The organism is Butyrivibrio sp. VCB2006 (genome assembly GCF_000420945.1).
GTDB lineage: Bacteria > Bacillota > Clostridia > Lachnospirales > Lachnospiraceae > Butyrivibrio.
This window is the reverse complement of sequence record NZ_ATVX01000006.1, coordinates 115,344-230,686: the sequence shown is the minus strand read 5'-3', so window position 1 is coordinate 230,686 and position 115,343 is coordinate 115,344. Positions and strand designations below refer to the sequence as shown.

The window sequence follows — 115,343 nt, the reverse complement described above, 5'->3', positions numbered from 1 at the left end:
GGATTTGCGCAAGATCATTGCTGATGACGACAGACCGATTTTTGTTGCGGTGGATGACAAGGATACGGTAATGGGATATGCATTTTGCATGCTTAAAAAGCAGCCATTTACGACTACGATGGTTCCTTTTACTTCAATGTTTATTGATGATCTTTGCGTTGATCAACGTTTTAGAGAACAGCGCGTAGGAATGAAGCTTTTTGAATACGTAAAAGAAAAGGCAAAAGAGCTGGATTGCTATGAGATAAGCCTTAATGTATGGGAAGGCAATGAATGTGCCCAAAAATTCTATGATAAGATGGGCATGAAGGTAAAAGAAACTCAAATGGAATATATTTTGTAATGTCTTAGGATATATGGCGGCAGGAGAAGATACTCCTGCCGCTTTTGCGTATTATTATGTGTGCTATAATATAAATGATAAAAATCTGTGGAAAGTGTGATTATATGGATACGGAAACCAGAACTAAGCTTAGAAAATATAATTCAAATATAGGAATCAGCGGATTATTTGTAATTTTGTATTCTCTTTGGGTGGCCATAAAATTGGTTTTATCAATTAAATATGGATCTGAGTCCTTACAGGATATCTTTGACGTTGATGAAGCGGAACTTGGTGATCTTGTAATTGTCTTTTGGGCTCTTATTTTTATTCTTTGCATAATTATTATTCTATTTCATTTTCGCATAGGCTTTGGAGCCATTAATTTTAGCAAAGCTTTTGATATTACCGGTAAAAAGAAAAGAAGAGCAAGGAAGGGCTTTCTTGTTTGGGCTACTATTTATGCGGTGCTGAATTTCTTTGGACTTTTTGCATATTTTAGGACGCCGATTGATATGCAGGAAATTGATACAGTTGTAGTTTCCATTTTGCTTGATATTACTTTTACTTTTATTTTATTTGACATGATCTATAGTTCTTTTAAGGTGCTGTCTATTCAAAAAGAATTAAAGAAAGGGTAATTATGCAGGAAGATTTTCATTACTATGCCACATATTGTGCCGCTTATCTTGCAGGCTACTCTCATGAAGAGGCATTGGATATATGTTATAGTGCTCAATTCGTAGATCTTTGTTCGAAAACTCTTTTAATAAAAATCAAAGCTCCTGCTTTAGCTGCAACTACGCAGCTTCAGTTAGAAATGATGGATTCCAGAACAGATATTTTGGGAATTCAGGACATAACCAGAATTTGGGCAGCATTCCATTTTTTGCCTAAGGATTTATATGCGCAAAAAGCGAAACGTACAAAGCTCTATATGAATAAATACAGGCTTATTTGTGGGCCGAACGGTGACCTTGTAGTAAAGACTGTTGAACTTGCCAAAAATAAGCCGCTGGCTTCAGTTGGAATTGCAATGCATGTTCTTGCTGATACCTGGGCACACAGTAATTTTGCGGGGACTCCGTCCCTTGTAATAAATAATGTCACTTCTGAAGTAAATGAATTTGTTACTTCAGAGGATGGGCAGGAGATTGAGAGAAGAATCAAATTCAGACATAATCCATCTGCTGCTGATGATTTGGAAAAGGGGCTATTTACTAACAGCCTATACCAGGGCGACGAAGAATCTATTATGAACCTTGGCCACGGAAGAGCAGGGCATCTTCCTGATTATTCATTTATAAAATACAGATATGTACCTGCCTGGAATGATTATGAGGATATTGTAAAAGACAATCCAAATGATTATATACACGCTTTTACCCAGATGATTAGAGCTATGAGGTATATTAGGGGAGATATTGATACATTTGATAAAGATACATATGATTTTGAAATCATAGAGCCTTATAGGGATAGGATAGAAGGTATTATCAGGAAAAGACAGCTTATAGCTTCAGATGATTGGAAAGCTTTTGGAGAAGAACTTTCAGGGGAAAAGATTCCTGATTTTGATATTGAAAAATATCAGGATGATTATATAAATGCCAATAAGAGAAACAAGCCCTTTACTTTTCTTGGGAGATTTATTATGGGAGCAATAGCCCATAAAGGCATGGTAGCTAATGAGATTTATAAATCCGGAAATCTTATTGCCGGTTTTACTAAGGAAATTAGTGTTGGAATACGCAGTGAGGAAGCTGTATGACAAGATTTCAGAAGATAAAAGAAGTTGTTGTTGCTTTATTTACAATAGCTTTATCTATTGTTCTTTTTGTTGCGGATGATTACGGATATTTGCTGATAATCGTTTTTCTTTCTCTGAGTCTGGTATTTATGGGTATAAAAGAACTTGCGTATTTCTTTTCGATGGCCAGATTTATGGTGGGAGGGAAGATTGTGCTATATAAGGGTATATTCTTTTTGGATATAGGTATTTTTACTAGTACACTTTTAGATCTGCCTGAGTCAGTTCTTTTAATATATCTGGCTATTATCCACGGATTCACAGGACTTGTTGAGATATTAAGAGTAATTGAGACCTTAAAATATGGTTCAAAATCCTGGAAGCTTAAATTTTCCCATGGACTTATCGATGTTTTCCTTGCTGTTGCCTGTATAGCATTTAGTAATTTACCTCAAACAGCTGTATATATTTATTGTTTCGGACTTCTTTATTCGTCTCTCATAAAGATTATTTCCGCATTCAGAAAAACTACTTTTGTTTACATTCAGTAAAAATAAGCCATTGCGTTTGCCTGGTACATGAAACGCAATGGCTTTATTATTTTGGAATGATTAGATATTTGCAATATCTTCCTGAGAAAGAATCTTAAGTCCTTTACCAGTAAGCTTTGCTTCAGCAGCTTTTGTATCAGCTACACGGAATATCATATATGCGTGGCCTTCTGTGCCTCTTCCGGGGAAAGCATACATATATTCAATATTAACTTCGGCAGTAGCAAATACATCCAGTAGTTTATCGAGTCCGCCTGCTTCATCCGGTATTTCTACAGCAAGAACAGGAGTGAGGCTTGCGACAAAGTCATTTTCTTTTAGCGTATTAACTGCTTCCAAGGCATCATCTACAATGATTCTGGCAATACCAAAATCCTTGGTCTCAGCAAGAGAAGTAGCACGCATATCAATATTATTCTTGGCCATAACACTGGTGAGCTTTTTAAGAGTGCCGGGCTTATTCTCGAGAAAGACGGATATCTGTTTTATACTCATATGATTTCTCCTGATTATGTTTGAATAATAAATGAGCAATTGTTTAGTAAATACCTCATTTATAGTTTACTATTTATGATGGCTTTTTTGTATAAAACTCATATTAAATCTTTGTTTAGATCTTACGTTTGTCTATAACTCTTACAGCCTTGCCTTCACTTCTTGCAATTGACTTGGGAGCCATGAGAGATATATGAACTTTGATACCAAGCATGGCATGCATATCAGTAGCAAGCTTCTTCTGGCGTTCCTCGATTTCACCGATGTTATCTGTGAACATCTCAGGGGTCATTTCAACCTGAACATCCAAGGAATCGGTATTGTTCTGACGGTCAACAATAATCTGATAATTGGCAGCATATCCGTTATTGAGAAGAACAGTTTCAATCTGGCTAGGGAATACGTTTACACCTCTGACAATAAGCATATCATCAGATCTTCCCATAGGTTTAGCCATTTTGATGAAGGTTCTTCCGCAGGAGCACTTGCCTCTTGTAAGCTTACAAATGTCTCTGGTGCGATATCTGAGCATTGGGAAGGCCTCTTTGTCTACAGCTGTAAATACCAGCTCGCCCTGTGATCCCTCAGGAAGAACTTCCTCTGTGTCAGGATCAATAATTTCCGCGATAAAGTGGTCTTCATTGATATGCATACCATTTTGCTCGCTGCATTCAAAGGCAACTCCGGGGCCTGAGAGTTCTGTGAGACCATAGATATCGAACGCCTTTATTCCAAGAGTCTTTTCGATATCCTGACGCATTTCTTCACTCCAGGCTTCAGCACCAAAGATTCCTGCTTTTAGAGGAATATCTTCAGGAGAATATCCTTCTTCTTTATAGCGCTCTGAGATATATGCAGCATAGCTTGGAGTGCAGCACAGGATAGTGGCCTGAAGGTCCTGGATGAACATCATCTGTCTGTCAGTGTTTCCTGAACTGATGGGAACAGTAAGACATCCAACTTTATGTGACCCACCGTTGAGTCCGGCACCGCCAGTAAAAAGACCAAATCCATAAGCAATCTGGCATACATCTTCGTTGCTTCCGCCTGCTGCCACAATTGCTCTGGCACAACAGTCTTCCCAAAGGTCGATATCATGCTGCGTGTAGAAGGCGACAACTCTTTTTCCGGTGGTTCCGGAAGTTGAGTGAATTCTGACACAGTCCTTCATTGGGGCACCAAGTAGTCCGGTTGGATATGCATCTCTAAGGTCCTTTTTGGACAGGAATGGGAGCTTGTGAAGATCATCAATGGATTTGATGTCATCAGGTGTGACTCCTTTTTCCTCCATTTTTTTGCGATAGTAGGGAACGTTGTCCCAAACTCTTTTTACCTGTGCTACAAGTTTTTCGCTCTGTATTTTTTTTATTTCTTCGTAGCTTGCTGTTTCAATTTCCTTTTGAAAGTATTGTTCCATTTTATGATTCTCCCGCCAACTTACAGCAATTGTTTATAGTATCAATTATTAGTTCTCAGAATAGTTTTTTCCCAATTCAAAAGCTTTTTTGTTCATCTCAAGGAACTTGGACGGAACATTTGCTTCCAGAGATTTCATCCACGCATCCTCGGGAAGGTCAAAGTAGTGAGAGAGTCTTCCTAAAAGTACGATGTTTACAGCCTTGGCAGAACCTGCCTGCTCTGCAAGAGAGAGGCAATCAAGAGCATCTACCTTGGCACCGGTAGCTTTTAATTTATCTACAAGTTTTTCTGGATACTGGGCAGCACCTGTAATAACAGGCATAGGATCAATCTGCTGGGTGTTAGTTACAATTTGGCCATCCTTTTTGAGGAATGGGAGCCATCTTGCTGCCTCGAGGGCCTCAAATGAAACTATGTAATCAGCCTCACCCTTATCGATTACAGGAGAGTAAACCTTGTCACCATAGCGAACATAGGTTACAACACTTCCGCCTCTCTGACTCATTCCGTGAACTTCTGAAACTTTTACGTCATACCCCTCTGATAATAGGAGATGACCAAGTAATTTGCTGGCAAGAAGTGATCCCTGACCACCTACGCCAACAATCATGATATTTTTGGTTTCCATTTTCTTATCCTCCTATTATTCAAAAGCTTTCTTGGGACAAAGCTGACTACATACATTACATCCAACGCAAAGAGTAGCATCAATAGTAGCCTTGCCATCCTTCATGGATATTGCAGGACATCCGATTCTCATGCAGGACTTACATCCGATACACTTATCCTTGTTAACATTAAGCGGAGGATTGTGCTTAACATACTTGAGCAGCGCACAAGGTCTTCTTGAAATGATTACTGAAGGAGCATCTGCTGCAAGTTCTTCTTTTAACACCTTTTCACATTCTTCAAGGTTGTAAGGATCAACAACTCTTACTCTTTCAAAGCCCATGGCTTTGCAGAGAGCTTCAAGGTCAATCTTGCCGGCAGGGTCGCCTTTTATGTTGTAGCCCGTTGTAGGATTCTGCTGATGACCTGTCATTCCTGTTATAGAGTTATCAACGATAACAATAGTGGAGTTTGACTGGTTATAAGCTACGTTTGCAAGACCGGTCATACCTGAGTGCATAAAGGTTGAATCACCAATTACAGCAACGGTCTTGTGCTCACTCTCAGAACCTCTTACTTTATTGAATCCATGGAGGGCACCAATAGAAGCACCCATACAAAGAGTCATTTCAATTGCTCCAAGAGGAGGAACGGCTCCAAGGGTGTAGCATCCAATATCACCAAGAACAGTACAATTATTCTTTTTGAGTGTGTAGAATAATCCTCTGTGAGGACATCCGGCGCACATTACAGGAGGTCTGTTTGGAATTTCTTCTGTAAGAGAATAAGAAGTAGCTGTTTCTTTTCCGAATGCATTGGCAATGAGTGTTTGTGAAAACTCATCAACAATTGGAAGAAGTTCTTTTCCTGTAACCTTTACACCAAGGGACTTGACGTGATTTTCGATGATTGGATCAAGCTCTTCAACAACGAATAACTGATCTACCTTTGAAGCAAAATCCTTGATCAGATTCTCGGGAAGAGGATTGGTCATTCCAAGCTTAAGAACAGATACGCTATCTCCAAATACCTCTTTTACATACTGATATGAAGTTGAGCAGGTAATGATTCCAATCTTGGTATCCCCCATTTCAACTCTGTTAAGAGGGCAGTTTTCTGCGTAGGATATTAAGTCCTTGGTTCGCTGTTCAACGATAGGGTGACGTTTTTTTGCGTTTCCCGGCATCATTACATACTTGGCGATATTCTTTTCGTATGGCTTATCCGGAACATTTCTTTCGCCTGTCTCAACGATAGACTGAGAATGAGCAACTCTGGTGCACATTTTAAGAAGAACAGGAGTGTCGTACTTCTCAGAAAGCTCGTAGGCAAGCTTGGTAAATTCCAGAGCTTCCTTGGAATCTGAAGGCTCAAGCATAGGAACTTTTGCTGCAATAGCGTGATGCCTAGAATCCTGTTCGTTCTGGGATGAGTGCATTCCTGCATCGTCAGCAACAACGATTACAAGACCTGCGTTAACTCCTGTATATGACATTGTGTAAAGCGGATCTGCTGCCACATTAAGACCTACATGTTTCTGAGCACAGAATGCTCTGCGGCCTGCAAGAGAAGCACCAAAAGCTGATTCCATAGCTACCTTCTCATTAGGTGCCCATTCGCAATAGATTTCATCATACTTAGCAGCTTCTTCTGTTACCTCAGTACTGGGTGTTCCCGGATAACTTGAGATAAAACAGACACCGGCCTCATAAAGACCACGGGCAACAGCCTTATTGCCCAGCATGAGCTGCTTACCATTTTCCAAACTCATGTAAATAACCTCCTACCAAAACTTCTTTTCATTTAAAAATATGCAAATCACAAACAAGTTTGCGATTTAAAGCGGTAAAGTAAACCCTTATAACAGAATAATAAATAAAACCAAGAAAATCAAGTGAAAATGCAAAGAGTGTTTGACCTTTGAGCATTTAACAAGTATACTAGACTTTAGTACTTTAAAGCGTACAAGAAGGGGATTACATATTATGCCGATTACAGATTTACTAGAAAGAAACAGTAAGCTCTATGGGGAAGAGGTTGCTCTGGTAGAGATCAATCCGGAAATAAGGGAGGAACAGAGAGTAACCTGGAAGGAGTACGAGCTTATTCAGCCTACATCAACGGCTTATTACAGACGTCAGATAACCTGGTCTGTATTTGATGAAAAGGCTAACAGAGTAGCCAATATGCTCATGGAAAGAGGCATTAAGAAAGGCCAGAAATGTGCCATACTTCTTATGAATTGTCTTGAGTGGCTGCCAATATATTTTGGAATTCTTAAATCAGGAGCTGTAGCAGTTCCGCTTAATTTCAGATTTACCTCTGAGGAAATTGATTATTGCTTGAAGGCTTCCGACTCGGATGTTTTATTCTATGGTCCTGAGTTTATCGGTCGAATCGAGGATATTGCACAGAAGATCAAAAAAGAGACACTTCTTTTTTATGTAGGAGATCAGTGCCCATCCTATGCAGATGACTATTACAGACAGGTATCCAATGCTTCATCTGTAGCTCCAAAGGTTCTTTTGGAGGATTCAGATGATGCTGCAATTTATTTCTCATCGGGAACAACAGGTTTTCCTAAGGCTATTTTACATATTCACACAGCTCTTATGCAGTCAGCCAAGATGGAAGCTATGCACCATGAGACCAAGCATGAAGATTGTTTCCTTTGCATCCCTCCTTTGTATCATACAGGAGCCAAGATGCACTGGTTTGGTTCACTATTTACAGGAAGCAGAGCAGTTCTTTTGAAAGGAAATTCTCCTGAAGCAGTATTCAGAGCAGTATCAGAGGAGCATTGTACAATAGTCTGGCTTCTGGTGCCTTGGGCTCAGGATATTCTAGCTGCTCTTGATAGTGGCAAACTTAAAATAGAGGACTATAAGCTTTCTCAGTGGAGACTTATGCATATAGGAGCTCAGCCAATTCCACCGAGCCTTGTAAGACATTGGCTCACATACTTCCCTAATCACAAGTATGACACCAACTATGGCCTTTCTGAATCCACAGGCCCCGGTTGTGTTCATCTTGGAATGGAGAATGTGCATAAGGTTGGAGCTATCGGTGTTCCGGGATATGGTTGGAAGACTAAGATTGTTGATGAGGATGGCAAGCCTGTTGCACAGGGCGAAATTGGTGAGCTTTGCGTAAAAGGTCCCGGAGTCATGGTCTGCTATTACAAGAATCCTGAAGCTACTAATGAGATTCTTAAGGATGGATGGCTTTTTACAGGAGATATGGCTCGCCAGGACGAAGATGGTTTCATCTTCCTTGTAGATCGTAAGAAGGACGTTATTATTTCTGGTGGTGAGAATCTTTATCCTGTTCAGATTGAGAGCTTCCTGATGAAGAATGATAAGATTCACGACGCCGCAGTTATCGGTCTTTCTGATCCACGTCTTGGTGAAATTGCTGCTGCAATTATCCAGGTAAAAGAGGGCATGACTCTTACTGAGGATGAAGTGGATGCGTTCTGTGTTGATCTGCCAAGATATAAGAGACCTAGGAAGATAATATTTGATCATGTTATCAGAAATGCTACTGGTAAAATTGATAAGCCTAAGCTTCGTCAAAAGTATGCCGGAGATCATCTGGTAGAAAAACAAAACCAGGCGTAATATTTGTAAAAAAATGTAAATATAAGATATAGTAACTTCTTTGTATCCAGAAGAACTTAATTGAAAATTATCGCTAGAAGACATCATTTACGAAAGTGATGTCTTCTTTTTCGTTAACTATGAATACAACTTAACGGATTTTCAAATGTTAAGTAAAATGTAACAAAAATAAAAATACAATTAAAAATTTCTTAAAAAACATTTACAGACGTAAACGATTAAGTTAATATAAATATTGAATTTACTGACAATTTATGTAAGTGTTTTCATTTTTGAGTAAAATCTTTAAAGAATTCAGAAAACTAGTAATTGTAGTCAGGATTTCAGACACAGTATTCAAGCGGCTTGTTGGAAACTAAATTTGTATTTTGATGATATCTAGCGCGCAGATATCGTTTAAATAATTATCAGACAATAATGTATAAGGAGGGAATGTGTTTTATGCATAAAGTCACAAAAGCTTTTTGCAAAAAAGCATTGGTGTGTTCTCTGTCAGCTTTTATGGTAGTAGGTGGACTTAGCTTTCCATCACTTAAGGTAGAGGCTGCAGGCAATTACAATTATGGGGATGCGCTGGCAAAATCATTGTTATTCTATCAGCTTCAGGAATCAGGTAAGCTTTCAGAGGAAACCTTATCTAGAACTAACTGGAGAGCAGATTCCGGATTGAACGATGGTCAGGATAATGGTCTTGATCTTACAGGTGGATGGTACGACGCAGGTGATAACGTTAAGTTTAATCTGCCTATGGCTTATTCATCTATGATCCTTGGATGGTCATATCTTAACAATCCTAAGGCATATACTCAGTCTGGCCAGGAAAAGTGGATGCTTCACGATATTAAGTGGGCTAATGACTATTTTGTAAAGTGTAACCCTGATTCAAGAACTTACTACTATCAGGTAGGTGATGGTGGAAAAGATCATGGCTTCTGGGGCGCTCCTGAGCTTGTTGAGCTCAAGATGGACAGACCTTCATACAAGGTTGATGATACTTCTGCAAATGGTGGTTCATGTGTTACTGGTGAAGCTGCAGCTTCTCTTGCAGTTGCTTCTCTTGTATTCAAAAACTCTAATCCTTCATTAAGTGCTACATATTTAGCACATGCAAAGACTCTTTTTGGAATGGCTGAAAGAGCTAAGAGTGATGCTGGTTATACAGCTGCTAGCGGATTCTATACATCTTACAGTGGATTCTATGATGAGCTTACACTTGCAGGCTGCTGGCTTTACAAGGCTACAGGTGACAAGACTTACCTTACAAAGGCTGAGCAGTATGCTGAGAACTTTGGTACAGAGTTCCAGGGTGGCACAGAGATGGCTTACTCATGGACAATGTCATGGGATGACACTCACATGGGCGCTTGCCTTCTTCTTGCAGAACTTACAGGTAAGGATAAGTACTATACAGCTATCGAGAACAGTATCGATTGCTGGAATGGTAAGCTTGCTGGATCAAATCCTATTACAATCAGCCCTGGCGGACTTTCATTCCTCAGCCAGTGGGGATCAGTTCGTTATGCTAACAACCAGGCTTTCATAGATGCAATCTATGTAGGACTTGATAAGGCTGACAGCCAGCACATTGCTGATGCTAATGCTTACATCGAGAGAACTGTTAACTACACACTTGGAAGTTCAGGACAGAACTTCATGGTTGGTTACAACTCACAGTCACCTAAGAATCCTCACCACAGAGCAGCTCATGGTTGCTGGTCAAACAACCTCAATGCTGAGCCTAAGACATCAAGACATACACTTGTCGGTGCTGTTGTAGGTGGACCAAGTGGTGCTAACGACAGTTACGTTGACGATCGTAGCGATTATATCGCTAACGAAGTTGCTTGCGATTATAATGCAGGCTTCACAGGCGCATGTGCATATCTCTATGAGAAGAATGGTTACGGCGCTGTAGCAACTCCAACTGCTATTGAGCAGACTGATGGAGGCGAATTCGTTCTTAAGGCTGGCATCAATGCTCAGGATAAGAACAATAAGATTAACTTTGTAGAGATCAAGGCTGTTATCGAGAACCATACAGCTTGGCCAGCAAGACTTTCAGACAACCTTACACTTCGTCTGTTCTTTGACCTTAGCGACGTTATCGCACAGGGCTACAAGGCTTCAGACATGACTGTTTCTACAACATACATGCAACACAAGGTTAGAATTTCTGACTTCAAGGAATCTGATCAGGCTGGTATCTACTATGTAGATGTTGACCTTACAGGCGCTCAGATCTATCCAGGCGGACAGAGCGAGTGCAAGTGCGAGCTTCAGCTCAGATTCACAGCTCCTGGTAAGTGGGATTATTCTAATAGCCCTTGCGTAAAGGGACTTGGCGGCACAAGCAATAATCAAATGACTACTCCTGACGGAATGCAGCTCTTTGAAGGTTCTAAGCTTGTTCTCGGCGAAGGCTATGCTCCTGAGCCTGTTGTAATTCCAGATCCAGTAGTTGTCGTAGATCCAGATCCTGTAGATCCAGATCCTACACCAGTTGATCCAGACCCAACACCTGTAGATCCAGATCCGGTTGATCCAGATCCAACTCCAGTTGATCCAGATCCAACACCTGTAGATCCAGATCCGGTAGACCCAGATCCAATCGTAATCGTTGATCCTACACCATCAGGTGAGGTTACAGCTGAGTACACACTCAATAACTGGGGCAGTGGCTATCAGGTTCTCATAAAGGTTAAGAACGATTCTGATTCTAGAATCAATTCTTGGACTCTTAAGGTTAGCAAGAAGGATGTTGGTATTGATTCAAGCTGGTGCGTAAATGTTGACGAGACTGCTGATTACTATGTAATCACACCTATGTCATGGAATGCATCTCTTGAGGCTGGCGGCTCAACAGAGTTCGGTGTTCAGGGTTCAAGCCACCTTGGAAATACAGTAGAAATTATTGCTGAAGGCAAATAATTAGCTATAACAGTTAATTAAATCTACATAATTCAGAGCCAAGGCTCGGAAAGTGCTATCTTTTCACCTTGGCTCTGATACCCTGAAAATGTTAATAAGGAGATATTTTAATGCATAAAGCAAGAAAATCTTTTTGCAAAAAAGCACTTATAGGAATATTGTCAGCTATGCTTGTTTTAAGTGCCACTAACTATTCATCAATCGGCGCAGCAGCTGCAAATACAAGTTCCACTGTAGCTACAGGTTTAACAACTGAATACACTATCAATAACTGGGGAAGCGGTTATCAGGTACTTATAAAAGTTAAGAATGAGACCGGTAAAAGAGCTGATTCATGGGCTCTTAAGGTTAATAAAAATGATGTGGGAATCGATTCCAGCTGGAATGTTAAGATTGTAGAAAACGGAGACTATTACGAGATTACTCCTATGGATTGGAATAAAACTATAGAAGCAGGACAGGCTGTTGAATTTGGTGTTCAGGGTTCAAGTCATGTCGGAACAAAGGTTGAAATACTTGCAAACGGTGAAATTTCAGGTGGTCAGCAGGTAGAGCCGGAGCCAACACCAACACCGGAACCTGAGCCAGACCCAACACCGACACCAACTCCTACACCGGAGCCAGAGCCAACTCCAACTCCTGAACCAGACCCAACACCAACACCAGCTCCTGAGCCTTATACAGGAGAGACCGGTGATGCTGTCCAGGGCGACGACTGGCTTCATGCTAAGGGCGGAAGAATCTATGATAAGTATGGACATGAGGTTTACCTTACAGGTGCAAACTGGTTTGGATTTAACTGCTCTGAGAGAGTATTCCATGGTCTTTGGAGTGCTAACATGAAAGATGTTGTAGAGGGCATGGCTGACCATGGTATTAACCTTGTTCGTGTTCCTATTTCTACAGAGCTTTTATTTGAGTGGAAGTCCGGCAAGAACGTTAAGGTTAATGTAAATACTTATGCTAATCCAGAGCTTAAGAGAGCTGACGGTTCTGACATGGGCTCAAGAGAAATATTCGATGTTTTCCTTGCTCTTTGCAAAGAGAATGGTATCAAGGTTATGGTAGATTGCCACAGTGCAGATGCTAATAACTCAGGACATAACTACAATGTTTGGTATGGCCCTAAAGGCTTTACTACTGAAGATTGGATCGAAGGATGGACATGGTTTGTATCTGAGTACAAGAACGATGATACAATCATTGCCTGCGACCTTAAGAACGAGCCTCACGGCAAATTCTCTCAGGCAGAAGCAGTTTCAGCAAAGTGGGATGATTCCATAGATGAAAATAACTGGAGATACGGTGCAAGCCGTTGCGGTAAGGCAATCCTGGATGTTAATCCTAACCTTCTTATCATGGTAGAAGGTATCGAGGAAACTCCAAGACCTGGTTATGACTACAACTCAGGCACACAGGATCCTAATGCAACAGAAGATCAGCTTAAGTACTATGGTGACTGGTGGGGCGGAAACCTTCGTCTTGCAGGTGACCTTCCCGTAGATCTTGGTTCATACCAGAGCCAGCTTGTATATTCACCTCATGACTACGGCCCACTTGTATATGAGCAGTCATGGTTCAAGAAGGACTTCTCTGAGAAGACTCTTCTTGACGATGTTTGGTATGACAACTGGTTCTATCTTCAGGATCAGAATATCGCTCCTATTCTTATTGGTGAGTGGGGCGGCTTTATGGATGGCGGCAGCAATGAGAAGTACCTCAATATCATGGCTAATTTCATTGCTAAGAACAAAATCAATCATACTTTCTGGTGCATCAATCCTAACTCGGGAGATACAGGCGGACTTCTTGAAGGCGACTGGGCTACATGGGATGCAGCTAAGTATAACATGATGAAGAAGACTCTTTGGTCTGATTCAAAAACAGGAAAGTTTGTTGGTCTCGACCATGAAATCCCTCTTGGATCAAATGGCGAAACAGTAACAGCTTATTACAGATAATTTCATTTCTTCATACACATAGTACCGGTCATTGCGAGCTTCGCGGTGGCCGGTATTACATTTTATATTATCTTTATTTGTACTTCGCAAATTACATTATTTACGAATATCATTTTACTTTTACATCTTATTAAATAAATAATGACATGTGATGAAGAAAAAGATGAAGTAAGTGAGACAAAATGATCGTTCCAGTTGTATATTAGACAGAGTCGCTAAAGAGGGAGGAAAAATTAGTGGCAGATTATACAACAGGTACTCCAAGGACAATTGAGGAACTAAAAGATTATTGTAATAAGAATGGTTACACAGCAAGTAAGACAAGATTTTATATCGGTGTTAATTATCAGTGCGCCAAAGCTTTTGGTATTTATAAAGACGAGGAAACCGGAGAATTTGTTGTTTATAAGAATAAGGCAAATGGAGCGAGGGCAATAAGGTACAAGGGATACGATGAAGCATATGCTGTAAACGAACTTTATCAGCGCTTGCTAGAGGAAGTTGGTAATCAGATATATCATTTTAACCTTAGCAAATCTGATATCGATAGTAGTCGTTCAAATTTTGACAGACTTGATGCCTATGAAAACAGTATGAGATCAAAGGGTAAGTCCGATTATAATGACTATTGTAATTATAGTGGCAGCTCAAGAAGTTCTGCAGGTTTTAATGCATTTACTTTGTTTGTAGCAATTGCGATTATACTTATTGCCTTTAATTTGTTCTATAACAGCACAAATGCCTCAAAAAGAAGCAGTGGAGGTTCAAGGTATAATTCCTATAACTCTTATAATTACAATAATCATAGTAGCTGGAATTATGACGACTATAATTATAATAACAGCCGTAGTAGTGGCTGGGATAATGACTGGGATTCAGGCTGGAGTAGTGATGACTGGGATTCTGGCTACACAGACTGGGATTCAGATTGGTAATTATTTTCAAAATAACTTAACAATATGAATAAGAATAAAATGGAGGCACCGTGATAATGATGCTTCCATTTTTAATTTTTCTCATGGATTTTTTATACCAGGAAGTTATAATAATACTTGGTGAAATTATGATATTATGAACAAAATATATTAGGAAGTTGGAAGATATGAATAAGACTGTTAAAATCAAATATTTCAATGACAAAATCGAAAAACTCCAGTATATTGACGGCAAGTCCGACTGGATTGATCTTAGAAGCGCAGAAGATATAGATCTTAAGCAGGGGGAATTTAAGCTTGTTCCTCTCGGAATAGCAATGGAAATTCCTGAGGGTTATGAAGCACATGTTGTTCCAAGAAGCTCAACCTTCAAGAATTTTGGCGTTATTCAGGCTAACAGTATGGGAATCATCGATCATTCATATTGCGGAGATAATGATCAGTGGTTTATGCCGGTAATTGCTATGCGTGATACACATATTTCTTTTAATGACCGCATCTGTCAGTTCCGAATTATGGAGAACCAGCCACATATCGATTTTGAGGAATGTGAACATTTAGAAGGCGCTGACCGCGGCGGCTTTGGTTCCACTGGTAAAAACTGATTAAAATTGTGTTTTAACATAGAGCTTTTAGTTGCGCAAATCTATATGAAATATTACTTTGACATTGATTATTTATAATGCTATAAATATAGTTTGTGCTCTTGGGGATTTTAACATCCCAAATATGTATTTATATACTATGAGTTTCAATTTGGACTTAGACATTTTGAAACCTAACAAATAAATGATAGGAGATATAAAATGAAGATTCGTACAAGATATGCACCGAGTCCAACAGGCCGTATGCATGTAGGAAACCTTAGAACAGCTCTTTATGCTTACCTTATTTCCAAGCATGAGGGTGGAGACTACATCCTTAGAATCGAGGATACTGACCAGGAGCGTTTTGTAGAAGGTGCAACTGAGATTATCTACCAGACCCTTAAGGATACAGGTCTTGTTCATGATGAAGGTCCTGATATCGGCGGTCCTGTAGGCCCATATGTTCAGAGTGAAAGACAGAAAGCCGGCATTTATATGCAGTATGCAAAAGAGCTGGTTGAAAAAGGCGAAGCTTATTACTGTTTCTGTGATGAGGAGAGATTGGCTACTCTTGTACAGGAAATTGATGATGGAAACGGTGGCAAGAAGCAGATCAGTGTTTATGACAAGCACTGTCTTCATCTTTCCAAGGAAGAGGTTGAGAAGAACCTTGCTGAGGGTAAGCCTTTTGTAATCAGACAGAATAACCCAACAGAGGGTACAACAACTTTCCATGATGAGCTTTACGGAGATGTTACTGTTGAGAACAAAGAGCTTGATGACATGATTCTTATTAAGTCTGACGGCTATCCAACATATAACTTTGCAAATGTTGTTGATGACCATCTCATGGGTATCACTCATGTAGTTCGTGGTAATGAGTATATTTCTTCTTCACCTAAGTACAACAGACTTTATGATGCATTTGGTTGGGAAGTTCCTAAGTATATTCACTGCCCGCTTATCACAGATGAGGAGCACCATAAGCTCTCCAAGAGAAGCGGTCATTCTTCATTCGAGGATCTCATTGATCAGGGATTTGTAGCTGAGGCTGTAGTTAACTTTGTAGCACTTCTTGGATGGTCTCCTGATGATAACAACGAGATCATGAGTCTTCAGGATCTTATTGATAAGTTTGACTATACACGTATCAATAAGTCACCTGCAGTATTTGACTTTACAAAGCTTAAGTGGATGAATGGTGAGTATCTCAAGGCTATGGATGAGGACAAGTTCTTTGAGATGGCTAAGCCTTATCTTGACAAGGCTATCACTAATCCTGCTCTTAAGTCTGATGATAAGAAGATGCGTCAGATTGCAAATATGGTTAAGACTCGTATCGAGATTTTCCCTGATATCGAGGGAATGGTTGATTTCTTTAACGAGATGCCTGAGTATGACACAGCAATCTTTGCACACAAGAAGATGAAGACCAACGAGGAAACTTCACTTGCAGTTCTCAAAGAGGTACTTCCAATTCTTGAGGCGCATGATGATTACACAAATGATTCTCTTTTTGCACTTCTTTCTGATTACATCAAGACTCACGAGTACAAGAACGGTTATGTTCTTTGGCCTGTAAGAATTGCTGTTTGCGGCAAAGAGATGACTCCATGTGGAGCTACTGAACTCATGGAAGTTATTGGTAAAGACGAGACAATAGCTCGTATAAAGAAGAGTATTGCACTTCTTGAAAAATAATATAAATGGTAATGCCGCTCAGATGGAGGCTATCCTCCATAAAGACGGCCCTGCAATGGTACTTGCGGGGCCGGGGAGCGGCAAAACCTTTGTTATAGTAAACAGGTTAGTTCACCTGATAAGGGAATGTTCAGTAGATCCCTCATCGGTTTTGGTTATAACTTTTACAAAAGCTGCTGCCATTGAAATGCAGCACAGATTCTTAAAAATCACTGATTCTCTCTATCCGGAAGTGTGTTTTGGCACATTCCATTCTGTTTTTTATCAGATAATTCGTCAATCGAATCCATCTAATAAACTTAAGATAATTGCTGAGAAAGACAAATATAAATTTATCAAGGATATAATCCTTAAGATAACTAACTCGGAAAATATAGATAAACAAGAAAGCCTTGAAGCAATAGAAATGATAGGTGATATTATCTCCGAAATTTCAAGAATTAAGAATACCGCTTTAAGTGCGGCAATGTGCCAGAAAAATGTTCCGCTTTGTAGTTATTTTCCAAGGATATATAAAGAATACAACGAACTGCTTAAGGAATTTGGGCTTGTAGACTTTGATGATATGATACTCAGATGCTATGAACTCCTTATCAATGACGAGGCTTTGCTAGATACCTGGAGCAGAAGATTCAAATATGTTCTGATCGATGAGTATCAGGATATAAATCTAATGCAATATAAAGTTATAAGGCTTTTATGCAGGTCTGATAATTTGTTTGTTGTAGGTGATGATGATCAGTCTATTTATGGATTTAGAGGCTCAGACCCTGGAATAATGCAGAAGTTTTCTGAGGATTTCAGAAGTCATAAACCCAGAATAATAAACCTGAATATCAACTATAGATGCGGAAAACAAATATTATACGCATCAAATCATCTTATCAGAGACAATAAAATAAGACTAAATAAGGAACTTAAGCCAGATACCGCCAGTCCAAACGGCTTTCTGATTCCAAGACGTTACATCAACAGGAAACAGCAGAGCCTTGCAATTATTAAGTTTTTAAAAGAGAACATGGATAAGCTCCAGAATATAGCGCTGATTTTCAGGACAAATTCTGAAGCTCTGGCAATTGCAGGAGAGTGCAAACAATATGGTATACCAACTAATCTTGATACATTTGCAAAGTCTTTTACTGATTCACCGGCAGTTAAACTGTGTGAAAACTACCTTCGCTTTGTATACCAAGGAAAAAAGAGAGAGTTCTTTTTACGGATAATGAATAATCCTAACAGATATATCACAAGAAATGCGCTTTCCAAGGACACAGTAAACGAGAATGACTTAAGGAAATACTATTACGGTAATTCAGACAGAATAAGAACCATAGAAAAACTCTTTAGGCAGCTAAACATGATCGCCCACATGAGACCCTCATTATCTATCAGATTTCTAAGAAACGAAGTTGGTATTGATAAGCTGTATCCGGGAGAAATTAAGGCTTTAGATGAGCTTTCGGAATTGGCATGCAAATTTCCGGATAATGAAATTCTTTTAAGGGAAATTGAGAAAATAAGGGAAGAATCCATGGATGGAGAGTCAAATAAAGGTACTAAAACAAAAGGAAACTGCGTAAAGCTACTTACAATGCATGGATCAAAGGGACTTGAGTTTGACATTGTATGGCTCCCTGGCCTTAATGAGGGAGTTATTCCTAGCAGAAGCTCAGTTACTATAGAACAGATAGAGGAAGAGCGCAGAATGTTGTATGTTGGAATGACAAGAGCCAAGAAAGCTCTGATTATGTCGTATCTGACAGGTAATGCCGAGAATCCAATGCTTCCATCAAGGTTTCTAAGACCAATAAGAAATTTATGGGAAGATAAAAAAGAAGCCCACTGAAACAGTGGACTTCTTGAACATCAATAAATTATTCTTCTTCGCCGTCAAGGCCTTCTTCAGGGAGCTCAACAAGCTCATCAAACTCAACATCGTCAAGATAGAGGTCGAATGCTTCTGAAACAGCCTCGTATTCAGCATCATCGCTGATATAACCAAGCTCAGGTTCCTGATCCTCACCATGCCATATAAATTCATAGAACCATACATTTCCGTCATGATTCTGACCATTTTTATCAAGAGGTAAAAGAACTATATAATCTTTATCATTGACTGTAAGAACAATCATAATGGCGCAATTGACAACTTCGCCGTGATCAAGCTCAATTTCTACAGTTTCCTGTTCACCGTTCTCGATTCTGGTGTTCATTAAGGTCGCTACCTTAGAAAATTCCATATTTTATGCCTCCTATGGATTATTTGCCTTCGTATATCTCGATTATAGCATAGTTTATTAGCATATAAAGCATTTTTGTGGTAAAATATTACGGCATATGTGAAAGAATGGGGAAATGTTTTTATGTTAGGCAAATATGAAATCTGCAAAGAAAAGCCATATCCACTTGGCTGCTATATTGATTATGACAAGTCTTTGGTTGTAAGGGCTATTTTTACTGACAGTAAAAAGCGCGGAATTACGCTTTATTCTTCAGTAAAAGGCCGTGAGAGTATATCTTTTTCTTTTCCTGAAAATCTTAAAAGAGGTGCTATATACTCTGCAAGAATCAGGAATATTGAGAACATTGACGACTATGATTCTTACAACTATTTCGCGGACAATGCTTACTTTTGCGATTCTTATGCCAAGCATGTAATCGGACTTGAGAAGTTTGGGGAAGACGTTCCCGATAATGAAATCAGGGCCAAGCTTGATAATAAATCACTTCTTTCACATTCTGACGTGTGTTTTGACTGGGGAAATGATGCAAATCCGCTTATTCCCTATGAGAATAGTTTTGTATATCTTTTGAATGTCAGAGGCTTTACCAAGAGCTCTAGCAGCGGTGTTGCTTCTTCTAAGAGAGGAACATTTTTGGGAATTCTTGAAAAAATCCCTTATCTCAAGGAACTTGGCGTAACTACTTTGGAAATTATGCCTTGCTATGAGATGAATGAGGTTGAGAATCCTGTTAAAAAGGCTGCCGGGAATACTGAAAAGCTTGTTTATTCCAAGGATGGAAGCCTTTTAGGCGAAAAAGATATTACTAAGAAGGTAAATTTCTGGGGCTACAAAAAGGGCTACTACTTCGCGCCAAGGACTTCTTTTTGCGAGAATCCGCAGGATGCGGAAAATGAATTCAAGCTCTTTGTGAAGACTCTCCATGAGAATGGGATTGAAGTTATTCTCCAGTTCTTTTTTGAAGATAACGAAAATGAGTCTCTTATAATAGATGCACTTAGATTTTGGAGATGCACCTACCATGTAGATGGGTTCCATCTTAAGGGCGCTAGGGTTCCAATCAGACAGATTGTTAAGGAGCCTCTTTTTACAGATGCCAAGATTTGGTACGACTGGTTTGATACAGGGGATATTTATGGTGGCAAAGCGCCTGATGAGAGGGTTCTTGCTATTTACAATAATGCCTTTATGTATGCAAGCAGAAGATTTTTAAAGAGCGATGACAATACAGTTAATGACTTCCTTAAAGCCATGATCCATAACGATCCGGCGAGTGGTGTTGTCAATTATATTTGTGATTATGAGGGCTTCAGACTTGCTGATCTGGTGGCTTATGAACACAAACATAACGAGGAAAACGGCGAGAACAACAAGGACGGAAGTGATAACAACCTTAGTTGGAACTGTGGAATAGAGGGCCGTACTAGGAAACATAATATCTTAGAGCTTAGAAACAAGCAGATGAAAAACATTCTGACTATGCTGTTTATGGCTCAGGGTACTCCTATGCTTTATAGCGGGGATGAGTTCGGTAATTCTCAGGCAGGAAACAACAACCCCTATTGTCAGGATAATGAGACAGGTTGGGTTGACTGGAGAGCACTGGACAAAAACAGAGATATTTATGACTATGTAAGATTTCTTGTGAAGCTGCGCTTTTCTAATAATTTCCTTCATAGTGGTAAGCCTTTTAAACTTATGGACTATATTTCCTGCGGATATCCGGATCTGTCCTGTCACGGAAAAGAAGCCTGGAGACCTGATCTGTCTGGATATAGCCACATTTTGGGAATGCTTTACTGCGGACTTTATGACAATAAAAAAGATTCCGAAAAGCCTTTTATTTATGTATGTTACAACATGCACTGGGCTAGGAACGAATTTGCTCTTCCGGGACTTCCGGCAGGACTTCGATGGAGCCTTTTATCAGACACAGGGGCTTATGCAGGTGTAGAGCTTCATCCTGATAATACAGAGTTTAATATGCTTGATGACAGGAGCGTTCGCATCTATATAAGCGAAAAGGATCCTGATTACAAAAAGAAAAAGGAAGTTAAGAAAAAGAAAAATGGAAAAAATTGATGTTATTGAGAAATTCTTAAGATACGTAAAGATTGATACTCAGTCTGATGATACAACGGGAACATCTCCTTCAACCATGAAGCAGCATGATCTTGCGAAACTCCTTACTGAGGAGCTTTCAGCTATTGGAGCTTCTGATGTCTTTTACGACAAGGAGCACTGCTATGTTTATGCCACCATTCCATCAAATATGAATGATGGCAAGGACAGACCGGCTATCGGATTTGTAGCTCACATGGATACTTCAGATGAAGTAAGCGGTAAGGATGTTAAACCAAGAATCGTTGAAGGCTATGATGGAACTGATATAGTTTTGAATACAGTAGAGAATGTGGTTCTTTCACCCAAGGATTTTCCTGAGCTTTTAAATCATGTAGGGGAAGATCTTATTGTCACCGATGGAACAACTCTTCTTGGAGCAGATGATAAAGCCGGTGTTTCTGAGATAATGACTATGGCAGAGACTCTTTTGTCTAATCCTGATATTAAGCATGGCGAGATTAAGATAGCCTTTACTCCTGATGAGGAGATTGGCGCCGGCACTGCTTATTTTGACATTGATAGATTTGGCGCCAAGTATGCTTATACAGTTGATGGTGGTAAACTTGGTGAGCTTGAATATGAGAACTTCAATGCTGCCAGCGGAGATATCAAGGTTAACGGCAGAAGCGTTCATCCCGGTGATGCCAAGAACAAGATGGTCAATGCTGCGTTACTTTGCTATGAGTTTCATTCACTTCTTCCTGTGTTCCAGAACCCTATGTACACAGAGAAAAGAGAAGGCTTTTTCCATCTGACAGAGGTTAATGGAGGAACAGAGTCTGCCACAGCTTCTTACATCATAAGGGATCATGATGAAGTGCTGTTTGAGCAGAAAAAGAAGCTCTTTATGGATGCTGCGGATTTCCTCAACAAGAAATATGGAGAGGGAACTGTAGAAGCAGAGGTTAAGGATCAGTATTACAACATGATCGAGAAGATCCGTCCTCATATGCATCTTGTAGATAATGCCAAAAAAGCTATGACAGATCTTGGAATTACTCCAATTGAGTCACCTATTCGTGGAGGCACAGACGGAGCAGCTCTTTCCTATAAGGGACTCCCATGTCCAAACCTTTGCACAGGCGGCTACAACTACCATGGCAAGTATGAATATGCTTCAATTAACGAGATGCGTAAGGTTGTAGATATTCTTCTTGGTATCGTTGATGCCTACGGTGTTAATTATTGATAAAAAATCCTAAATAAGGATTCACATATAGTATTTTGTACTTTTAGTAGTAATGTTATTTATAGAATTAGAAAGAGTTTTTGATGAATAAAGAAGTTAGTATTTTAAACAGTAATAAGAATGAGATTGAAGACAGTGAGAGCCTTAGACAGCTGGAATTCATAGAAAAAGCTAAGGGTTATGTTTCAGACCTTGCAAAAGAGCTTGGCAGAACTCCAAGAGCATGTGTTGTAACCTTTGGATGTCAGATGAATGCCAGAGATTCAGAAAAGCTTCTGGCCATCCTTCGTCTTGTGGGTTATGAAGAGACAGAGTCCGAGAATGCTGATTTTGTAATTTATAATACCTGCACAGTAAGAGATAATGCAGATCAGAGAGTATATGGAAGACTTGGAGCCTGCAGTAACCACAAGAAAAAGAACCCTTATATGAAGATTGCTCTTTGTGGATGTATGATGCAGGAACAGTCTGCAATTGAGAAAATCCAGAAGAGTTACAGATTTGTGGATCTGATATTTGGAACACATAATATCTATAAATTTGCTGAGCTTTTGTGCTCGTGCCTTGAATCTGACAGAATGATCATCGATATCTGGAAGGAAACAGACAAAATTGTTGAGGACCTTCCGGTGCTTCGTAAGTATCCATTCAAGTCAGGCGTTAACATTATGTTTGGCTGCAACAACTTCTGTACATATTGCATTGTTCCTTATGTCAGAGGCCGTGAGCGATCCAGATCACCCAAGGATATCGTAAGAGAGTGCGAAAAGCTCGTGGCTGACGGAGTTAAAGAGGTTATGCTTCTTGGACAGAATGTTAATTCCTATGGCCTTGATTTTAAGGATGATGATCCAAACAAGATAAGCTTTCCTCAGCTTCTTGAGGAGGTCTGCAAGGTTGAGGGACTTGAGAGAATCAGATTTATGACTCCTCATCCTAAGGATTTTTCAGATGAGCTTCTTGATACAATAGCAAGAAACCCTAAGCTTGCAAGACATATTCATCTGCCGCTTCAGTCTGGAAGTACAGAGATCCTTCGCCGCATGAACAGAAAGTACACCAAGGATCAATATCTTTCATTGGTTGATAAGATAAGAACTAAGCTTCCGGATGTGGCAATTACAACAGATATTATCGTTGGCTTCCCCGGAGAGACTCCTGCAGATGTTGATGAAACTATTGATGTAGTTAAGAAGGCATCTTTTGATAATGCCTTTACATTTATTTATTCAAAGAGAACAGGAACACCTGCTGCCGGTTTCCCAGATCAGGTTCCCGAGGTAGAAGTAAAAGAGAACTTTGACAGACTTCTTAAGGTTGTTCAGGAGACTGCAAGAGTTCAGTCAGAAAAACTTACAGGAATTACAGAAAAGGTTCTTGTTGAGAGCGTTAATGAGCAGGATACAAGCCTTGTTACAGGCAGAATGAGTAATAACACTCTGGTTCATTTCCCTGGTGATGAGTCACTTATCGGTGAACTTGTTGATGTTAAACTTGTAACCTGTCATGGTTTCTACTTTACTGGGGAGAGAGTATGAACCATATAAATTGTGCAGTATTGCACTGCCTATTCAATAGAAATTTGTTTTAAGGGGATTTTTTGTTGTGGAGAGTAGCGCGACTTTCGATACAGTTGAGATAGATAAAGTATCACCTATGATGCAGCATTATCTGCAGACCAAGAAGGAAAACAAGGACTGCATTTTGTTCTACAGATTAGGTGATTTCTATGAACTGTTTTTTGATGATGCAAGAGTTGCATCCAAGGAACTGGAACTTACACTTACAGGAAAGGCCTGTGGTCTTGAAGAGAGAGCTCCCATGTGCGGAGTTCCTTTTCATGCTGTGGACTCTTACCTGACCAAGCTCGTTGGAAGAGGTTATAAGGTTGCTATTTGTGAGCAGACCGAGGACCCTAAGCTTGCCAAGGGTATAGTTAAAAGAGAAGTTACAAGAATAGTAACTCCCGGAACTAACCTTAATATGCAGGCTCTTGAGGAAACCAAGAATAACTACATCATGAGTATTTTGTATTCACCTGATAACATTGGAATTTCCATCGCCGATGTTACAACCGGTGATTATTATCTGACCGAGGTGGATTCTCTTAGAGAAGCCCTTGATGAGATTGGCAAATATATGCCATCAGAGATCATCTGCAACGAGTCGTTTTCTGTAAGCGGCGTTGATATGGATGATCTTAAGAACAGGCTTCAGGTCTTTGTTAATCCATTAGATGCAAGATACTTTGATGAAGACAGTTCTAAGCGTCTTCTTATGAAACACTTTAAGGTATCATCCCTTATCGGACTTGGCGTTGACGATTTCCCTAACGGTGTTGTTGCTGCCGGAGCGCTTCTTCAGTATCTGATTGATATGCAGAAATCGGATATTAACAACATAACCCATATATATCCTTATCTGGCAAGCAAATATATGCTTCTTGACAGCTCAACCAGACGAAATCTTGAGCTTGTTGAGACTATGAGGGATAAGCAAAAGAGAGGGACACTACTGTGGGTGCTTGATAAAACCAAGACTGCCATGGGAGCCAGAACTCTTAGAAGTTTTATTGAGCAGCCTCTTATTGATAAGGCAGAGATAGTAAAAAGACAAGGTGCAGTGGAAAGCCTTGTTAAAAACGTTGTTACCAGAGAAGAAATAAGAGAATATCTTGGACCAATTTATGATCTTGAAAGACTGATGTCCAAGATTGTCTATAAAACTGCTAATCCCAGGGACCTCTTGGCCTTTAGAAATTCCATTCAGATGATTCCGGCTATCAAGACAGCTCTTTTGGATGTTCAGGAAGATGCCGAGCTTAAGGCTCTTGAGGACAGACTGGATGCTCTTAGAGATATCTATGAGCTTATTGATCAGGCTATTGTAGAGGAACCACCTCTTGCAATTAAGGAAAGCGGAATCATTAAGGAAGGCTTTGACCCTGATATCGACCACTTTAGGGAGGCAGGAACCAACGGTAAAACCTGGCTTGCCGAGATGGAAGAAAAGGAACGTGATAAGACGGGAATCAAAAACCTTAGAATCAAATACAGCAATGTATTCGGATATTCATTTGAGGTTACCAATTCCTTTAAGGACAAGGTACCTGATTACTTTATTCGTAAGCAGACTCTTACGAACTGTGAGAGATATACAACACCGGAACTTAAAGAGCTCGAGGATACAATCCTTAATGCTCAGGATAAGCTTAATAATCTTGAGTATGAGATGTTCTGTAAGATAAGAGACTCTATTGCTCTTGAAATCGACAGGATACAGACTACTGCCAAGGCTATAGCTCTTTTGGATGTATATGCATCCCTTGCCTACGTGGCTGAAAAGAATCATTATATCAAACCTTCTATTAACGAGAAGGGAATCATCAACATCAAGGATGGCCGTCATCCTGTTGTAGAAAAGATGCTTGATACCTCAGACATGTTCATTTCTAATGACACATATCTTGATAATAAAAAGCACTGTATATCAATAATTACAGGCCCTAACATGGCCGGTAAATCAACTTATATGAGACAGACAGCACTTATAGTCCTGATGGCACAGATAGGAAGCTTTGTTCCTGCTGCCAAGGCCGATATGTGCGTTGTGGACAGAATCTTTACAAGAGTTGGTGCTTCCGATGATCTAGGAAGCGGACAGTCTACCTTTATGGTTGAGATGAATGAGGTTGCCAACATCTTACGCAACGCTACACCTAATTCTCTTTTGATCCTGGATGAGATAGGCCGTGGAACCAGTACCTATGACGGTCTTGCTATAGCCTGGGCTGTTACGGAACATATCAGTAACCGCAAGATACTTGGTGCCAAGACTTTGTTTGCTACCCACTACCACGAGCTTACAGAACTTGAAGGCAAGATGGATAACGTCAACAACTACTGCATTGCCGTCAAGGAAAATGGAGATGACATTGTCTTTTTACGTAAGATTGTTAAGGGCGGCGCTGATAAGAGTTACGGAATACAGGTAGCCAAGCTCGCAGGTGTTCCTGATATGGTCATCGACAGAGCAAAAGAGATCGTTACTGAGCTTACAGATAATGATATTACAGAAAAGGTTCAGGCTATCGCCAAGGAAAATAAAGGCGATAAAAAGGTTAAGGTTAAACACTACGACGAAGTAGATACCAATCAGATGTCGCTGTTTGATACTGTGACAGATGAAGATGTACTAAAGAGGCTTCAGGAAATTGATATTACGGCCCTGACGCCAATGGATGCTTTAAATACGCTTTACAAATTACAAAGTGACTTAAAGAACAGGTGGAAAAGCTAAATGGCCTTTATAAATGAGCTGGATAAAAATACTATAGATCAGATTGCAGCAGGTGAAGTTGTAGAAAGGCCTGCCAGCGTTGTTAAGGAACTGGTGGAAAACGCCATTGATTCCGGTGCAACAGCGGTTACTGTTGAGATAAAGGGCGGTGGCATTGATATGATCCGTGTTACCGACAACGGCTGCGGAATAGAAAAAAGTCAGATTAAGAAGGCTTTTAAAAGACATGCCACCAGTAAGCTTAAGAGTATTGATGATCTGTATAGTATTCATTCTCTCGGGTTTAGAGGTGAAGCGCTTTCCAGTATTTCATCCGTTGCTCAGGTTGATTGTATAACCAAGACTAAAGATGATCTTACGGGAACAAGATATTCCATAAACGGCGGAGAAGAGGCCGGAATGGAGGAGATAGGTGCTCCTGATGGTACAACCTTTATTATCAGGAATCTCTTTTACAATACTCCTGCCAGAAAGAAGTTTCTTAAGACTCCTCAGACTGAAGGAAGCTATATTGGTGATGTAATGGAGCATCTTGCTCTTGATAATCCCACGATTTCTTTTCACTTTATAAATAACAAGGACGATAAGTTCTCAACTTCCGGAAATGGTGACCTTAAGGAGCTTATCTATAGAATTTATGGACGTGATGTTTCGGTAAGTGTCAGACCAATAAATGTATCTGAAAACGGAGTTACTATCGAAGGATACCTGGGTGAGCCTTCTCTTAACAGGTCTAACAGAAACTTTGAGATATTCTTTGTTAATGGCAGATATGTTAAGGATAAGATTATTTCTAAGGCTCTTGAAGAGGGATACAAGCAGTATCTGATGATGCACAAGTTCCCTTTTGCAATCCTTCATATCAGGATGGATCCGTCCATGGTGGATGTAAACGTGCATCCTGCCAAGCTTGAAGTTCGATTTGGTAATCAGACTGCTCTTTATGAATTTATAAGGACCAGTGTTGAGAATGTTCTGAGAAGCCAGGAAATGATTCCTGATGCGCTGTTATCAAGTAAGGAAGAAGAAAAAGAAGTGCCTGTATCAGAAAGTCATGAGAATACTTCTGAGACAGCCGTTAATGATGAGAGCGCAGATAGAGAGGTCAAGAGGGTTGCACCTCAGCCTTTTGAACGTATTCGTTTTGAAGAGAACAAAGTGGCAGAATCTGAACCGGTATATGCTACAGGGGTAAAAGAAAAACCTATTAAGATTGAAGACGTCAATAAATCTGCGGTCTGGACCAGAATATTCGGAGACCTGGATGGAAGAGAGGCTGAAAAGAAGGAAAAACCATCACCGATCATTAAGAATCAGGAAGCTATAGTAGTAGAGAAAAAGCCTGTTCAGCTAAATCTTTTTGATGAGAAGGTACTTTCCAAAGAAAACGTCAAGGAATACGAGATTCTTGGACAGATTTTCGGGACATACTGGATAATAGGCTTTAAGGATAAGATGTTTATGGTGGATCAGCATGCTGCCCATGAAAAGGTTAACTATGAGCGTATGATGAAACGCTACAAATCCGGAGAGATGCTATCTCAGATGGTTAATCCGCCTGTTATTGTCACCTTATCGGCAGCTGAGGAAGAACTTTTCCTTGAATACAGGCAGTATTTTGAGAAGCTTGGTTTTAATATTGAGAACTTTGGCGGCCATGAGTATGCCATGAGAGCTATTCCGATAGATCTTTTTGGCTGTGATAATGAAAAAGAGATGTTCCAGGAAATATTGGATGAGCTTTCCCATGAAACAAATCTAAACAGGACTCCTGATGTCATCAACTATAAGATCGCAAGCATGGCCTGCAAGGCATCAATAAAGGGTAATACCAAGATGACAAGGCAGGAAATGGAAGCTCTTTTGGATGAGTTGTTAACCCTTGAAAACCCATATAACTGTCCTCATGGAAGACCAACCATTATTTCCATGAGTAAGTACGAGATTGATAAGAAGTTTAAGAGAGTCGTGGAATAATATGCAAAAACTTATTGTCCTCACAGGGCCTACTGCGGTAGGTAAATCAAAACTATCAATAGAACTTGCGAAAAGAGTAGGCGGAGAGATAATCTCCGCTGATTCTATGCAGGTTTATAAATATATGAATATCGGTACTGACAAGATAAGCAAAGAGAAGATGGAGGGAGTTCCTCATCATCTTATTGACTTTTTGGAGCCTACAGAGGACTTTAATGTTTTTACTTTCCAAAAGCTTGTAAAAGAGGAAATTGCTGACATTTCATCTAGAGGAAAGGTGCCTATCATAGTAGGAGGAACAGGCTTTTATATTCAGGCAGTTCTGTATGATATTGATTTTACCGAGACTGATGAAGATGACAGCCTTCGTAAAGAACTGGAAGAAAGAGTCCGGGCACTCGGAGTTCATGTCCTTCATGAAGAGCTACGAGCTGTTGACACTGCTTCCGCAGAGATTATTCATGAGAATAATTCAAAGAGGGTGATCAGGGCGCTTGAGTATTATTACAAGACCGGAAAGCCGATTTCTGAGCATAATGAGGAGCAGCATCAGCGTACTTCGCCTTATGACTTTAGATATTTTGTATTGACAGATGAGAGAAAAACGCTATACTCTCGCATAGACAAAAGAGTAGATCAGATGATAGAAGATGGTCTTGTTGATGAGGTTAAATCCCTTGAGCAGTACCATATTCCAAGAACGGCAACCTCCATGCAGAGCCTTGGGTATAGAGAAATTTTGGGATACCTTGACGGCGAGTATGATCTTGAGAGAGCAATTTACCTTATTAAGCTAAACACAAGGCACTTTGCCAAGAGACAACTTACCTGGTTTCGCAGGGAGAGAGATGTGATCTGGATCGACAAAAATGCATTTGATCACAATGATGAATTAATTTTGAAAGAGATGATTAGGATTTATGAAGAAGGAAATGTATAAGGCCCTTGGAATTTCCGAGGAAGTAGTTAATTTCGGAGAAAAGGTATTAGAAGGTCTTTCAGAAAGATTTAAAAAGATTGATGAGAACGCAGAATTTAACCAGCTAAAGGTTCTTAAGGCAATGCAGGATAATAAGGTAAGTGAAGCCTGCCTCCTTGGAACAACAGGATATGGTTATAACGATATCGGAAGAGAGAAGCTTGAGGCCGTTTATGCTTCTGTTTTTCATACAGAGGATGCACTGGTAAGACCACAGATCACATGTGGAACACATGCACTTGCTCTGGCACTTATGAGTAATCTGCGCCCGGGAGATATGCTTTTTTCACCTGTTGGTAAGCCTTACGATACTCTTGAAGAGGTAATTGGAATAAGAGAGTCTAAGGGCTCACTTGCTGAGTACGGTGTAAGCTATTCTCAGGTAGATCTTTTACCAGATGGATCCTTTGATTTTGACAATATTAAAAAGACACTTCTTGAAAATGATAATATTAAGCTTTGCACTATTCAGAGATCTAAGGGGTATCAGACAAGACCTACACTTTCTGTGGCAAGAATTGGCGAGCTTATTTCTTTTATCAAGTCTGTTAAAAAAGATGTTATCTGCATGGTAGATAACTGCTACGGAGAATTTGTTGATACAGTAGAACCTACAGATGTTGGGGCCGATATGGTGGTTGGCTCACTTATCAAGAATCCGGGCGGCGGACTTGCACCAATCGGAGGATATATTGCAGGAACTAAGGAGTGTGTTGAAAACGCAGCATACAGACTTACATCTCCCGGACTTGGTAAAGAGGTTGGTGCTTCTCTTGGAATACTTCCTCAGTTCTATCAGGGATTTTTCCTGGCACCCACTGTTACAGCATCTGCTCTTAAGGGAGCTATATTTGCTGCTAATATCTACGAGAAGCTTGGTTTTGACGTTTGCCCTAACGCTACAGAAGATAGGCACGACATTATTCAGGCTGTAACCTTTGGAAAGGCAGAGGGTGTTATTGCGTTCTGCCAGGGTGTTCAGGCTGCTGCCCCTGTTGATTCATTTGTGGCACCGGAGCCTTGGGATATGCCAGGATATGATGCCCAGGTTATCATGGCTGCTGGAGCCTTTGTATCAGGTTCATCTATTGAGCTTTCTGCAGATGGCCCTATAAAGCCGCCTTATTCAGTGTTCTTCCAGGGTGGTCTTACTTGGCCTCATGCTAAACTTGGCATACTTAAGACACTTCAGAGCCTTGTTGATGCAGGAATCGTTTCAATATCTAGTTTAAAGTAAGTATTATATGTGCTAAAATATATAGTGGTCTTTTTCTGATTGTCTGGAGTTGTATATCGGAAGGAGATTCATGAAATCATTTAATACACAACTTGCCTGGGATCCTGATTGCAGGGAGACGCTTCCCTACGAAAGATTTATGGCATTTGGACCTGAAAGCCTCACGGATGCTGAGCTTTTGGCTATTATTATCAGAACAGGGAGCATTAAATCATCACCTGTTGATATAGCCAGACAGATAATGCAGATGGGACGCAGTAAGGAAAAGGGGCTTAATGCACTTTTTTCTTTGTCCATGGAAGAACTCATGAGTATTCATGGTGTGGGACAGGTCAAGGCAGTCAAATTAAAATGCATTGCTGAACTGGTAAGACGAATGTCCTATCAGAAAAAGTCAGACATTCTGGATATGAGCAATCCTTCTAATGTAGCTGATTACTACATGGAGAGGATGAGGCATGAGGAACAAGAAAAGACAATTCTTTTATGCCTTAATAATAAGCTTTGTCTTATAGAGGAATGTCTTTTATCAATCGGAACAGTTAATTCTGCAAGCCTTTCTCCGAGAGATGTTTTTATGCATGCTCTTAAGTGTGGGGCCAACAATCTGATATTACTACATAATCACCCAACGGGAGATCCGACGCCAAGCCGGGCAGATGCAGAGATTACTAATAAAATAAGTCAGTCAGGCTATATGCTTGATATCAGGCTGAGAGATCATATCATTATAGGAGATAAGTCATATTACAGTTTCGTGGAAAAGGGACTGATGTGGCAATAAGGAGGAAGCTTTGGGTAATATTTTTGGAATCGATCTTGGAACCAGTAACATCAAGATTTACAACAGAGATGAGGATTCTCTTACAGTTGAGAAGAATATGATTGCAATTGAGAATAAGACAAATGTCTTTGCTTATGGCAATTCTGCATATGAGATGTATGAGAAGGCTCCGGATAAGATTAAGATTACATATCCGCTTAACAGTGGTGTTATTGCTGATATCGAACATATGGAGACTTTGGTCAAGCTCTTTTTGACAGACCAGATGAAGGGCTCTGTTAAGCCTTGCGAAGTTTATATTGCTGTTCCTAAGGATGTTACTGAGGTAGAAAGACGTGCTTTCCACGATCTTATCAATGATGCTGGCATCAAGGCCAAGAAGATCATGATGGTTAAAAAGCCACTTGCTGACGGTCTTGGAATGAATGTAGACGTTATGAACTCTCAGGGTGTTCTTGTTGTTAACGTTGGCTATGACACAACTGAGATTTCAATTCTTTCACTTCGCGGTATCGTTGTAAGTAAGCTTATTAAGGTAGGCGGCAAGAAGTTTGATGAGTCAATCAGAAACGTTATCCGTAAGGAGTTTGGACTTCTTATCGGTGAGAAGACATCTGAAGCTGTTAAGATTTCACTTAAAGAGCTGGAGAAGGAAGGCAAGGACGCTGTAGTATACGGAAGAGACATCGTTACAGGACTTCCTGTTGAGCGTAAGATTCCTACAGAGCTTCTTAATCAGGCTCTTATTGAGAACTTTGATGCAATCCTTGATAACATCAAGGCTGCACTTGAGAAGACTCCACCTGAACTTGCTGCAGATATCTTCAAGCATGGTTTGTATTTGACAGGTGGTGCATCACAGGTTTGCCACCTTGCACAGAGACTCAGTAATGGTGTCGGACTTAATGTAAATATTGCTGAGAATCCAGTTGGTTCAGGCGCTCTCGGACTTGCCAAGATAATCAAGGAAGACCAGTATAAAGCTCTTGCATATGGAATTGAAGAGGATAAATAATGAGTCCCATTATCAAAAAAAGAGGAGAGGATTTTACATTACCAAGTAAATATCTCCTCTTTATTCTTACAGTGTTATGCACAGGCATGATCATCATAACTTTTAATACTAATCTGTTTACAGGCCCGCTTAATTCTTTTGCAGGCATTTTTGTTGTGCCTTTCCAAAAGGGTATAACAACTGTTGGGACATACCTTAAGGATACAACTGACAAACTTTCATCTATAACAAAGCTTCTTGAAGAAAATGAGAGACTTAAGAGTCAAATTGATGAGCTGACAATAGCCAATACCACTCTTGAACAGGAAAAGTATGAGCTGGTTGAGCTCCGTAATATGTACCAGCTTGATGATCCATATGAGAAGTATGACAAGATCGGCGCTAGGATTATTGCCAAGGATGCAGGCAACTGGTATCACGCTTTTGTTATTGATAAGGGTTCTGATGATGGACTTGCTATCGATATGAATGTCATTGCTAATGGTGCTTTGGTTGGAAGGATAATCGATGTCGGTCCTGACTGGGCTAAGGTTCAGTCTATAATCGCAGATAATGCTTCTGTAAGTGGAATGGTTCTTGCATCCTCAGATAATTTGATTGTTTCCGGAGACCTTGAATTATACAGACAGGGACTTATTAGATTTTCCAAGCTTGTAGATGATGTTGATAAGGTCAGCATAGGAGATAAGATTGTTACTTCCAATATCAGTGACAAGTATCTTCCGGGTATTCTTGTAGGATATATATCTACAATTGATGATGACTCCAACAACCTGACTAAATCAGGTACCATGACACCTGCTGTTGATTTCGAGCATTTGAACATTGTGCTTGTTTTGTTGGAGCTCAAGAAAGATATTAAAGACTAAGGGTAATTAAATGAATATTAGGCGAGTTTTAACAAATTTTTTGTTGGTGCTAGTTTCATTTATTTTACAGACTACTGTTTTCAGAGTGCTGGATTTTGGTGATACTGCACCAAATCTCTTAATGATTATTGTTGCCAGTTCCGGATTTATTAAAGGGGATAAATCCGGTCTTGTTATGGGCTTTTTTAGTGGCCTTTTGGTTGATATTTTCTTTGGCACATATATCGGATTTTTTGCTTTGATTTACATGTATATAGGGTTTATTGTTGGGAAGTTTCATGAAGTATTCTTTTCTCAGAATATTGCCATCCCCATTGTATTTATAACTATTGCTGACTTTTTGTTTGGTTTTATATGTTATGTTCTTATGTTTTTGTTCAGAACAAAGTTTGACATAGGCTATTACATGATGAATGTAATCCTGCCTGAGATGGTTTACACTGCACTTATAGCTATTTTCTTTTACCCATTTATTCTGTACCTGAATAACAGAATCGACGAAAGAGAACAAAGGAGCGCCAAGAAATTTGTTTAGTGAATTTAAGGAAGCATTTATTAAGTTCATAACTTCAAGAGCTGTAATAATTTGCGGCGTTCTGATCTGCCTGGCATCAATTATGATCTACAGGCTTTTTTCGTTGCAGATAATTAATGGTGAGTACTATCTTGATACCTTTAAACTGCGAATCAAGAAGGAAAAGAGCATTGCGGCTACAAGAGGTAATATCTATGACAGAAACGGTAAGCTCCTTGCTTATAACGAACTGGCTAATTCTGTAACAATTGAGGACGTTTATAAATCCGGCAGAGGCAAGAATAAATCAATCAATGCAACACTTAACAGGCTTATTGATATTATCGAGGAAAACGGAGATTCTGTAGACCAGGATTTCAAGATTGTCCTTAATGAGAATAATAACTTTGAGTTTACGGTTGAGGGCAACACTCTTCTTAGATTCCTTGCTGATGTTTATGGCAGATCCTCAATAAATGACCTTAAGTATGAGGAAAAGACAAAGACAGCTACAGAAGTTGTTGATGATATGTGCAAGTCCTTTGGTATAGGCGATTACGAGAATCCGGATGATTCGTCTACTTTTATGCCAAGACTTAACTACACCAATGAGAGAGCACTTAAGGTTCTCAACATTAGATACAATATGAGCACCAACAGTTACCAGAAGTATATTGATACTACTGTGGCATCTGATGTAAGTGATCAGACTGTTGCTGATGTTATGGAAAATGCTGATACTCTTGACGGTGTTTCCATTGAGGAGAGCACTGCAAGAAAATATGTTGATTCCGTATATTTTTCACAGATTCTAGGATATACAGGTAAGGTTTCTGAGGATGAACTGTATACTCTTCAGCAGACGAACAGTAACTATGGCCTTAACGATACTGTAGGTAAATCAGGCATTGAGCAGGCTATGGAAAGCGTTCTTCAGGGAACGAAAGGTTCAGAGACTGTTTATGTTGATAATACCGGACAGGTTATAGAGACAAGTAACTATGTGGATTCTGTAGCAGGTAATGATGTTTATCTTACTATCGACAAGGATCTTACTGAGGCTTGTTACAACATTATAGAGCAGTCCCTTGCCGGTATTCTTGTTTCAAAGATTCAGAATATTAAGACCTATACTTTTACTGAAACATCAAGTTCAAGTAATATTGTTATTCCTATTTATGATGTATACTTTGCCATTTTTGATAATAATGTTGTTGACGTAAATCATTTGTCGGCCGATGATGCTTTGGAGAATGAGAAGGCTGTTTACAATGCCTTTGTTACCAAGAATGAAAATGTTGTGGCACAAATAAGAGAAGAACTTAGCGAAAAGAAAACCAGCTATGATTCTCTTTCCAAGGAATATCAGTGGTATATGAGTCATATCGCTGCTAATTTGTATAGTGCCGGAATTATTGACTCCTCCAAGGTTGATAGAGAAGATAGTACATATATTGCCTGGACAAATGATGAGACTATTTCTCTTGGAGAGTATATCAAGTATGCCATAGCAATGAACTGGATCGACGTTTCCAAGCTGAGTATTGATAATCAGTATGCTGATTCTGAAGAAATCTTTAATCAGATCACAGAGCACATTATTACATCGCTGGCAGATGATGCTGAGTTTAAGACAAGGCTTTATAAATATCTTTTGTTGGATGGCTATATTTCAGGATCTCAGGTATGCGATATCCTGATTGAGCAGAAGGCTATTCACATAGATGAAGAAGAACTTGAGCTTTGGCAAAGAGGCGGAGAGTCTGCGTATACCTTTATGATTAACCGCATATCTAATCTTGATATTACTCCCGCACAGCTAGCTCTCGATCCATGTACAGGATCAATGGTCATTACTGATGTTAATACCGGTGACGTTCTTGCTCTTGTTTCATATCCGGGATATGACAATAACATGATGGCTAACGGAGTTGATGCTGAGTATTATGCAAAACTTCGTAACGATAATTCTAATCCGCTTTACAACTACGCTACTCAGCAGAAAACTGCTCCGGGATCTACCTTTAAGATGGTTTCCTCAACTGCAGGTCTTATGGAAGGCGTTATTACAACCGATTCCGTTATCTACTGCGGCGGTATTTTTGATAAGACTGATAATCCGCCAAGATGCTGGATATATCCAAGAGGCCATGGCGGACTTAATGTCACAGGTGGTATCCGCAACTCCTGTAACTGTTTCTTTTATGAAGTTGGTTACAGACTTGGAATGGACGGAGATACCTATTCTCCTGATGTAGGTCTTAATAAGCTTGCCAAATATGCTGATCTTTACGGTTTATCTGAAAAGTCCGGCATCGAAATTGCAGAGTCTGAGCCACAGACATCTGACATGGATGCTGTCCGTTCTGCTATCGGACAGGGCACTAACTCTTTTACCACTGTTGGTCTTGCCAGATATGTAACAACCGTGGCAAATAGCGGAACCTGCTATAATCTGACTCTTATTGATAAGACTACAGATTCTAACGGAAACCTGCTGGAGGAATATTCAGCTCAGGTTAGAAACCAGATTGATATGCCTGCAAGCTATTGGAACGCAATTCATACTGGAATGAGACAGGTTGTACAGGATAAGGCTTATTACTCAAATCTCGGAGTTGCTGTTGCCGGTAAAACTGGTACAGCCCAGGAGTCAAAGAGTAAGCCTAACCATTCACTTTTTGTATGTTATGCCCCTTACGAGAGGCCTGAGATTGCAATAGCTACCAGAATAGCTAATGGTTATACCTCAAGTTATGCAGCTCAGATTACCAAGGAGGCTTTGGCATATTACTTTGAGCTTAGAGACGAGGATGATATCATCTCCGGTACAGCTCAGACTCTTCAGGATGGTGCTACGAACGCTGACTAAGCTTTATGGAGATATATTTGAATGATTAAAAAATATAGGATCATTGATTACGACTTTGCTCTTGTAATCATGGTCATGGCGCTTACCACAATAGGAATAATGGCTATCAATTCAGCTGATCCGGGTTCCAAGAACAAGCAGATAGCAGGATTTGCTCTTGGAGTAGTGATGATGGTGTTTATTTCGCTTCTGGATTATTTGCTCATTGTTAAGCTATATATATTGTTTTATATTGCTAATGCAGTTCTTTTGGCCCTTGTACTATCGCCTCTTGGTAGTAGTACAAACGGCGCCCAGAGATGGATTAACCTTTTTGGCATTACCTTTCAGCCTTCAGAGGCGGCTAAAATATTATTGATTTTATTTTATGCTCAGTTTATTATGAAATATAAGGACCGAATCAAAAACTTTGGCTTTGTCCTTATATGTCTGGCGCTTCTGGCGTTGCCTTTGGGACTGATTGCAATGCAGCCGGACCTTTCTACCTGTATTATGGTTATGATGATCTTTTGTTCCATCATGTTCGTAGCAGGGATAAGCTGGAAGATTGTCGTAGCTGTTCTTTCGGTATCGATTCCATCAGTCTTGTTCGTTATTTATAATGCAGTACAGGGAGAGAGTAGTCTTCTACATGAATATCAGCAGAGACGTATCTTAGCCTGGCTTCATCCTGAGGATTATGCCAATTCCGATGCATATCAGACTCTTAACTCTATGATGGCTATCGGATCAGGACAGCTTTATGGTAAGGGATACAACACTAATGAGATCAGTTCTGTTCTAAATGGTGGTTTCATTTCAGAATCACCCACAGACTTTATTTTCACTGTTATCGGAGAAGAGTTTGGATTTGTAGGTGCCTGTATTGTTGTTATGCTGGTTCTTGCTATATCTGTGGAGTGTTTTATGATATCCATGAAGGCAAGAAATAGAGCAGGTGAGATAATTGCAGCAGGTGTTGGAGCATGGATTGGATTTCAGGGATTTATTAATATCGGTGTTGCAACCGGAGTTATCCCTAATACCGGAATTCCGCTTCCTTTTGTAAGTTATGGTTTGACATCACTTCTTAGTTCCTATATGGGAATTGGCTTTGTATTAAATGTAAGACTTCAGAGTAACAAGTATAATTTGGGGAGGGTATAAGTTAAATGAATATAGCACTTATAGCACATGACGCCAAGAAAAAACTTATGCAGAATTTCTGTATCGCATACAGAGGAATCCTTAGTAAAAACGATTTATTTGCTACCGGTACAACCGGAAGACTTATTGAGGAAGTAACTAATTTATCTGTTCACAAGTATCTTGCAGGCCATCTTGGTGGTGCACAACAGCTTGGAGCAGCTATTGAACATAATGAGATCGATCTTGTAATTTTCCTTAGAGATCCTCTCACAGTTAAATCTCACGAACCTGATGTCAACAATGTTATGACACTTTGTGATATGCATAATATTCCTGTGGCTACTAATCTGGCTTCAGCAGAACTTTTAATCAAATCACTTGACAGAGGGGACCTTGAGTGGCGTGAAATGTACAAATAAAGCTATTGGGGTAATAGCTTCTTTGATATTTATAATTTCAAATCTAACGGGATGTGTGGGTGCGTCATACGCAGCCGGATATTCCGTTAATTCTTTTTTGTCTGATGATAAGTATTCTACTTATTATCCAACCTATGCATCTGAGCTGTGTGTGGTCAATACCGACATAGGAAATTCAGATTCTTCAATAACAGACACAGTCAGTGCTGGACTTTTTGACCTTACAAGGAGAGAAACTCTTTTTGCTCAGAATGTTAATGAAAGAGTTATGCCTGCTAGTCTTACCAAGGTGATGACGGCGTACGTGGCGCTTAAGTACGGAAGTCTTGATCAGGTTCTTGTAGCCGGAAAAGATGTTTATGTTACTGAGAGCGGTGCTCAGAAAATCAACCTCAAAGAGGGTGATAGACTTACACTGGATCAGGCTCTTCGCATTCTTCTTATTTATTCAGCCAATGACGTTGCAAACCTGATTGCTTCTAATATTGGCGGATCAATAGAAGAATTTGTTAATATCATGAATAAAGAGGCTTATGCAATCGGAGCCACTAATTCACACTTTGAGAATCCTCATGGCCTTACCAGTGATGAGCACTATGTTACAGCGTATGATATGTACCTGATCTTTAATGCTGCTATGCAGTATGATACTTTCAGTGAAATTATCAATATGAATAACTACACTACATCATATCTTGATGCGTCAGGTGCTTCCAAAGATGTAGAAATTTCAAGTACTAATGGCTTTTTGACAGGTAATGCTACGTCCCCTTCCGGAGTTACTGTTATCGGAGGTAAAACAGGTACTACTCAGGCTGCAGGACATTGTCTGATTCTACTTGCGAGAGATACTGCAGGAAATCCTTACATCTCAGTAATCATGCGGGATACAGACACCGGAACACTTTATAATGACATGGCACAATTGTTGAAGGAAATCGTTAATTAAGGTTGTCTTTTGTCTATCGATAACTTATAATTAATACATCAATAAATTCTTGCTTGCAGGAGGGTATGCCAATGGTTCAGTTAATTGTTGGGAAAAAGGGAAAAGGAAAGACCAAATGCTTATTGGATAAGGTAAATACTGAGGTTAAGAATGTTCTCGGTAGCATTGCCTTTCTCGATAAGAACACCAAGCACATGTATGAGCTTAATAACAAGATTCGTTTAATTGTTGTATCAGATTTTATGATCTCAAATGCCGATGAATTCATTGGTTTCGTAAGTGGTATTATTTCTCAAGACCATGATCTCCAGCAGATGTATTTTGATAGTTTCCTTAAGATTTCCTGCCTTGAAGACCAGGATATTACAGAGACTATAGATAAACTTGAAAAGCTTTCCGAGAAGTTCAATATTGATTTTGTACTTAGCCTTTCAATGGATGAGGCAGAAGTTCCAGAATCCGTTAAATCAAAGATCGTTATTTCTCTTTGATAATTTTCTGTGATATGAGAATTATGATAAGCCGCGGACAACCGCGGCTTATCTTTTGAAAAAATGTGTATGAAAAGGTTAGGGGAAAATGGCAGAGGGTAAACGCCAAAAAATAACTAAATATCCCAAAAATCTAAATAATATTAATATTGGTGTTGTGTTTTTTGCAGTAATAGCCATATACATCATTATTAGTGTTATTTCTTATTTCAGAAAAGAGCATATTGTCGGCTATGAGGTTAAGGAAGGAGCTCTTTCAACTAATAATATTTACGATGCGGTAGCTCTTCGTAATGAGCAGATTGTTGAAAGTGATACAGCCGGATATGTTAACTATTTTGCTGCCGAGGGCGGAAGAGTTGCTGTAGGAAATCTTGTTTATACAGTGGATGAGTCAGGACAGCTTCTTGAATTTCTTAAATCCCAGGGAACAGATGATGTTTTCCTTAGTGATGATGATCTCAGTGAACTTCGTTCTCAGATTGTTGATTTCAGATCTTCTTTTGATGAACATGATTTTTATACTGTATATGATTTCAAGGTTGGCCTTGATGGCACAGCTCAAAAGCTTTCAAATAATTCCATATTGAACAATATCAGTTCTCTTAATGCCAGCAGTGCCGCTCTTCAGTCCATAAACTATAAATATGCTGCAAATACAGGAATTGTTATTTATTCTACTGATGGTTACGAAACACTCTTGCCATCGGATCTTAAGCTTGATATGTTCGACATGGCCACATATTCTAAGAATCAGCTTATCAATAATGCGTTGGTTAAGGCCGGTGATCCGGTATATAAATTATGTACCAATGAAGAATGGTCCATTGTTATTCATGAAGAAGATCCTGATAAGGTTCAGGAAATGGTTGACAGGGGCTACATAAAAGTCAGATTCCTCAAAAATCAGAATGAATCCTGGGGCAAGGTATCCACTGCGACTAACCTTGAGGGGGATACCTTTGTGGTCCTTACTTTTACAAACTCAATGATAACCTTCTGCAGAGACAGAATTTTGAATGTGGAGCTTATTACTGAGGATGAGAAGGGACTTAAAATTCCAAATTCGTCTATTTCCAATAAGAGTTTTTATTTGATTCCTAAGGCATATGTTATCAAAAATAACGATAACACTGCCGGAGTTCTTCGTGATAAGTATGATGAACAGGGTAATGAGACTTCTGAATTTGTAAATATTACAGTTTACAATGAAAATGATACAGAATACTTTGTTAATATGGATGCTCTTAGATCTGGAGACATCTTGATCATGCCCGATTCCAATGAGAGATTTGCTGTTGGTAAACAGGATACTTTGGTTGGAGTTTATAACATCAATAAAGGTTATCCAGATTTCAGGCAGATACGAATTCTTTATCAGAATGATGAGTATTCGATAGTTAAGTCCAATACTATGTATGGCCTTAGCGTATATGATTATATTGTTCTTGATGTTGCCGCTGTAGATGACAACGGTGACAAGAATCAGGATAATGAAGCTGTTAATAGTACGAATTCCAATAATGCGGCTTCCGTAGGATCATATGAAAGTAGTACTGATGATTATTCTTTAGAAGAGGAATCCGGTGAGGATATGACTTCTTCAGAGGAAATTTCTTTGGAGGATTCTTCCACCGAAGAAATTTCTGAGTCAGGAGAGTGAAATTTAGGGCTTTAAATTTGACATTTTGCGTAATATTACGTTAAAATAATATGAGGTTTTGTTGGAGAAATAGTTACGAGGAGTAAATTGGTATGAGCGTAATGGATAAGTTTTTAAAAGCAATTCAGCTTAATGGGGATGACGATAGTGGTTACTATGATGACTACGATGATAGCTATGATAATGCCACATCCAAGATTGAATCTATTAATAGTTCTGCTCCAATCGGAAAAGATGATCCAAGCATAGAAATACCTGAAGAGAAGACCAAAAAGCTTGCACCTAAGGTTGTGCCTGCCAGATCTAAGAAGGCTATGAGCGGCGCAGGAATGGAAGTTTGTGTTATCAAACCTACTTCAGTAGAAGATGGAAGAGAAATCACAGATACACTTCTTGCAAATCGCACAGTAGTACTTAATCTTGAGGGCTTAGATGTAGATATAGCTCAGAGAATCATTGATTTCACATCAGGTTCTACTTACGCTATTTCAGGTAATCTGCAGAAGATTTCAAGATACATATTTATTATTACACCTGCTTCTGTTGATATTTCAGGTGATTTTCAGTCTATGCTCGGAGCTTTCGGCGGCGGTTCCATTGATGGCCCACAGCAGATTAACTGATATAATTTGAATACCAGGCTGTTGACATTTTGATTAATGGTCAACAGCCTTTTTAGGTGTATAAAGATATAATGATTACGGAGAATTTATAATGAGTGAAGTTTTAACAATTAACTATGACAAGAAGCCTTGCTATGACATTGTTTTTGATACTAATTTTGAAAGCCTTTCTTCATACGTTTCCGAACTTGGTTTTGAAGGAAGAAAAATACTGATTGTCACTGACAGCAATGTAAAACCTCTTTATGCAGAGGAAGTAAGCAAAGTACTTTGCAAGGTTTCTGATAACCTGTTTACTTATGAAATTCCAGCAGGTGAAGAAAACAAGAATCTGGATCAGATTTATAAGATATATGCTTTTCTTATTGAAAATCATTTTGATAGACATGACCTTCTGATTGCACTTGGTGGCGGCGTAGTTGGTGATATGACAGGTTTTACAGCTTCCACATATCTTAGAGGAATTGCTTATATTCAGGTTCCAACAACACTTTTGGCACAGACTGACAGTAGTATTGGCGGTAAAACCGGTGTTGATTATAATGGTTACAAGAACATGGTAGGTGCTTTCTATATGCCTCGTCTTGTATATACAAATATTTCTACACTTAATACTTTGAGTGACAGACAATTTGCTTCCGGCTTTGCAGAAGTAATGAAACATGGGCTTATTAAGGATCAGAATTTCTACTCATGGCTTATCGAGAACATGTACGAAATTAGTGATAAAGATCCTGAAGTAACCATGGAAATGGTTAAGCACAGCTGCGAAATCAAGAAGGCTGTTGTAGAAAAGGATCCTACAGAAAAGGGTGACAGAGCGCTTCTTAACTTTGGCCATACTCTTGGGCATGCTATTGAAAAGTCCAAGGAATTTAAGCTTTACCATGGCGAATGTGTTGCTCTTGGCTGTGTGGCTGCAGCTTTTATTTCCTGGAAAAAAGAGCTTATCTCTATGGAAGAGTATTATGAGATAAGAGATATGTTTGTTCCGTTCAATCTTCCTATTTCTATTGAGAATGTTAATGCAGATGAAGTAATTGAGCTTACTAAATCTGATAAAAAAGCGGACAGCAATAAAATTAGATTTATTTTGCTTAAGGGTATTGGTAAGGCATTTATCAGTACTGATGTCTCAGAAGATGAGATGAGGAAAGCTCTTGAAGAAATTATCTATATCGAGAACAATGACTAAGTAAAGGAACATGGTTTCATGAATAAGATTTCTAAGAAAAAGAAGATTTTTTTGGCAGTAGATGCCCTTCTTATTGTGCTTTTAGTATTTTTGGATCAGTTTACCAAGCATCTTGCAGTGGTTCACCTTCAGGACAAACCTGCTTTTAATATTATAAACGGAGTATTAGAGCTTAACTTCCTCAAGAATTCAGGTGCAGCCTTTGGTATGCTTCAGAATCAGAAGGTATTCTTTGTTCTGGTGGCAATACTTATTCTTTTTATTATTGCCTATGTATTATTCAGACTTCCTGATGATAAAAAGTATGACATATTACACATACTGCTTGTATTTATTGCAAGTGGTGCTGCCGGAAATATGATTGACAGAGTTAAGAACGACTATGTTGTTGATTTTATTTACTTTGTCATTATCAACTTTCCAATATTCAATGTCGCTGATATTTATGTAACTGTTGCCACATTTGTATTTGTCTTTTTATTCCTGTTCTATTACAAGGAAAGTGATTTTAACTTCCTGAGTTTTAGACAGCACAACAAATTTAGGGAATTTAATAATGGATCAAAAAAGTGAGTTATTTGAATTTCTGGTTACAGATGAATACGATGGAATGCGAATTGATAAGCTTATCAGTGAGCTTATAGATTCCTTATCCAGAACCTATATCAAAAAGCTTATTGATGACAAGAAGGTTTCCTGTAATGGTAAAGTGGTGAAGGCCAGTTATCATGTGTCTGAAAACGATGAGATTGTCATGGAGATACCACCTGTTGAAATACCCCAGATTCTTCCTCAAGACATCCCTTTGGATATCATATATGAGGATGGAGATGTAGTTGTGGTCAATAAGCCCAAGGATATGGTGGTTCACCCTGCAGCAGGGCATTACACAGACACCTTGGTTAATGCCATTATGTACCACTGTAAGGACAATCTTTCCGGTATAAATGGTGTTATGAGGCCGGGAATTGTTCATAGAATTGATAAAGACACTACAGGTTCTGTAATTATCTGTAAGAATGATAATGCTCACAAGGAAATTGCTCAGCAGCTTAAGGATCATTCCATAAACAGAGTTTATCATGCTATCTGTTATGGTGTTCTAGGGGATGACGAAGGAGATATAACAGCTCCCATAGGAAGAAGTACTACTGACCGCAAGAAGATGGCTGTGGTTCCTAATGGAAAATATGCATCTACACATTATAAGGTGCTTAAGAGATTTCCGGAGGACGGATTTACCTATATTGAATGTAAGCTTCAGACAGGCAGAACTCATCAGATAAGGGTTCATATGGCACATATTGGACATCCGCTTCTCGGGGACGAAGTATACGCCGGCGGAAGACATTCTAAGTTTAAAACGCAGGGCCAGTGCCTTCATGCCAAGACTTTGGGATTTGTTCATCCCTCCAGTGGTCAGTATGTAGAGACTGATGCGCCTCTACCTGAGTATTTTAATCATTTGCTGAATGTTCTTAAATAAGTTAAAATAAAGAAAAGGCTTTCTTATTGAGATAAAAGGGGTGAGTGTATGAATACAATTATTACGATTGGACGACAGTTTGGATCCGGAGGAAGAGAAATCGGCGAGATGCTGGCCAAGAATTATGGCATTAAATGCTATGATAAAGAGCTTCTTAGCAGAGCTGCCAAGGAAAGCGGATTTTGCGAAGAAATGATCCAGAACCATGACGAGAGACCCACGAATTCATTTTTGTATAACCTGGTAATGGATACATATTCTTTTGGCTATAATGCTTCAAGCTTTGTTGATATGCCTATCAGCCATAAGGTTTTCCTTGCTCAGTTTGATACAATCAAGAAAATTGCTGAAGAAGGTCCATGCGTAATTGTTGGACGTTGCGCAGATTATGCTCTGAGTGACTTTGATAATGTTCTTAATATCTTTATTCATGCTGATGAAGAGACTAAGATCAAGCGAATTAAAGAGCGCTTTGCAGATGTTAAGACTGATGATCAGGCCAGAGATATGATGAGCAAAAAGGACAAGCAGCGTCAGAGCTACTACAATTATTACTCATCCAAGAAGTGGGGAAGAGCTGACAGCTATGATCTTTCTATCAATTCCAGCATTCTTGGAATTGAGGGTACTGTTAAGTTCATTACTCAGTATGTTGAAGACTTTGAGTTTCAGAGAAAATAAGGCTTTTTTGATATATTGAAATTTTACTTCCAGATAAACTTTTTTATCTGGAAGTTTTTTTCGTTTAGGGTTTAATTTAATAAAGTTTTAATTGTTATTTGCCTTCTGGGATGTTACGGTGAACTTAAGTATAAGGAAAACTGTAATGGAATAGTATGTCCTTATGGTGTTTTGTCCCGTAGAAAGGATTCTACGTGTATTATTCAAGGAGGAAAGCTATGGCTAATAACGTTAATGGTAACATTAGCAGCCTGTATCGTGGTGTTGACAACTCCAGAGACAGGGTGGCTGGTAACAAGATCAGAGGCCCGGGAAAAGATACAGCAGAAAAGAAGGCTTCCAGTGTGGCTAGTAAATTTGGCGAGAGCGCCAAGGTTGAGTTTTCGCCGGAAGTTGAGATGTATGGCAAGGTTGTAGATCTTTTGCAAAAGAAATATGACAATGCCGATGTATTCGTAGCAGGACCTAATGATGATTTGTCTCAGATTGGCGGAGATCTGGAGTACAGTATTATCTTATCTGAGGATGAGATGAAGCTTCTTGCTTCTGACGATCCAAAAGATAAGGAGGCTAAAGATAAGCTGATGGGACAGATTGATGATGCTATGAATAAGATATCTGATCTGAACCAAAAGATCGGTGAAAATACCGATGATAAAGATGAGATTTCCAATTTTGGAATCCGTCTTGGTAAGGATGGAAAGATTAATTTCTTTGCTGATATTAATGGACAATCTTACACAGATACGTCAATGGATGCATTGGTTAAAAATATAGTATCTGCCAAAACAGCAACAGAATAAATTTCCAATTTAATTTCATATTCGTATAAAAATCCTGAAAGCTAAAAAACTTTCAGGATTTTTTTATAATTTAGTGCATTTATAAATGTTATCATAGGAGAGTGAAGTTTTATTTCGATGAGGAGGGAATATAATGAAAAAGAATTTCTTTGTTAGGGTAAACGCCATTGTTTTAGCCATTTGCCTGCTTCTTACAGCTGTTTGTACTCTTCAGTTGTGCGTGGTATATGCTAGAGATAATGGCGGTATTTTACTTTTAGTCGAGGCTGATGAAGGGGAAAGCTATAATAGTTCAGATTTTCAAATCGACGAATATTCTATGGAACAGTATGTAGAGCCGGATCCTGCGCTGGAAGAACCTCAGGAGCCTGATGTGAATAACAATAATGGCGATAGTGGCTCATCAGATGGAACAGAGAATACTGATACTCCACAGCAGAGTTCTGAACCTGATCCTTTTGATTACGATCTTACCTGTTACACTCCGAATCTTAAATTTGGAACAGTATACCAGAATGATTATGTTGATTACCAAAGATTCAGTATTGTCAACACAGGTGATAATGCATTCTTCCTTACCTGGGATGAGTATGATCCATCTACAGCCTTTGAACTTGAGATAGCGCCCGGTGGCGATCTTAATACAGTTCCCGGTTCACAGGTTCCATTTTATATAACTGCATATACAGATCTTCCTGAAGGTGAGTATTCCGCTTATTACGTTTTTTATTCAGGTGATGATATAAGGCAGCATCACAGGGTTAAAGTTACTGTTACTATGACCATTAAAAAGAATGCTCCGTATATTACAAGCGTAGAGATAATTCCTTCAAACATTACGCTGCCTTGCGGAAAATCATACCAATTTACAGCTAAAGTTACCGGCGGTAACAATTATGATTCTAAAGTAAACTGGTCAATTACAGGAAATAATACAAATAAAACAAGTATTAGTTCAGATGGAATCCTTAAAGTTGATGCAAGTGAAACATCCTCTACAATAGGTGTAATTGCAACATCCAAGCAGGACTCCAGGTATTATGCAAGCGCGATAGTAAATCTTCAGCAAGTTGATCATATGGTTAGCGTATCTGCTGATCCTGTAGGAGCAGGTGCGGTTGCCGGTGGTGGTGCGGTAAGAAATGGCGGATCTGTAAGAGTATCTGCTTCACCAAATAATAACTTTAGTTTTAGCGGCTGGTATGAGGGCTCAAATCTGATTTCTACATCTCCTGCTTTTGATCTGACCAACATCACTTCAGACAGGAAGATTGTTGCTAAGTTTAATAGAACTACCTGCTATATCAAAACAATCGTAAATAATTCAGATGGTGGAACTGTTACAGACAGTTGTACAATCCAGAGCGGCGGTGCAGTTACAATTACTGCCAAGGCAAAGTCAGGATTTGCTTTTAAGGAATTTGTAGAAAATAATAAGACTCTTAGCACATCTAGTTCAATCCAGCTTAACAATGTAACCTCTGATAGAAATATCACTGCAGTTTTTGTTCGTAATCAGTACAACGTTTATGTTGGTGTTACACCTCAGGATACTGGTACATACGAAGGTGCAGGTAAATATGATAAGGGGAAAAAGGTTGTAATTAAGCAAAGAGCATATGATGGCTACGAATTTGCAGGCTGGATAATAAATGGCCAGATAGTTTCTTATAATGACGAATATGTTATAAATAACATTGAAAATGATTTGAATATTACTGCCAGCTTTAGAAAGAAAGAAGCCAAGACCTATAAGCTTGTATCCGGAATTACCAATGAGGGTGGTGCAATAGTCCCAAGCGGTGAATATGTAGTGGCTGAAGGCGGAAGTGTAACTTATCAGATCGTTCCTAATAGTGGCTATACGGTAAAGAATGTTACAGTAGATGGAAAGAACATTGGACAGGCAGGAAGTTATACCTTTAACAAGATTGGCCAGGGGCATTCAATAACAGCTACCTTTGAAAAGATTCAGACTGCTCCAGCCAAGCAGAATAATACTTCTAAGCAGCAGTCGGTAGCTCCCAAAAAGCAGGAGACTAAAAAGACAGAATATAATGAAGATACAGCCAATCAGGGTGCACTTCCTGAACAGAATGTTGTTAAAGAAGAAGCTAAGGAAGAAATAGAAGAACTGGATGGGGAAACATATATTGAAGATACTTTTGTTCCTCTAGAAGAAACACCTGCTGTAATTGATGGTGAGATCGAGCCTCCGTCAAACAGTATTATGGCTAAATACGGACTTGATGATGCTCAGGTTAGAAAGCTCATTAATGATAATGCTGAGATGGCGCTGTTAAAAGAAGCATACGAGATAGGTACTCTTCAAGTTACTGTAAATAATACCTTTGCTTCTTATACACAGGAAACCACACAGGGACTTTACTACGATAATCCATCCCTTATTAACTTTGAGACTGTTGTTTCAGCATCACTTTCTGATGATGAGAAGATTGCAGTACTTAGCGGAAATCCAATTCTCTTTAATGTTAGTATTACAGATAATACTGCTACTGTTGATGCCAAGAACAAGAAACTTATGCAGTCCAAGATAGGCTATAAGCCGCTTTGTTACTTTGATTTCTTTATTATGAAATCAGAAAATGGTAATAGCGAAGTATTAACAAGAACAGGAGCAGAGCTTCTTGTAACTCTTCCTATTCCTGAAGAATACAAAAAGAATGGAAGAGAATACTGTATTCTTCGTAACCACAACGGTACAGTAGATATCCTAAGAGACCTTGATTATAATCCGGATACGATCACTTTCCGAACAGACAAGTTCTCTGAGTATTCTATAGCTTACGAAGCGGTAAATGTTAATAAACTAGTACTCCAGCTTATCATTGTGATACTCGTTGCACTGGTACTTGCACTTATTTGTTATATAAACCTCTGGAGAATCAGAAGATCTCATCGTAGACATTCCAGATAAAAAGAAAAGTGGCCATAAGGCCACTTTTCTTTTTATACTATCTTTTTCTCTTCGTCAACTTTACGCTGAGCGGTAGAGAGCATAAGTTTGATTCGGTTGAGCTGGTTAACTTCTGAAGCACCAGGATCGTAATCGATAGCAACAATGTTGCAACCCGGATACATATGACGCATCTGTTTGATAACACCCTTACCAACTACGTGGTTAGGAAGACAACCAAATGGCTGTGTACATACAATATTTGTGGCGCCTTCCTTGATAAGTTCTACCATTTCTCCTGTCAGGAACCATCCTTCACCGGTCTGGTTACCGATTGATACGATAGGCTCTGCATATTCAACAAGCTTGTAAATGCTTGTCGGTGGCTCGAAGTGTACACTTCTTTCGAAGGCCTTCGAAGCACCACTGCGAAGTTTCTCTATTGCCCAGATTGATGCTTTCATAAGTTTGGCTGTCTTCTTGGAGGTACCAAGTTCCTCAGCCTTATAAATCTGGTTGTAGAAGCAGTAGAGCATGAAGTCAATAAGATCAGGAACAACAGCCTCGGCTCCTTCTGCTTCTAAAAGTTCAACAAGATGGTTATTGGCTGCAGGAGCAAATTTAACAAGAATCTCACCAACAACACCTACTCTTGGTTTAACTTCATCTGTAATTTCAATTCTGTCAAAGTCTTCGATAATCTGTCTGCACAGTCTCTGGAACTTAATAAAAGACATGTGCTTAGCTGTAACGAATTCTTTTACAACAGGAAGCCATTTCTCATGGCAGGCATCTACGGAACCCTTAACCTTTTCATAAGGACGCATTCTATAAACACATCTCATGAAAATATCTCCGAATACTGTGCCGTAAGCAGCTCTTTCAAGCATTTCAAAGTTAATATGGAAGCCTGGATTAGACTCCAGCTTACTAAGGTTAAGAGAAACTACTGGAATCTGTTCCATTCCGGCTTTCTTGAGGGCTCTTCTGATAAAGCCTACGTAGTTAGTTGCTCGACATCCGCCACCTGTCTGAGACATAATGACAGCAGTTCTGTTAAGGTCATACTTACCTGAATGGAGCTCGTCCATAATCTGTCCAACAACCCAAAGTGAAGGGTAGCAGGCATCATTATTAACGTACTTAAGTCCCATATCAATTGCATGTCTGTTGTCGTTTTGCATTACAACAAAGTTGTAACCGCAAGCTGCAAAGGCCGGCTCTAAAATGTCAAAGTGTATAGGAGACATCTGTGGGCAGAGAAGTGTGTAATTCTTACGCATATCCTCTGTAAACAGTACTCTGTGATTAGCTGTCTCATTTATTGTTCTTACTTTATTCTTTTGCTTGCGTACACGAATAGCTGCAAGAAGAGAACGAACTCTGATACGTGCGCTTCCAAGATTGTTAACTTCATCAATTTTGAGGCAGGTATAAATCTTATCTGATCCGGAAAGAATGTCGTTAACCTGATCGGTAGTAACAGCATCCAGACCACATCCAAAGGAATTAAGCTGGATAAGGTCAAGATCTTCTCTGGTTCTTACAAAGCTTGCTGCCGCATACAGTCTTGAATGATACATCCACTGGTCGGATACAATAAGCGGCCTGTCAGGGTGTCCAAGGTGTGAAACACTATCCTCTGTAAGAACAGCTACACCATAAGAACAGATCATATCAGGAATACCATGATTAATCTCAGGATCAATATGATATGGACGTCCTGCAAGAACTATACCATGCTTGCCGTTTTCTTCAATCCACTTAAGGGTTTCTTCACCCTTTTTCTGGACATCTTTTCTGGCCTTATTCATTTCATCCCAGCCATCCTTAGCTGCAGCAATGATTTCTTCAGCAGGGATTTCTTTGAACTCCTTAACAAGTGCTGTAGTAGCAGTCTCAAGTGATGTGAAGGCCATAAATGGGTTTCTTAACTTAACATCGCCGTTCGTAATAGCCTCTACGTTGTTCTTGATATTCTCTGAATATGAAGTAACGATAGGGCAGTTGTAATGGTTGGTTGCACCTTCAACTTCTTCACGTTCATAGAAAAGACCCGGGTAGAAGATGAAGTCAACCTTCTGCTTGATCAGCCATTCAATATGACCGTGGCTGATTTTGGCTGGGTAACACTCTGATTCACTAGGAATGGACTCAATACCAAGCTCGTAAATCTGGTGAGTTGAACGAGGTGAGAGAACAACTCTGTAACCAAGCTTTGTAAAGAATGTAAACCAGAATGGATAGTTTTCGTAGAAATTAAGTACTCTTGGAATACCTACAGTACCTCTTGGAGCTTTGTCAGCTGTAAGAGGTTCATATCCAAAGAGTCTCTTATATTTGTAATCGAAAAGGTTTGGAATGCCTTCCGCATTTTTTACTTTACCGATACCTCTTTCACATCTGTTACCGGAAATGTGCTGACGGCCGCCTGTAAATTTGTTGACAGTAAGTCTGCAGTGGTTGGTGCATCCCTGACAGGTAGTCATGCTGGTTGTATACTCAAGACTATTGATCTGGTCAATAGAGAGCATGGTTGTTTTATAGCCTTCGGTCACGGAGAATCTATCTCTTGCAATAAGAGCAGCACCGAAAGCACCCATGATTCCTGCAATGTCAGGGCGAATAGCCTGAGCACCGGATATAATCTCAAAAGCTCTGAGTACAGCGTCGTTATAGAAGGTACCACCCTGAACAACGATGTGATTTCCAAGATCCTTGGCATCTGAAACCTTAATAACCTTGAAAAGAGCATTCTTAATTACTGAATATGCAAGACCGGAGGAGATATCGGCAACATCTGCGCCTTCCTTCTGGGCCTGCTTAACTCTTGAGTTCATAAATACTGTACATCTTGTACCAAGATCTACAGGAGATTTTGCGTAAAGTGCAACCTTGGCAAAATCCTGAACACTATAATCAAGAGACTTGGCGAAGGTCTCAATAAAGGAACCGCAGCCTGAAGAACATGCTTCATTGAGCTGAACGGAATCAACGGACTGATTTTTGATATGGATGCACTTCATATCCTGACCACCGATATCAAGGATGCAGTCAACTTCGGGATCAAAGAATGCAGCAGCATTGTAGTGGGCAATTGTCTCGACTTCGCCATCATCAAGAAGGAGAGCAGATTTAAGAAGAGCTTCGCCGTAACCTGTTGAGCAGGCTCTGGCTATCTCTACGCCCTGTGGCATCAGCTTGTAAATCTCCTGAATTGAAGATATAGCTGTCTTAAGAGGACTTCCATTATTGCTTGAATAGAAAGAGTAAAGAAGATCTCCGTCCTCACTTATAAGAGCACACTTAGTTGTTGTTGATCCGGCATCAATTCCAAGGAAAGCCTTACCCTTGTATGAATCAAGCTTTCTTGTCTTAACCTTATACTGATCCTGTCTGTTTCTGAATTCCTTGTAGTCTTCCTCATTTTTGAAAAGAGGATCAAGTCTGGAAACCTCAGCATCCATCACAATCTTATGTGAAAGCTTGCCGACCATTTCGTCCATTGTATAGAAAGTCTCTTCCTTGGCGTTAAGAGCTGATCCAATGGCTGCAAACAAATGAGAATTGTCTGTATCGATAGTATGTTCCTCGTCCAGATTCAAGGTTCTGACAAATGAAGCCTTAAGCTGGTCAAGGAAGTGAAGAGGACCACCTAAAAACGCAACGTGTCCTCTGATTGGTTTACCGCAGGCAAGACCTGAAATAGTCTGGTTAACCACAGCCTGGAATATAGAAGCTGCCAGATCCTCTTTGGTTGCACCTTCGTTAATAAGAGGCTGAATATCAGATTTTGCAAATACACCGCAGCGAGCTGCAATAGTATAGAGAGAATTATAATTTTTGGCATAATCATTAAGACCGGAGGCATCAGTCTGTAAAAGAGCTGCCATCTGATCAATAAAGGATCCTGTACCACCGGCACAGATACCATTCATACGCTGTTCAACGTTTCCGCCTTCGAAATAGATTATCTTGGCATCCTCACCACCAAGCTCGATAGCTACATCAGTCTTGGGGGCAAGCTCCTTAAGAGAAGTAGATACTGCAATAACCTCCTGTACGAATGGAACTTCAAGATGCTTAGCCAATGTAAGTCCGCCGGAACCTGTGATTACAGGATGAAGAGTAACATTACCGCTTACCTTAACCGCCTCCTGTAATAAATCGGAAAGGGTTTCCTGGATATTGGCAAAATGTCTTTTATAATCGGAAAAAATGATATTATGATCTGCGTCCAAAAGCGCAATTTTAACAGTAGTTGATCCAATATCAATGCCAAGTGTGTAATCCTTAGAAATCATTATAAAAAATCACCTCATGAATACTTTTTGATTGCTTTTCTTCTATAATATGTCGTAAAAAGACAATCTCTATGATTATAATGCAGAGAATCTTAAAAATCAATTAAAAATAGATTGCGTAAAATATAAAAGAATGCGAAAATAAAGGACATAAGCGTCTTCTTTTGTGTTATTATAAATTTATATGAAATTTATGGGGCGGAGTATTTCATGAAAAAAAGGATTGGCTTTATATTTCTGCTGATGCTTTCAATGGCAATCAGCTTAATTTCTTTTCCCAAAATTACAAGTGCATCCGGTGATAATAAGAAGACTGTGCGAGTAGGATACTATGAGAACGAGGTCTTTGAAGAAGGTGCGTCTGAAGGTGCCATTAAAAATGGTTATGCCTACGAGTACTATCGTAAAATCTCAGAATATACAGGCTGGGAGTATGAGTATGTTTATGCAGACTTTGTATCTGCCTATCAGATGCTTCTTGAAGGCAAGGTTGATGTAATTGCCGGGCTGGCGTATACACCGGATAGAAGTGATCTTATGCTTTATCCTGCAAGACCTATGGGATCAGAAACCTATAGTCTTATTAAGCATGAGTCTGATAACACGATTACATCCATGCCATCGACACTTAATAATAAAACTATAGGTGTTCTTAACAGTAACATTTTTGATTCTCTTGTTATATATCTTGATGAAAATAAGGTTAATGCTAATATTGTTACCTTTAATGATTATGATGAACTTTATGCAGCTTTTGACAAGGGAGAACTGGACGTGATTGCCGGCGAAACCGATGGCACTTACAGCAGAAGTCATGCAGAAGTCATGACAAGCTTTGCTTCTCTTGATTATTACTTATGTGTTAGTAAGGATAAACCTGATCTGTTAAAAGAGTTAAATGAGGCTCAAAATCAGCTTTTTATAGAGGAACCTGATTTTACAAGTCTTCTTAAAAATAAGTATTTTGCGGTTAGCCTATCCAGTAAAGCATTTACTCAGACTGAAAAAAATTGGCTTAATACAAATACTTCTTTAAAGGTTGGATATCTTAACAATTATCTTCCTTACAGTAATACTTCCAAGGATGGCAGCGCAGAAGGCATTGTTACGGATCTTGTTCCGGAGCTTCTTAAGAACTTGGGTATAAGCAATCTTGAAGTAACATATACGGGCTTTGACAATTATGATGATATGACAACTGCCCTTGGTAATGAAGCTATAGATATAGCTTTTCCCGTGGGTGGAGGATTGTTTTACTCAGAGGAAGATGGTATGAACCTGTCCAACCCGGTTCTGTCTTCTATAACAAACCTTATTTACAGCAACAAGTATATCAGTAGCTCCATCTCTGATTTTGCAGTTAATAAGAACAATAAAATGCAGTATTACTATGTCAAAACCCATTATCCGGAATCTACTATATCTTTTTATCCTTCTACTGAGGCTTGTCTTAAAGCTGTAACAGACGGAAGTGTTAAATGTACAACCCTTAACGGCCTTAGAACCAATGATCTTCTCAAAAACAGAGCTTACAGAAAGCTTTCCTTCAGGCAGCTTTCATACAGTGATAACAGATGCTTTGGCGTTAAGATTGGTAACGAAGGCCTGTTAAAGCTCTTTAACAGGGGCATCAGTATTCTGGGGCAGGATTATGCCCTTAATCTAGCTTATCAATATTCGGAAAAGCTTTATAAAGTTTCGTTTATTGACAAGTTAATTGATAATCTTTGGATTGTTACTATACTTGTTACCATAATAGTTATTCTTATAGTCGCTTTCCATGTAAGGGATAAGTCCAGATCTATTCAGGTGTTAAAAGAAAAAGAGTCTGCAAGAATTGATATGGAAAATGCTAATAGATCTAAAACTGTTTTCCTGACTAGATTGTCTGAGGACATGAGAGGCTCTGTAGAAGGTATTGCTGCAAATGTTAACATTGCCTATGAGCATGTTGATGATCCAAATGCAACTTCTTTCCTGGACAGAGTAAACAAATCCTGTGAGCATCTCTTATGGCTTATAGATGATATTCATGACTTCAGCAGTGTTGAAAGTGGCCAGTATTTAAGCGATAATCAGAATATTAAATTCAGAGAATTTATAAATGATCTGAAAAATTCATCATCTGAAAACATAATCGACACAATTGGGAAGTATAATTTCTATGGTAAGCGAATTCTAATAGTTGACAGTATAGAAGATGTCAGAGTAGCTGCTGCCAGGCTGCTTAAGGAAAGCGGTTTTGAAGTAAAGATTGCTACTGACAGCTCAGAGGCTGTTGCTATTATTAAGGCTGCACCTGCGAATTATTTTGATTTTATACTTATGGATATTCAGGCTCCTAACACCGAAGGTTATGAGGCTGCAAGACAGATTCGTAATCTTGAGGATAGGGATAAGGCAAGTATCCCTATGATTGCAGTGACAGCAGATGTTTTCAAAAAAATTTAAAGAGGTATATTAATGAATAAGTTTATAAACGATCTTGAAAGAAAATTTGGAAAGTATGCGATTCCAAATCTTTCAATGTATATCGTAGCTCTTTATGCGATTGGATATGTGCTTGTGGGATTTGCTCCATCCAGCCTTAATCTTCCGTATTATTTATCTCTTAATCCTGAGAGAATACTTCACGGACAGGTATGGAGACTGGTTTCATGGCTTATTATACCGCCAACCGCTGTAAGTCTTCTTGTTATCATTACTTTGATTTTCTATTATTTTGTAGGTTCCAACATGGAGAGAACCATAGGAACCTTTAGATATAATCTGTTTATCTTTTCCGGAATAATACTGATGATAATAGGTGCGTTTGCTGCCTATGGTATCTATAGCATTTTCTGGCCCCTTCAGGCTGCAGAGGTGATGCTGTACACATCATCATATTTTAATGTTTACTACATCCAGCAGATTGTATTTTTGGCTTTTGCGATTTTGTATCCTAATGTGCAGGTTCTTTTGATGTTTATTATTCCTATCAAGGTTAAGTACATGGGTATTGCCTATGGAGCACTTCTTGTTTGGGAAGGCGTATCAGGACTTATAAATCATAACTACAGTATTTTCTTTGCTATTGGTTCACAGCTTCTGAATCTGTTTCTTTTCTATTTGCAGCTTGGAAAACTGTTCAGATTTAAACCTAAGGAAGTTAAGAGAAGAACTGAGTTCCAAAAGAATGCCAAGATTATGCCGAGAGGCGTAACAAGACATAAATGCGCTGTTTGCGGAAGAACTGAAGAAACCAATCCTGATCTTGAGTTTAGATTCTGCTCAAAGTGTAACGGTAACTATGAGTATTGTCAGGATCATCTTTTTACGCATCAGCATGTTAATTAAAACAGAAAGGTTTATGACAGTTTAATATATATGGGAAATATTGATAATAAGGAAAAAGAATTTGCGGAAATTTTAAAGCTTGTAACAAGGACCGCAAGAGAAAATAAAAATATCATCTCAAGCCAGCAGGTTAGGGATGCTTTTGCAGAGCTTGAACTTGATGACAAGCAGTTTGAAATGGTATTTGAATACTTAAAGAGCCACAAAATCGGAGTGGACGAAGAGGCTGTTTTTGATGAGGAAGTGCTTACAGATGAGGAGCACAACTACCTTAATTCCTATCTTGAAAGTTTAAAAGAACTTCCGACATATAATGAGGGAGAAAAGACTGCAATTTCAATGTCTGCTATTTCGGGAGACAAGGATGCTCAGAATAAGCTTATTGAAATGTATCTTCCCCTTGTGGTTGATGTAGCCAAGATGTATACAGAACAGGGCGTATATTTGGAAGATCTTATCGGTGAAGGAAACTTTGCACTTACCAAGGGCGTTACTATGCTGGATGCAGTGGGAGAGCCTTCTGAAGTTGAGAGCTTTTTGTACAAACTGATGTTAGACGCCATGGAGGCAGTTATTGAAAATAATTTGGCAGAGGACGCAGGAGAGAAGAAGGTTCTTGACCTTGTTCAGGAAGTTGCCGATAAGGCCAGTGAACTTGCCCAGGATCTTAGAAGAAAAGTTTCTGTCAAAGAGCTTATGGATGAGACTGGTTGGGATGAAGATAAGATTAGAAGCGCTATTAAGTTTAGCGGTGACAATATAGAAGATTTGGACAGCGGCGAAGATAAGAAGAAACAGAATGAATAATATAGTTAACGAAGACGATTTTAAGTATTACATGCAAGACATAGAGAGATATTATTTTGGAGCCCGGTATGATTATAACGAGCTCCTTAATAATGAGATGGTTCCTTTTAAATTCAAGACTATCATAACCAAATATATAAAAGATGATGTTGATTATGATACTACTCTTGAAAGTCATCTTTTTTATATTACTAATGAAAAATATGATTATAGGATTTACAAACAGCTAAGGGCCAAAGTAAGAGTGTCACAGTACAAGAATCCGGATAACCAGGCTAAGGGCTTTAAGGAAAAAGTATATACTATAGAGCAGCTTTCCAAGATTTCTCCTGAAGATAAATTAAAAGAGGGGATTATAATAAGGGAACTTATAATATCTAAACTTGCTTTGTTTGGATTTTCTGTTTGATAAAAGATAATAGAAGATAAGTATTTATCTTATTTAATTCGAATTTTGAGCATAAAAAAACCACCTGAATTATCAGGTGGTAATTTTTTGATTCAAATCAGTAGATTAAGCTCTTTCTACTTTATTTGATCTAAGACAGCTTGCGCAAACGTGCATTCTCTTAGTAGAGCCATTAACCTTACAAGCAACGTGCTGAACGTTTGACTTCCAAACTCTATTAGATCTTCTATGAGAATGGCTTACGTTGTTTCCGAAATGAACGCCCTTGCCACAAATATCACATTTAGCCATTTTGACACCTCCTTATAAGCCATGTAATGTTTAAATCTAATAACTAACGTGCGTGTTTATCCGCAACATTGATATATTAGCAGAAAGTAATTCATAATGCAAGCAAATATTTCAAAAAATATGGTGGTTTTTTTATAAAACTGCTATTATAATACTATATGTATGCGAAAAAATGGCATTATTAAGGAGGAATTATATGAAGGCTTCTATAGTGAATACGCATATGGGAAATATTTCTATTGATAATGAAGTTATTGCCCAGTACGCAGGCGCAGTTGCCATGGAGTGTTTTGGAATAGTCGGCATGGCAAATGTTAATGTCAAGGACGGACTTGTAAGCCTCTTGAAGCTTGACTCTATGACCAGAGGCATCAATGTAACTCTTGATGATAATAACAAGTTAAGACTTGACTTCCATGTTATAGTAGCTTATGGTGTTAGCATTTCTGCTGTGTCAGAAAATCTTATTGATACAGTTAAATATAAGGTAGAGGAATTTACGGGGCTTGAAATCGAGAAGATCAATATCTACATCGAAGGCGTCCGTGTAATTGACTAATTCGATTGCAAGTTCTAGGAGGAATTTTATTTTGAGTAACAATGCTATTGACGCTAAGATGCTGTCAAAAATGTTTTTGACCGGTGCCAAGAACCTTGAGGCTAAAAAGGAATGGATCAATGAACTTAATGTTTTCCCTGTTCCTGATGGCGATACTGGCACAAATATGACGATGACTATCATGTCTGCAGCCAAGGAAGTAAGTGGACTTGGTGAGAGTGCAAGCATGGAAGCTATCTGCAAGGCAATTTCATCCGGATCACTTCGCGGAGCTAGAGGTAACTCGGGAGTTATTTTATCCCAGCTTCTTAGAGGATTTACCAAGGTTGTTAAGACTCACGACGAAGTTGACGTTAAGATTTTGGCAGAAGCTTTTGATAAGGCTGTAGAGACTGCTTACAAGGCAGTTATGAAGCCTAAGGAAGGTACAATTCTTACTGTAGCTAAGGGTGCAGCTGAAAAGGCTCATGAACTCTCAGTAGAGGGTGTTAATGATATCGAGAAGTTCGGTGAGGAAGTAATCAAGTACGCTGATGAAGTTCTTGCCAAGACTCCTGATATGCTTCCAGTACTTAAACAGGCTGGTGTTGTAGATTCAGGTGGACAGGGACTTATGCAGGTTCTGAAGGGAGCCCTTGATGGTTTCCTTGGCAAAGAGATTGACCTTTCTATTCCAGAAGAGCAGGTTACTCCCGGCGCCAGAACCAAGGCAGAGGCCAAGGAAGAAGATATAAAATTCGGTTATTGTACTGAGTTTATTGTTCTTCTTAATAAACCTCTTAATGTTAAGCAGGAAATTGATTTCAAGGGATTCCTTGAATCTATCGGAGATAGTATTGTTCTTGTAGCAGATGATGAGATCTGTAAGGTTCACGTTCATTCAAATGATCCTGGACTTGCTATACAGAGAGCTCTTATGTATGGTCAGCTTTCTAATATGAAGATTGACAACATGAGAATGGAGCACAGAGAGAAACTCTTCCATGAGAATAATGACGGCTCTTGGGCAGAGATTAAGACAGAGATAAATGGTGCCGCTGAACTTACACCTACATATTCCAAGGATGATGATATTCCACTTGGAAAGCCTGTTGAATTCGGCGACAAGAAGGTGGAAGCTCCTGCAGAGCCTCGTAAGGAAATCGGATTCGTTACTGTTTGTGCTGGTTCAGGACTTGCTGAGCTCTTCAGAGGTCTTGGTGTTGACTACGTAATTGAGGGTGGTCAGACCATGAACCCTAGTACAGCAGATATTCTTGATGCAGTAGACAAGGTTAATGCAGATACTGTTATTGTTCTTCCTAATAATAAGAACATTATCCTGGCTGCTAATCAGGCTGCTATTATGTCTGAGGATAATGAGGATGGCAAGAAGATTGTTGTTGTACCAAGTAAGACAGTTCCTCAGGGAATCACAGCAATTATTAACTATGTACCTGAGACACCAGTTGGAGACGTCGTAGCAGCTATGACAGAATCTCTTTCAACTGTAAGCACAGGTGAAGTTACCTATGCTGTAAGAGATACCAAGATTGATGATGTTGAGATCAAGCAGGGCGACTACATGGGAATCGGCGATGCCGGAATTCTTGCAGTTGGCGGAGAGATTGCTGATGTAACCTTTGATATGCTTGATAAGATGATGAGTGAGGATCGCGAGCTCATCAGTATCTATTACGGAAGTGACGTTGATGAGAAAGACGCTGAATCTTTGAGAGACAGAATCAGTGAGAAGTTCTCTCAGTGTGATGTTGAGCTTCAGTTTGGCGGTCAGCCAATTTATTACTATATTGTTTCTGCTGAATAAGTTGTAAACTTTGGAGCCGGGCTATTTTGGCCCGGCTTTATTTATAACAATAGTTCCGGGGGAATTATGGGGAATAACTATTTAAATGAGCATATTTCAAATTTAAAAGGTGTTGGTGAAAAGACATCTAAGCTTTTTGAAAAATGTGGTGTGAGGACAGTGGGAGATCTTTTATCCTATTATCCTCGTTGCTACGATGGATTTGATGCGCCTGTAAGAGCCTGCGATGTAAGGCCGGGGCAGATGAATGCCGTTAAGCTTACCATCATTGGTTCTATTGTAAAAAGAAGAGTTCGTAATTTATCAATTATTGCCTTTGAAGCAGGAGATCAGACAGGAAAGATTAAAATGACATATTTCAATGCTCCGTATCTTGCATCTTCTCTTAAAAGCGGAACTACACATATATTCAGAGGTATGGTGCAAAAGAAGGGCTCTTTTTATACAATGGATCAGCCTAAAATGTATTCCCAGGAGGAGTATGCGTCGCTTTCTGGACGTCTCATGCCCAGGTATCCTCTTGTTAAGGGACTTACCAATAATGCTGTTACCAAGGCTATGGAACAGGCTTTTATTAACGTTGGTTCTCTTGATGAGTATGTTCCTTCAGATATTCTTGATAGACTTTCTTTGATAAACTATTTTGATGCTCTCAGATGTATCCATTTTCCTGAGAATGACAAAAGACTTGAGGATGCCAGAAGGAGACTTGCTTATGATGAGTTCCTATTGTTTGTTCTTAAGCTTCGTCTTCTTAAGATGACACAGGAGGAAATCTCTAATTCTTTCCCCATGGTTGAGGTATCCGAAACTAGAAGGTTGTTAGAGCAGCTTCCTTATAAGCTGACAGGTGCCCAAATGGCCGCCTGGAATGACATATTGAGTGATATATCAGGAAGTTCTGTAATGAACAGACTAATTCAGGGTGACGTGGGCTCCGGTAAAACTGTAATTGCACTTTTAGCTCTTTTAACAGCGGCTGCCAATGGTTATCAGGGAGCTCTTATGGCTCCAACGGAAGTTCTTGCTGCCCAACATTTTGAAAGCTTTAAAGAGCTTATTGAGAAATACAATATTCAGCATCTTAAGCCGGTTCTTTTAACGGGAGCTCTTTCCGCCAAGGACAAGAAAGAAGCGCAAAGGCAGATAAGTGAAGGTGAAGCTAACTGCATTATAGGAACTAATGCGCTTATTCAGGCTAAGGTAAATTATAAGAATCTGGCTTTAGTTGTAACGGATGAGCAGCACAGGTTTGGCGTAAGGCAGAGAGAAGCACTTGCCGGAAAAGGCTTAAATACTCATGTACTTGCTATGAGTGCCACTCCAATTCCCAGAACACTGGCAATCATTCTCTATGGAGACCTTCATATATCTGTTATCAATGAGCTTCCGGGTGGAAGACTTCCGATTAAGAACTGCGTTGTAGGAACAGAGTATAGACCAACAGCTTATAAGTTCATCAAAGATCAGGTGGAAGCTGGACGCCAGGCCTATGTGATCTGCCCTATGATTGAAGAGGGTGAAATGGATGGAGTTACAAATGTTACAGATTATACTCAGGTGTTAAAAGATAATCTTCCACCTAGTATAAATGTGGCAATGCTCCATGGAAAGATGAAGCCTGCAGAGAAGGATGCAATAATGGAGGCATTTGCCAGAAGAGATATTGATGTTCTTGTATCTACAACTGTTATCGAGGTTGGCATTAATGTGCCGAATGCTACAGTAATGATGATTGAAAATGCTGAAAGATTCGGACTTTCCCAGCTTCATCAGCTAAGGGGACGTGTTGGAAGAGGTAAGCATCAATCTTATTGTATATTCCTTAATACCTCTGAAGGAGACGATGCCAAAAAGCGCCTTGAAATCATGAATAAAACTAATGACGGTTTTAAAATAGCAGAAGAAGATCTTCTTCAAAGAGGGCCCGGGGATCTGTTCGGCGTTAGGCAAAGCGGAGACTTGAATTTCAGGCTTGGAGATATATATCATGATGCGGATCTGGTAAAAGAATCAGCTATGGACGCGGACAGAATTTTATCTTCCGATCCTGAATTGTCACTTCCACAATATAGTGTGCTTAAAGATAAAATAGCCACAAAATCTGCAAATTTGGTTGACTTTGCCACTTTATAAAAGTAAGATATCTTTAGTTGAATATGAAAATAGGTGTATTATCGGCATTTGCCGGGACAGGGGATAAGATGTCTAAGATAGCAATTATAACTGATAGTAACAGCGGAATAACACAATCACAGGCTAGTGAACTTGGCGTTTTTGTTGTTCCAATGCCTTTTACAATCAATAACGAAGACTATTTTGAAGATATAAACCTTACACAGGATGAGTTTTATAATAAACTTGCTGAGGATGCCAGCGTTTCAACCAGTCAGCCATCACCGGATTCGCTGATGACATTGTGGGACAAGACTCTGGCAGACTATGATCAGATTATTTATATTCCTATGAGCAGTGGACTTTCAGGCTCCTGCCAGAGTGCAATGATGATTGCCAATGAGGAATACGAAGGAAAAGTATTTGTAGTAGATAATCAGCGTATTTCTGTTACACAGAGACAGTCAGCTCTTGATGCCAAAGCTATGGCTGATGCAGGTCTTTCTGCTGAGGAAATAGTTAAAAAGCTCATGGATAATAAGTTTGAATCCAGTATCTATATTATGCTGGATACTTTATATTATCTTAAAAAGGGAGGCAGAATTACTCCCGCAGCTGCAGCTCTCGGAACACTTCTTCGCCTTAAGCCCGTTCTTCAGATTCAGGGCGAGAAGCTTGATGCTTTTGCCAAGGCAAGAACAAGCTCACAGGGCAAGACTATAATGATTAATGCCATCAAATCTGATATTGAGAACAGATTTGGCGGATGGGACAATAAAGATTTCTGGATTTCCTGTGCTTATACCAAGGATCTGGAATCTGCAAATGCATGGAAGAAGGAACTTGACGAGGCGTTCCCTGGTGTCAGCATCAACATGGATCCTTTGTCTCTTTCCGTTGCATGTCATATCGGCCCCGGTGCATTGGCTGTTACAGTGACCAGGAAGGTCCATTTCTAAGTCTTCACTTAGATTATTATTTGTATGAAAAAAGTTTTAAAAAGGGGTTTTTAGCATGGCTTCATTTGAACAGTATGATGCTTCCAGTATTACCGTATTAGAGGGACTTGAGGCAGTAAGAAAGCGCCCGGGTATGTACATTGGAAGTGTTACCACACGTGGTCTCAACCATCTTGTTTACGAGATAGTTGATAACGCTGTGGATGAGCATCTGGCAGGTTTCTGCACACAAATCCATGTTACTCTTGAGGCTGATGGTTCAGCGACAGTAGAAGATAACGGTAGAGGTATTCCTGTAGGAATGCACGCTAAGGGCATTACAGCTGAGCGTGTAGTTCTTACTATGCTTCATGCCGGCGGTAAATTTGATAATAATGCATACAAGACAAGTGGTGGACTTCATGGTGTAGGTTCATCAGTTGTTAACGCGCTCTCAACCAGGATGAGCGTTCGTATCAAAAAAGATGGATTTATTTATGAGGATTCCTATGAGAGAGGTATACCTACAACCAAGCTTGCAAATGGTCTTCTTACTCCTGTAGGAAACACCAAAGAGACCGGTACTACAATCAACTTTTTACCGGATGACACAATCTTTGAAAAGACAAGATTCAAAGAGGATGATATTAAGTCAAGACTTCATGAGACAGCTTATCTTAATCCTTCTTTAACCATAATTTTCCAGGATAAGAGACCGGGAGTAGAGGAATATATTGAATTTCACGAGCCTGACGGCATTACCGGCTTTATCAAGGATATGAACAAGTCCAAGGAAGCTGTTCATGACGTTGTTTCTTTTAGCGGGGAAAGTGAAGGCGTAGAGGTTGAGGTTGCCTTCCAGTATGTCAATGAGTTCCATGAAGAGGTTCTCGGCTTTTGTAATAATATCTACAATGCTGAGGGCGGAACCCATATTACCGGTTTCAAGACAATGTTTACCAACATTATCAACCAGTACGCAAGGGAACTTAATATATTAAAAGAAAAGGATAATAACTTCACTGGTACCGATGTTCGAAACGGTATGACTGCAGTTATTTCTATTAAGCATCCTGATCCAAGATTTGAAGGCCAGACCAAGACCAAGCTTGATAATCAGGACGCTACAAAGGTTGTTTCCAAGATCACCAATGATGAGATGACAAGGTTCTTTGACAGAAATCTTGAAACTCTTAAGGCGATTATCGGCTGTGCTGAAAAAGCGGCCAAGATCAGGAAAACTGAAGAAAAAGCTAAGACTAATATGCTTACCAAGCAGAAATATTCTTTTGATTCAAATGGTAAGCTTGCAAACTGTATCAGCAAGGACGCTTCTAAGTGCGAAATCTTTATCGTAGAGGGTGATTCCGCGGGTGGAAGTGCCAAGATGGCAAGAGACAGAAACTTCCAGGCAATTCTTCCTATAAGAGGTAAGATTCTTAACGTTGAGAAGGCCAGCATTGATAAAGTTCTTGCCAACGCTGAGATCAAGACTATGATCAATGCCTTTGGATGTGGCTTTTCAGAGGGCTACGGCAATGACTTTGATATAAGCAAACTTCGCTATGACAAGATTATTATCATGGCCGATGCGGACGTAGATGGTGAGCATATTTCGACACTTCTTTTGACGTTGTTCTACAGATTTATGCCTGAACTGATCTATCAGGGACATGTATATGTGGCTATGCCTCCTCTTTATAAGGCTATGCCAGCAAGAGGCAAGGAAGAGTATCTGTATGATGATTCTGCGCTTGCCAAGTATAGAGCAACTCACAAGGGAAGCTTTACTCTTCAGAGATATAAGGGTCTTGGTGAGATGGATGCTCAGCAGCTTTGGGAGACTACGCTTGATCCTGAAAGAAGACTACTTAAGGCTGTAGAAATCGAAGATGCCAAGATGGCATCACAAATCACTGAGCTTCTTATGGGTGTAGACGTACCACCTAGAAGAGAATTTATCCATCAGCATGCAACAGATGCTGAGCTTGATATCTAAGGCTTGTACCAGGCCTATTTTGAATACCAGTAATTGTTTGGGGAAAATAAATGGAAGATAGAATTATTAAAACCGAATACTCTGATATTATGCAGAAGTCATTCATTGACTATGCCATGAGCGTAATTGTAGCTCGTGCACTTCCTGATGTCAGAGATGGACTTAAGCCTGTACAGCGCAGAACCTTATATGACATGTATGAACTGGGACTTCGCTACGACAGACCATACAGAAAGAGCGCCAGAATTGTCGGCGATACCATGGGTAAATATCATCCTCACGGTGATAGCTCAATCTATGACTGTCTTGTAGTTATGACTCAGGACTTCAAAAAGATTCTTCCTCTTGTTGACGGACATGGTAACTTCGGTAATATTGAAGGTGATTCTCATGCCGCTATGCGATATACAGAGGCTAGATTATCCAAGATCACTCAGGAGAACTTTCTTGAGGATCTTGATAAGAATGTTGTAGATTTTGTTCCCAACTTTGATGAGACAGAAAGAGAGCCTTCAGTTCTCCCTGTTAAGATACCTAATTTCCTTATTAACGGATCTGAGGGTATTGCTGTTGGTATGGCAACAAGCACACCACCTCACAACCTTGCTGAGGTTATTGATGCTGAGATTGCTTATATGCAGGATGATTCTCTTACAACCAAGGATCTTATGAAGTATATCAAGGGACCTGATTTCCCTACTGGTGGTATCGTCATCAACAAGGACGAGCTTCTTGAGATTTATGAGACAGGTGTTGGTAAGATCAGAATTCGTGGTAAGGTTGAGACCGAGAAGGGCAAAAATGGCCATATCAACCTTGTTATTACTGAGATTCCTTATACTATGATCGGTATGGGAATTGGTAAGTTCATGTCTGATGTTGCTGAGCTTGCTGAAAAGAAGATCACTAATGATATCGTTGATATTTCCAACCAGTCTTCCAAGGAAGGTATCCGTATTGTAATTGAGCTAAAAAAGGATACTAACGTAGAGAACTTTACAAATCTTCTTTACAAGAAGACCAAGCTTGAAGATACATTCGGTGTTAACATGCTTGCTATTGATAATGGAAGACCAGAGACCATGTCTCTTAGAGAGATCATGCGTGCCTGCGCTGACTTCCAGTTTGAGACAGCAACAAGAAAATATACTACACTACTTAAAAAGGAACAGGACAAGAAAGAGATTCAGGAAGGTCTTATCAAGGCCTGCAATGTAATCGATCTTGTAATTGAGATCCTTCGTGGCTCCAAGGATAGAGCAATGGCCAAGAACTGTCTTGTTAATGGCGAGACAGAGGGCATCAACTTTAAGTCCAGAGAATCCAAGGCAATGGCTGCACAGCTTCTTTTCACTGAAGCACAGGCTGATGCTATCTTGGAGATGAGACTTTATAAACTTATTGGTCTTGAGCTTGAAGCTCTTGTTAAAGAGCATGAGCAGACTGTTGCTAATATCTACAAATATGAGGATATTCTTGAAAATCATGACTCTATGGCCATGGTAATCCAGTCTGATCTTAACAAGATTAAAAAAGAATTCCAGGCAGCAAGAAAAACAGTTATAGATAACAGAGAAAATGCTGTTTATGAGGAAAAACCGGTTGAAGAGATGGACGTAGCCTTTATCATGGATAGATTTGGTTATGCCAAGACAATTGATGCCGGAACCTATGAAAAGAACAAAGAGACAATAGAAGCTGAATTCAAGTATTCTTTTGTTATGAAGAATACCGGTAAGGTATGCTTCTTTACCAATACAGGAAATCTCCATACTGTTAAGGCTATGGATCTTCCTCAGGGCAAAATGAGAGATAAGGGCGTTCCTATCGATAATATCAGTAATTTTGATACTTCCAAGGAAACAATTGTCCTTGCTGCCAGCCAGTCAGATCTCAATCTTTACAGACTTCTTTTTACAACCAAGATGTCTATGATGAAGATTGTTGATGGCGGAGAATTTGATGTATCCAAGAGAACCGTTGCTGCGACCAAGCTTATGGATGATGATGAAGTTGTTAATGTTGAGGTTCTCCATACACAAAAGACTGTAATACTTAGATCTAACGATGGTTTCTTCCTCAGGTTCTATGTTGATACAATTCCTGAGAAAAAGAAGGCTGCTGTGGGCGTAAGAGGTATGAGACTTGGCAAAAATGACTATGTTAGAGATGTCTTTTACCTTAATGACATGGAAGAAAAGGCTATTGAGCACAATGATAAGACATTAGAGCTTGGCCATCTGAAGGTTACAAGTCGTGATACAAAGGGAACAAAGGTGAGATTATGAGAGTAATTGCAGGAAGTGCAAGAAGACTTAAACTGGTTACTCCTGAGGGAAATGATACAAGACCTACTCAGGACAGAATCAAGGAAACTCTGTTTAATATGATTCAGATGCAGGTGCCGGGATCGGTATTTATTGATCTGTATGCGGGAAGTGGCGGCATTGGAATTGAAGCATTATCAAGAGGTGCCAAGAAGGCTTATTTTATCGATAATTCCATGAGCAGCTATAAGTGCATTACCGCAAATCTTAAGACTACTCATTTTGAAGATGAAGCTACGGTTCTTAAGCAGGATGTGGTAATTGGCCTTAGAAACATCCATGAAGAGGAGGCTGACATTATTTTTATTGATCCTCCTTATCATGAAGATCTTTACGAGCGAACACTTTCTCAGCTTTCAGGTATGAACTTTGTTACCGAGCATACTATGATTATTATTGAGAGCCCGCTGGAAATGGATTTTTCTTTTGTCGATGATCTTGGATTTGAGGTTAGGCGAGAGAAAGAGTATAAATCAAATAAACATGTATTTGTTTATAGAAAGGCGTGACTATGAAGACTGCGGTTTACCCAGGTAGTTTCGATCCAGTAACTTACGGCCATCTGGATATTATAAGGCGTGCATCCCGTATGTTTGACACGGTTATTGTTGCTGTAATGTGCAATTCCGCGAAAACTCCATTGTTTACGCTTGATGAACGTGTTAAAATGATTAGAGAGTCTGTAAAAGACCTGGACAATGTAATCATTGAGTCTTTCGATGGACTTCTTATCAACTATTGTAAAGATAAGAATATTCATATTGTTGTCAGAGGCCTTCGAGCTATTACCGATTTCGAATACGAACTACAAATAGCTCAGACCAACAGGGAACTTTCTCACAATGAGGTTGATACGGTATTTTTAACTACGAACCTTAAGTATTCGTATCTTAGTAGTTCTGTTGTAAAAGAAATCGCAAGTTATAATGGGGATATTACTCCTTGCGTTCCTGATTTTGTAGCAGATGCTTTATATACCAAATTTGGACATGATAGAAAAAAAGCTTAAGTAGGGGGAATAAATTATATGACAAGCAGGATTGAGCAGCTTATTGATGAAATAGAGACATATATTGATAACTGCAAGCCTCAGCCACTTTCTCAGACCAAGATTATTGTTAATAAAGAGGAGATTGACGAGCTCCTTCGTGAGCTTCGCAGCAAGACTCCTGAAGAGATTAAGAGATATCAGAAGATCATCAGCAATAAGGAAGCAATCCTTAATGATGCCAGGCAGAAAGCTCAGAATCTTATTGATGAAGCCACAGCTCATACCAATGAGCTTATTGACGAACACGAGATTATGAAACAGGCCTACGCACAGGCTAATGAGGTAGTATCTCAGGCAGCTGCCCAGGCCAAGGAGATTCTTGACAGAGCAATGCTTGAAGCCAATGATATGAAGGCTGCAGCTGTTCAGTATACAGACCAGCTTCTTGCAGGTGTAGAGGACATTATTTCTCAGTCTATCGATGCAACCAGCAAGAACAATGACGACATAATTGCATCTATCAAACAGAACAGTGAGAATATGATCAATTCTGTTAACCAGAGTAATGACAGTATTCTTTCAGCTCTGACACAGTACAGTGAAGTTGTCAGATCAAACAGATCAGATTTAAGGCCACCGGAAGTTATGAAGACAGATGTTGCAGCAAATATGCCAACTGAAGCTACTGGTGAATTGCCAGAACCGGCTGCTTTGAATTTGGATATGCTTAATTAACAGATTTATAAGCTGTCGCAGACCGCGGCAGCTTTACTTTTATTCAATGACTTTTATTTTTTGTGAGGGCGTTATGAAAAAAGTATTGTCTTTTCTTATGATATTGTTTTTATCAGTATGCAGTGCTCTTTGGGTAGGCGGTGGCAGTATTTGTGCTGAGGCAGCGACCAAGAACTATATTATAGTTATTGATCCCGGGCATGGTGGAACCGGGGATAGGAATTTAGGAGCTCAGTATAACGGTTTTTCTGAGAAAGAGCTGACAATGCGTGTAGCATCAGCTATGAAAACTGAGCTTGAAAAATATGAAAATGTTACTGTGTATCTTACCAGAACTACGGATACAATAGTGTCTCTTGAGGATAGAGCTAAGTTTGCCAAGAGCATTAATGCGGATTTTGTATTTAGCATCCATTTTAATGCTTCTTCTGAACATAATTTTTATGGATCTGAAGTCTGGACATCTGCTTTTGGAAACTATTATCAAAAGGGCCAGACCTTTGGACTGATTGAAAGCGATGAACTTGCAGCCCTCGGTCTTTATCAGAAGGGGGTAAAGACTAAGATTGGAAGCTCCGGTAATGACTATTACGGAATAATCAGACAGTGTGTTACAAGGGGAATCCCTTGTGATATTATTGAGCATTGTTATCTTGATCATGCATATGATGTTCAGTACTTAAAAGATGCTGACTTTATTAATAGACTTGGTGTTGCTGATGCAACCGCTGTCGCCAAGTACTTTAAACTAAAGTCATCTGTAAATGGCAATAACTTTACAAATTATACTTACAAATCAGTAAAAAAGCCTGCCAATAAGGTATGGCATGATTCTACAGATCCTGATACCTGCCAGATAAAAGTACTTGCTTTTGACTCAGGTAGCAGAAATGCTCTTGTAGAAATGACTACCAAGGATTCTCAGAGTCCTATTATTTACTTCTCTTACAGCTATGATGGTGGTGTAACCTTCAGCACCTTGCAGATGTGGGATAGGACCAAGAATACCCAGTCATTTAATATCAATATACCTGCAGGCGTTACTTCATCAAGAATTGTCTGCAGAGCGTATAACAATTATGAATTATTTAAACAAAGTAATGAGGTAGCTATTGAGACTAGATAAATTTTTGGGACTTTTTGATATCGGTACCCGTAAGCAGATAAAAGAATATGTTAAGAATGGAAGATGCAGTGTAAACGGAGTTGTTGTATCCAAAGCTGATATCCATGTAGATGAAAATACTGATGAGATATCTTTTGACGGAAATGTTCTTGGATATAGTAAATTTCATTACTTTATGCTTTATAAGCCACAGGGCGTCGTTTCTGCCACTACAGATGGTAAGAATACTACGGTCCTGGATCTTCTACAGGACGAGAACGTAAAGGGACTTAGTCCGGCAGGGCGCCTTGATATAGATACGGAAGGCCTTATTCTTTTAACTGACGACGGAGGACTTATTCATAGGCTTCTTTCTCCTAAAAAGCACGTGGACAAGGTTTACGAAGTGCATCTTGATCATGAGCTTTCTGACAAGGATATAGCTTCTTTGGAAAAAGGGGTTAATATCGGCGATACCAAGGATAACGGCGAAATTGATTATACGCTTCCTGCCAAGGTTGAAATTAAAGACTGCGACAAGGAAGGCAGACCAGTGGTTCATTTGATAATTCATGAAGGCAGATTCCATCAGGTTAAGAGAATGATGGAAGCGGTTGGAAATGAAGTTCTTTTCCTGAAGCGTTTGTCCATGGGCCCACTTGTTCTGGATGAAAGTCTTGAGCCCGGTGATTATAGACCGCTTACAGAGGACGAATTAAAGCAGTTAGGAGTTTGATTTATAGTTATGAAAAGAGTTTACAAAGGGGATTTTGGATATATTAAACATGGAAGAAAGGTTGCGGTTATAAGGACAGTTGTCTGTCTTGCAATTACTGTGGGCATTTTTCTTGTAGGTCTTTTGATTCATCATTCCCAGAAAAGCGTTTTTAGTATTATTGCAGCCCTTGGATGCCTTCCTACAGGCTGGAGCGCAGTAAATATGATTATGCTCCTTAAGGCTAAGGAGTGCAGTGATTCCGATCATAAGACCATTCTTGAACATGCAGGCAGCCTGCTTATTCATTATGACCACATTATTACTTCATACGACAAGAATTTTTATGTTAATGCTTCTACAGTTCTTGATAAGAATATTTGCTGTTACTCGGCGGATAAGAATCTTGATACTTTAGATTGCGAGAAGCATATAAAAAAGATGGTGGCAGCAAGTGGTTATTCCAGCTACAGCATCAAGGTATTTGATGATTTAGGTAAATTCTGTGATCGTCTTGACCAGCTAGAAAAGCTTCGCGCCGATAAAAATATTGATCCGTTTAAGATAGAAGATGACTGGGTTCCCGGAACAGTGCAGACTCCTGCAGCAGTTCTTTTGTCCATATCGTTATGAGGAATTTATGAAGGAAATTGTAATTGGTAAAAATGAGATAGATAAGAGGCTTGACGGCTTTCTGAAAGCATATCTTCCAAATGCATCCATGGGCTTTATTTACAAGATGCTACGGAAAAAGAATATTACTTTGAATGGGAAGAAGGCTTCAGGAACCGAGAAGTTATCTTTTGATGATAAGATATGCATCTTTTTTGCGGATGAGACTTTGGATAAATTCAGAGGAATCAGTTCTGAAGTCATTAATGATTTAAAAGATACTAACAATAATTCTAATAACGAAAAGAAGAGTATTGGCATAGCTTCGCAAAGCTATATTACATCGTATAAAAAAATAGGTAGTTTAAATATTATTTATGAGAATCAGGATGTTCTTTTTGTAGATAAGCCTGCAGGTCTTTTATCACAAAAATCAACATACAAAGATAATAGCCTTAATGACTGGTTAATTGGATATTTGCTTGAAAAAGGAGATATTACTCCTGCTGAGCTTGATACTTACAAACCATCTATTTGCAATAGATTGGACCGTAACACCAGCGGTCTTGTTATCTGCGCCAAGTCTTTATATGGAGCAAGAGTAATGAATAAGATGCTTAAAGACAGGTCTCTTCACAAGTACTATCGAACAATAGTCACAGGCAGGATTACCGATTCTTCATCTTTAAAGGGATTTCTTTATAAGGATGAAAAGAAAAACAAGGTTTTTGTTAAGAAAACTGATCCCCAAGATGATAGATATTCGTATATAGAAACAGAGTATACTCCGGTTAAATATTATGAAGATAGCGATATGACTCTTTTGGAGGTAAAGCTTATCACCGGTAAGCCTCATCAGATCAGGGCTCACCTTCAGAGCATTGGACATCCTATTATCGGAGATGTTAAATATGGTGGTAAACCCATAAAGGGGCTTAACTATCAGCTTCTTCACAGCTACAAACTTGTTTTACCTGATAACCTGGATAAGGAGCTTGGTGACATATCCGGAAAAGAATTTATCTGTCAGCTTCCAGATACTTTTGAGAAGCTTATCGGAAAGGGGTAACATGCCTACTTGGAAATCAAGGGGTCTACGTGGTTCAACTTTAGAGGAACTAATTAATCGTTCCAATGAACGCTATCAGGAACTGGAGCTTGCTCTTATTCAGAAAATTCCAACTCCTATTACACCCATCAATATAGAAAAGGAAACAAGGCACATTACTCTGGCGTACTTTGATCAAAAGAGTACCGTAGATTACATAGGGGCAGTGCAGGGAATTCCTGTCTGTTTCGATGCAAAAGAATGTGCCTCTACAACTTTTACTCTCGAAAATATCCATCCTCATCAGGTCAGATTCATGGAAGACTTTGAAAAACAGGATGGAATCGCGTTTTTTCTCATTTATTTTACTTCACTTAATGAATTTTATTATTTGCCCTTCAGAAAGCTTAAAGAATTTAGGAAAAGAGCTGAAAATGGCGGCAGAAAAAGCTTTAGAAGAGATGAGCTATCCGATGATTATGTAATCAACTCTCCCGGGGAGAACGGTATTCTCATTCCATATTTGGACCTGATTCAAAAGGACCTGGATGAAAGATAATTTTTTTGATTGACATGGTTTTTGTTATAGGTTACACTTTTTACTATGATACCAAATTAGCAAGGTAGCACTGCGCAGCAATAAAGTGCTACTTCAAACAGATTAAGAGGTGTTTATGAGTAAAATTCTTTTGCATACTCCTGACGGAGTAAGAGATATCTATGGCAAGGAGTGCAGTGATAGAAAATATATTACAGGTAAGATCCATGATAAGATGAAAAGCTTTGGCTATCAGGATATCGAGACACCTACCTTTGAGTTCTTCGATGTCTTTGCAGAAGAAATCAATGCTTCTGATACCAAACAGCTTTATAAGTTTTTTGATACGGAAGGAAATACGCTGGTCCTTAGGCCTGACTTTACACCTTCAATTGCAAGATGTGCCTCCAAGGTAATGCTTGAAAATGGTGATCCTATTAGAGTCTGCTATGAAGGCAATTCTTTTCTTAATGTATCCAATCTTCAAGGTAAGCTTAAGGAAAACTATAACATAGGCGTAGAGCTTATGAATGATCCTTCTGTATACGCTGATGCAGAGATTATAGCTCTTTTGATCGAAACTCTTAAATGCAGCGGCCTTAAGGATTTTCAGATCAGTGTTGGAGACGCGGATTATTATAAGGGAATCTGCGAGGATGCTAATATCACTCCTGAAACCGAAGAGGAAATAAGGGAACAGATCATAGGTAAAAACTATTTTGCTGCAGAGTCCATAATGAGGGAAAAGAATATCCCTGATAAGTATATTGATCTTATTGTTAAGGTTTCTGAGTTTATTGGTTCGGATGACGCTTTAGATAAAGCTATGGGGCAGGTAACCAACGAAAGATCTATTGCTGCAGTTAAAAGGCTCAAAGAGCTTTATAATGTATTAACCTTCTATGGCGTTGAAAAATATGTATCCTTTGATCTTGGTATACTGAGCAGGTTTAATTACTATACTGGTGTTATTTTTAGTGCTTATACCTATGGCGTAGGTGATGCTATTGCCAAGGGAGGAAGATATGACAATCTTCTTGGCAAATATGGTAAGGATGCTCCATCAATTGGCTTTTCAATTGTAATCGATGATCTTATGTCAGCTTTATACAGGCAGGATATCGGAGCCGGAAACCTCTCTGAAATTGAAACTGTAACCTATACTAAAGATAATTTTGAGAATGCGCTTAAGAAAGCCAGTGAGCTTAGACAAAGCGGCAAGAACGTAGTACTTAAGGCCCAGTAACGGAGGATTTATGAGATATTTAACATTTGCTCTCGGAAAAGGAAGACTGGTGGATTCCACAATGGAACTCCTTAATAAATGCGGTATTTCCTGTGAAGAGATATTGGATAAGAAGACAAGAAAACTTATATTTACCAATGAGGAGCTTAAGCTTAAGTTCTTTTTGGCAAAGGGGCCTGATGTACCTACTTACGTAGAATATGGTGCTGCAGATATTGGTATTGTTGGCGCTGATACTATCCTTGAGGAAAACAGAAGAGTATATGAGGTTTTGAACCTTGGCTTTGGCAAATGCAGAATGTGTGTATGCGGACCTCATGAAGCCAAGGAACTCCTTGCCCATCGTGAAATGATCAGAGTTGCAAGTAAATATCCCAATATAGCTAAAGACTATTTCTTTAACAAGAAACATCAGACTGTAGATATCATAAAACTTAACGGCTCTGTAGAACTGGGGCCTATTGTAAACCTATCAGATGTTATTGTTGATATTGTTGAGACCGGTTCAACACTTAGAGAAAATGGTCTTGAAGTCCTGGAAGAAATTTGTCCATTATCTGCAAGAATGATTGTTAATCAGGTTAGTATGCAGATGGAAACTGAGCGAATCAGAAAACTTATTAATGACATGAAGGAGAATTTAGTTTAAATGAGAACTTTAGAGCTTAATGATAAAAATAAACAGGAGCTTCTTGGTAATCTACTTGGAAGAAATCCCGGAAGCTACACTCAGTATGAAAATACCGTAAATGAAATAATTGATAATGTAAGAACCAACGGAGATAAGGCACTTTTTGAATATACGTTTAAGTTTGATAAGTGTGAGCTTGATGCATCCAAGGTTAAAGTTACAAGAGATGAAATTGAGGCTGCTTATGCAAAACTTTCTCCAGAATTTGTTGAAGTGATGAAAAAAAGTGCGGAGAATATCAGAGTATTTCACGAAAAGCAAAAGAGAAATACCTGGATTGAAACAAGGGAAGATGGAAGCATCCTTGGCCAGAGAATTATTCCAATCGAAATATCAGGTGTTTATGTACCCGGCGGAAAGGCAGCTTATCCTTCCAGTGTTCTTATGAATGTTGTTCCTGCCAAAGTTGCAGGTGTGGAGAGAATTGTTATGTGTACACCTCCTGGTGCAGATGGTTGTGTTAATCCTGGAACTTTGGTTGCAGCTGATATAGCCGGAGTAGACGAGGTTTATAAAGTAGGCGGAGCACAGGCAATTGCTGCTATGGCTTTTGGAACTGAGAGTATTCCTAAGGTAGACAAGATAACAGGTCCCGGTAATATATTTGTTGCCCTTGCCAAGAAGGCATGCTTTGGATATGTTTCCATTGATTCTATTGCTGGTCCCAGTGAGATTCTTGTTCTTGCAGATGATAGTGCCAACGCCAGATACGTTGCGGCTGATCTACTTTCACAGGCAGAACATGATGAACTTGCAAGCGCAATTTTAGTTACCACTTCCAAGAGACTTGCAGAGGAAGTATCCAAAGAAATTGATGAATTTCTCAAGACTCTTTCCAGAGCGGATATCATCAGGAAGTCATTGGAAAATTATGGTTATATTTTTATAGCGGATAGTATGGAAGATGCAATAGATGCTGCAAATGCTGTTGCTTCTGAGCACCTTGAAATTATCACTGTAAATCCCTACGAGACTATGACCAAAATAAAAAATGCCGGTGCGATATTCCTTGGTGAGTATTCTTCAGAACCTCTTGGAGATTACTATGCAGGACCAAATCATATCCTTCCGACAAACAGAACTGCAAGATTCTTCTCGCCTTTAAATGTTGACGACTTCGTAAAAAAGAGCAGCATTATTTCATATTCAAGAGAAGCTCTTGCCAAAGTTCACCAGGATATTGAGCTTTTTGCCAAAGAAGAGGGGTTAACTGCACATGCTAATTCAATTGCTGTGAGATTTGAGTAAAAATATAAATGTTATCATATAATGCGATATATTAAATGACGTTTAATAGCAGATGTGATTTAAAAGAATTATTTTAAAATTGCAAGTTAACTTTCTAAACTGATTATAAACTGCAAGTTATTTAATTTTTATAAGATTAATTTAACAAGATTTTGTAAGGTTAATTTAAGGAGACACAACTTATGGATGGACGATTTGCAGAAGTTGCAAGAAAAACAAAGGAAACTGATATTGCAATCTCTTTTAAAATTGATGGTTCTGGTGTAGGAAACATAGAAACCGGAAATGGATTCTTTGACCACATGCTTGAAGGCTTTACAAGACATGGTTTATTTGATCTTAATGTTAAGGCTAAGGGAGATCTTAATGTAGATTGCCACCATACCGTTGAGGATACAGGAATTGTTCTTGGACAGGCTATAGCCAAAGCCCTTGGTGACAAAAAGGGAATAAAGCGCTATGGAAGCATAATCCTTCCAATGGATGAGACTTTAGTCATGTGCGCTGTGGACCTGTGTGGACGACCATATTTCGTAATGGATGGAGAATTTACATCTCCAATGGTGGGAGACTTTGATACTCAGATGGTAAGAGAGTTCTTTTATGCAATATCTTATAGCGCCGGAATGAATTTGCATCTTAGGATTCTAACCGGTCTTAACGATCATCACAAGATTGAAGCTCTTTTCAAAGCCTTTGCGAAGGCTTTAGATGAGGCCACAACTATAGATCCTAGAATTACTGATGTACTTAGCACAAAAGGAGCACTTTAATGTCTATGTTCAAGAAAAGATTTTTAGCATCAATTTATTTAAAGGATGAAAAGGCTGTTAAGTCTTTAACTGATTCTACTGTTATTTGCGATGATCCTGCGTCTTTAGCGTCAGAATATTCAAATGGCGGAATTGATGAAATAATAGTTTTTGATCTTTCTGCAAACGGTAATGACAAGGCTCATGAAAAAGCGCTTGATATTATTAAGGATATTTGTAAAGCCTCTGATGTCCCTGTTGTTGGTGCGGGAAATGTCAAGAGGATGGAGGATATTAAAAAACTTCTCTATGCTGGTTGCAAAAAAGCCTGCCTTAATTTTAGCAAAGAAGGTAATGTTGAAATCTTAAAGGAAGTATCTGATAAATTCGGAAAAGACAAGATTGTCATTTGTTTTAGTGATTCTCAATCCGTAACAGATAATAAAGATGAGATATGTAAATATGCAGGTGAACTTATCTGCGTAAGATTTGAAGGACTGGATAAAACAGTTTTACCAGAAATTGGGCTTCCTGTGACTGTGCTCGAGAATAATACTTCAATTGAAAAGCCATATCTGTTGTTTTCAGATTCACCTGTTGTTTATGGAATATCAGGCGATATTATAAACCAGAATATCAAGTCTATATCTGATTACAAAGAAACTTGCATCGATATAGGGATTGATATAAACAGACTTGTTCCCAATTTTTCTTTTGCCGATCTTAAAAAGAACTCTGATGGAATGGTTCCTGTAATTGTTCAGGATTATCGTACGGATCAGGTTCTTATGCTGGCTTATATGAACGAAGAGGCTTATAATAAAACTCTAAGAACAGGTAAGATGACATATTTTAGTCGTAGCAGAAACGAACTTTGGATAAAGGGCGAAACCAGTTCTCACTATCAGTATGTAATGTCTTTGACTGCGGATTGTGATCTTGATACTATCCTGGCCAAGGTTAAGCAGATTGGCGTTGCCTGTCACACTGGAAGTTACTCCTGCTTTTTCAACGAAATAGCTTCCAAGGATTATTCTGAAAAGAATCCACAGAAGGTATTGGATAATGTGTTTGGGGTAATCCAGGACAGAAAGGTCAATCCAAGAGAGGGCTCCTATACCAATTACTTGTTTGACAAAGGCCTTGATAAAATTCTTAAAAAGGTTGGAGAAGAAGCAACTGAGATGGTTATAGCCGCCAAAAATGAAGGCTCCAATGAAATAGTTTACGAAATGTCTGATTTCCTGTATCATATGATGGTCCTCATGGCTGAAAAGAATGTCAGCTGGGAGGAGATAACTGACGAACTATCTAGACGATAAGGAAAAAATATGAATTATAATTTAGCTCTTTCAGATGAGACACTCCTAAGTATTGAGAAGCCGGAGAGATATATTGGCAATGAGGTTAACAGCGTTTACAAGAATAAAGACTCTGTTGATATCAGGTTTGCCATGTGCTTTCCCGACGTTTACGAAATAGGAATGTCTCATCTTGGTATTCAGATTCTTTATGGACTTTTTAACTCTTATGAGGATGTCTGGTGCGAGCGTGTTTATTCACCTTGGACTGATATGGACAAGCTTCTTAGGGACAAAAAGATCCCTCTTTTTGCACTGGAATCACAGGATCCGGTAAAAAGCTTTGATTTCCTAGGCTTTACAATTCAATATGAGATGTGCTACACAAATATACTTCAGGTACTTGATTTGTCAGGCATACCTCTTCTGGCTGGTGACAGGACATGGGATGATCCTATTGTTGTCGGCGGTGGTCCATGTACTTATAATCCTGAGCCTATAACTTATTTCTTTGACTTTTTCTATATAGGAGAAGGCGAGACTAGATACAGGGAAATCTTTGATCTCTACAAAAAGGCAAGAAAAGATGGCATTTCAAGACAGGAATTTTTAAGACAGCTTAGTCATATTCCTGGAATGTATGTGCCATCACTTTACAATGTTCAGTACAAGGAAGATGGAACAATTGCCTCTATGAAGCCTATTTATGAGGATGTTCCTGAGACTGTATACAAGGAAATGTGTACAGATCTTTCTAAAGAATTTTATCCAACAAAACCTGTCGTTCCATACATTAAGATTACTCAGGACAGAGTAGTCCTTGAAGTTATGCGTGGCTGCATAAGAGGCTGCAGATTCTGTCAGGCCGGTCAGCTTTATAAGCCTCTCAGAGAAAAAGATATAGAATACCTTAAGCAGCACGCTATTGAGTTATTAAAAAACACCGGTTATGAAGAAATATCCCTTAGTTCCTTAAGCTCCAGTGATTATTCAAAGCTTCCTGAGCTTTTGGATTTCCTGATTGAAGAATGTAATAACAAGAAAACAAATATTTCTTTACCTTCTCTAAGAATAGACGCATTTTCTCTTGATGTTATGAGTAAGGTTCAGGATGTAAAAAAGAGTTCTCTTACCTTTGCGCCTGAAGCCGGAACCCAGAGAATGCGTGATGTTATAAACAAAGGTCTTACTGAAGAAGATATTCTCAGAGGATCTCATGAAGCATTCCTGGGAGGTTGGAATAAGGTTAAACTTTACTTTATGCTTGGACTTCCTACAGAAACTGATGAGGATATCCTCGGAATAGGCGATATAGCTAATAAGGTCGCAGTAGAATACTTTGAAACCGTGCCTAAGGAAAAGAGAAATGGAAGAACAATTGATATTGTTGCCAGCACCTCTTTCTTTGTCCCCAAGCCTTTTACTCCTTTCCAGTGGGCACCTATGAATACCAAGGAAGAATTCCTTGAGAAAGCCAACAAGACCCGTAAAGGTATTATGGCTCAGCTTAATCAGAAGCACATTAAATATAACTGGCATGAAGCAGATGCCAGCATGATGGAAGGTATATTTGCTAGAGGAGACAGAAAACTTAACAAGGTTATTCTCAAGGCCTACGAAAAGGGCTGTGTATTTGATGCCTGGAGTGAATATTTCCATTTTGATGTTTGGATGGACACATTTAAGGAATGTGGTATTGATCCATTTTTCTATACCACAAGAGAACGCTCTGAGGATGAGATATTCCCATGGGATATATTGAATTGTGGTGTTACTAAGGCATTTCTTCTTAGAGAATGGAAGACTGCTCTTTCAGGAAAACCATCCACTAACTGCAGACTCGGATGTCTTGGCTGCGGTGCCGGAACCTATGGAGTAGGTGTATGTGTGGAGGGCAAGAAGAATGCATAAACTTAGACTTAAATTTACAAAGGTTGGTCCTATTAAGTTCATTGGACACCTTGATGTAATGAGATATTTTCAGAAAGCAATTAGAAGAGCAGAGATAGATATAAAGTATTCTGAAGGCTTTAGCCCTCACCAGGTAATCTCTTTTGCTCAGCCACTTAGCGTTGGAGCTACAAGTGAAGGCGAATATATGGATATGACAGTCAATTCGCTGACTAGTGTGACTGATGTTATGAACAGTCTTAATTCTGTTATGCATGAGGGAATCACAATCACGGCTATTCAGGAACTGTCTGATTCTGATGAAAAAGCCATGACTGCAGCATATGCGGCTAAGTATAAGATTAGGTTTAGGGAATCTTTAAAGCCTGACTTTGACTGGGTAAGCGAATTTGAAAAGTATCTTTCAAAGGACAAGTTACCTGCTATGAAGAAGACTAAGAGCGGTGAAAAAGAAATTGATATGAAGCCTATGATCTTTGACTATTCCTTGGACAAAGAAGATGAGTCTGTAACACTGCTTTTAAGTATGTCGTCACTTGCGACCCTTAAACCATCACTTTTATTTACCGGCTTCATGAATTCAATGGGGCAGGAACTTAATAGTGCTGCTCTTGATCTTCACAGAATTGATATTTATAAACTCTGTGAAGATGCTAATGAATCCTATGTTGAGCCATTTATAACAAATGATATTTCTACGAGGTTTTATTTAAATGCCTGATGGACAGATAATTCTATCTAATTACAAAGAAACTCCTGTTGTTACAGGGTTTATTGATGGCAGAATGGAGTTTTTATCCTTTGATAGAGATAGCCAGCTTAATAATATTTATGTCGGGAAAGTAGATCATATTGTCAAGAATTTAAATGCTGCATTTATTAAGTATGACGGCGAAAATATCGGATATCTCCCTTTTAATAAGATATCCGGTGCCTGCGTTCTAAATAGAGAAATTGATAAAGACGGTTCTCTGAAAAATGGTGATGAAGTAATTGTTCAACTTGAATCGGAAGCGGTCAAAACAAAGAAGGCAAAGCTTTCCACAGCAATTTCCATATCCGGAAAGTATTCTGTTATAACCCTGGGAAGAAATGGAGTTGGAGCCTCTGTCAAACTATCCGATGAGATAAGAAAAAGCTTTATTGACAGGACAAGACCTCTTTTTGAGGCTATAAAAGATACTTATAAAGATAATATTTATGGAACGGATATCGGGCTCATTGTCAGGACGAATGCTTCTGATATAGATCCTATGGAATATGACCGTATAATATCAGATGATATCAAAGATTGCATTCAGAGACTTTCATCTATATTATCCGAAGGCAGAACCAGAACTATTTATACATGCCTTCATCATGCTGAAAAAAATGCGATTGATAAGGCAAAGACATTTTTGAAAAATTCCGGTATCGATGAGTCTGCTATAAATATAATTGAAGACAATGGCATCCATGGAATAAAGTCCAAAATCGATGAACTTAGGCAAAACAGAATTTGGCTAAAGAGTGGTGCATTTATTATCATTGAACAGGTTGAGAGTTTTAACGCCATTGATGTAAACACCGGAAAAGCAATTAAAGGTAAGAACAATATTTCTCTTGATGTTAATATGGAAGCAGCTGGTGAACTGATGCGTCAGATAAGGCTTCGCAATCTGACAGGAATGATCTTAATTGATTTTATAAATATGAAATCCGATGAAGATTATGAAAAACTGATAGCTCATATGAAAAAATTGTGCAGGCAGGATCAGGTACATACCAATTATATTGATATAACCGGACTTGGCATAATGGAGCTTACAAGGAACAAAAACGATAAATCATTAAAAGAAATTTTGCATGAAGTAGAAAATACTGTTGACAATAGATGTTAAGCGTGTTATAGTGTCAGAGTATGCCGCTTAACTAGGCTTAAGTGAGATTCGTTCTCCGCCAAAGTTAGCGAGTTTTTTGAAGAAGGAGGTAACTTATGTACGCAATTATTGTAACTGGTGGTAAGCAGTACAAAGTTTCCGAGGGCGACGAGATCAGAGTAGAGAAGCTCGATGTCGAGTCTGGAAAAGAAGTAACATTTGATAATGTTATCGCAGTAAACGACGGAAAGGCACTTAAGGTTGCTGGCGATGTTAGCTCAGCAAAGGTTAGCGCTACAGTTGTAGAGCAGGGCCGTGCTAAAAAAGTTGTTGTTTACAAGTACAAGAGAAAGACTGGCTATCACAAAAAGAATGGCCACAGACAGCCTTTCACACTTGTTAAGATTGACAAGATCACACTGTAATTATTTAACAAAGTCGGAATAGTATGACTACTATAACTATTACAAAGACATCTGATGATGCCTACAAATGCATTGAATGCAAGGGACATGCAGGTTTTGCTGAATATGGTGAAGATATTGTATGTGCCGCAGTTTCTGTTTTAACTATCAATCTTGCTAATTCGGTTGAGAATTTGACTGATGATAAGTTTGATATTGAGCAGGACGAGGAGATTGGCCTTATCAGATTAAGATTTGAGACAGTTCCATCTCATGATGCAGATTTGCTCCTTAGATCATTTGAATTAGGTGTAGATAGTATATTCAGACAGTATGGTAAGAAATTTTTGAACATTAAATTTAGGAGGGAATAAGTCATGATGAATATGAACCTTCAATTTTTTGCTCATAAGAAGGGTGTTGGATCAACAAAGAATGGTAGAGATTCTGAATCCAAGAGACTCGGAGCAAAAAGAGCTGACGGACAATTCGTAAAGGCCGGTAATATTTTATACAGACAGCGTGGAACACACATTCATCCTGGTGTAAACGTAGGCATCGGTAGCGATGATACATTATTTGCACTTGTTGATGGTGTTCTTAGATTTGAGCGCAAGGGCAGAGATAAAAAGCAGGCTAGCGTTCATCCTGTAGAGAATAAGTAATTATTTTATGTCAAATCGGGCTTCAAACAATTGCGTTTGAAGCCCTTTTTCAAACTTTAGCAGATGTTAAAAAAGGAGTAATATGCCTGTATTCGTAGATAAAGCGAAAATCTTTATACAGAGTGGAAAAGGTGGCGATGGCCATATTTCCTTTAGAAGAGAGAAGTTTGTAAATAACGGTGGCCCAGATGGCGGCGACGGCGGTAAAGGCGGAGACGTCATTTTTAAAGTTGATGAGGGAATTAATACTCTTTCCGACTTTCATTATGGCGGTAAATATAAAGCAGAAAACGGTCAGGATGGTAATAAGAGACGTTGCCATGGCAAAAATGGATCTGACCTTATCATAAAGGTTCCGGAAGGAACAGTAATTAAGGAAGCAGCCAGCGGAAAAGTTATTGCAGATATGAGTGGCGATAACAGGGAAGCTGTTATATTAAAAGGCGGACGTGGCGGTAACGGTAATATGCATTATGCTACATCAACAATGCAGGCACCTAAATATGCCCAGCCTGGTCAGCCTGCTATAGAGTTGGAAGTTCTTTTGGAACTTAAAGTCATCGCAGATGTTGGGCTTGTAGGATTCCCTAATGTAGGAAAGTCTACATTCCTTTCTAAGGTATCTAACGCTAAGCCTAAGATCGCTAATTATCATTTCACTACATTATCACCTATGCTTGGCGTTGTGGATCTTAATGATGCCAGAGGCTTTGTAGTTGCAGATATCCCCGGACTTATTGAGGGAGCATCTGATGGTGCAGGCCTTGGACATGAATTCTTAAGACACATTGAAAGAACACGTGTTATGATTCATGTTGTTGATGCTGCTTCTACAGAAGGACGTGATCCTTTTGAAGATATTGAAGCCATCAATAATGAGCTCAAGAACTATAATGCTGATATAACCAAGAAACCACAGGTTATTGCAGCTAATAAGATTGATATGCTTCCTGAAGGTGAGCAGGCAGAGATAATTGCCAAGATCAGAGAAAAGTATGAGCCTCTTGGGGTTAAGGTGTTCGCAACATCTACCCTGACTGGTCAAGGTATTCAGGAACTGTTATACTATATTAGTAAGGTACTTTCAGAAATCAATGAAAAACCTGTTGTCTTTGAGCAGGAATTCTTCCCTGAGACAATGGTTCAAACTATGGATGAAGCTTACACAGTAGAATATGATTCAGATGCCAAGGAATATGTAGTAGAAGGTCCTAAGATTGAGAAGATGCTTGGTTATACCAACCTTGAATCTGAAAAAGGATTTGCTTTCTTCCAGAAGTTCATGGCAGATAATGGTATTTTGGATGAGCTTGAGAAGTTACATATTCAGGAAGGCGATACTGTACGTATGTATGGCTTTAGTTTTGAGTATTATAGAAATGCCGATACAGTACCCGGCGATTACGAAGAGGATGAAGAAGAATGAACTTAACAAGTAAGCAAAGAGCATATTTAAAGAGTCTGGCTGCTGACATGGAGCCGGTATTTCAGATTGGTAAGTCAAGTGTTAGTCCTGAAATAACAAATGCTATTGCAGAAACCTTTAATACACATGAACTTGTCAAGATTACAGTTCTCAAGAACTGTCTTGAAGATGTTAAGGAAGTTGCTGTAACTGTTTCTGAACGTACACGTTCAGAACTTGTGCAGGTTATAGGAAGAAAGTTTGTATTATACAAGCCTTTCAAGGATGAACCTAAAATTATATTACCTAAGGCAATCAAAAAGGCTTAAATGAACTGTTGACATGTTTATACCATTAGGAGGCTCGATATGGAATGCAGAAAGATTGGTATACTTGGAGGAACATTTGACCCTATTCATAACGCTCACCTGTTACTAGGTGAGTCTGCAAGAGAGCAATTTGGGCTTGATAGAGTAATCTACATCCCCAATAATCTTGCGCATATGCCAAACCGTAAGGAGATATCAGGTACAGAGGACCGATATCAGATGGTTAAACTGGCAATTAATGATAATCCCTATTTTACATGCTCTCGTCTTGAAATTGATAAACCTGAGGGCAGTTATACAATCGATACAATCGAGGATCTCAAGAGAATGTATCCGGGAGATGAGCTTTATCTTATTCTGGGTGCAGATTCTGTAATTGGTATTGATTCATGGTACAGAGCCAAAGATCTTTTGCAGTCCGTAACTATTCTTGCTGCTATACGTGAGGATGACGATATAGCTAAGCTTGATAAGAAGCGACGCGAACTTAAGAATTTTTGCAATGCAGATATAAGGTTTCTTACCTTCAATAGAATCGATATTTCAGCTACGGATATAAGACAGAGAATCAAAATTGGCAGAAGCGTAAGATATATGCTTCCAGACGGAGTTATCGAGTATATTTGTATTAAGGGGTTATATAAATGAGAACAATCGAAATCTCACAGAAACTTCGCAAGGAACTACAAAAAGAACTCAAGCCTGATCGTTTTGACCATACTCTTGGAGTTGCTTACACAGCTGCGAATATGGCCTTTGTTCATGGTGCTGATGTTGAGAAGGCACTTATTGCCGGTATGCTTCATGACTGTGCAAAGTGTATGAGCCATGATGAACAGATCAAGGTCTGTGAAAAGAATAAGATTGATATTTCAGATGTAGAGAGAAGAAATCATTCTCTTTTACATGCCAAAGTAGGTATGTATCTCGCAAGAACTAAGTATGATATTTATGATACTGAAGTTTTAAATGCTATCAGATGGCATACTACTGGCAGAGAAGATATGTCTCTTTTAGAGAAAATTGTATACATAGCTGATTTCATTGAACCTAATAGGAAACCTCTTGAGGGTATGGATGTAATTAGGAAAGAGGCATTTACTGATATCGATAAATGTCTTGCGCATATTCTTCATGATTCAGTCATTTATCTTAAGACAATCGGAAAAGAATGCGATGAAGCTACAATGGATGCTTACGAATACTACAAAAAGTTTTACACATAAGGAAGGTGCAAATGGCAGATATTAGTGTTTCTAAGAAAATGGCCCTTATGGCTGTAGATGCTCTTGAGGATAGAAAGGGAGAGAATGTAAGAGTTATTGATATCAGTGAGATTTCTACTCTTGCAGACTACTTTATTATTGCAGGTGGAACAAACATCAATCAGGTTCAGGCTATGGCTGATAATGTTCAGGAAGTTCTCGGAAGAGCAGGCCACCTGACCAAAAATGTTGAAGGCTACGACACAGGAAACTGGATTCTCCTTGATTTTGGTGATATTATCGTTCATGTATTTGATAATGAGAATAGATTATTCTATGATCTTGAGAGAATCTGGAGAGATGGAAAGAGTATATCAAAAGAAGATTTAACTTAACTTTCAGATCTTGTAATAAAGCATAATAATAAGCAACCGATTTAGGAACAAATAAATCGGTTGCTTTAATTTTTGCAAAAATATAAAGGTTATAAGATAGAAATTAATTCATAAATTAATAAAATCTCATAACTCCGAATACCTTACCGAGGATCTGACAGTCGTCTACTATGATTGGATCCATAGTATCGTTTTCAGGCTGAAGTCTGATATGTCCGTCTTCCTTGTAGAAGGTCTTAACAGTAGCAGAATCATCTATAAGTGCTACAACCTGGTCGCCATTCTTAGCCGTGTTACACTGCTGAACAAATATCTGATCTCCGTTATAAATACCGGCATTGATCATTGAATCACCCTTTACCTTGAGAATAAAGGCATCAGCTCCCTTTGGACACATGCTGGCAGGAATAGGGATGTATGAATCAATATTCTCCTCAGCAAGAATCGGCATTCCGGCTGCAACCTGGCCGACAACAGGAATACTTACGATTTCAGTTCTGACCATATTAAAACCGTCATCACAAATTTCTATAGCACGAGGCTTAGTAGGATCGCGTCTGATATATCCGTTCTTCTCCAATGTTTCCAAGTGAGAGTGCACAGAGGATGTGGATTTCAAATTAACAGCCTTGCAAATATCTCTTACAGCAGGAGGAAATCCTCTCTGAAGGGTCTGCTCCTTGATATAGTCAAGGATCTCCTGTTGCTTCTTGGATATATTACCTTTTTCCATATTGACCTCCTAAGTGTTATTTCAAAATAGCTTAGTCAAGCTTATTAGCATGTCTATAGTATATCATCATTATAAGAATTAAGCAAATGTTTGTTCGGAAAATATGTTCGATTTTTGTTGACAACCAAACATTTGTTTTGTATTATTATTTCAGAACAGTTGTTCGCAACAAGTGTTCGTATGGAACTATTGTATTTATCGAGTTTAGAGTAAGAGGATATGGCCATGACTAATGCTATGTATGCTGCCGCAAGTCTTTACAACGATCCACGTTTTCTTAGTAAGAGTGAAGTTCGTATCAGAGCTAACAGAGCCAGGAGACAACGAATTTTTAAAATGCAGCTTTCTGCGACTATAGTGCTTGTAACATTGGTTCTCTTTACAGTAATATTTATGTGTTCTTCATTTTACTCAGGAGCACAATCCGATAAGTATCAACCTGAATTCAAATATTACACATCTATAACAGTTCATTCAGGAGATACTCTATGGAGTATTGCCAATGATAATTTTGCCAAGGATCATTACAAGGACCTAAATTCTTATATTATGGAAATCTGTAAGCTTAATAAGATGGACACTGACAGTGTTCTTAATGCAGGAGAAAGTCTCATAATTCCTTATTATTCAACTGAGTACAAATGATATTTCATCAAAAAATTAGCTACATTTTTCAGAAAACTGTAAATAATTTAACAGAAAATTCAAATATACACTTAATAAAATCCTCCTTGCTGATATATAATATATTCAGCAAGGAGATTTTTTATGAAACTTTCTTTACTTCTAAAATATAAATCTATAGTGATTCAGTGTCATGACAACCCTGATGCAGATGCTATCTGTTCAGGGTATGTTCTATATAGATATTTCCTTAAACATGGAATAAAGGCCAGGCTTATTTACTCCGGAAATTTCAAGATCAGTAAGAGTAATCTGGTTTATCTGATCAAGGAACTTAAGATTCCCATTGAATTTGTCAGCAATCTTAAGAACAAGCCGGATTTACTTCTATTAACTGATTGCCAGTACGGAGAAGGTAATGTCAAAAAATTTCCGGCCAAGGAAATAGCTGTAATTGATCATCATCAGGTTTATAGCACACTTCCTAAGCTCAATGAAGTAAGAAGTAATCTTGGAAGCTGTTGTTCAGTAATATGGAATCTGCTCAAGATAGAAGATGAAGAGGATCTTGTAGATAAGAATATTGCAACTGCTCTTTATTATGGACTTTATTCAGATACCAATGCCTTTTCTGAGATGTCGCACCCTCTTGATCGAGATATGATTGAGTCTCTAAATTATAATAAATGCCTTATTATGAAGCTCAAGAATATGAATCTCACTCTTAAAGAGGCCAAGATTGCAGGGGTTGCCATGCTTGGCATTGATTATCATGCAGAGAATAAGTATGCAATTCTTAGGACGGATCCCTGCGATCCTAATATTCTAGGTCTCATTGGTGATTTTATTGTTGCTGTTGATGATATAGATGTATGTCTTGTTTATAGTATTCTTTCTTTTGGAGTTAAGTTTTCTATCAGAAGTTGTTCCAAAGAGACAAGAGCTGATGAACTTGCTACATTCCTTGCTCAGAAGATAGGCTCCGGCGGTGGACATACTGAGAAGGCCGGCGGAATTCTCAAAAATGAACTGATCATCAAGCAATATCCTGATTATATTGAGATTGATGATGATTCCGCTCAGCATTCAATTTCCAATATCATCAAGGAACGAATGGCGGATTACTTTGAAAATGCTGAAATCATACATGCTAACGATACAACACTTGTTTTGTCTCATATGTCAAAGTATGAGAGAGCACCAATGAATCTTGCATATGTAGAGCCTCACGAATGTGTTCCTACCGGAAATATGGCAATTATAAGGTCTATGGAAGGCGATACTAATATTGAGATTAGAGATAACACTATTCTTATTCTTGATTCCAAGGGAAAAGTAAAAGCAATATCATCTGAAAAGTTTAATTCTAGTTTCAAAAAGTCTCGCAAGAAATTTAAGTTTACCAGTGACTATATTCCAACAATTAAGAATGCAGACACAGGTAAATCTTTCTCACTGCTTCCGCTGGCAAAGAGCTGTGAGTCCACAAGTGACATAAAGATATATGCCAAGAAACTTACAAAGACAACCAAACTTTTCACTTATTGGGACACAGATAAATACATGATCGGACAGAAAGGCGACTATCTTGCCGTCAGTCAGGACGATATTCATGATATATTTATCGTAGATAAAGGCGTATTCAAGAAAACTTATAAACTCGTATAAATAAAAATCACCTAGCAGATTAGTCCATGGCTAAAATGCTAGGTTTTTGTTATTTAAAGTTATTTATTTTCTCTAAGATGCACCATTTTGGCAGCTCTTCGCCTGTTTGCATCATCTTGAGCAGCATAATGCTTACGGGTTGTATTTACATCCTTGTGTCCAAGAACGTCAGCTACAAGATAAATATCCCCGGATTCCTGATATAGATTTGTACCAAAGGTACTTCGAAGCTTATGAGGAGTTATATTTTTAAGTGTAGTAACATTTTGAGCATATTTTTTTACCAGCTTCTCAACAGCTCTTACAGTAATTCTCTTATTCTGAAGAGAAAGAAACAGAGCGTTCTCACTACCTTCCTCGGGAATAATGGTTTTACGCTGCTCAATATAATCAATAAGCGCGGTTCTTACTTCTTCAGGGAAATATACTACGGTGTTATATCCGCCCTTACGATGGATTCTAAGACCATTAGTATCAAAATCGATATCGTCAAAATCAATTCCAACGCACTCAGAAACACGTATTCCGGTACCAAGTAGGAGAGTTAAAAGCGCTACATCTCTTAGCTTAGTCTTTTCATGGTATCGAAGCTGAGCCTTAGTAAGTTTATCGCCGGCTTCAACCTGATCAAGGAGAGTTGCAACCTCATTTGGCTCTAGCCTTACAATTTCATGTTCATGGAGCTTGGGCATATTAACAAGTTCAGCCGTATTTCTGGTTACCAATTCTGCCTTATAGAAAAAACTATACATAGATCTAAGGGCAGACATTTTTCTCTTTTTACCCTGTTCTGCGTTGGTTATTTCTTTGTCTTTTTTCTCATAAAGAGAAAGATACTCAAGATATTCCTCGATATCCTCTCGTTCTATCTGGTCCAGGATTCCTATACTAAAATCCTTTATTTCAATTTTTCTAAGGGAAGGATTTTGACTATGAAGGTACTCAAAGAAAGTCCTGAGATCATAGGCGTACCCAAGACGAGTTCTGGCAGATGTAGTAGGCTCTATACCTCTAAAAAACTGCCTGCAGAACTTAGGAAGCGTATCGAGAACTTCACGCATCCTTATAATGTTTATCTTGTCCTGCTCATTATAATATTTTTCATCATTTCCAATATTGTTTTGCATGTATTTAGTATACCACAACTAGTGTTTACTATTGAGGATACCACTAAAATTAGTACTTTCAAAGTGCACAAATTGAAGGTTTTAATTCTGTAAAATATATGGATTGATTGCAATTTGATAAAAATGGTAAAATTTCAGAGTTCGAATAATTTGTTGGGTGGAGATCATTTTGGAAAGAAAATGTAATTATAGAAAAAGAGATGGTCAAAGACTGACCATTTCTGAATATAAAGCAAGAAGAAAAAGAGAAATCACAAGAAGAATCGCCCTTGGCATTATATCTATAGTGCTGGTCCTGGTGCTGATTATATCTGCAGTAGTTCACCGTCATATAAATAAAAATGATACTACAAGTGAGAATGTGGCAACGGATGCATCATCTGAAGCTTCTTCTGTATTAGAAATAATTGATACAGTAGTAGAAGAGTCTGAGACAGAAGAGGAGACATCTCCTTTTAAAGCATTGTCTGAAGATGCCAATTCCTTTTTTAACGGTTATACTGTGGAAGTATCCGAGAACACAGATTATATTGCCAGCGAGAATGTTTATAGTACCTATGCGCTTCTTGTAAATTTGGATAACGGAACCGCAGTAGCTTCAAAAGAAGGCACAGTTCGCATAAATCCGGCGTCTATGACCAAGATACTTACGCTTTTGGTGGCTGCTGAACATATTACCGATCTTGAGGATACTTTTGTAATGACTCAGGAAATTGGTGATTTCGTATTCAAGAAAGACTGCAGTGCTGTAGGCTTTGAAGTAGGCGAAAAGGTTACTGTAAGAGACATGTTATACGGAACAATCCTTCCTTCAGGGGGTGACGCCGCCATGTGCCTTGCAGAATATGTCGCAGGTTCCCAGGAAGCTTTTGTAAAAATGATGAACGATAAGCTTTCTGAACTTGGCCTTTCTGATACAGCTCATTTTACCAACTGCATTGGAATCTATGACGAGAATCATTACTGTACACTTCTTGATATGGCTATGATACTTAAGGCTGCAGAAGAAAACAGTCTATGCCACGAAGTTTTAAATGCCAGAAAATATACTACATCTTTAACTACCGAACATCCCGAGGGAATATTGATTTCCAACTGGTTTATGCGCCGAATTGAAGATAAAGATACTCACGGAGAAGTTATTGGCGCAAAGACAGGTTTTGTAGTACAATCAGGATGTTGCGGTGCCAGCTATCAGATTTCCAACGACGGAACTCATTACATCTGCGTAACAGCCGATGCATGGAGCTCCTGGAGATGCATCTACGACCACGTTGAGATTTACGATACTTACACCAGTTAAAAAGATTTTTTACAAAGGAAGTGATTTACAATGAAACTTAAAAAATATAATAAAGCAATTGCTACAGTGGCATTAGTTCTTATAGTAGCCATGGTTCTTGGATCAGTAGCTGGTTCTTTTCTCTCATTTTAATTATTCTATTATATGATGATAATCCCATGAGGAAGCTGAGAGTGTTGCACTACAGTCTTCTTTATGGGATTTTTACTTAGTGTGATGGGGACATTTATGAAAAAGAATGAAAAACTTGAAAAAATGGAAGATATAAAGGTTAAGGAAAGTCCACATGCAAGGGCGATTAAGAATGCACCTGAGGAAGCATTAGCAAGAGCTATTCACGATGCGCTCATTAAAGATCGAGAGAAAAAATGATTAAGTGATTTTTAATCTTATTCCATTTAAGACTATAATTGTAATGTTCACCAGCGGCTGTGCTGGTATTCTTGGGATATCGCATTATACAGAGGAAATATTATGGAAAGAAGAAAGAGAATAAATAAAGTACTCTTCGGATTTTTGGTGGTTGCTGCGATTGTCTGTATTGTAGCGCTTTCGCAGGTGGTCAAGAATCGCGGAGGCCTGAACATAAAAAGTACTGAGGAATATCCAGTATCACAGGGAGTTGTGCTATACAGGCAGGATGACCCGGCTTGGGCAGACAAAAATCTTGGCACCTCTAAGTACACCATGGAATCCTCGGGCTGCATAACTTCTTGCATTGCATCAGCCATTTCAGAAAGCTCACAGCCTATGGACCCAGGCCAGCTTCTAACTCTTTTGACAGAGAAAAGAGTTTACGATGGCGCAGGAAATATGCAGTGGGGAATGCTGGATGCTATAGACGGCTTCGGAGTTGAGGTTTACAACACTTTGGACAAGGCCTTTATCGATGAGTGCCTGTCTCAGGGCAGATACCCAATCGTAAAAGTCCACAGAAAGAGCTTGTTTAGTTATCATCATTTTGTTCTGATCGTTGGCAGTGAAAACGGTGAATATATCTGCATAGATCCGCTTAAGGATGGTTACACAACACTCAGTGATTACAGCAACAGAATTTATTCAATAAGATGTGTTTGGCATGAATAAGGTTGAATAGTACAATAAACTCGTAAGAGACAAGATAATGGCAGCTTTTGTCGCCCAGAATGAGCCCTAGGACGGGGATAGCGGCTCATTTTTGAATTTAGGAGATGAGCATTTTGAAAAAGAAAATTCTGATTATCAATACTGGCGGCACCTTGTCCGCTGTAATGAAGCAAAATGGCCTGATTCCAGGGCTTTCCATCTACGATATGCAAAAAGAGCTAAAGATGGTATCCGGAGATACAGACATCGAGATAGAAGATTTCTGTTCCCTGGACAGCGCCAATATTTTTCCGGAGGACTGGAGCGCGCTTGCCCAGCGGATAAGCGATTGCAGAAATGATTATGATGGCATCGTTGTAATTCACGGAACGGATACTTTGGCCTATACTTCCTCGATGCTTTCTTTTATGCTAAGAAACATCGGAATTCCTGTGGTTATCACAGGTTCACAGCTATCCATCACAAATCCTGTGGCGGATGCTATGGAAAACTGCAGATGCGCGATACACATGGCTGCAAGCCAGATTCCAGGCGTGTTTGTAGCTTTTAACAGAAAAGTAATGCTTGGATGCAGGGCTTCCAAGGTCAGATCCTTGAATTTTGATGCCTTTGAGAGCATAAATTATCCTAATATAGCAACCATAAGCTCTCTGGGAATGAAAATCGATACAGCTTCAGTGCCTGAAAGAACGGGAATTTTCAAGCTTACAAATTCCTATTCAGACAAAGTTTGCATGATTAAGATGTTTCCTGGGATTCACCGCAGCTTGATCGAATCCATCGCTGATCAGGGCTACAAAGGCCTATATATCGAAGCCTACGGAATCGGCGGAATGCCATTTTTGAAGCATGATTTCATAGGAACACTCGATAAACTCATTCAAAACGGCATGACGGTCGTTGTTGGAACCCAGTGTAGATACGAAGGTTCCAAGATGGATGTCTATGAAACTGGTAAAAGAGCTCTCGAAATCGGTGCACTTGAGGCACACGACATGACAGGCGAAGCAGCCCTTACCAAGCTTATGTGGATTCTTGGCATGACCAGTGACATTTCAGAGATTCGCGATTATTATTCTATAAATATTGCAGGAGAACTTGGTGGCGGAATCGCATGATTCCGCTTTGTTATGTCTTTTGCTTTAATTGTTCGTTAAACATGTGTTTTGCGAATAGTTATATCTCACAAGCAAAGGCACACCCCTTCCCAAAGTGTGCCTTTTTCATCCATGTAATTATTTCAATTTTGCATTGAGCTTTTCAATGGCATCTTCATGACGCTGAATAGCAAACTCAGCAGATTTAATCTTGAGTTCAGTATTCATGCGCTTTTTATGTATCTCATTACTCTTAACGTAGTATTCGTAGACAGACTCATCAGCTACTTCAAGGAACTTGTCAGCGATACATCCCGGAAGAACAAATTTCTTAACTACGTCAGCGAACTTAACTTCGATGTATTTACCATCCTGAGTTATAACTTCGCCATCGCCAAATTTCTTATGAGTAACCTTCATTTTAAGGGCTGATTTATCGCCTAACGCACTCTCCTCTTTATCCAGATCAGAAAGCGCAGCATTTAAATCAACCTGCTCTTTTTTGAGCTCCTCTATCTTATTTGCATTTTCTTCAAGCATTTCTTTTGTCTTTTTAGTTGGCTTTTTCTTGGTTTCAGTGCTTTTTACTTCAACATCCTCGTTATCCATTGTAAGGCCCATAATAAAAGTCTCCCTGTTAAAAAACACAAATAAATTATCGACTTAACAATAATATTTTATCGTATTTTTTAGTAAAAGACAAGATAACAACAAAGGTATAAACGCCATAAAATAGGCATTTATACCTTAAATTATTATTAAATTTCTGTGTATTTACCTGGTAATAATTTAACAGGTTTTTTATCAACTTCAATCCAAACCGGTATAGCACTTGGATTATATGCAAAGGTTCCGTCTACAGAAACCTGGATTCTGTCTGAAGCATCCAAATAATCAACTATATCTATATTGGTTGCATACCAGATATCCTCGTGGCCACCCATATCCTTGGCAAATTTCTCAATGATATGCCAGTTATTATCTCTGTCAAACTCATAACTGTGGCCCCAAACATAGAACATCTGAAGGTACTGAGTTTTATGGAAGTTAGTAAAATCCTTGCAGAGATCTTCGAGACTTGGATCTGCATGACGGCATGTAGGATTCCATTTCATAAAATCTGAAGGAAGCTCAAAAGAAAGTGTCTGGTTAACAGTTCTGGCATGAACAATTCCGCAGCTCTTAAAAACTTCAACTACCTTGTCGTCAAAAGAGCCATTGGGATAGGCCATTCCTCTTACGGTCTTTCCAAGGATTTTTTCAAGGACCTTTCTGTCTTCCAAAACCTGCTGCGCTATCTGTTCCTTGGGGCATCTTGCGATGGTCGGATGTGTAAAGGTGTGACAGGCGATTTCATGGCCTTCATATACCTCTTTTATTTCAGATAGCGGAATATGCTCCTGATAGAACTCTTTAAAGGGAGCCTTCTCAAGACCACCGTTAAGATTAAAGGTGCCTTTAAGTCCATACTCATTAAAAAGAGCTACAAGCCTCTTATCAGGTATTTTTCCATCATCATAACTAAGTGTAAGTACTTTGTGCTTTCCTTCAGGAAAAGCAGTGTATATATTCCTAAGTTTCTTATCCATTATCTTCTACCTTCTTGGTCAGTGCTTTGGAAGCCATCTTTATCTTTTCATCATCAAGAATCTGGCCCCATTTATACGGAGTGTTCTGGTATACATAGTAATTAAGCCAGTTTGTATAAAGGTTATTGGCATGAGAACGCCACAAAAGGTCAGGTTTATTATCAGGATTATCATCGGGATAATAGTTGTCCGGAACGTGGATTTTAAGCCCCTTTGAAAGATCTCTTCTATACTCGGAATCAAGAGTAAGTCTGTCATATTCAGCATGGCCCATTACAAAAATCTGACTTCCGGTCTTATTCATGCAAAGGAAAATACCTGCTCTGGGTGACTTGGCCAAAACAACAAGATCATCGCAATTTTCAATTTCTGAGGCTGGAGTTTCTGTATGTCTGGAATGAGGCATATAAAAAGCGTCATCAAATCCACGCACAAGAGGCACTTTTCTGTTCATTACCCTGTGTTTGAAAATACCGAACAATTTCTCATCCAGGGGTTTCTTGTCGATACCATAGTGGTAATATATTCCGGCCTGAGCGCCCCAGCAAATATGGAAGGTTGAAGTTACATTTGTCTTGGACCACTCAAATACTTTGCAAAGCTCGTCCCAATAGTCCACTTCCTCGAACTTCATCTGCTCAACTGGAGCACCTGTGATAATAAGTCCGTCATAGGTGTTATCTTTAAGTTCATCAAAAGTATTATAGAATCTGTTCAGATGGTTAGGCGATGTGTTGTTAGAATGATGAGAACTCATCTGCATAAAGGATACATCAATCTGAAGAGGTGTATTGGACATGGAGCGCAGAAGCTGAAGCTCAGTTTCCTCTTTAAGAGGCATCAGGTTGAGAATACAAATCTGAAGAGATCTGATATCCTGGTGCAGAGCTCTGTTTTCGTCTACTGCGAAAATATTCTCCTGTTCAAGTATTTCTCTAGCCGGTAAATCATTTTGGATTTTAATTGGCATGTCTTTTCACCTCGTTGCAAGTAACTATTATTATGATTATATCAGTATTTATCATTGTTTTTATTGCAATTATTTAAGCATATCAAGAAATTCTGCTTCATTTATTACCTTAATTCCAAGTTCATTAGCTTTTGTGAGCTTACTTCCTGCAGCTTCTCCTGCAAGAACAAGGCTTGTCTTTTTGGAAACACTTCCTGAAGCCTTTCCACCGTTTTTAACAATAAGCTCTTCTGCTTCTTTTCTTTCGAGTGTAGGAAGAGTTCCTGTAACAACGATTGTCATTCCTGCAAGCTTATCGGAGGCATTCTCATCTACAGGTACCTGCATATTAAGGCCAAGTTCTTTCATCTTCTCAAGAACATGAAGGTTGTTCTCATCATGGAAGAATTCATATAGATCTTCCGCGGTAGTTTCACCAATATCAGGTATCTGCAAAAAGCCGTCTCTTGTAACCTTGGTAAGATCCATAAGGTTGTCAAAATGCTTCATTATTTCCCTTGCAGTAGATTTTCCTACGTTTCTGATTGCAAGACCTGTAAGGAGTCTTACCGGATCATTTTCCTTGGACTTTTCGATTTCGCCAAGGAGTTTGTCAGTATTCTTTTCTTTTCCGATAATGCCCTTTTCTACAAGTGCATCTCTATGTTCATAAAGAGTGTAAATATCAGCGTAGGTATGAAGATATCCTTCAGAAACAAGTGCATCCACAAGTGTATCTCCAAGACCCATGATATTCATGGCATCTCTACTGGTAAAGTAAGCAATAGTTCTTGTGACCTGGGCCGGGCAAGTAGGATTTATACATCTGATATCAGCCGTATCCTCTTCTCTTACAAGAACTGATCCGCATACAGGGCAAGTTTCAGGAGCCTTATATACGATTTCAGGAGCTTTTACACAGCCATTAAGCTTAGGAATGATCTCTCCGCTCTTAAAGAGCTTGTATTCGCCCCCAATACCTATTTGCATCTCATTGATGTAGTCCTGATTATGAAGAGTTGCTCTGGATACACTGGTACCGCAAAGTCTTGCGGGTTTTCCGGTTTCTCTGTCGTGGAAACTTCCTGTAAATGTAAGCTTTCCTGTTCTTCCTACATCTACAATAATCTCATCCATCACAACTACGCGTTCCTCAGGAGGATACTTATAGGCAATATGTCCGCTTGAGTACTTGCTTCCTGCAGGGAAATCATCTCTCCAGGCTGTATGGTCAACCTTGATAACAGCACCGTCAAGATCGTATTCAAGATTTTCTCTCATTGCACCTATCTCGTTTATGGCATTAAGAATTTCTTCTGCTGAAAAGCATTTTTTATGAAATACTACAGGTACTCCTGCCGCTGCCAGCATATCAAGGCCCTGGCAATGAGATTCCATAAGCTCCGAAGGGCCATCCTGAATGTTAAAAACAAACATTCTAAGGCCTCTGTCTCTTGTAATGGTTGGATCCAGCTGCCTTAAAGTTCCTGCGGCAAGGTTTCTTGGATTTGCAGCAGTCTTTTTACCGAGCTTTTCCTGCTCTTCATTGAATTTCTCAAAGTCTTCGTGTGACATATATACCTCTCCGCGAAGCTCAAGATAATCATAATGAAGATCCAGGACCTGTTTAACATCAGGAATCATAAGAGCATTGGCAGTTACATCTTCGCCGATAAGACCATCGCCTCTTGTCTCAGCCAGCTCTAAATGAAGCTTATTATCTTCATCACTCTTTCTATATCTAAGGGTCATACTAAGACCATCAATCTTTATTTCAGCAGAAAACAAAGCATCCGGGTGAAGGGCATGCACCTTTCCTGCCCACTCGGTTACAGCCTCTGTTGTAAATACATCTTCAATTGAAAGCATAGGAACATTATGCGTAATTTTGACACCAGCTTCTCTTTTGGCAACGCCTCCGATGATCTGGCTTGGAGAATCCTTAGAAATAAGCTCAGGATAATCTGCTTCGAATTTTTTAAGCTTAATCATAAGCTGATCGTATTCATAGTCCGATATCTCAGGCTCATCCTGATTGTAATATAAATCCATATGATGCTTGATCTCAGCTGTCAAAGCATCATATTCTTTTCTGATTTCATCTGTAATCTGTGCCATAATCCCCAAATTTCTCCCAACAAATTTCTAATTATTATTTCTTTAATAGGCCACAAGCTCTGTACAAATCATCTTTTGCTCTATTATCCAGTTCTTTGTACTGCCCGGGCTTAAGCTCATAATCTGCGAGCTTGACTGTCATAACTCGTATTCTTTTTAGCTTCACTACATTGGCGCCAAGTGCCTGGCACATGCGCCTGATCTGTCTGTTAAGACCTTGTGTAAGTATGATTCGAAAGCTCTTTTTGCCTGTCTTTGTAATCTTACAGCCTCTTGTAGTTCTGTCAAGTTCTTCAAGATAGACGCCATTCGCCATCTTCTTAAGAAAGTCACCGTTTATTTCCTTATCAACTTCCACTTCATACTCTTTTTCATGCTTATTGGAGGATTTCATCATTGCGTTGATGAGATTTCCATCATTAGAAAGAATCAGAAGTCCCTCAGAATCCTTATCTAGTCTGCCGGCATAAGTAACTCTTGTAGGGTAATTAATTTCAGTAGTTACGCATCTCTCAGCATGGGAGTCCTTCTCAGTACATACGACTCCGATTGGTTTATAATACGCAAGAACAACATCCTCGATAACCAGGCTTATCTTTTTGTTATCTACGTAAACTTCATCCGTTTCTTCAACCTGAAGTCCGGGCTGAGGGATACTACCGTTAACCTTAACTCTTCCTGCAGCTACAAGTTTGTCTGCTTCTCTTCTGGAACAAACACCACAGGCCGCTATATATTGATTTAATCGCATTCTCTTATCCTTATATAAAAAAGAAGCGGCTCAGCATAAATCTAAACCGCTCCATATTATGTGCCTAAAACAAGTTTAACAAGCTTTAGCAAGCTCATACAGTGCATTATTCTCAATAATGCATTCAAAATTCTCTTTGTAATGAGCTATAACATGCTGATTGGTAGCCTGGAAATGTCCAAACTCATAAGCCATCGTGAAAAGAGCTGCAAAAGCCTTAGGATCCTCGTTCTCTCTCTGCAGGTCAAGATAGTACTTGCCATCAACTGAATTCTTGTAAAGAGAACTCTTAATCTTAAGATCCGCAGGAGCTTTACTACAGAAAGAAATCACTGTGCGGATATCATTGAAGGTGAATACATACTCATGGAACTTAAGTCTGTTTGCATCACGCTTCTCTTTATCCTCAGGAGAATGAGCTTGTGGCTGTCTTGATACGCCATTTGAAATAAGCGCAGCTTTCTTCTTGCCATCTTCTACGCTGGCATTCTGATTGATCTCTATCTTCTCGCTACTATCCTGATCTTTGGCAATTCCGTTTTCTTCCATGATGTTCTTAACAGAATTGGTAAGCTGTTTAAGGCTCTTAAGATATTCGTTAAGTCTGTTGATACGTTCTTCATCAACTGAGTCTCCAAGATCCTCAAGAACATTCTTAGGAATCTTGATTCCGGCCTTGTCAGTAAGGTTACGAAGGATCTCACCAAAGGAAGCGGAAGCATTCTCTGATAATGTAAGTGAAATGGAATGATCAGGAAGTACTGTAATCTGCATAGGCATAAAAGAACCGGTTGGCTTGTAATCTACCTCTTCCTCGGCTTTTCTCATGACCTCGTGAAGGAAATCCATAGCTTCCTTCTTTTTCTCGAAAAGATCCTCAAGCTTAATGCCCTGTTCATCCATATCATCTTCAGTAATAATACATGTTACTGTATCTTTATTAATTCTCTTGAACTCCATTAAATATATAATTCCTTTCAATAGAACGGGAAAAATCTCTTTTTAAAATTCAAAACCTATTTTACATCATTTAACAAATTCTTGGAAGACCTTCTCCGTACATCAGACCAATTATACGTTTTCCGCCTATTTTAGTATTAAGGACCACACTATTATTATCGGATGATTCCTCTAATTTCGAAACCTTACCGATAATGCAGCAGTTTTCGCCATATTTTGATGTTTTTATTAGAGAAACTGCCTTCTGAGCATCATCCTTATGAACAGCAAGAACCATTTTTCCTTCGTTACCCATATACATTGGATCAAGCCCCAGTATTCCGCAAAAATCTCTAACTGCGGGGGATACTGGAAGTGCCTCCTCTTCCAGTTCAATTGTACATTTAGAAGAAGAACTAAATTCATTAAGAACTGTTCCCAGGCCGCCTCTTGTAACATCTCTCATAGCATGAACTCTGATACCTTCATTAAGGAGCTTATTAACCATCTCACAAAGAGGTGCTGCATCTGATACAATATTGGATTCTATGCCCATTCTGGTACCAAGAATTGCGGCATGATGATCTCCAAGATTGCCTGAAATAATGATCTGATCTTCATCCTGAAGTTTAAATGGACCCGGAACATCAAGATTATCATCTATAAAACCAACACCTGATGTGTTGATAATAAGTCCAGGCTCGCCGCCTTTGTTTTCTATAACCTTAGTATCACCGGTAATAATCTTAATACCTGCTTCATTAGCAGTTTCAGCCATTGAAGCGATAACTTTATCAAGTACATCGATATCAAGACCTTCTTCCAGGATACAGCCGCAGGTTAAGTACATAGGCCTTGCGCCGCTCATAAGAAGATCGTTTACTGTTCCGCAAACGCAAAGTCTTCCTATGTCCCCACCGGGAAAAAGAATAGGTGTAACTACAAAACTGTCAGTAGTTACAGCAAGTCTTCCTGCTCCGGGAACAACTGCAGAATCCTCTAATTTATCTAATATTTCATTATGAAAGTGTTTGGCAAATACATCTCTTATAAGCGCAGAAGTTGATTCTCCGCCGCTTCCATGAGCCATTGTTATCTTCATTATATTTCTCCAATAAAATTATTTCCTTCCGGAAACAAAGTAGTTATAGCAGCTTCCTTCCGTTGAAACCATGCAGGCTCCGTGTGCATTATCCGGAGTGCAGCTTTTTCCAAACAGAGGACAGTCGCAAGGCTTTATTTTGCCTACCAAAACGCTTGCGCAGCAACATCCAACCGGCATATGGTCTTCATCCAGGTCATAGCTTCCTGCATCAAACATCCTGTATTCATCTCTAAGTACCATTCCTGAGCCTGGGATTTTGCCCATGCCTCGCCAGGAAGCATCAGATGGAACAAAGTACTTATTTACGATCTCTTTGGCCTTATTGTTACCTGACTCAGTAACCGCACCTTTATACATATTTCTCACGCCGGTTTTACCCTTCATGGAAACAAGTGCATAGATAGTAGTAAGAAGCTGTGGTCCTTCAAAACCAGAAACAACAAAGGGTATTCCAAGCTCCTCAGAAAGCTCTTTATACTCATTACTTCCTGTAATTGTAGCCACATGACCGGGAGCGATAAATCCATCGATTCCACCGCCATTATTTACTACCCATCTTATTACCTGCGGCATTGTCTTAAGTGAAGTCAAAAGCTTAAGATTCTTAAGGCCTTTCTCTATGGCCTTTTCCAGTACCATGGCATATACAGGAGTTGTAGTCTCAAAACCAATTGCAGCAAAAACATAGGTGTGGTCAGGATCAGCTTCAGCAAGCTTAACAGTTTCCATTGGAGAGTAGACCATCTTAACATGAGCTCCATCTCCCTTTGCATCAGCAAGCGATTTAGATGAGCCCTTTACCCTGATCAGATCGCCAAAGGTGAGCACAATTGTATCTTCTCTCATGGATAGCTCAACAAGCTTGTCTATCACGGCAGTTACAGTGACACAAACAGGACATCCAGGACCTGATATAAGCTTTATCTTATCTGAAAGCATAGATGGAATGCCATTTTCGGAAATAGACGCAGTATGGGTTCCGCAAACCTCCATAATGCGAACTTCCTCGCCATCGTATTCTTTTAATGCCTTAACTATCTCTTTTAAATCCATCATATTAAATACTAAGGCCCTCTATTTCGTTAAATAGTTCATTGATTTCACAGGCAAGCTCATCATCCATCTTCTGGATAATACAGCCTGCATGTACAAGAACGTTATCGCCAACCTTAACATCCACAAGCCCTGAATCAGCAATAACCTTATTTCCGCTAAAATCTACAGTTGCCATGTTGCCATTAAGCTCAACAACTTTTCCAGGAAGTGCTACGCACATAATTAATCCTCCTTAAGCATCAGGTAATAAGCCTGACCTACTGATATTCCCGCATCTCCTGCAGGAACAAGTTCATTTACAAATACTTCAAAGCCGCTTTCTAACAGCTTCTGATATGTATTTGTCAAAAGAAGTCTGTTACCAAAAACGCCTCCTGAGAGGCAAACCTTGGACTCCTTCTTATTTTCTTTTATATATTCGCAGACCCTGACTATCACATCAGAAAGGGCCATATGGAATGAATACGAAAGCTCATCTGCAGGAATATTTTTCTCATAAAGGGCATAACAAATATCAGTAAAAAGAGCTGTCTGATCAGGAATATATTTTCCTTCGTCTCCCTTAGTTATTTCAAATGAAAGCTTATAATAACTTCCGTTACTTGCGTCCTCTTTATGACTTTCAAGATAATTCCATGCCTCTTTTTCAAGGGCTATAGCGCATTCTCCTTCAAAAGAGTTTTCTTCTTTAATTCCAAGAAGCGCACAAACACAGTCAAAGAGCCTTCCTACACTAGATGCATTAAACACATTGATGTTGTTATCAAGAGCAGCTTTTACCAGCCCCGGTACTTCTTTAGAATTCTTTGCTGCATTATAATAACACTCTTTTACAAGTTTTGCATTTCTTGATGCATTATCTCCGCCGCAGAGCTTAATATAACTCATATGGCCGCATCTTTCAAATTCGGATCCGTTACAGTACAGGAATTCTCCGCCCCATATATTTCCATCGGTCCCATAGCCTGTTCCGTCAAAAGAAACACCTATACAGCTTTTTAAGCTCTTTTCAGCCATAACTGATAAAATATGGGCATGATGATGTTGAACCTCAAATATGGGCAAATTATACTTATTTGAATACTCTTTAGCAAGTCTTCCTGACTCATAAAGAGGATGCATGTCGCAAACAATACTTTCCGGCTTAAATTTGAAAATATCCTCGTAAGAAGCAAGAAGCTTTTTGAGGTTATCATTAACGCCAAAGTCTTTTAGATCCCCAAGATACTGTGATGGGATTATCTTATCTTTATAGCCAAAAGAAAAAGTGCTCTTGAGGTCGCCACCAAAGGCCAGTACCTTTACTGAATTATTGTTATCCTTAGATTCTTTTACGAAAATCGGAAGCGGCACATACCCTCTGGCCCTTCTGTTAAACAGGCTAAGGTATTTTCCATCTTTAAGCTCTGCCACAAACATAACAGAATCATCCTGTGGCATATTTATCTTACGTTTATGGACTAGAACTGCATCCACACCTTTACCCTTGAATTCAGTAAGAAAAACGTCATCATCTATGATAATTGGTTCATCAGACTTATTAGCGCTCGTGACAATAAGCGGCCCAACCGCATCACAAAGAAGTCTGTGAATTCCAACAGATGGAAGGAATGCACCAATGTACCTACTATCTTTACATACCTCATAATCGAAGGCTTTTTTTACATTTAAAAGAACTATGGGACGAGCTGAGCTTTCAAGAAGCTCCTTTTCCATGTCATTTACATAACAGTATTCTTCGATGGCTTTTATATTGGAAAACATAACGGCAAATGGCTTTTTCTCACGACCTTTGGTGTGTCTTAAATTGGATGCAGCATTATTATTTGGCTTACATACAAGCTGATATCCGGAAGAACCCTTAAGGCCAATTATCTTATTATCTCGTAAAAGAGAAATTGCCCTTTCGATAGTTAAACTGTTATCAGTGCTATCATTGCGTATAATTTTTGTTATATCTTTAGTATTACATTGAGAATAACTTTTCTGAGTGAAATCAATCAGGATATATTGAGGGCCACAGTCATGGCAGGATATAGTCTGCGCATGTCTTCTTCTCCCTAAAGTATACTCAGCAGCGCATTCAGGACACATTTCAAAATCTATCATTGTGGTAGTGTCCCTGTCGTAAGGAAGCATGTTTAATATGGATATTCTTGGCCCACACCCTGCACAGCTTATAAGAGGATAATGATATCTTCTATCTTTAGGATCCAGCATTTCCGACATGCAATCAGGGCAAATACCTATATCCGGTAAAAACACAGGAAGTTCGCTTGGAAGATCAATCTCCCCACTGGTAATTATTTCAAATTTTTCAAAATCACCTTGTATATTTAAAGAACTAAGGTATTTTGTATATTCTTCATTACTTAGCTCACATTTTTCTACATTCAAAATAAAAGCACCTGAAGGATACTCGCCTTTAATCATTTCAGTGAACTTAAGAATAGTTTCTTCGTCACCCTTAACAAGTATATCTACAGCTGCTCCAATATTTCGTACAAACCCTTGTAAACCGTATTCAGTTGCCTTTTTTAATATAAAGGGGCGATAACCAACACCCTGTACCGCCCCTTTAACTGTGATTTTAGAAATCATTATTTCTCTTCTGTTTTCTCTTCTGCCTTAGCTGCAGGTGCAGGCTGAGCTGCAGGTGCAGGTGCGTTTCCTGCTGCGGCTGCCTGAGCTGCCTTTGCAGCAGCTGCTGCGGCTGCTCTCTCTTTAGCTGCCTTCATAAGGGCTTCCTGAGCAGCAATAGCTTTTTCAGACTGATGGAAGGTCTTGGTAACCTTATCAGAACCAGGCTCCTGGAAACGAGTTCCCATTGAAAGACACTTCTTAGGGCAGTTATCAACGCAGCATCTGCACTGAATACAGCTCATAGGTCTGATTGACCAGGTCTTTTCAGCCTTATCTACTGTGATAGCGTGTGTAGGGCATTTGATTGAACAAAGACCACAAAGTACACACACATCCATGTCATTTACTACTTGTCCTCTTGTACCAACAGGATACTCCTTTTCAACCTTCCTTGTCTTAGGCTTTGACACAAGATTATGAAGAATTGTATTTTTGAAACTTGCAAGTGCCATTTTTAATCTCCAATCATTTTATCAAGAAATACACACATCGACATATTTCCGATTCAATAAAACATTATCTCTCTGTACAGCTGATACATGGATCAATTGTAAGAACAAGAATAGGTACATCAGCAAGGTCGCATCCCTTAAGAGTCTCAACAAGACCCGGAAGGTTAGAGAATGTGGGGGTGCGGACACGAAGTCTGTCTATAAACTTAGTGCCGTTAGCCTTTACATAGTAAAGAGCTTCGCCTCTAGGCTGCTCGATTCTCATCATATATTCGCCGTTTGGCATTCCCTTAACAGGAACATCAATCTCGCCGTCCTTAGGCATTTTGTCGATACACTGACGAATAATATCAAATGCCTGGAAAATCTCTTTGATACGGCACTCTGTACGTGCGTATGAATCACCTTCATTACTGATGATAGGCTCAAAATCGATATCTCCGTATGCAGCATAACCTGTGCATCTGATATCTCTGTTTACGCCGCTGGCACGAAGGAAAGGTCCTGCGCATCCAAGAAGATCAGCCTGTTCTGCGGAAAGATATCCAACACCGCGAAGTCTTGTCTGAACAGCTGCATCTGTAAGGAATGGCTTAGCAATAACCTTAAGATCCTCTTCCATCTTGTTAATTCTCTGATAGAAGTCTTTGAGCATTTCATCGGATACATCTCTTCTGATACCGCCAACCTTCATGATTGAGAAGATAACACGGCCACCTGTTGACTGCTCGAACATATCCAGAGCATCTTCTCTAAGTCTCCAGCAATCCATATAAAGAGACTCAAATCCGAAAGCATCGGCCAAAAGACCAAGCCAAAGAAGATGTGAATGTACTCTTGAAAGCTCTGACCAGATTGTTCTAAGGTATTTAGCACGAGAAGGCACATCGATATCCATAATGTGCTCAATAGCCTCAGAATATCCAAGGCCATGGCCAAGAGAACAGATTCCGCAGATACGCTCTGCAACATATACCATCTCATTAAAATCTTTTTTATCTACCAGCTTCTCAAGACCTCTATGAATGAAACCGATGGAAGGAATAGCTTCTACTACCTTCTCATCCTCCATAACAAGGTCAAGGTGAATTGGTTCCGGAAGAACCGGATGCTGGGGTCCAAATGGAATTACACTTTTTGTAGACATTTTTGGTTCCTCCAATTATTTAAATGGTGTTTCGATCGCTGTGCGATAGAACTTACCTTCAAAATCTAAGTTGATCATCTTGATGTTAACACCGAAAAGATCGTGCATCTCGTTTTCATGAATGAAAGCACACGGGAATGCGCTTGAGATACTTGAAATTTCCTGATCCTCTGAAAGAGTGATCTTAAGCTGCTTAACCTCGTAGTCTTTACCGAAGGTATAAACAAGCTCGAAACCATCAGGAATACGCGTAGCGCACTGCTGCATAAGATGATATCCGGCAAATTTCAGCTTCTGAACCTCATCCAAAATGCTTTCAGGAGCAACACTTGTAAAATCCATATTCATAATCAGTTTTCTCCTTTCTCAGCATTAACTGGTGTAGCAGGTGCTGGAGCTGGCTTTGCAGCTGCGGCATTAACGGCAGGTGCAGCCGGTTTTGCAGCAGGAGCTGCAGGCTTAGCACTAGCCTTAATCTTCTCCTCAGCCTGCTGTCTAAGAGCTTCCTCTGTAAGAACAGCGTCATACTGAGTACTTGGATCATAGTCATCTGCAGTCATATGCACAGCCATTTTGCTGTAATCTACTGTACAGTAGCCGGCCTTCATAGACTCTTTAAGCTTATTTCTCTTCTCTTCAAGAATACCAACTGCCTTAACAACACCCTCGATAAGAGCTTCAGGTCTTACAGCGCATCCCGGAACATAAACATCAACAGGAACTACCTTGTCAGCACCGCCAAGAATGTTGTAGCACTCTTTGAAAATACCGCCATCACAAGCACAGATACCGCAGGCAACTACTACCTTAGGATCAGGCATCATGTTGTAAAGCTGTCTGATTACAGGAGCTGTCTGAGCATTTACGCCGCCTGTAAGAAGCAAAACATCTGCATGTTTAGGATTACCGGTATTGATAATGCCAAAACGCTCTACGTCATAAAGAGGAGTCATTGTGGCTAGAACTTCTATATCACAGCCATTACAGCTGGAACCGTCATAATGTAACACCCATGGTGATTTAGAAATATTCATTATTCTCTTCCCTTCTATACTTATTTCAAAACGTTAAGAATTAACAGATTAGTTCCTGCAAATACAAGAATCACACTCCATGTGACAATAAGCATTGTTTTGTATTTAACTCGTGGGAACAGATTATCAATAAGTGTTTCCAGGAAAAATACAACCGCACAGGCAATTATTGCCCAAACACGGCTAATAGGATTGTTTGTAATAAAGAACATTCCTACGATACCAAGCATAAGAACAAGATCATACCACTCTGCGATTTCTACAAGTGCAAGGTTGCTACCGGAAAGATCTGTTGTAAGACCCTTAACCATTTCCTGATGCATATGGTGTGATGTACTAAGGTCAAAGGGTGACTTACGAAGCTTAATTATAAGTATAAATACAAATCCGATAAAGAAGCCTGGAATACGAGCAATTGCAGGTACAGGTGACTCGATAAGGTCATTAACCATGAAGCTTCCGTTTGCATAATAGAAACCAATAGCAACTAAAAGAGTCATAGGCTCATAACACATCATCTGCAAAAGCTCTCGCTGTGCACCCATGATACTGTAAGGACCATTTGTAGAGAATGCTGCAAGAACAAGCATAACCTCTGACATGGACAGCGCAAAGAATACCAAAAGCATATCACCGCCGGCAAAGAAAAGTGTTCCGGTAAAAATAGTGAAGATAAGGTATACAGTTACAAACAAAACCTGAATACTGTTAACAACGGTTGTCTGCTTATGAAGCAGCTTGTTAACATCATAAAATGGCTGAATAACAGGTGGGCCCTGTCTTCCCTGCATACGAGCAGAAAATACTCTGTCAAGACCTGACATAAGGCCGCCAATTAGTGGTGCCAAAAGAATATAAAGTAAAGCTTTTACAATAATCCAAACATTCATCAGATAGCACCTCCAACTACAACAATAAGCATAACAAGAACAAGAACTGTTGAAACCCAAATGCATGGCCAGAGAAGCTTCTTCTCACCGAAGAAATCTTCCATGTACCAGTTGGACATGTAAAGAGCTCTTTCCTTGCCGAATGAATCAATGTAATGTCTGTCATCACCAGCATTAACACCGGCAACATAAGACATTGTCATCTTAGAACTCTTACCAATTGATAAGAATCTTGCTCCAATAGGAATAAGGAAAATCATTGTTACCATGATCATCATGATAATTACATCACTTCCACCGATAACATCCGGAATGTTGGTATGGAATGCCTCATCAAGAATTGGCTGGATCATATGTCCTGACATCCAAGGGAATGCAAAGCACATAACAACAATCATAGCTGTAAGAGGGAAAATAGAAACCATTTCACTCTTAGGAGTAATATCCTCAAGCTCAAATGACTGATGGATTACAGTACAAATCTTGCCGAGCCATTTTGCCCAGTAGAAAAGTGTTGAACCTGAACCGAATACAAGGAAAAGAACAAGCCATACTGAACCTGAATCTACGAATGACTTAAGAGCTGCCCACTTTGATACAAGCATACCAAATGGAGCCATGAACATACCGCAGATACCAATGATCATAATGAATGCAAGTCTTGGAAGCTTGATGATAAGACCGTGCATATCCTCGATATCACGGCTGTGCATACAGTTCTCGATATCACCAACTGTCTGGAACAGAAGTGACTTAGATACTGCATGGAACAAAACAAGCATTACTGCAGCCCAAACACCCTCTGTAGTACCGGTTCCGGCGCAGGCTGTAATAAGACCAAGGTTTGAAATTGTTGAATAAGCAAGTACCTTCTTACCATCGCTAACAGTAATTGCAAGAAGTGATGCTGCAAAGAATGTAAATCCACCGATGACAGTGATCATAATACCTGTAAGAGTTCCCTCCATAACAGGTGAAAGTCTGATCAGCATATAAACACCGATCTTAACCATTGTTGCTGAGTGAAGAAGTGCACTTGAAGGTGTTGGAGCAACCATGGCACCAAGAAGCCATCTTGAGAATGGGAACTGTGCACTCTTTGTAAGAGCAGCAAAAGCAAAAAATGTAACAGGAATAATAACAAGCTCGGATGCATTTGCATCAGTAACCTGGCTGAGATTTGAAATGCCAAGTGCAAGGTTACAATACATAAGGCCTGCAGCGAAACCACATCCTCCAAGAAGGTTCATCCAGAGAGCTCTGAATGAATTGTCTACAGCTTCCTGAGTTCTTGTATATCCAATCATAAGGAATGAACAAACGCTTGTGATCTCCCAGAAGAAATAAATCCATGAAAGGCTATCTGAAGAAATAAGTCCAAACATTGCTCCAAGGAATACAAACATAAGAGCAAGGAAATAATTTGAACGATCAACAACATCTCTGTGATGATGATGATAATCCTTCATGTAACCGGAAGCATAGATACAGATAAGAATACCAACAATACCAACAATAAGGTACATAACAGCTGCGAAGGTATCAATACGGAAGTGAGTATTGCCTTCTACTGCTCTGCCTGTTAAATCCATCCAAAGTACAGGAAGTGTACCTGCCATTGAAATCAGTATTGCGTAGTATTTTTTGTATTTAATACTGAGGAAACATACAAGACACATAAGAAATACTTCGCCGCATATAATTACGGTGTCAGCGATGTGTGCCTCTTCAAGATACATGAACTGTGATGTATCACCGGACATTAATACATTTACAGCTACATAAATAGCTACAGCCATGATAGAGAAGCCACCAAGGATTATTGTGGCGCTTCTCACTGGTGTTGCTTCTTTTTGGATAAAGATAAGAAATGCAACTAAGAAAGGAAATAAAATAAGAAAATTAACTAAGTTTGGAATAGCCAAGGTGTTACGCCCCTTTCACACAATATTTCATGATCACTCATGAATTTTTCATAAATTTGTCGATAGCTTCATTTAATTCAATGATAGCTTCATCATCACCATCTTCTACCGCATGAACAATGCAGTGACTGATGTGTTCCTTGAGAATCTCTTTCCCACAGTTTCCCAGAGCAGATCTGACAGCAGAAAGCTGTATAAGAACTTCTGCACAATCCCTGTCGTCTTCCACCATCTTCTTAACAGATTCAAGGTGTCCGATTGCCTTGGATAGTCTGTTAACAATGACTTTGGTGTGCTCAGGATCATGGTGATGGTGATGTTCATGGGTATGAGAACTCATAAAAACCTCCAAAAAGAATGTGCGTTTTCGTTAATTTTTTCACTTTTAAAGACAAAAAAATTAAAAAAGCCGATAAAAACGCACACTTAAGCCGAAATTTATTATATTTCTATTGATTAAAAAAATCAATAAAGATTATCTTACATTTCCTATAATCTTGTATAAAAGACTGTACAGTAATTCAGCATCCTTGGCTGACAGGCAAACGCAAGAGCCGATCTTACTTGGGATGTTGACAGCCTGATCCTTAAGCTTCTCACCCTCTTCTGTAATTGTAACTACAAGATTCCTCTCATCCTCATTAGAACGTACTCTACTGATATACCCCTTGGATTCAAGCTTTTTGAGCACAGGAGTAAGAGTACCCGAATCAAGATACAGACACTCGCCAAGAGTCTTAACATTTACGCACTTCTTCTCCCAGAGTACCATCATAGTAATGTACTGAGTATAAGTAAGGTCGATTTCATCAAGATAAGGCTTATACTTTCTGATAATCTCTTTTGAGCATGCATAAAGTGGAAAGCAAATCTGATTTTCCAATTTTAATGCTGCATATTTTTCTTCGTTGTTATCCATAATCTAATACTCTCCCACATAAATAATTGAATGCTATTTAATTATATCATAATATCAAATATAATTGTCATTTAATTATTAAATTTTTATTGAAGTTTAAGCTTTCTTTTGAATTCTTTTTTCAACTAAGGTGAACAATTTTGTCAGATATCTCATAAATGGCTCAGTAGCTATTGCAAAAAGAACAAAAAGCATAACACATTCTATTGAAACATAACTTATTGAGAATAAGTCATGGAACACAAAGGCTCCCACTATCATTCCCAGTATACATCCCACCAGCACTCTGACTCTGTATTTGTTCAGTGGCGCGGATATATTAGTCAAAATAATAAAGCCTACAATTGCCAGCAAAAATGTCGATGCAACAGATATATCATCTGCCTTTACACCGAAAGTATTTCCAAATACTACAAGTGCAGCTATAGCAAAAAAGTCTGTAAGAGCTGCAGGCATAGCCTTCAGAAGGACCTTAACAAGGAAGCGTCCTTTTATTCTCTTATTATTTGGTTCTATTGCCAGGAAAAATCCCGGAATTCCAATATTTACAAGACTTACCATTGTAATCTGTGATGGTTGCAATGGGTAAGTAAGTACATTGATAATAGAGAAAATGGCAAGTAATAATGAAAAGATATTCTTAACAAGGAAAAGTGTCGCTGATCTCTCTATATTATTGATATTTCTTCTACCCTCTGCCACTATACCGGGCATCTTGGAAAAGTCACTTTCAAGTAGTACTACCTGAGCAGCCTGAATTGCCGCATCAGATCCTGCCGCCATGGCTACAGAACAATCTGCGTCCTTCATGGCAAGAATGTCGTTTACTCCATCACCGGTCATGGCAACAGTGTGTCCTTTTTTCTTAAGCGCCCTAATAATCTTTTGCTTCTGCTCCGGTGATACCCTTCCAAAAACAGAATAATCTTCCACAAGATCAGGAATCTCATTATCTTCTATCGAACTGGCGTCAATATACTTATCAGCGCCCTTAATTCCGGCACGCTTTGCAACTTCCGAAACAGTAATAGGGCTATCTCCTGAAATAACCTTGATGTCTACACCCTGTTTTTTGAAATACTCAAAGGTTTCTTTAGCGTTTTCTCTAATAGGATTCTGCAAAAGAATGAATGCAAGAGGGACATTCAATGCTCCCAGCATGCTTCCCTCAGGAGCTTTTTCAGAAACAGTGCCGTTTGCGGGATCGTGTACTTCAGAGCCTTCACAGCCACCATAATAAATGGCAAAACAAAGTACCCTAAGCCCTTTTGATGCATAGTAATTGATAGTTTTGCTATAGGCAGCAAAATTATCCCCGAGAACAAATTCAGGGGCACCCATAACATAAGTAGCGTCATCAAACTGAACGCTACTATATTTGTATTTAGATGAAAAAGGATGAAAACTAAGGCATGTCCTATTAGTCGAATACTTAAAATAGTCTTCAAGGGCATGCATTGTTATATTGTCATCCGGAACACAGCCTATATAATCAGATATCAGAGTCTCAATATCACGAAGTCTTTCTTCGTCGTTTTCATATCCCGGATTCGCAAGAACTGCATCAGCAACAAGCATGCTATTATCTGTAATAGTGCCTGTTTTATCAACGCAAATTGTATCTACACGGGCCAAAGTCTCGATACTTCTCATGTCATGAAGCATTACTTTGCTCTTAGCCAATCTAATAGTACTAAGACCAAGAGTTATGCTAAGAAGAAGATACAAACCTTCCGGAATCATTCCAATAAGTGCTGCCACAACAGAAGGCACGGTTTCTGCAAAAGAATTCCCCTGTATAACAAAGCTTTGTACAAAAAGGCAAATGCCAATAGGTATAATCGCTATACCAGCCGCAATGACAATCCTGTTAATTGATCTAACCATCTCAGACTGCTCAGTTCCTGACATTTTCTTGGCTTTTATCATAAGCTTGGAAATATATGAATCAGCACCAACTTTGGTCAGAACAGCAAGACATCTTCCTGAAACCACAAAGCTTCCTGATTTAAGTTCGCTATCTTTAGTCTTAATAATCTCGTCTGCTTCACCGGTAAGAAGAGCTTCATTTACAGAAATTTCTCCGTCTATTACAACTGCATCAGCACATATCTGGCTTCCTGCGGTAAGGAGGACCACATCTCCAAGCACAAGCTTACTAATAGCAACCGTATCTTCTGATCCATCTCTGATTACAGTTGCTGTACTCTGGCTTATTACACTAAGCTTGTCCAGGATTTTCTTGGCCTTTAGCTCCTGAGCAATTCCAATAAGAGAATTGCAGATAATTACAGGTAAAAAGGTCAGAGAATTAAAGGCGCCTGCAATTATAAGTAAAATAGCCATTATCAGGAAAATGAGGTTAAAATACGTAAACACATTCTCCTTAATAATATCCAGTGTAGTCTTGGCTGTATTATCTACCTGTACGTTTCCATAGCCCTGATTATATAAATCCTTGGCCTTTGCTGTTGTTAGTCCTACGTTGTATTCTTCGTACATAATTGGCCTTTCATAGAAACACAAAAAACTCGGATATCCTGATGAAATCCGAGTTTAAGCATAGTTATTTTACAGTATGATTCATATTTTTAATTGGAATGTTGGCATAAAGAGCAGGTACTGTCTTGCCATTATTTTCTTCAGTATCAATCTGTGTAAAATTAATATCGATTCCATCCATGTCGATTTCGGCATATTTAGAAAGTACTTCTATGATATCACTTCTAATTCTCTGCATTATCTCAGGAGAACATGTGGCACGATCTGAAACAAGTACAAGTTTAAGTCTGTCTTTAGCAACATC

Annotated in this window: 104 protein-coding genes (2 of these 104 cut by a window edge); 75 read left to right on the top strand and 29 right to left on the bottom strand. The window is 39.2% G+C overall.

What is annotated here, in order from left to right; all coding sequences use genetic code 11:
• The 4 genes from G613_RS0108265 to G613_RS0108250 form a co-directional block, all read left to right on the top strand.
• A protein-coding gene (locus G613_RS0108265) for a GNAT family N-acetyltransferase (protein ID WP_029232220.1) crosses the window boundary here: on the top strand, positions 1 to 343 show its 3' portion. The gene continues 128 nt to the left of window position 1, outside the view; 343 of the gene's 471 nt are visible here — the last part of the coding sequence; its start codon lies off the left edge, out of view; its stop codon occupies positions 341 to 343.
• A gap of 104 nt (positions 344 to 447) precedes the next feature.
• Positions 448 to 963 (top strand): hypothetical protein, encoded by a 516-nt coding sequence (locus G613_RS0108260; protein ID WP_029232219.1) that lies wholly within the window; start codon positions 448 to 450, stop codon positions 961 to 963.
• 2 nt (positions 964 to 965) lie between these two features.
• A complete protein-coding gene (locus tag G613_RS0108255) occupies positions 966 to 2,093 on the top strand; it encodes a DUF6765 family protein (RefSeq protein ID WP_029232218.1) in 1,128 nt (375 codons plus the stop codon).
• Positions 2,090 to 2,623: a hypothetical protein gene (locus G613_RS0108250; protein WP_029232217.1), complete on the top strand. Its 534-nt coding sequence runs from the start codon at positions 2,090 to 2,092 to the stop codon at positions 2,621 to 2,623. Before G613_RS0108255 ends, G613_RS0108250 begins: the two co-directional genes overlap by 4 nt.
• A gap of 60 nt (positions 2,624 to 2,683) precedes the next feature.
• On the opposite strand, the gene G613_RS0108245 is transcribed toward G613_RS0108250, so the two are convergent.
• The 4 genes from G613_RS0108245 to iorA form a co-directional block, all read right to left on the bottom strand.
• A complete protein-coding gene (locus G613_RS0108245) occupies positions 2,684 to 3,118 on the bottom strand; it encodes an acetolactate synthase (protein ID WP_029232216.1) in 435 nt (144 codons plus the stop codon).
• Between the two features lie 115 nt (positions 3,119 to 3,233).
• Positions 3,234 to 4,535 carry a phenylacetate--CoA ligase family protein gene (locus tag G613_RS0108240; RefSeq protein ID WP_029232215.1) on the bottom strand — a complete coding sequence of 434 codons (1,302 nt, stop codon included), beginning with the start codon at positions 4,533 to 4,535 and terminating at the stop codon, positions 3,234 to 3,236.
• 48 nt (positions 4,536 to 4,583) lie between these two features.
• Positions 4,584 to 5,165, bottom strand: a complete 582-nt coding sequence (locus G613_RS0108235) for an indolepyruvate oxidoreductase subunit beta (protein ID WP_029232214.1) — start codon at positions 5,163 to 5,165, stop codon at positions 4,584 to 4,586.
• A 15-nt stretch (positions 5,166 to 5,180) separates the two neighbouring features.
• A complete protein-coding gene (iorA, locus tag G613_RS0108230; RefSeq protein WP_029232213.1) occupies positions 5,181 to 6,917 on the bottom strand; it encodes an indolepyruvate ferredoxin oxidoreductase subunit alpha in 1,737 nt (578 codons plus the stop codon).
• A 214-nt stretch (positions 6,918 to 7,131) separates the two neighbouring features.
• On the opposite strand from iorA, the gene G613_RS0108225 reads away from it, so the two are divergent.
• From G613_RS0108225 to G613_RS0108190, 7 genes are all read left to right on the top strand, one after another.
• A complete protein-coding gene (locus G613_RS0108225; protein WP_029232212.1) occupies positions 7,132 to 8,766 on the top strand; it encodes a class I adenylate-forming enzyme family protein in 1,635 nt (544 codons plus the stop codon).
• Positions 8,767 to 9,207: 441 nt separating this feature from the next.
• Entirely contained in the window at positions 9,208 to 11,694 is a 2,487-nt protein-coding gene (locus G613_RS0108220; protein ID WP_029232211.1) for a glycoside hydrolase family 9 protein, read from the top strand.
• Positions 11,695 to 11,804: 110 nt separating this feature from the next.
• The gene (locus G613_RS0108215; protein WP_029232210.1) at positions 11,805 to 13,655 is read left to right on the top strand and encodes a cellulase family glycosylhydrolase; all 1,851 of its coding nucleotides are present in this window, start codon (positions 11,805 to 11,807) and stop codon (positions 13,653 to 13,655) included.
• A gap of 236 nt (positions 13,656 to 13,891) precedes the next feature.
• A complete protein-coding gene (locus G613_RS0108210; protein ID WP_029232209.1) occupies positions 13,892 to 14,590 on the top strand; it encodes a hypothetical protein in 699 nt (232 codons plus the stop codon).
• 167 nt (positions 14,591 to 14,757) lie between these two features.
• Positions 14,758 to 15,195 carry a dUTP diphosphatase gene (locus G613_RS0108200; protein WP_029232208.1) on the top strand — a complete coding sequence of 146 codons (438 nt, stop codon included), beginning with the start codon at positions 14,758 to 14,760 and terminating at the stop codon, positions 15,193 to 15,195.
• A 201-nt stretch (positions 15,196 to 15,396) separates the two neighbouring features.
• Positions 15,397 to 16,878 (top strand): glutamate--tRNA ligase, encoded by a 1,482-nt coding sequence (gene gltX, locus G613_RS0108195; protein WP_029232207.1) that lies wholly within the window; start codon positions 15,397 to 15,399, stop codon positions 16,876 to 16,878.
• A complete protein-coding gene (locus G613_RS0108190; RefSeq protein ID WP_029232206.1) occupies positions 16,868 to 18,724 on the top strand; it encodes an ATP-dependent helicase in 1,857 nt (618 codons plus the stop codon). The genes gltX and G613_RS0108190 overlap by 11 nt, the downstream gene beginning before the upstream one ends.
• Positions 18,725 to 18,752: 28 nt before the next feature.
• Here the strand turns inward: G613_RS0108190 and G613_RS0108185 are convergent, their stop codons facing one another.
• Complete coding sequence (locus G613_RS0108185; protein ID WP_029232205.1) at positions 18,753 to 19,118, bottom strand: DUF1292 domain-containing protein; 366 nt, start codon at positions 19,116 to 19,118, stop codon at positions 18,753 to 18,755.
• Positions 19,119 to 19,241: 123 nt separating this feature from the next.
• Between G613_RS0108185 and G613_RS0108180 the strand changes: the two genes are divergently transcribed.
• The 24 genes from G613_RS0108180 to G613_RS0108065 all read left to right on the top strand — a co-directional run bounded on the left by G613_RS0108180 (position 19,242) and on the right by G613_RS0108065 (position 49,356).
• Entirely contained in the window at positions 19,242 to 21,203 is a 1,962-nt protein-coding gene (locus G613_RS0108180) for a hypothetical protein (protein WP_029232204.1), read from the top strand.
• A complete protein-coding gene (gene pepT / locus G613_RS0108175) occupies positions 21,190 to 22,434 on the top strand; it encodes a peptidase T (RefSeq protein WP_029232203.1) in 1,245 nt (414 codons plus the stop codon). Before G613_RS0108180 ends, pepT begins: the two co-directional genes overlap by 14 nt.
• A gap of 83 nt (positions 22,435 to 22,517) precedes the next feature.
• On the top strand, positions 22,518 to 23,972 hold the full coding sequence (gene miaB, locus G613_RS0108170) for a tRNA (N6-isopentenyl adenosine(37)-C2)-methylthiotransferase MiaB (RefSeq protein ID WP_029232202.1): 1,455 nt from the start codon (positions 22,518 to 22,520) through the stop codon (positions 23,970 to 23,972).
• A 118-nt stretch (positions 23,973 to 24,090) separates the two neighbouring features.
• Positions 24,091 to 26,733 carry a DNA mismatch repair protein MutS gene (gene mutS / locus G613_RS0108165; RefSeq protein WP_035774464.1) on the top strand — a complete coding sequence of 881 codons (2,643 nt, stop codon included), beginning with the start codon at positions 24,091 to 24,093 and terminating at the stop codon, positions 26,731 to 26,733.
• The gene (gene mutL, locus G613_RS0108160; RefSeq protein ID WP_029232200.1) at positions 26,734 to 28,710 is read left to right on the top strand and encodes a DNA mismatch repair endonuclease MutL; all 1,977 of its coding nucleotides are present in this window, start codon (positions 26,734 to 26,736) and stop codon (positions 28,708 to 28,710) included. It begins immediately after the preceding gene.
• A 1-nt stretch (position 28,711) separates the two neighbouring features.
• Complete coding sequence (gene miaA / locus G613_RS0108155; protein ID WP_029232199.1) at positions 28,712 to 29,650, top strand: tRNA (adenosine(37)-N6)-dimethylallyltransferase MiaA; 939 nt, start codon at positions 28,712 to 28,714, stop codon at positions 29,648 to 29,650.
• A complete protein-coding gene (locus tag G613_RS0108150) occupies positions 29,631 to 30,926 on the top strand; it encodes a methionine gamma-lyase family protein (protein WP_029232198.1) in 1,296 nt (431 codons plus the stop codon). The genes miaA and G613_RS0108150 overlap by 20 nt, the downstream gene beginning before the upstream one ends.
• Before the next feature lie 70 nt (positions 30,927 to 30,996).
• Positions 30,997 to 31,710, top strand: coding sequence for a RadC family protein (gene radC, locus G613_RS0108145; RefSeq protein WP_029232197.1), 714 nt, complete (start codon positions 30,997 to 30,999; stop codon positions 31,708 to 31,710).
• 10 nt (positions 31,711 to 31,720) lie between these two features.
• Positions 31,721 to 32,725: a rod shape-determining protein gene (gene mreB, locus G613_RS0108140; RefSeq protein ID WP_029232196.1), complete on the top strand. Its 1,005-nt coding sequence runs from the start codon at positions 31,721 to 31,723 to the stop codon at positions 32,723 to 32,725.
• Positions 32,725 to 33,594 (top strand): rod shape-determining protein MreC, encoded by an 870-nt coding sequence (gene mreC, locus G613_RS0108135; protein ID WP_029674693.1) that lies wholly within the window; start codon positions 32,725 to 32,727, stop codon positions 33,592 to 33,594. Before mreB ends, mreC begins: the two co-directional genes overlap by 1 nt.
• Before the next feature lie 10 nt (positions 33,595 to 33,604).
• Complete coding sequence (gene mreD / locus G613_RS0108130; RefSeq protein ID WP_029674692.1) at positions 33,605 to 34,129, top strand: rod shape-determining protein MreD; 525 nt, start codon at positions 33,605 to 33,607, stop codon at positions 34,127 to 34,129.
• The gene (locus G613_RS0108125; protein WP_029232193.1) at positions 34,122 to 36,980 is read left to right on the top strand and encodes a penicillin-binding transpeptidase domain-containing protein; all 2,859 of its coding nucleotides are present in this window, start codon (positions 34,122 to 34,124) and stop codon (positions 36,978 to 36,980) included. The genes mreD and G613_RS0108125 overlap by 8 nt, the downstream gene beginning before the upstream one ends.
• A 21-nt stretch (positions 36,981 to 37,001) precedes the next feature.
• A complete protein-coding gene (locus tag G613_RS0108120) occupies positions 37,002 to 38,126 on the top strand; it encodes an FtsW/RodA/SpoVE family cell cycle protein (protein WP_029232192.1) in 1,125 nt (374 codons plus the stop codon).
• 5 nt (positions 38,127 to 38,131) lie between these two features.
• Positions 38,132 to 38,527 carry a methylglyoxal synthase gene (gene mgsA / locus G613_RS0108115; protein WP_029232191.1) on the top strand — a complete coding sequence of 132 codons (396 nt, stop codon included), beginning with the start codon at positions 38,132 to 38,134 and terminating at the stop codon, positions 38,525 to 38,527.
• The gene (locus tag G613_RS0108110; RefSeq protein WP_029232190.1) at positions 38,511 to 39,476 is read left to right on the top strand and encodes a D-alanyl-D-alanine carboxypeptidase family protein; all 966 of its coding nucleotides are present in this window, start codon (positions 38,511 to 38,513) and stop codon (positions 39,474 to 39,476) included. Before mgsA ends, G613_RS0108110 begins: the two co-directional genes overlap by 17 nt.
• A 71-nt stretch (positions 39,477 to 39,547) precedes the next feature.
• Positions 39,548 to 39,967: a hypothetical protein gene (locus G613_RS0108105; protein ID WP_029232189.1), complete on the top strand. Its 420-nt coding sequence runs from the start codon at positions 39,548 to 39,550 to the stop codon at positions 39,965 to 39,967.
• 88 nt (positions 39,968 to 40,055) lie between these two features.
• Complete coding sequence (locus G613_RS0108100; protein ID WP_029232188.1) at positions 40,056 to 41,630, top strand: HlyD family efflux transporter periplasmic adaptor subunit; 1,575 nt, start codon at positions 40,056 to 40,058, stop codon at positions 41,628 to 41,630.
• Between the two features lie 92 nt (positions 41,631 to 41,722).
• The gene (locus G613_RS0108095; RefSeq protein ID WP_029232187.1) at positions 41,723 to 42,253 is read left to right on the top strand and encodes a cell division protein SepF; all 531 of its coding nucleotides are present in this window, start codon (positions 41,723 to 41,725) and stop codon (positions 42,251 to 42,253) included.
• 91 nt (positions 42,254 to 42,344) lie between these two features.
• Positions 42,345 to 43,448, top strand: coding sequence for a 3-dehydroquinate synthase (gene aroB, locus G613_RS0108090; RefSeq protein WP_029232186.1), 1,104 nt, complete (start codon positions 42,345 to 42,347; stop codon positions 43,446 to 43,448).
• Between the two features lie 18 nt (positions 43,449 to 43,466).
• A complete protein-coding gene (lspA, locus tag G613_RS0108085; protein ID WP_081647822.1) occupies positions 43,467 to 44,021 on the top strand; it encodes a signal peptidase II in 555 nt (184 codons plus the stop codon).
• Complete coding sequence (locus G613_RS0108080; RefSeq protein WP_029232184.1) at positions 44,005 to 44,934, top strand: RluA family pseudouridine synthase; 930 nt, start codon at positions 44,005 to 44,007, stop codon at positions 44,932 to 44,934. Before lspA ends, G613_RS0108080 begins: the two co-directional genes overlap by 17 nt.
• Positions 44,935 to 44,982: 48 nt before the next feature.
• Complete coding sequence (locus G613_RS0108075) at positions 44,983 to 45,615, top strand: AAA family ATPase (protein ID WP_029232183.1); 633 nt, start codon at positions 44,983 to 44,985, stop codon at positions 45,613 to 45,615.
• Positions 45,616 to 45,833: 218 nt separating this feature from the next.
• Complete coding sequence (locus G613_RS0108070) at positions 45,834 to 46,418, top strand: DUF6033 family protein (protein WP_029232182.1); 585 nt, start codon at positions 45,834 to 45,836, stop codon at positions 46,416 to 46,418.
• Between the two features lie 133 nt (positions 46,419 to 46,551).
• Entirely contained in the window at positions 46,552 to 49,356 is a 2,805-nt protein-coding gene (locus tag G613_RS0108065) for an InlB B-repeat-containing protein (RefSeq protein ID WP_029232181.1), read from the top strand.
• A gap of 32 nt (positions 49,357 to 49,388) precedes the next feature.
• Here the strand turns inward: G613_RS0108065 and G613_RS0108060 are convergent, their stop codons facing one another.
• Positions 49,389 to 53,639, bottom strand: coding sequence for a 2-hydroxyacyl-CoA dehydratase (locus G613_RS0108060; RefSeq protein WP_029232180.1), 4,251 nt, complete (start codon positions 53,637 to 53,639; stop codon positions 49,389 to 49,391).
• Positions 53,640 to 53,849: 210 nt separating this feature from the next.
• Here G613_RS0108060 and G613_RS0108055 point away from each other — a divergent pair, with 210 nt between their 5' ends.
• Genes G613_RS0108055 through G613_RS0108040 form a run of 4 tightly spaced genes read left to right on the top strand, consistent with a single transcriptional unit; the run spans position 53,850 to position 58,191 of the window.
• Complete coding sequence (locus G613_RS0108055; RefSeq protein WP_029232179.1) at positions 53,850 to 56,090, top strand: transporter substrate-binding domain-containing protein; 2,241 nt, start codon at positions 53,850 to 53,852, stop codon at positions 56,088 to 56,090.
• Between the two features lie 12 nt (positions 56,091 to 56,102).
• Complete coding sequence (locus tag G613_RS0108050; protein ID WP_029232178.1) at positions 56,103 to 56,975, top strand: hypothetical protein; 873 nt, start codon at positions 56,103 to 56,105, stop codon at positions 56,973 to 56,975.
• A 30-nt stretch (positions 56,976 to 57,005) separates the two neighbouring features.
• Positions 57,006 to 57,782 carry a hypothetical protein gene (locus tag G613_RS0108045; protein WP_029232177.1) on the top strand — a complete coding sequence of 259 codons (777 nt, stop codon included), beginning with the start codon at positions 57,006 to 57,008 and terminating at the stop codon, positions 57,780 to 57,782.
• Complete coding sequence (locus tag G613_RS0108040) at positions 57,775 to 58,191, top strand: hypothetical protein (protein WP_029232176.1); 417 nt, start codon at positions 57,775 to 57,777, stop codon at positions 58,189 to 58,191. The genes G613_RS0108045 and G613_RS0108040 overlap by 8 nt, the downstream gene beginning before the upstream one ends.
• Before the next feature lie 105 nt (positions 58,192 to 58,296).
• Here the strand turns inward: G613_RS0108040 and rpmB are convergent, their stop codons facing one another.
• Positions 58,297 to 58,482, bottom strand: coding sequence for a 50S ribosomal protein L28 (gene rpmB / locus G613_RS0108035; protein ID WP_026487808.1), 186 nt, complete (start codon positions 58,480 to 58,482; stop codon positions 58,297 to 58,299).
• A gap of 196 nt (positions 58,483 to 58,678) precedes the next feature.
• Between rpmB and G613_RS0108030 the strand changes: the two genes are divergently transcribed.
• From G613_RS0108030 to rsfS, 30 genes are all read left to right on the top strand, one after another.
• Positions 58,679 to 59,041, top strand: a complete 363-nt coding sequence (locus tag G613_RS0108030) for an Asp23/Gls24 family envelope stress response protein (protein WP_029232175.1) — start codon at positions 58,679 to 58,681, stop codon at positions 59,039 to 59,041.
• A 31-nt stretch (positions 59,042 to 59,072) separates the two neighbouring features.
• Complete coding sequence (locus tag G613_RS0108025; RefSeq protein WP_029232174.1) at positions 59,073 to 60,848, top strand: DAK2 domain-containing protein; 1,776 nt, start codon at positions 59,073 to 59,075, stop codon at positions 60,846 to 60,848.
• A gap of 66 nt (positions 60,849 to 60,914) precedes the next feature.
• Positions 60,915 to 62,984: an ATP-dependent DNA helicase RecG gene (gene recG / locus G613_RS0108020; protein ID WP_029232173.1), complete on the top strand. Its 2,070-nt coding sequence runs from the start codon at positions 60,915 to 60,917 to the stop codon at positions 62,982 to 62,984.
• Positions 62,985 to 63,052: 68 nt separating this feature from the next.
• Entirely contained in the window at positions 63,053 to 63,922 is an 870-nt protein-coding gene (locus tag G613_RS0108015) for a DegV family protein (protein ID WP_029232172.1), read from the top strand.
• A 55-nt stretch (positions 63,923 to 63,977) separates the two neighbouring features.
• A complete protein-coding gene (locus G613_RS0108010; protein WP_029232171.1) occupies positions 63,978 to 65,900 on the top strand; it encodes a DNA gyrase/topoisomerase IV subunit B in 1,923 nt (640 codons plus the stop codon).
• A gap of 50 nt (positions 65,901 to 65,950) precedes the next feature.
• Positions 65,951 to 68,188: a DNA gyrase/topoisomerase IV subunit A gene (locus tag G613_RS0108005; RefSeq protein WP_029232170.1), complete on the top strand. Its 2,238-nt coding sequence runs from the start codon at positions 65,951 to 65,953 to the stop codon at positions 68,186 to 68,188.
• On the top strand, positions 68,185 to 68,736 hold the full coding sequence (rsmD, locus tag G613_RS0108000; RefSeq protein ID WP_029232169.1) for a 16S rRNA (guanine(966)-N(2))-methyltransferase RsmD: 552 nt from the start codon (positions 68,185 to 68,187) through the stop codon (positions 68,734 to 68,736). The genes G613_RS0108005 and rsmD overlap by 4 nt, the downstream gene beginning before the upstream one ends.
• A gap of 2 nt (positions 68,737 to 68,738) precedes the next feature.
• Positions 68,739 to 69,236, top strand: a complete 498-nt coding sequence (gene coaD / locus G613_RS0107995; protein ID WP_029232168.1) for a pantetheine-phosphate adenylyltransferase — start codon at positions 68,739 to 68,741, stop codon at positions 69,234 to 69,236.
• Between the two features lie 18 nt (positions 69,237 to 69,254).
• Positions 69,255 to 69,953: an ATPase gene (locus tag G613_RS0107990; RefSeq protein ID WP_029232167.1), complete on the top strand. Its 699-nt coding sequence runs from the start codon at positions 69,255 to 69,257 to the stop codon at positions 69,951 to 69,953.
• A gap of 73 nt (positions 69,954 to 70,026) precedes the next feature.
• A complete protein-coding gene (locus G613_RS18590) occupies positions 70,027 to 71,079 on the top strand; it encodes an N-acetylmuramoyl-L-alanine amidase family protein (RefSeq protein ID WP_029232166.1) in 1,053 nt (350 codons plus the stop codon).
• On the top strand, positions 71,066 to 71,794 hold the full coding sequence (locus G613_RS0107980; RefSeq protein WP_029232165.1) for a pseudouridine synthase: 729 nt from the start codon (positions 71,066 to 71,068) through the stop codon (positions 71,792 to 71,794). Before G613_RS18590 ends, G613_RS0107980 begins: the two co-directional genes overlap by 14 nt.
• Before the next feature lie 9 nt (positions 71,795 to 71,803).
• Positions 71,804 to 72,406 carry a hypothetical protein gene (locus tag G613_RS0107975; protein WP_029232164.1) on the top strand — a complete coding sequence of 201 codons (603 nt, stop codon included), beginning with the start codon at positions 71,804 to 71,806 and terminating at the stop codon, positions 72,404 to 72,406.
• Positions 72,407 to 72,413: 7 nt separating this feature from the next.
• Positions 72,414 to 73,454, top strand: coding sequence for an RluA family pseudouridine synthase (locus G613_RS0107970; RefSeq protein WP_029674685.1), 1,041 nt, complete (start codon positions 72,414 to 72,416; stop codon positions 73,452 to 73,454).
• A 1-nt stretch (position 73,455) separates the two neighbouring features.
• Positions 73,456 to 73,992: a Holliday junction resolvase RecU gene (locus G613_RS0107965; protein WP_029232163.1), complete on the top strand. Its 537-nt coding sequence runs from the start codon at positions 73,456 to 73,458 to the stop codon at positions 73,990 to 73,992.
• Between the two features lie 115 nt (positions 73,993 to 74,107).
• On the top strand, positions 74,108 to 75,217 hold the full coding sequence (hisZ, locus tag G613_RS0107960) for an ATP phosphoribosyltransferase regulatory subunit (RefSeq protein ID WP_029232162.1): 1,110 nt from the start codon (positions 74,108 to 74,110) through the stop codon (positions 75,215 to 75,217).
• A gap of 10 nt (positions 75,218 to 75,227) precedes the next feature.
• A complete protein-coding gene (gene hisG / locus G613_RS0107955) occupies positions 75,228 to 75,866 on the top strand; it encodes an ATP phosphoribosyltransferase (protein WP_029232161.1) in 639 nt (212 codons plus the stop codon).
• The gene (hisD, locus tag G613_RS0107950) at positions 75,867 to 77,156 is read left to right on the top strand and encodes a histidinol dehydrogenase (RefSeq protein WP_029232160.1); all 1,290 of its coding nucleotides are present in this window, start codon (positions 75,867 to 75,869) and stop codon (positions 77,154 to 77,156) included.
• 182 nt (positions 77,157 to 77,338) lie between these two features.
• A complete protein-coding gene (gene hisB / locus G613_RS0107945; protein WP_029232159.1) occupies positions 77,339 to 77,929 on the top strand; it encodes an imidazoleglycerol-phosphate dehydratase HisB in 591 nt (196 codons plus the stop codon).
• Positions 77,930 to 77,934: 5 nt separating this feature from the next.
• The gene (hisIE, locus tag G613_RS19050; RefSeq protein WP_196805046.1) at positions 77,935 to 79,230 is read left to right on the top strand and encodes a bifunctional phosphoribosyl-AMP cyclohydrolase/phosphoribosyl-ATP diphosphatase HisIE; all 1,296 of its coding nucleotides are present in this window, start codon (positions 77,935 to 77,937) and stop codon (positions 79,228 to 79,230) included.
• Between the two features lie 9 nt (positions 79,231 to 79,239).
• On the top strand, positions 79,240 to 81,120 hold the full coding sequence (locus G613_RS0107935) for a TIGR03960 family B12-binding radical SAM protein (protein WP_029232157.1): 1,881 nt from the start codon (positions 79,240 to 79,242) through the stop codon (positions 81,118 to 81,120).
• Entirely contained in the window at positions 81,113 to 81,841 is a 729-nt protein-coding gene (locus G613_RS0107930) for a TIGR03936 family radical SAM-associated protein (protein ID WP_029232156.1), read from the top strand. The genes G613_RS0107935 and G613_RS0107930 overlap by 8 nt, the downstream gene beginning before the upstream one ends.
• A complete protein-coding gene (locus G613_RS0107925) occupies positions 81,834 to 83,000 on the top strand; it encodes a ribonuclease E/G (protein WP_029232155.1) in 1,167 nt (388 codons plus the stop codon). The genes G613_RS0107930 and G613_RS0107925 overlap by 8 nt, the downstream gene beginning before the upstream one ends.
• A 95-nt stretch (positions 83,001 to 83,095) precedes the next feature.
• Positions 83,096 to 83,404 carry a 50S ribosomal protein L21 gene (rplU, locus tag G613_RS0107920; RefSeq protein WP_026487786.1) on the top strand — a complete coding sequence of 103 codons (309 nt, stop codon included), beginning with the start codon at positions 83,096 to 83,098 and terminating at the stop codon, positions 83,402 to 83,404.
• Between the two features lie 23 nt (positions 83,405 to 83,427).
• The gene (locus G613_RS0107915; RefSeq protein ID WP_029232154.1) at positions 83,428 to 83,757 is read left to right on the top strand and encodes a ribosomal-processing cysteine protease Prp; all 330 of its coding nucleotides are present in this window, start codon (positions 83,428 to 83,430) and stop codon (positions 83,755 to 83,757) included.
• A gap of 3 nt (positions 83,758 to 83,760) precedes the next feature.
• The gene (rpmA, locus tag G613_RS0107910) at positions 83,761 to 84,048 is read left to right on the top strand and encodes a 50S ribosomal protein L27 (RefSeq protein WP_013280832.1); all 288 of its coding nucleotides are present in this window, start codon (positions 83,761 to 83,763) and stop codon (positions 84,046 to 84,048) included.
• A gap of 82 nt (positions 84,049 to 84,130) precedes the next feature.
• Complete coding sequence (gene obgE / locus G613_RS0107905; protein ID WP_029232153.1) at positions 84,131 to 85,474, top strand: GTPase ObgE; 1,344 nt, start codon at positions 84,131 to 84,133, stop codon at positions 85,472 to 85,474.
• Positions 85,471 to 85,782 carry a ribosome assembly RNA-binding protein YhbY gene (gene yhbY, locus G613_RS0107900; RefSeq protein WP_029232152.1) on the top strand — a complete coding sequence of 104 codons (312 nt, stop codon included), beginning with the start codon at positions 85,471 to 85,473 and terminating at the stop codon, positions 85,780 to 85,782. Before obgE ends, yhbY begins: the two co-directional genes overlap by 4 nt.
• 39 nt (positions 85,783 to 85,821) lie before the next feature.
• Positions 85,822 to 86,430, top strand: a complete 609-nt coding sequence (gene nadD / locus G613_RS0107895; protein ID WP_029232151.1) for a nicotinate-nucleotide adenylyltransferase — start codon at positions 85,822 to 85,824, stop codon at positions 86,428 to 86,430.
• Entirely contained in the window at positions 86,427 to 87,008 is a 582-nt protein-coding gene (yqeK, locus tag G613_RS0107890) for a bis(5'-nucleosyl)-tetraphosphatase (symmetrical) YqeK (RefSeq protein WP_029232150.1), read from the top strand. Before nadD ends, yqeK begins: the two co-directional genes overlap by 4 nt.
• An 11-nt stretch (positions 87,009 to 87,019) precedes the next feature.
• On the top strand, positions 87,020 to 87,382 hold the full coding sequence (gene rsfS / locus G613_RS0107885; protein ID WP_029674681.1) for a ribosome silencing factor: 363 nt from the start codon (positions 87,020 to 87,022) through the stop codon (positions 87,380 to 87,382).
• 115 nt (positions 87,383 to 87,497) lie between these two features.
• Here the strand turns inward: rsfS and lexA are convergent, their stop codons facing one another.
• Positions 87,498 to 88,115 (bottom strand): transcriptional repressor LexA, encoded by a 618-nt coding sequence (gene lexA, locus G613_RS0107880; RefSeq protein WP_029232148.1) that lies wholly within the window; start codon positions 88,113 to 88,115, stop codon positions 87,498 to 87,500.
• Positions 88,116 to 88,340: 225 nt separating this feature from the next.
• Between lexA and G613_RS18585 the strand changes: the two genes are divergently transcribed.
• Together G613_RS18585 and G613_RS0107870 are read left to right on the top strand one after the other, a co-directional pair.
• Entirely contained in the window at positions 88,341 to 88,760 is a 420-nt protein-coding gene (locus tag G613_RS18585; protein ID WP_029232147.1) for a LysM peptidoglycan-binding domain-containing protein, read from the top strand.
• A gap of 123 nt (positions 88,761 to 88,883) precedes the next feature.
• On the top strand, positions 88,884 to 90,407 hold the full coding sequence (locus tag G613_RS0107870; protein WP_029232146.1) for a DHH family phosphoesterase: 1,524 nt from the start codon (positions 88,884 to 88,886) through the stop codon (positions 90,405 to 90,407).
• A gap of 59 nt (positions 90,408 to 90,466) precedes the next feature.
• Here G613_RS0107870 and G613_RS0107865 read toward each other — a convergent pair whose 3' ends face one another.
• On the bottom strand, positions 90,467 to 91,534 hold the full coding sequence (locus G613_RS0107865) for a tyrosine-type recombinase/integrase (RefSeq protein ID WP_029674678.1): 1,068 nt from the start codon (positions 91,532 to 91,534) through the stop codon (positions 90,467 to 90,469).
• A gap of 169 nt (positions 91,535 to 91,703) precedes the next feature.
• Between G613_RS0107865 and G613_RS0107860 the strand changes: the two genes are divergently transcribed.
• The 4 genes from G613_RS0107860 to G613_RS0107840 all read left to right on the top strand — a co-directional run bounded on the left by G613_RS0107860 (position 91,704) and on the right by G613_RS0107840 (position 95,041).
• Positions 91,704 to 92,837 carry a D-alanyl-D-alanine carboxypeptidase family protein gene (locus G613_RS0107860; RefSeq protein WP_029232144.1) on the top strand — a complete coding sequence of 378 codons (1,134 nt, stop codon included), beginning with the start codon at positions 91,704 to 91,706 and terminating at the stop codon, positions 92,835 to 92,837.
• Positions 92,838 to 93,065: 228 nt separating this feature from the next.
• Positions 93,066 to 93,209 carry a hypothetical protein gene (locus G613_RS19460; RefSeq protein ID WP_155828051.1) on the top strand — a complete coding sequence of 48 codons (144 nt, stop codon included), beginning with the start codon at positions 93,066 to 93,068 and terminating at the stop codon, positions 93,207 to 93,209.
• 102 nt (positions 93,210 to 93,311) lie between these two features.
• Positions 93,312 to 93,923 carry a hypothetical protein gene (locus G613_RS0107845; RefSeq protein ID WP_029232143.1) on the top strand — a complete coding sequence of 204 codons (612 nt, stop codon included), beginning with the start codon at positions 93,312 to 93,314 and terminating at the stop codon, positions 93,921 to 93,923.
• A gap of 113 nt (positions 93,924 to 94,036) precedes the next feature.
• Positions 94,037 to 95,041, top strand: coding sequence for an asparaginase (locus tag G613_RS0107840; RefSeq protein ID WP_029232142.1), 1,005 nt, complete (start codon positions 94,037 to 94,039; stop codon positions 95,039 to 95,041).
• A 117-nt stretch (positions 95,042 to 95,158) separates the two neighbouring features.
• Here G613_RS0107840 and G613_RS0107835 read toward each other — a convergent pair whose 3' ends face one another.
• From G613_RS0107835 to minE, 20 genes are all read right to left on the bottom strand, one after another.
• Positions 95,159 to 95,641 carry a hypothetical protein gene (locus tag G613_RS0107835; protein WP_029232141.1) on the bottom strand — a complete coding sequence of 161 codons (483 nt, stop codon included), beginning with the start codon at positions 95,639 to 95,641 and terminating at the stop codon, positions 95,159 to 95,161.
• Positions 95,642 to 95,778: 137 nt separating this feature from the next.
• Complete coding sequence (locus G613_RS0107830; protein ID WP_029232140.1) at positions 95,779 to 96,609, bottom strand: polysaccharide deacetylase family protein; 831 nt, start codon at positions 96,607 to 96,609, stop codon at positions 95,779 to 95,781.
• Positions 96,602 to 97,579 (bottom strand): homoserine O-acetyltransferase MetA, encoded by a 978-nt coding sequence (gene metA, locus G613_RS0107825; protein ID WP_029232139.1) that lies wholly within the window; start codon positions 97,577 to 97,579, stop codon positions 96,602 to 96,604. Before metA ends, G613_RS0107830 begins: the two co-directional genes overlap by 8 nt.
• 69 nt (positions 97,580 to 97,648) lie before the next feature.
• Positions 97,649 to 99,676: an NAD-dependent DNA ligase LigA gene (gene ligA, locus G613_RS0107820; RefSeq protein ID WP_029674675.1), complete on the bottom strand. Its 2,028-nt coding sequence runs from the start codon at positions 99,674 to 99,676 to the stop codon at positions 97,649 to 97,651.
• A 34-nt stretch (positions 99,677 to 99,710) separates the two neighbouring features.
• Positions 99,711 to 100,427: a pseudouridine synthase gene (locus tag G613_RS0107815; RefSeq protein ID WP_029232137.1), complete on the bottom strand. Its 717-nt coding sequence runs from the start codon at positions 100,425 to 100,427 to the stop codon at positions 99,711 to 99,713.
• Between the two features lie 75 nt (positions 100,428 to 100,502).
• Entirely contained in the window at positions 100,503 to 101,387 is an 885-nt protein-coding gene (locus tag G613_RS0107810) for an adaptor protein MecA (protein WP_029232136.1), read from the bottom strand.
• Between the two features lie 70 nt (positions 101,388 to 101,457).
• On the bottom strand, positions 101,458 to 102,468 hold the full coding sequence (hypE, locus tag G613_RS0107805; RefSeq protein ID WP_029232135.1) for a hydrogenase expression/formation protein HypE: 1,011 nt from the start codon (positions 102,466 to 102,468) through the stop codon (positions 101,458 to 101,460).
• A gap of 18 nt (positions 102,469 to 102,486) precedes the next feature.
• Complete coding sequence (hypD, locus tag G613_RS0107800; RefSeq protein ID WP_029232134.1) at positions 102,487 to 103,527, bottom strand: hydrogenase formation protein HypD; 1,041 nt, start codon at positions 103,525 to 103,527, stop codon at positions 102,487 to 102,489.
• Between the two features lies 1 nt (position 103,528).
• Positions 103,529 to 103,747: a HypC/HybG/HupF family hydrogenase formation chaperone gene (locus G613_RS0107795; protein WP_029232133.1), complete on the bottom strand. Its 219-nt coding sequence runs from the start codon at positions 103,745 to 103,747 to the stop codon at positions 103,529 to 103,531.
• Positions 103,748 to 103,749: 2 nt separating this feature from the next.
• Positions 103,750 to 106,128 carry a carbamoyltransferase HypF gene (gene hypF, locus G613_RS0107790; protein ID WP_029232132.1) on the bottom strand — a complete coding sequence of 793 codons (2,379 nt, stop codon included), beginning with the start codon at positions 106,126 to 106,128 and terminating at the stop codon, positions 103,750 to 103,752.
• On the bottom strand, positions 106,128 to 106,622 hold the full coding sequence (locus tag G613_RS0107785) for a 4Fe-4S dicluster domain-containing protein (RefSeq protein ID WP_029232131.1): 495 nt from the start codon (positions 106,620 to 106,622) through the stop codon (positions 106,128 to 106,130). The genes hypF and G613_RS0107785 overlap by 1 nt, the downstream gene beginning before the upstream one ends.
• Positions 106,623 to 106,686: 64 nt before the next feature.
• Positions 106,687 to 107,769 (bottom strand): hydrogenase large subunit, encoded by a 1,083-nt coding sequence (locus G613_RS0107780; protein WP_029232130.1) that lies wholly within the window; start codon positions 107,767 to 107,769, stop codon positions 106,687 to 106,689.
• Between the two features lie 15 nt (positions 107,770 to 107,784).
• Entirely contained in the window at positions 107,785 to 108,117 is a 333-nt protein-coding gene (locus tag G613_RS0107775; protein WP_029232129.1) for an NADH-quinone oxidoreductase subunit C, read from the bottom strand.
• Positions 108,118 to 108,119: 2 nt separating this feature from the next.
• Positions 108,120 to 108,803: an NADH-quinone oxidoreductase subunit B family protein gene (locus G613_RS20040; RefSeq protein WP_029232128.1), complete on the bottom strand. Its 684-nt coding sequence runs from the start codon at positions 108,801 to 108,803 to the stop codon at positions 108,120 to 108,122.
• 20 nt (positions 108,804 to 108,823) lie between these two features.
• On the bottom strand, positions 108,824 to 109,693 hold the full coding sequence (locus G613_RS0107765) for a respiratory chain complex I subunit 1 family protein (protein WP_029232127.1): 870 nt from the start codon (positions 109,691 to 109,693) through the stop codon (positions 108,824 to 108,826).
• Positions 109,693 to 111,531 (bottom strand): NADH-quinone oxidoreductase subunit 5 family protein, encoded by a 1,839-nt coding sequence (locus G613_RS0107760; protein WP_242826131.1) that lies wholly within the window; start codon positions 111,529 to 111,531, stop codon positions 109,693 to 109,695. The genes G613_RS0107765 and G613_RS0107760 overlap by 1 nt, the downstream gene beginning before the upstream one ends.
• 124 nt (positions 111,532 to 111,655) lie before the next feature.
• Positions 111,656 to 111,958, bottom strand: a complete 303-nt coding sequence (locus tag G613_RS0107755) for a metal-sensing transcriptional repressor (protein ID WP_029232125.1) — start codon at positions 111,956 to 111,958, stop codon at positions 111,656 to 111,658.
• Positions 111,959 to 112,093: 135 nt separating this feature from the next.
• Positions 112,094 to 112,537, bottom strand: a complete 444-nt coding sequence (locus G613_RS0107750; protein WP_029232124.1) for a MarR family winged helix-turn-helix transcriptional regulator — start codon at positions 112,535 to 112,537, stop codon at positions 112,094 to 112,096.
• Positions 112,538 to 112,633: 96 nt separating this feature from the next.
• Positions 112,634 to 115,039: an HAD-IC family P-type ATPase gene (locus G613_RS0107745; RefSeq protein ID WP_029232123.1), complete on the bottom strand. Its 2,406-nt coding sequence runs from the start codon at positions 115,037 to 115,039 to the stop codon at positions 112,634 to 112,636.
• Between the two features lie 64 nt (positions 115,040 to 115,103).
• Positions 115,104 to 115,343: the 3' portion of a cell division topological specificity factor MinE gene (gene minE / locus G613_RS0107740; RefSeq protein ID WP_029232122.1), read on the bottom strand. The gene runs 39 nt beyond the window's last position; the window shows 240 of its 279 coding nt (coding positions 40–279); the start codon falls outside the window, past its right edge; the stop codon is at positions 115,104 to 115,106.

What these genes read in the sequence shown, in the direction of transcription:
- G613_RS0108045 (WP_029232177.1), top strand. Translation starts at nt 57,006, where the DNA reads ATGGGAAATATTGATAATAAGGAAAAAGAATTTGCGGAAATTTTAAAG.
- rsmD (WP_029232169.1), top strand. Translation starts at nt 68,185, where the DNA reads ATGAGAGTAATTGCAGGAAGTGCAAGAAGACTTAAACTGGTTACTCCT.
- G613_RS0107870 (WP_029232146.1), top strand. Translation starts at nt 88,884, where the DNA reads ATGAAACTTTCTTTACTTCTAAAATATAAATCTATAGTGATTCAGTGT.
- G613_RS0108235 (WP_029232214.1), bottom strand. Translation starts at nt 5,165, where the DNA reads ATGGAAACCAAAAATATCATGATTGTTGGCGTAGGTGGTCAGGGATCA.
- yhbY (WP_029232152.1), top strand. Translation starts at nt 85,471, where the DNA reads ATGAACTTAACAAGTAAGCAAAGAGCATATTTAAAGAGTCTGGCTGCT.
- G613_RS0108075 (WP_029232183.1), top strand. Translation starts at nt 44,983, where the DNA reads ATGAATACAATTATTACGATTGGACGACAGTTTGGATCCGGAGGAAGA.
- hisIE (WP_196805046.1), top strand. Translation starts at nt 77,935, where the DNA reads ATGTTCAAGAAAAGATTTTTAGCATCAATTTATTTAAAGGATGAAAAG.
- G613_RS0107810 (WP_029232136.1), bottom strand. Translation starts at nt 101,387, where the DNA reads ATGGAGTTCAAGAGAATTAATAAAGATACAGTAACATGTATTATTACT.
- G613_RS0107990 (WP_029232167.1), top strand. Translation starts at nt 69,255, where the DNA reads ATGACAAGCAGGATTGAGCAGCTTATTGATGAAATAGAGACATATATT.
- G613_RS0108220 (WP_029232211.1), top strand. Translation starts at nt 9,208, where the DNA reads ATGCATAAAGTCACAAAAGCTTTTTGCAAAAAAGCATTGGTGTGTTCT.
- G613_RS0107795 (WP_029232133.1), bottom strand. Translation starts at nt 103,747, where the DNA reads ATGTGCGTAGCACTTCCTGGAAAAGTTGTTGAGCTTAATGGCAACATG.
- mreC (WP_029674693.1), top strand. Translation starts at nt 32,725, where the DNA reads ATGAGTCCCATTATCAAAAAAAGAGGAGAGGATTTTACATTACCAAGT.
- G613_RS0108225 (WP_029232212.1), top strand. Translation starts at nt 7,132, where the DNA reads ATGCCGATTACAGATTTACTAGAAAGAAACAGTAAGCTCTATGGGGAA.
- G613_RS0108240 (WP_029232215.1), bottom strand. Translation starts at nt 4,535, where the DNA reads ATGGAACAATACTTTCAAAAGGAAATTGAAACAGCAAGCTACGAAGAA.
- G613_RS0108070 (WP_029232182.1), top strand. Translation starts at nt 45,834, where the DNA reads ATGGCTAATAACGTTAATGGTAACATTAGCAGCCTGTATCGTGGTGTT.
- aroB (WP_029232186.1), top strand. Translation starts at nt 42,345, where the DNA reads ATGAGTGAAGTTTTAACAATTAACTATGACAAGAAGCCTTGCTATGAC.
- coaD (WP_029232168.1), top strand. Translation starts at nt 68,739, where the DNA reads ATGAAGACTGCGGTTTACCCAGGTAGTTTCGATCCAGTAACTTACGGC.
- G613_RS0107745 (WP_029232123.1), bottom strand. Translation starts at nt 115,039, where the DNA reads ATGTACGAAGAATACAACGTAGGACTAACAACAGCAAAGGCCAAGGAT.
- rpmA (WP_013280832.1), top strand. Translation starts at nt 83,761, where the DNA reads ATGATGAATATGAACCTTCAATTTTTTGCTCATAAGAAGGGTGTTGGA.
- G613_RS0108005 (WP_029232170.1), top strand. Translation starts at nt 65,951, where the DNA reads ATGGAAGATAGAATTATTAAAACCGAATACTCTGATATTATGCAGAAG.
- hypD (WP_029232134.1), bottom strand. Translation starts at nt 103,527, where the DNA reads ATGATGGATTTAAAAGAGATAGTTAAGGCATTAAAAGAATACGATGGC.
- G613_RS0108040 (WP_029232176.1), top strand. Translation starts at nt 57,775, where the DNA reads ATGAATAATATAGTTAACGAAGACGATTTTAAGTATTACATGCAAGAC.
- lspA (WP_081647822.1), top strand. Translation starts at nt 43,467, where the DNA reads ATGAATAAGATTTCTAAGAAAAAGAAGATTTTTTTGGCAGTAGATGCC.
- mgsA (WP_029232191.1), top strand. Translation starts at nt 38,132, where the DNA reads ATGAATATAGCACTTATAGCACATGACGCCAAGAAAAAACTTATGCAG.
- G613_RS0108150 (WP_029232198.1), top strand. Translation starts at nt 29,631, where the DNA reads ATGAAGAAGGAAATGTATAAGGCCCTTGGAATTTCCGAGGAAGTAGTT.
- rplU (WP_026487786.1), top strand. Translation starts at nt 83,096, where the DNA reads ATGTACGCAATTATTGTAACTGGTGGTAAGCAGTACAAAGTTTCCGAG.
- G613_RS0107935 (WP_029232157.1), top strand. Translation starts at nt 79,240, where the DNA reads ATGAATTATAATTTAGCTCTTTCAGATGAGACACTCCTAAGTATTGAG.
- hisZ (WP_029232162.1), top strand. Translation starts at nt 74,108, where the DNA reads ATGAGTAAAATTCTTTTGCATACTCCTGACGGAGTAAGAGATATCTAT.
- G613_RS0108010 (WP_029232171.1), top strand. Translation starts at nt 63,978, where the DNA reads ATGGCTTCATTTGAACAGTATGATGCTTCCAGTATTACCGTATTAGAG.
- G613_RS0107970 (WP_029674685.1), top strand. Translation starts at nt 72,414, where the DNA reads ATGAAGGAAATTGTAATTGGTAAAAATGAGATAGATAAGAGGCTTGAC.
- G613_RS0108200 (WP_029232208.1), top strand. Translation starts at nt 14,758, where the DNA reads ATGAATAAGACTGTTAAAATCAAATATTTCAATGACAAAATCGAAAAA.
- G613_RS0107835 (WP_029232141.1), bottom strand. Translation starts at nt 95,641, where the DNA reads ATGGGCCTTACAATGGATAACGAGGATGTTGAAGTAAAAAGCACTGAA.
- G613_RS0107755 (WP_029232125.1), bottom strand. Translation starts at nt 111,958, where the DNA reads ATGAGTTCTCATACCCATGAACATCACCATCACCATGATCCTGAGCAC.
- G613_RS0108180 (WP_029232204.1), top strand. Translation starts at nt 19,242, where the DNA reads ATGTTAGGCAAATATGAAATCTGCAAAGAAAAGCCATATCCACTTGGC.
- G613_RS0108065 (WP_029232181.1), top strand. Translation starts at nt 46,552, where the DNA reads ATGAAAAAGAATTTCTTTGTTAGGGTAAACGCCATTGTTTTAGCCATT.
- recG (WP_029232173.1), top strand. Translation starts at nt 60,915, where the DNA reads ATGGGGAATAACTATTTAAATGAGCATATTTCAAATTTAAAAGGTGTT.
- G613_RS0107865 (WP_029674678.1), bottom strand. Translation starts at nt 91,534, where the DNA reads ATGCAAAACAATATTGGAAATGATGAAAAATATTATAATGAGCAGGAC.
- G613_RS0108245 (WP_029232216.1), bottom strand. Translation starts at nt 3,118, where the DNA reads ATGAGTATAAAACAGATATCCGTCTTTCTCGAGAATAAGCCCGGCACT.
- G613_RS0108055 (WP_029232179.1), top strand. Translation starts at nt 53,850, where the DNA reads ATGAAAAAAAGGATTGGCTTTATATTTCTGCTGATGCTTTCAATGGCA.
- mreD (WP_029674692.1), top strand. Translation starts at nt 33,605, where the DNA reads ATGAATATTAGGCGAGTTTTAACAAATTTTTTGTTGGTGCTAGTTTCA.
- G613_RS0107930 (WP_029232156.1), top strand. Translation starts at nt 81,113, where the DNA reads ATGCATAAACTTAGACTTAAATTTACAAAGGTTGGTCCTATTAAGTTC.
- rpmB (WP_026487808.1), bottom strand. Translation starts at nt 58,482, where the DNA reads ATGGCTAAATGTGATATTTGTGGCAAGGGCGTTCATTTCGGAAACAAC.
- G613_RS0108105 (WP_029232189.1), top strand. Translation starts at nt 39,548, where the DNA reads ATGGTTCAGTTAATTGTTGGGAAAAAGGGAAAAGGAAAGACCAAATGC.
- metA (WP_029232139.1), bottom strand. Translation starts at nt 97,579, where the DNA reads ATGCCAATTAAAATCCAAAATGATTTACCGGCTAGAGAAATACTTGAA.
- G613_RS0107925 (WP_029232155.1), top strand. Translation starts at nt 81,834, where the DNA reads ATGCCTGATGGACAGATAATTCTATCTAATTACAAAGAAACTCCTGTT.
- hisD (WP_029232160.1), top strand. Translation starts at nt 75,867, where the DNA reads ATGAGAACTTTAGAGCTTAATGATAAAAATAAACAGGAGCTTCTTGGT.
- G613_RS0107965 (WP_029232163.1), top strand. Translation starts at nt 73,456, where the DNA reads ATGCCTACTTGGAAATCAAGGGGTCTACGTGGTTCAACTTTAGAGGAA.
- G613_RS0108060 (WP_029232180.1), bottom strand. Translation starts at nt 53,639, where the DNA reads ATGATTTCTAAGGATTACACACTTGGCATTGATATTGGATCAACTACT.
- G613_RS18590 (WP_029232166.1), top strand. Translation starts at nt 70,027, where the DNA reads ATGAAAAAAGTATTGTCTTTTCTTATGATATTGTTTTTATCAGTATGC.
- hypE (WP_029232135.1), bottom strand. Translation starts at nt 102,468, where the DNA reads ATGAAGATAACAATGGCTCATGGAAGCGGCGGAGAATCAACTTCTGCG.
- nadD (WP_029232151.1), top strand. Translation starts at nt 85,822, where the DNA reads ATGGAATGCAGAAAGATTGGTATACTTGGAGGAACATTTGACCCTATT.
- lexA (WP_029232148.1), bottom strand. Translation starts at nt 88,115, where the DNA reads ATGGAAAAAGGTAATATATCCAAGAAGCAACAGGAGATCCTTGACTAT.
- G613_RS18585 (WP_029232147.1), top strand. Translation starts at nt 88,341, where the DNA reads ATGACTAATGCTATGTATGCTGCCGCAAGTCTTTACAACGATCCACGT.
- hisG (WP_029232161.1), top strand. Translation starts at nt 75,228, where the DNA reads ATGAGATATTTAACATTTGCTCTCGGAAAAGGAAGACTGGTGGATTCC.
- G613_RS0107785 (WP_029232131.1), bottom strand. Translation starts at nt 106,622, where the DNA reads ATGGCACTTGCAAGTTTCAAAAATACAATTCTTCATAATCTTGTGTCA.
- G613_RS0107915 (WP_029232154.1), top strand. Translation starts at nt 83,428, where the DNA reads ATGACTACTATAACTATTACAAAGACATCTGATGATGCCTACAAATGC.
- miaA (WP_029232199.1), top strand. Translation starts at nt 28,712, where the DNA reads ATGCAAAAACTTATTGTCCTCACAGGGCCTACTGCGGTAGGTAAATCA.
- mutL (WP_029232200.1), top strand. Translation starts at nt 26,734, where the DNA reads ATGGCCTTTATAAATGAGCTGGATAAAAATACTATAGATCAGATTGCA.
- hypF (WP_029232132.1), bottom strand. Translation starts at nt 106,128, where the DNA reads ATGATTTCTAAAATCACAGTTAAAGGGGCGGTACAGGGTGTTGGTTAT.
- G613_RS20040 (WP_029232128.1), bottom strand. Translation starts at nt 108,803, where the DNA reads ATGAATATTTCTAAATCACCATGGGTGTTACATTATGACGGTTCCAGC.
- iorA (WP_029232213.1), bottom strand. Translation starts at nt 6,917, where the DNA reads ATGAGTTTGGAAAATGGTAAGCAGCTCATGCTGGGCAATAAGGCTGTT.
- G613_RS0108100 (WP_029232188.1), top strand. Translation starts at nt 40,056, where the DNA reads ATGGCAGAGGGTAAACGCCAAAAAATAACTAAATATCCCAAAAATCTA.
- pepT (WP_029232203.1), top strand. Translation starts at nt 21,190, where the DNA reads ATGGAAAAAATTGATGTTATTGAGAAATTCTTAAGATACGTAAAGATT.
- miaB (WP_029232202.1), top strand. Translation starts at nt 22,518, where the DNA reads ATGAATAAAGAAGTTAGTATTTTAAACAGTAATAAGAATGAGATTGAA.
- gltX (WP_029232207.1), top strand. Translation starts at nt 15,397, where the DNA reads ATGAAGATTCGTACAAGATATGCACCGAGTCCAACAGGCCGTATGCAT.
- G613_RS0107780 (WP_029232130.1), bottom strand. Translation starts at nt 107,769, where the DNA reads ATGTCTACAAAAAGTGTAATTCCATTTGGACCCCAGCATCCGGTTCTT.
- G613_RS0108260 (WP_029232219.1), top strand. Translation starts at nt 448, where the DNA reads ATGGATACGGAAACCAGAACTAAGCTTAGAAAATATAATTCAAATATA.
- G613_RS0108250 (WP_029232217.1), top strand. Translation starts at nt 2,090, where the DNA reads ATGACAAGATTTCAGAAGATAAAAGAAGTTGTTGTTGCTTTATTTACA.
- rsfS (WP_029674681.1), top strand. Translation starts at nt 87,020, where the DNA reads ATGGCAGATATTAGTGTTTCTAAGAAAATGGCCCTTATGGCTGTAGAT.
- G613_RS0107750 (WP_029232124.1), bottom strand. Translation starts at nt 112,537, where the DNA reads ATGGATAACAACGAAGAAAAATATGCAGCATTAAAATTGGAAAATCAG.
- hisB (WP_029232159.1), top strand. Translation starts at nt 77,339, where the DNA reads ATGGATGGACGATTTGCAGAAGTTGCAAGAAAAACAAAGGAAACTGAT.
- G613_RS0108215 (WP_029232210.1), top strand. Translation starts at nt 11,805, where the DNA reads ATGCATAAAGCAAGAAAATCTTTTTGCAAAAAAGCACTTATAGGAATA.
- G613_RS19460 (WP_155828051.1), top strand. Translation starts at nt 93,066, where the DNA reads ATGAAAAAGAATGAAAAACTTGAAAAAATGGAAGATATAAAGGTTAAG.
- G613_RS0107975 (WP_029232164.1), top strand. Translation starts at nt 71,804, where the DNA reads ATGAAAAGAGTTTACAAAGGGGATTTTGGATATATTAAACATGGAAGA.
- obgE (WP_029232153.1), top strand. Translation starts at nt 84,131, where the DNA reads ATGCCTGTATTCGTAGATAAAGCGAAAATCTTTATACAGAGTGGAAAA.
- G613_RS0107775 (WP_029232129.1), bottom strand. Translation starts at nt 108,117, where the DNA reads ATGAATATGGATTTTACAAGTGTTGCTCCTGAAAGCATTTTGGATGAG.
- G613_RS0108030 (WP_029232175.1), top strand. Translation starts at nt 58,679, where the DNA reads ATGAAGGCTTCTATAGTGAATACGCATATGGGAAATATTTCTATTGAT.
- yqeK (WP_029232150.1), top strand. Translation starts at nt 86,427, where the DNA reads ATGAGAACAATCGAAATCTCACAGAAACTTCGCAAGGAACTACAAAAA.
- G613_RS0108015 (WP_029232172.1), top strand. Translation starts at nt 63,053, where the DNA reads ATGTCTAAGATAGCAATTATAACTGATAGTAACAGCGGAATAACACAA.
- G613_RS0108050 (WP_029232178.1), top strand. Translation starts at nt 56,103, where the DNA reads ATGAATAAGTTTATAAACGATCTTGAAAGAAAATTTGGAAAGTATGCG.
- G613_RS0108185 (WP_029232205.1), bottom strand. Translation starts at nt 19,118, where the DNA reads ATGGAATTTTCTAAGGTAGCGACCTTAATGAACACCAGAATCGAGAAC.
- G613_RS0108095 (WP_029232187.1), top strand. Translation starts at nt 41,723, where the DNA reads ATGAGCGTAATGGATAAGTTTTTAAAAGCAATTCAGCTTAATGGGGAT.
- G613_RS0107815 (WP_029232137.1), bottom strand. Translation starts at nt 100,427, where the DNA reads ATGCGATTAAATCAATATATAGCGGCCTGTGGTGTTTGTTCCAGAAGA.
- G613_RS0108255 (WP_029232218.1), top strand. Translation starts at nt 966, where the DNA reads ATGCAGGAAGATTTTCATTACTATGCCACATATTGTGCCGCTTATCTT.
- G613_RS0107830 (WP_029232140.1), bottom strand. Translation starts at nt 96,609, where the DNA reads ATGGATAAGAAACTTAGGAATATATACACTGCTTTTCCTGAAGGAAAG.
- G613_RS0108120 (WP_029232192.1), top strand. Translation starts at nt 37,002, where the DNA reads ATGATTAAAAAATATAGGATCATTGATTACGACTTTGCTCTTGTAATC.
- G613_RS0107765 (WP_029232127.1), bottom strand. Translation starts at nt 109,693, where the DNA reads ATGAATGTTTGGATTATTGTAAAAGCTTTACTTTATATTCTTTTGGCA.
- ligA (WP_029674675.1), bottom strand. Translation starts at nt 99,676, where the DNA reads ATGGCACAGATTACAGATGAAATCAGAAAAGAATATGATGCTTTGACA.
- mutS (WP_035774464.1), top strand. Translation starts at nt 24,091, where the DNA reads ATGATGCAGCATTATCTGCAGACCAAGAAGGAAAACAAGGACTGCATT.
- radC (WP_029232197.1), top strand. Translation starts at nt 30,997, where the DNA reads ATGAAATCATTTAATACACAACTTGCCTGGGATCCTGATTGCAGGGAG.
- G613_RS0107845 (WP_029232143.1), top strand. Translation starts at nt 93,312, where the DNA reads ATGGAAAGAAGAAAGAGAATAAATAAAGTACTCTTCGGATTTTTGGTG.
- G613_RS0108080 (WP_029232184.1), top strand. Translation starts at nt 44,005, where the DNA reads ATGGATCAAAAAAGTGAGTTATTTGAATTTCTGGTTACAGATGAATAC.